We start from the raw sequence: 115343 nt of genomic DNA, 5'->3' as shown, positions 1-115343 counted from the left end.
GGAGCTGACGCACGTCGAAGTCGAGTTGTGCTCCGGATGGTGGACCGACGATGGGGCTTGGCGGCGGGACTGGGATGATCTGCTCGACGCTGCGCAGTCTCTCGGTGCGTCGTTCATCAAAATCGCGACCGCAATGGCACCGCAGGTCGATGACCTCGAACCGTTCGTCAAGCCCCTCCGGCGTCTGGCGATCGAAGCCGAAGCGCACGGAACACGCGTGGCATTGGAGCCCTTCCCGTTCGGAATGATCGCAACGGTCCCGCAGGGTGCTCAGCTCATCGATCAAGTCGCGCACCCGGCCGCTGGTCTCATCATCGATTTCTGGCATGTGTTCCGTGCGGGAACGTCGTTTGCCGAGTTGTCTGAGAGTGTGAACGCTGACGTTGTGTTCGGTGTCGAACTCTGTGACGCAGACGCCGAGGTGGTCGGCACACTCTTCGAAGACACCCGGGACAACCGCAGACTCATCGGGGAGGGGGTGCAGGACGTGGCCGGCTTCGTCGAGACGATGCGTGCCATCGGCTTCGCTGGCCCGTGGGGAGTGGAGATCCTCTCAGCGGAGCATCGACAGCGACCCTTGCGCGAAGGGCTGGAACTGGCACGGACCACGACACTGTCAGCTTTCAGATGACCCGGACACCGGCCGACCTTGCTGAGTGGCCGGGGGTGCTCGCGGCCGATGTCGCGCGCGCAAACCCGTGACGTCAGGGGCGACCGGGACTAAGCTGGTGGCCGTGAGCCCGACCTCACGGGCTGAAGTGGGCTCCGAGCCGACTGTGGAGGAGATCGACGATGATCGACACACGTATGAGGGACTGGCTGCTCGACTCCGATCCGGCGCTGCGCTGGCAGGTCGAGCGCGACCTCCTCGGGGCCGACGAGGACACCTGGCAGGCCACCCGGGCCGCAGTCGCCACCGAGGGGTTCGGGCGCGACCTGCTCGCGCGGCAGGACCCCGACGGCCAGTGGGCCGGGGGTCCGTTCTTCCCCGCCGACTTCAGCTGGGAGGGTGAGCAGCCGTGGACGGCGACGACGTGGGCGCTCAAGGATCTGCGCGAATGGGGCATCGACGCCGAGGTGCTCGCCGGGACCGCGGAGAAGCTCGCGCCCGTGCGGTGGGAGTTCAAGGACCTGCTGTACTGGGGTGGGGAGGTCGACGTGTGCATCAATGCGTGGACCCTGTCGAACGGCCTGTGGCTCGGCGCCGACGTCGACGGGATCGCCCAGTGGTTCCTCGACCATCAGCTCGACGACGGCGGCTGGAACTGCGAATGGGTCGAGGGCTCGACCCGGTCGTCCTTCCACTCGACCCTCAACGCCCTCGGCGCCCTTCTCGACTATCAGCAGCGCACCGGCGATGTCACACGGGTCGCGCAGGCGCGTGCCGCAGGGGAGGAGTATCTGCTGAAACGCGACCTCTACCGGCGCCTGAGCACCGGCGAGCCATTCTCGATGAACGCGTTCAGTCTCGCGCACCCTAGGCGCTGGCACTACAGCATCCTCGCCGCCGCGGACTACTTCCGCGACGCCGCGTTCACCGACGGAACGCGGCCGGATCCGCGTCTGGCCGACGCGATCGAGCGCATCCGGGACCAGCGCCAGGCCGACGGCACATGGCTGCAGGGACACCGGCTGGCCGGCGACGTCTGGTTCCACGTCGACGTCCCCGCGGGCGAACCGTCGAAGTGGGTGACCCTCCAGGCCCTGCGCGTCCTCGACTGGTGGGACGCCGCGAACCCTCCGGGGGCCGCTGACACTGCGGACGCCGCGACTCCCTCCTGAGTCGGGCAACGATCCCCTGCCGAACCCATGCTGCCTCCGCCTCTCATGAGAATATTCGAAAAAATCTTGAGGCTTCGAAAGTTCTCGTGTAGAACTGATGTCACGCGACAACGCAGTCGACTCAGGAGGGCATCATGCCGGAGAGCACCACCAATGAGCACATCGTCGTCATCGGCGGCACCCGCGGCCTCGGACTCGAGATCGCCCGCGCCGCCGTGGCCCGCGGGGACCGAGTCACGGTGACCGGCCGGGACCCGCAGCGCAACGCGGAGCGCGCGGCCGAACTCGGGGAGAACGCGCGCCACGGTGTCTGCGACCTCACCGACTGGGCGTCGCTCCAGGCCTTCTTCGACTCCGTCGACGGGCCGATCGACCACCTCGTCCTCGTCGCCCTCGACCGCGACAACAACGACATCAGGGACTTCCGACCCGACGACAGCGCCCACACCTCGCTGATGAAGAACGTCGGCTATGCGACGAGCGTCCACTACGCCCTGCCGAAGCTCGCCGCCGACGGATCCGTCCTCATGTTCAGCGGCCTGTCGATGTGGCGTCCGTTCCCGGGATCGACGACGATCTCCATGGCCAACGCCGGAGTCGTCGGCCTCGCCACCTCCCTGGCCGTGCAGATCGCACCGGTGCGCGTCAACGTCATCACCCCCGGAGTCGTCGGCGGCACGGACGCCGTCGACAACGCGGACCCCGTGCGCGCCGAAGCCTATGAGGCCGCGCGCCAGCGCACCCCCGGCAAGCGCCTGCCGACCCCGGACAACATCGTCGACGCGTCCTTCGCGCTCATGGACAACCGCGGCATCAACGCCGCCAACCTCGTCGTCGACTCCGCGATGCACACGATCTGAGCGGCAGGAGACGACCACCATGAGAATCGAGACCACCGACGTCCTCGTCGTCGGCGCCGGCCCTGCCGGACTCACCGCCGCCGCGTGCCTGGCCAGGGACGGCATCGACGCCATCACCGTGAGCAAGTTCCCGAGCACCGCGCACACCCCGCGGGCCCACATCACCAATCAGCGGGCGATGGAGATCTTCCGCGACCTCGGCATCGAGGACGAGGTGCTCGCCGCCTCCCTGCCCGGAGACGGCATGGGCACGAACGTCTTCGCCACGAGCGTCGCCGGCCGCGAGCTCGCCCGGATGGACGCCTGGGGGAGCGGACCGGCACGTCGCGCCGACTATGCCAATGCCAGCCCGAGCTCGATGTGCAACATCGGCCAGCACGACCTCGAGCCGATCCTGCGCCGGCGGGCCGAGGACCTCGGCGGCGACCTGCGGTTCTCCACCGAGCTCGTCGCGATCAGCCAGACCGCCGACCACGTCGAGGCCGAGATGCTCGATCGTGCGACCGGTGAGCACTACCTCGTGCGGGCGCAGTACGTCGTCGCCGCCGACGGCGGTCGCAGCCTCATCGCCGAGGAGCTCGGCTTCCCCTTCGAAGGGGAGACCGGTCTCGGCTCGGCGATCAACATCTGGATCGAAGCCGACCTCGAGAAGTATCGCGCACACCGCCCCGGAGCGCTCTTCTTCACGATCCAGCCCGGCCGCGACTTCTGGCTCGGGGCCGGCACCTTCGTCACCGTGCGGCCGTGGACCGAATGGGTGCTCATCGTCGTCTACGACCCCGAGACGGAGACGATCGACACGAGCGAGGACGGACTGCAGGAGCGCATCGGCAAGGTCATCGGCGATCCGAGCGTCGACGTGCGGATCAAAGGGGTGAGCGAATGGCAGATGAACCACCTCGTCGCATCGACCTACCGCCGCGGACGTGTCTTCCTCGCCGGGGACGCCGCCCACCGGCACCCGCCGGCCAACGGCCTCGGCAGCAACACCTCGGTGCAGGACGGGTACAACATCGCCTGGAAGCTCGCGCACGTCGTCACCGGCCTCGCCGGACCCGACCTGCTCGACACGTATGACGCCGAACGCCGGCCCGTCGGCCGCCAGGTCGTCGACCGGGCCCTGGCCAGTGTGCAGGCCTTCGGGCAGGTGCCCTCGGCCCTCGGCTGCCGGATCGGGCAGACCGATGCCGAAGGGCAGGCCGCGCTCGACGAGTTCTTCAGCGACACCCCGGCCGGAGCGGCGAGCCGCAGTCACCTCGACGATGTGCTCGCGCAGAACGAGTACCACTTCAACGCCCACGGTGTGGAGCTCGGTCAGCGCTACGAGTCGACGGCGGCCGTCACCGACGGTGAGCCGATGCCCGCCTACACCCGCGATGCCGAGCTCTACTACCAGCCGACGACGTGGCCGGGCGCCTACCTGCCGCACGTGTGGGTCGTGGCGGACGGACGGAAGGTCTCGACCCTCGACCTCACCGGCGGCGGGGAGTTCACCCTGCTCACCGGGATCGGCGGCAAAGCCTGGGAGGACGCCGCCGAGGCGGTGTCCGCCGACCTCGGCATCCCGCTGCGCACTCGGTCGATCGGTCGCGGTGAGGACATCGACGACGCCTACGGCGCCTGGGCGAAGGCGCGCGAAGTCGGCGACGGCGGCGCCGTGCTCGTCCGGCCCGACCGCTACATCGGGTGGCGGGCTCCGGGCATGGTCGCCGATCCCGAGGCCGCCCTGCGGGAGGCCGCCGCCGCGATCCTCTCCCGCTGACCGCACCACCTGTCCACTCACAGCTCAACCGTTAGGAGACACCATGAACACAGGACTGCTGCTCTTGCGCGGCGTCGTCGGCGGACTCATCCTCGGGCACGCCTCGCAGAAGGCCTTCGGGCTCTTCGGCGGGGGCGGACCCGACGGCACCGCGCCGATGTTCGAGAAGTGGGGCTTCGTCCCCGGCAAGTCGATGGTCAAGCTCGCCGCGACCACGGAGTCCGTCGGCTCCGGGATGCTCCTCCTCGGTGCCGGCACGCCGCTCGGTGCGGCGATGGTCAGCGGCACCCTCGCCGTGGCCGCCTCGGTGAATGCGAAGAACGGCCTGTGGGCGATGAAGGGCGGATACGAGCTGCCGCTGCTCTACGCCGCCGGTGCCGGGGTCCTCGGGTTCACCGGGCCCGGGGAGTACTCCGTCGACGGTGCGCTCGGGCTGACGAAGAAGTACGGCGTCGCCAGCGGACTCGCCTCCCTCGCCCTCGCCGCGGTCCCGGCGACCGCGTTCATCGTGTGGTCGCAGCGCAACCGCGCCGAGGCGGAGGCCGCAGAGGCACGGGCCGCTGACGCCGCCGACGAATCGGTCGTCGTCACCGAGACGGAGACCGTCCCCGCGAACTGACGGGCCGGGCGCGTCGCGATTCCGGCGACGCGCCCGTTTCTGTGCCTGAAAAGCCTGCGCCCGACACTCTGCACCGACCCAGCGGTGCCTCTCACCCCTGGGTGCGGGGAAGGGGCGACGACAGCCCTTCGGAGAGGATCTCCGCCGTCGTCGCATAGTGCGCGCGCAGCGCCTCGGTCGCGGCGTCGACGTCGCCGGCCAGCGCCGCCTCGAGGATCGCGCGGTGCTCGTCGATGCCGTCGCGCTTCGGCTCCCGCTGCACCGCCCAGCGGCGGTAGAGGGCGGTGGCGTCGCGCAGCGACTCGGTCATCGCGAGCAGTCGGGGGCGCCGGCATCCGGCCAGCAGGGCCGCGTGGAAGGCCGTATGCGCCTGCTCCCACTCATCGGACATCGTCCGCGGCGCGTCGGGTGCCGTCATCGGTGTGCGCTCGAGGCGGTGATGGGCGGCGACGAGATCGGATTCCCAGTCGACTCCGCCGTGCTCGATCGCCCCGCGCAGGGCGAGGACTTCGAGGTCGATGCGGGTGTCGGTGAGATCGCAGAGATCCTCGGCGGTCAGCGGCATGACGCGGAAGCCGACCATGGGCTCGGCGACGACGAGCCTCTGCTCCGTCAGCCGCGTCAGACACTCCCTGATCGCGCTCACACTCGCACCGTAGCGCTGCCCGAGATCGGCGAACTTGAGCTTCTGCCCGGGCGCGAAGACGCCGCCGAGGATGTCGGCGCGGATCTGTCCGTGCACCTTGTCGGTGCTCGCCCGTTGACGTGACATGGAGCCACTCTAGCCTATATTCGCAAATGCCGGTGTTGTTCGAACAAACTCCGTGCGCGAACAAACTCCGTGCGCGACCCACTCCCAGCTTAGAAGCTCACGTCGTCCTTGTTGAGTCCCGGGAACAGCACCTCGTACTTCACCATCGCATCCTTGTGGTCGATGAGCTCGACCGTGCCGAAGTACGTCATGTCCTTGACGACGACATCGCAGGGCTCGAAGCCGCTCCACGCCGTGACCTCCATGTCCGTGTCGCACGTGGCCTCCTCGACCTCGAGGTCGAACTTGTTCCTGAAGAGATCGACGAGATCGGCTTCGAGCGAGGCGGCGGGGATCGTGCCGTTGCCGTCGGCGTCGATGTCCATCCCCTCGTCGCTCGCCCACGACTGGGCGCGGGCGGAATCGGCGAAGGGATCCTCCGACGGTGCCCCCTCCGTCGACGCCTCCTCGGATGACCCCGCCTCGGACGAACTCGGCGCGGTCGACTCCGCTGCGCTCGGGTCCGCTGAGGACGGTGTGTCATCGGCGGGCGCATCCTTTTCCCCGCCGGCTCCGCAGCCGGTCAGGCCGAGGCTGAGCGCGAGCACGGACGCGGCGACGACGGCGCGCATCCTGGGGGCGGTGAGCATGGGGGACATCGGGACTCCTCGGGTGGGGTGACGGGGTGGGACTGATGCCATTCTCTCCGCGGAACCCCGCGTCCGCGGGCCTGACGATGTGCGCATTCTGCGACATCGGTGTCCGACCCGACGCAACAACGGCCCGACGACGTGCGCCGACGGCACTGTGCGCCGACGACGCCGTGTGACGTCGGCGTTGACCGCGCGAGTCCCGGCTTGGCACGATAAGCCGATGCCCACCCCTGCGCTCGGTCTCATCTCCCACGGCACCTCGTCCCCCGAGGGGCAGGCCGTCATCACCGCCCTCGCCGAGGCGGTCGCCGCCGACGTGCGGCAGCGCGGGATCACTGACACCGTCGTCCTCGGGCACGTCGACGTGCAGGCCCCGGATGTCGCCGAGGTGCTCCGCCGTCTGCCCGCCGACCGGCCGAGCGTGCTCGTCCCCCTTCTCCTCTCCCCGGGCTATCACGTCCATGTCGACCTCGCCGAGGCGGTCACCGCCGCAGGCGGCCCCGCCCCGGACAGTGCCGGCTCCGCCCACGAGGCGGTGCGCGACATCCGCGTCGCCGGCACCCTCGGGCCCGACCCGCGGCTCGCGGAACTCCTCGCACAGCGCATCGGGGCCCTGACCGCCGACGACGAGGTCGTCCTCGTCGCGGCCGGCTCGAGCGACGAGCGCGCCAACGATGCGAGCCGCGCAGTCGGACGCCTCCTCGCCGACCGCCTCGGCCGGCCCGTGCAGACGGCGTTCCTCGCCGGCGAACGCGACAATCTCCGTGACATTGTTGAGCAGAAGTGCCGCCTCGGTGAGCGCCTCGTCGTCGCCAACCTCCTCCTCGCCCCCGGCTACTTCGACGACCTCGCCGCGCGCCTCGTCGACGGCGTCGGCGGACGCCTCGCCGACCCCCTGCTGCACGGCACGTCACCAGCGTCGCCGCTGCTCGTCGACATCGTGCGCGAGCGCATGATGGCAGTCCTCTGAGGCTGCGTCAAGCCCGCCCTGCGGAAACGTCTTCCGCTGTCGCGGACCGTCATATGTCGAAACATGACAGGCTTTGGCCATCCTAATTTGTTGAGCAATTCTGTTAGCCTGTAGCGTGACTGACCAAGCAATCGCACCAGCATGGGGAGTTGGCTATGTCCACAGATGTGGAGCAGCGCGGCGCGAAGCCCGCAGGCAAGGCCGCAGCGCGACCGAAGAAGTCCAACGGACAGTGGAAGATCGACGGTCACGAACCGCTCAACAAGAACGAAGTCGACAAGGCCGAGGACAACGGCCTCAACGTCCGCGCGCGGATCGAGGAGATCTACGCCAAGGGCGGGTTCGCCTCGATCGACCCCGATGACCTGCACGGTCGCTTCCGCTGGTGGGGTCTCTACACCCAGCGCAAGCCCGGCATCGACGGCGGTCGCACCGCCACCCTCGAACCCCACGAGCTCGAGGACGAGTACTTCATGCTCCGGGTCCGCATCGACGGCGGCAAGCTCACGACCGAGCAGCTGCGGACGATCGCTGACATCTCGAACGACTTCGCCCGCGGGTCGGCCGACCTCACCGACCGGCAGAACATCCAGCTCCACTGGGTGGCCATCGAGGACGTCCCGGAGATCTGGCGCCGCCTCGAAGCGGTCGGTCTGCAGACGACCGAGGCCTGCGGGGACGTCCCGCGCGTCATCCTCGGCTCGCCGGTGGCCGGGATCGCCGCCGACGAGCTCATCGACCCGACCCCGGCGATCGAGGAGATCTCCCGCCGCTACATCGGGGATCCGAGCCTCGCGAACCTGCCGCGCAAGTACAAGACCGCGATCACCGGTCACCCCAGTCAGGACGTCGTCCACGAGATCAACGACTGCTCGTTCGTCGCCGTCGAACACCCCGAGCACGGCATCGGCTACGACCTCTGGGTCGGCGGTGCCCTGTCGACCGTGCCCCGCTTCGCCGAGCGCCTCGGCGCCTGGGTCGCCCCCGACCAGGTCGTCGAGACCTGGCTGGGCGTCACGGAGATCTTCCGCGACTACGGGTACCGCCGGCTGCGGAACAAGGCGCGCCTGAAGTTCCTCATGGCCGAATGGGGTCCGGAGAAGTTCCGCGAAGTCCTCGAGACCGAGTACCTCGGCTACGCACTCGCCGACGGTCCCGCCCCGGACAAGCCGCTGACGGCCGGTGACCACGTCGGCGTGCACCGGCAGGCCGACGGGAAGTACTACATCGGGGTGAGCCTCATCGCCGGTCGGGCGTCGGGCACCCTGCTCGGGCAGATCGTCGACCTCGCGGAGAAGTACGGCTCGACCCGGCTGCGGACGACCCCGCACCAGAAGATCCTCCTCCTCGACATCGCAGAGGACGACATCGACGACGTCGTCGCCGGTCTCGACGCCCTCGGGCTCTCGAGCCGGAAGGACCTCTTCCGCCGCTCGACGATGGCCTGCACCGGCATCGAGTTCTGCAAGCTCGCGATCGTCGAGACGAAGCAGACCGCCGCCGATGCCGTCGCGCAGCTCGAGGCCCGTCTCGCGGGCATCGACCTGCCCCACCCGATCAGCCTCCACCTCAACGGCTGCCCGAACTCGTGCGCCCGGATCCAGACCGCCGACATCGGCCTCAAGGGTCAGCTCGTCACCACCGAGGACGGCACCCAGCAGCCCGGCTTCCAGGTCCACGTCGGCGGGGGACTGGCCTCGCAGGACCGCGACGAGGCCGGCCTCGGCCGCACCGTGCGCGGACTCAAGGTCACCGCGGAGAACCTCAGCGACTACGTCGAGAAGCTCGTGCGCCGCTTCCTCGACGGCCGCGGCGAATCCGAGACGTTCTCCGAATGGGCGCACCGCGTCGACGATGAGGAGCTGGTATGAGCACGCGCACCCTCGATGATCTCCGTGCCCTCGCCGAGGCGGGGAACCGGGAGCTCGCCGGTGACCCGGACAACGGGGTGGCCGAAGCCGCCCCCGCCGACGTCATCCGCTGGGTCTCGCGGAACGTCGACACCCGGGCCGCGGCCGTCGCGTGCTCGATGGCCGATGCCGCGCTGCCGCACTTCGTCGCCCAGTACATGCCCGGCGTCGACGTCCTCTTCCTCGACACCGGCTACCACTTCGCCCAGACCTATGAGACCCGCGACGAGGTGGCCCGGACGATGGATGTGCGCATCGTCGACGTCCTCCCCGAGCAGACCGTGGCCGAGCAGGATGCCGAATTCGGGGCCGAGCTCTTCGCCCGCGACCCGGGCCTGTGCTGCGCCCGCCGCAAGGTCGCGCCCCTGAAGAAGTCCCTGTCCGGCTACGAACTCTGGTTCACCGGGGTGCGCCGTGATGAGGCGCCGACGCGGGCGAACACCCCGCTCATCACGTTCGACGAGAAGAACGGCCTCATCAAGGTCAACCCCGTCGCCGCGTGGTCCTTCGACGACCTCCTCGACTACGCCGGCGCCTTCGGCGTGCCGGTCAATCCACTCATGTCCCAGGGCTACCCGTCGATCGGGTGCGAGCCCTGCACGCGTCCCGTCGCCCCGGGGGAGGACCCCCGGGCCGGACGCTGGGCAGGTTTCTCCAAGACAGAATGCGGGCTGCACGTATGAGCATCGACCACCAGGCACCGACGACCCTCGACGTCCTCGAGTCCGAGGCCATCCACATCATCCGCGAAGTCGCCGCGGAGTTCGAGAAGCCGGTCCTCCTCTTCTCCGGCGGCAAGGACTCCGTGACCGTCCTCCACCTCGCCCAGAAGGCGTTCTGGCCGGCGAAGATCCCCTTCGGCCTCCTCCACGTCGACACCGGGCACAACTTCCCGGAGATCCTCGACTACCGCGACCGCACGGCCGAGCGCTTCGGCCTCGAACTCACCGTCGCGAAGGTCCAGGACTACATCGACGACGGACGGCTGCGCGAACGCCCCGACGGCACCCGCAACACCCTGCAGACCCAGCCGCTCATCGACGCGATCGCCGCCGGCGGCTACGACGCGGTGTTCGGCGGGGCCCGCCGGGACGAGGACAAGGCCCGGGCGAAGGAGCGCATCATCTCCCTGCGCGACGCGTTCGGCCAGTGGGACCCGAGCAACCAGCGGCCCGAGCTGTGGAACCTCTACAACGGCCGTCACGTGCCCGGCGAACACGTCCGCGTGTTCCCGATCTCGAACTTCACCGAACTCGACGTGTGGAACTACATCGCCCGCGAGGGCATCGACCTTCCGCCCCTCTACTACGCCGCCGACCGCGAAGTCTTCCACCGTGACGGCATGTGGTGGGCGACGGGAGAGTTCTCCGCCCCGCGCGCGGACGAACCCGTCGTGACCAAGTCCGTGCGCTACCGCACGGTCGGGGACATGAGCTGCACGGGCGCCGTCGAATCCGACGCCGCCGACATCGCCGCCGTCGTCGCCGAGGTGGCCGTGACCACCGTGACCGAACGCGGCGCCACACGCGCCGACGACAGGATCTCCGCCGCCGCCATGGAGGACCGGAAGAAGGACGGATACTTCTGATGACGACCATCGCCCCCACCACCACGAAGACCCTGCTGCGCTTCGCGACCGCCGGGTCCGTCGACGACGGGAAGTCGACGCTCGTCGGCCGCCTCCTCCACGACGCGAAGGCGATCCTCGCCGACCAGCTCGCGCAGGTCACAGCCACGAGCGCCGAACGCGGCTTCGTCGGCGGCGAATTCGACTTCGCCCTCCTCACCGACGGGTTGCGCGCCGAACGCGAACAGGGCATCACGATCGACGTCGCCTACCGGTACTTCGCGACCGACCGGCGCTCGTTCATCCTCGCCGACTGCCCGGGACACGTCCAGTACACCCGCAACATGGTCACGGGCGCGACGACCGCTGATGCCGTCGTCGTCCTCATCGACGCCCGCAACGGCGCGACCGAGCAGACCCGTCGCCACCTCACCGTCGTCCACCGGCTCGGCATCCGCCACGTCATCGTCGCGATCAACAAGATCGACCTCCTCGGCTACGATGCGGACGCCTTCGCCGAGGTGGCCCGCGAGGTCGAGGAGATCACCGACCAGATCGGCCTCGACACCGCGCACCTCATCCCGGTCTCCGCGCTCGCCGGGGACAACGTCGCGACCACCTCGGCGAACACCCCCTGGTACTCCGGTCCCTCCCTGCTCGAGCTGCTCGAGACCCTGCCGAGCATCGAGGAGGACACCGCCGACCTCGAGCCCTTCCGGCTCGACGTCCAGTCGGTGCTGCGCCCCCAGGGCGGACTGGCCCCGGGACTCGACGCCGAAGCCTACCGCGACTACCGGGCCGTGACCGGGCAGATCACCTCGGGGCGGATCAGCGTCGGCGATGAGATCGACATCCACCCCGCCGGGATGCGCACCCGCGTCGTCGGCATCGACACCGCCGACGGCTCCCGCGAGACCGCCGGGGCGCCCCTGTCGGTGGCGCTGCGGCTCGCCGACGACATCGACACCGCCCGCGGCAGCGTGCTCGCCGCCGCCGGGTCCCTGCCGCCGGCGCGCACGACCCTGCGCGCCGAGGTCTTCCCCTTCACCGCGGCGGGCCTGCGCACCGGTGACCGCGTGCTCGTCAAAGCGGGCACGTCGACGGTCAAGGGGATCGTGACGATCGACTCCCGACGCAACCTCACGACGAACGACTCCGAACCCGCCGAGGTGCTCGCCGGCAACGACATCGGCACAGCCACGGTGCGCCTGAGCACCGCGCTGCCGCTGCCGGACTTCCGCGAGCAGGGCCGGGCCGGGGGCTTCCTCGTCATCGACCCGCAGACCGGGGCGACCGTCGCCGCCGGCATCCACACCCCCGCGGAGCAGACCCCGACGGAGGCAGGAGCATGAGGACGACCGACTTCGCTCCCGGCAGCGTCCTCCTCATCGGCGCCGGACCGGGCACGCTCGACCTCCTCACCGTCCGCGGGCTGCGCGCCCTCGAGGCTGCCGACGTCATCGTCGCCGACCGCCTCGGCGCGCGCACCGTCATCGACGAGCTCACCGCGGAGCGGGGAGCACCCCTGGAGGCCGAGATCATCGACGTCGGCAAGAACCCGGGACACCACCCGGTGCCGCAGGAGCGGATCAACGAGATCCTCGTCGAACAGGCTCGCGCCGGTCGTCGCGTCGTCCGTCTCAAGGGCGGCGACCCGTTCGTCTTCGGCCGCGGCGGCGAAGAGCTCGCCCACCTGCACGCGGCGGGCATCGACGCCCGTGTCGTGCCCGGGGTGACGAGCGCGAACTCCGTGCCCGCCGTCGCCGGCATCCCGCTCACCCACCGCCGCCTCGCGACCGCGTACACGGTCATCACCGGCCACGATCAGCTCACCGGCCTCGGCGGGGGACGCGACCACACCGTCGTCGTCCTCATGGGCATCGGCACCCTCGCGCACTCGGCGATGGTGCTCGCCGGCGGGGAGCGCGGCGGCGACTGCCCGGTCGCCATCATCGAAGACGGCTACGGCGCCGGGCAGCGCGTCACCGTCGGCACCCTGGAGACCATCGCCTTCCAAGCCGCCCGGCGCGGAGTCCGCAACCCCGCGGTCGTCGTCGTCGGCGACGTCGTGCGCCTGAGCCCGTACGCCGCCGGGGCCTTCACTGAGGTCAACCCGGCCGACTTCCTCTCCGCCCTGACCATGACAAGGACCCCATGACGTACATCATCGCGCAGCCCTGCGTCGACGTGAAGGACAAGGCCTGCATCGAGGAGTGCCCCGTCGACTGCATCTACGAGGGCGAACGCAGTCTCTACATCCAACCCGACGAATGCGTCGACTGCGGCGCCTGCGAACCCGTGTGCCCCGTCGAGGCGATCTACTACGAAGACGACGTCCCCGAGGAATGGGAGTCCTACTACACGGCGAACGTCGAATTCTTCGCCGACATCGGCTCACCCGGAGGTGCGGCCGGCTTCGGACCGAGCAGCTTCGACCATCCCCTCATCGCGGCGCTCCCGCCGCAGGACACCGACGACTGAAACGACAACGAAAGACCTGAGGTGAACCATGACTCGTCCGTTCCGTGTGGCCATTGTGGGTGCCGGTCCTGCCGGAATCTATGCGGCTGATCTGCTGACGAAGGCTGAGCGTGATTTCGAGGTCAGCATTGATCTCTTCGAGCGTCTGCCGACGCCGTTCGGTCTGGTCCGGTACGGGGTGGCGCCGGATCATCCGCGGATCAAGGGCATCATCAATGCCCTGATCAAGGTGCTGGATCGGGGTGACATCCGGTTGTTCTCGAACGTCGACTACGGCACCGACATCACTCTCGATGACCTCACGGATCGCTACGATGCGGTGATCTTCTCCACGGGGTGCATCACGGATGCGGCGTTGACGATTCCCGGTGTGGATCTTGAGGGGTCGTTCGGTGCGGCGGATTTCGTCAACTGGTATGACTCGCATCCGGATGTGGCCCAGGACTGGCCGCTCGACGCGGAACGGGTCGCGGTCATCGGCAATGGCAACGTGGCCCTGGATGTGGCCAGGGTGTTGGCGAAGCAGGCCGATGACATGCATGTCACGGAGATCCCGGACCACGTGTATGAGGGTCTGAAGTCCTCGAAGGTCACCGACGTCCATGTCTTCGGGCGCAGGGGCCCGGCGCAGGCGAAGTTCACCCCGCTCGAGCTGCGTGAGCTCGGGCATGTGCCGGATGTCGACATCATCGTCTACCCGGAGGACTTCGAGTTCGATGACGGCTCGCTGGAGGCGATCGAATCGTCCAACCAGGTCAAGCAGGTCGCGAAGACTCTGACGGATTTCACGCTGCGTGAACCCACCGGGGCGAAGCGCCGTCTGCATCTGCACTTCCTTCATGCCCCGGTCGAGATCCTCGGCGAGGGTCGGGTGACTGGTCTGCGGACGGAGCGACAGGAACTCGATGGGACGGGCAATGTTCGCGGCACCGGGGTGGTGACGGACTGGGAGTTCGATGCCGTCTATCGTGCTGTCGGATATGCGGGTACGGCGTTGCCGCAGCTGCCGTTCGACCCGCGCAAGGGCGTCATCCCCAACCATGAGGGGCGCGTCGTCGACACCTTGGATCAGGCGGAGGCGGCGGGCGCTGATCTGGTGCCCGGTGTGTACGCGACGGGGTGGATCAAGCGCGGCCCGGTGGGTCTGATCGGGCACACGAAGGGTGACGCCCTGGAGACGATCGGCCATATCCTCGGGGACCGGAATGCCGGAGTGTTGGCGGAGCCGGTGTTCCCCGAGGAGTCGGCGATCGTCGATCTCCTCGAATCCAAAGGTGTGGATTTCGTCGATTGGCAGGGGTACCACCGGGTCGAGGCTGCCGAGAAGGCGGCTGGGGAGGCTGAGGGTCGTGAGCGGGTGAAGATCGCCACCCGTGAGGGCATGCTCGCCGCAGCCCGCGATGAGGCCCGCGCCCAGTCCGTGAGCTGAGCACACCCCGGATACCCGAGAACGCGCCTGGGCCGGTCGGAGTCATGACACCGACCGGCCCAGGCGCGTTCGCCCGCCGTCAGCTGAAGTAGCCGTTGCGGTAGCCGTATTCGACGGCGTCGCGACGGTTGCGCACCCCGAGCTTCCGGTAGATCGCGGAGAGACGGTTCTTCACCGTGCCCTCGGCCAGGGAGAGGTCGGCGGCGATCCGTGCGAGCGGGGTCGCCTTCTCGAGCCGGAAGAGCAGATCGAGCTCCTGCGAATCGAGCAGACGGTTCTCGACCTGCGCCTCGAAGAAGGTCTGCGGCAGCGCGAGCAGACGGGCACGCAGCTCCTCGCCGGTGACCGGGACGAGTTCGAACGTCGCGGCGATGAGATCCCACTGCCGGGAGGCAGCGGTGGCCCGGACGAACGCCTCCCTGATGTCCGAGGGCAGCAGGGCCAGAGGCAGCACGGAGCCCGCGACGATGCAGTAGTCGAGGGCGTTGTCGACATCGGCCAGCGCCGCCGTCTCACGGCCCCGGCGGTGCATCGACGCCGCCCGCAGCGCGAGCGCCGACCCCTTCTTCTTCGGGTCGGTGCCCGTGATGAGCACATGCGAGGTCGAGGAGTCGACGACGTCGTACTGTCCGAGCGCGAAGCCGACCCGAGCCCGGGAGAGCCCGTGCTTGCGGTCGACGAGGGGTGCCTGCGCCGCGAGCGCCTGCGCCTCCCGCAGCGCCCCGGTGGCGACGGTGAGGATCGTCATGAGGGAGTACGCGGACCCGACGATCTGCAGGTCGGTGTTCGTCACCTGGTTCTCCGGTGCGAGCGAATGCTCCTTGAGATAGAGGCCCGCCGTGCCGGAGTAGACGTTGTGGAGGACCTCCCCGTAGCGGTACACCCGCGACCCCAGCTGGTCCGGGGCCAGGCGCTTGGAGATCGCGATCGCCGCCGCCGAGGCCTCGAGGTCGAGCTGGTCGAGAGCCCGGTGCAAGCGCGGGGTGTTGGCGATGAAGTCCGTCTGCAGCGTGTGGAAGTCGAACCGCGACCGCAGCTCGTCATACCGGCGCAGACAGCCCTCGCTCTTCGGACCGAACCCGGCGGCGACATGGCCGAGCGCCGCGATCGCGAGCCCCGGCACGAGCGGGTACGGGTCGAACGGGAGGATCGTCTCGGAGATCGTCACCGCCCGGTCGACGAGGTCCTGGCCGCGGCGGACATCGCCGGTCCGCGCGAGATCGAGTCCGCGCTCCATGAGCAGACGCGCATCGTAGAGACGCGACAGGGGTGCGGCCTGGGACTGTCGGGCGAAGAGGTACTGGTTGCCCTCCTCGGCCGCCCGCACCCCGCCGTCGAGGTCGCCCTGCTGCCGGCGGTCGCGCATCGAGCGCAGCGTCATCACGGCCACCTCGTTGGCGGTGAAGTCGCCGTTGTCGAGGCGCACCCGCTCCTGCTCGAGGGTCGGCACGTCGAGGCGGTCGAAGGTGACGAGCGCGAGGACCTCGCGCGGATCCGTCGACCCGGTGCGCGTGGAGATGTTCGCGATCTCCCGGGCAGCGCTCTGGGCCTCGGCGAGGACGAGGGAGCCGCGCGCCGCCGAGGCGGGGGCGGAGAGGATCGCGCGGACGGCGGTGAGGAACTCGGGGTAGAAGACGTTGAAGCCGCGCTCGGCCCACACCTCGGCGAGCAGGGACCACGCCTCGAGGTCGGCGATGAGACCGAAGATCGCCTCGAGACGGAACGTGCCGATGTCGAGCAGCGAGCGGAACGACTCCTCGAGCTCGCAGCTGAGCGCCCGCCGAGCCGTCAGCCCGCTCGGGGCCGGCGTCTGGTCGAAGCGGCGGGCCACGGAGCGGACGAGGCCGGGCATCGCGTAGGTGCCCGGACGGTCCGTGTCGATGCGCAGCAGACCGGCGAAGACGAGCTGGGAGGTCATCTCGTCGATGCTCGGCAGACCGGTGGCATCGACGGCTTCGAGCCGGGGGATCGCCTGCCGGGCCAGCGCGACGGTCGGCTGGTCGATGACGCTGACATGGGCGAGCACCTGGAGGAGGCGCACGGCGGGAGGGACCTCGCCGAGGTGGCCGGTGAGCTCCGAATCCTCGCCGAGGGGGACGAGGAGGGTGCTGAATCGATCGGAGTCGAGGGCGTCGAGGTCGACCTGGGCGCGGTCGGCGCCGACGATGACGTCGCGGGCGATGCGGATCCGACCGGCGGTGAGGTCGAAGAGGGAGGTGACCGTCGCCGCGGCGAGGTCGGTGTCGGGGAATTCAGTGGCCACCCGGCACGCGAACCGCTTCTCCTCGATGATGCGGGGGCCGAGGAAGAGGTCGAAAGCGCCGGGCTCGGGGGAGGGGGTGGATGTCGAATGGGGATTCACATGGGTGCCTTCAGTTGTCTCTGCGCCGCGGCCCGGCATCCGATGCGGTGGATGTCGGGCCGCGGTGGCAGCGAACGCGCGCTGCAGCTCCTTTGGGAAGGAACGTGCCCAAAGATTACAGTCCCGGCCAGTGGAAATCAGGCCCGGTTACGGCCCCGTGACTTTCAGTGACCCGTGAATGACTTCGGAGCGCGCGCGGATGGGAGGGGAGAGCGCAGGGTGTCAGTTGACGGCTTTGGCGAGGGCGTCGAAGGCGCGGATCGTGGGGAAGAGCTTCTTCGCGTCCTGCGGCAGGCCCCAGCTCGAGAGCTTGACGCCGACGAACGAGGCCCCCGGGTTGATGTAGACCATCTGCCCGTGGATGCCGAGGGCGAGGAACGCATGCGAGTCGGGGAAGGGGAACCAGAACTGGTTCCGATACATCCCGCCGGGCATGCGGTTGTCGCCGGGGCTGTCGGCGAACGCCTGCCGGGTGTCCTCGCTGCCGGTCAGGGTGTCGCCGATCCATGAGGTCGGCACCACCTGTTCGCCGGTCAGGGACAGCCCCCGATTCGAGTAGAGGTACCCGAAGCGGGCGAGGTCGCGCAGGGTCGCGTTGATCCCGCCGTCGAACATCCCCACCCCGAACTGATCGGTGGCGATGAGGGCGTCGCGTTCGGCGCCGATGCGCGACCACAGGACACGGGACATGAGCGTCTGCATACTCTGCCCGGCGACCTTCTCGCACACCCAGCCGAGGACGTCGGTTTCACACGAGCGGTACTCGAACGGTCCGCCGTGCTCGGACTTCGCCTCGAGCGTGCGCAGGTAGGCGTACATGCCCTTGGCATCGCCGGGGTCGGTCTCCGACCAGCCGATGGACCGCTCGATCTGGCGCACCTCGGAGTCGGGGTCGAGGTAGTCCTCGGAGAACCTGATGCCCGAGCGCATGTCGAGGATGTCGCGCACCGTCGCCCCCGCATAGCCGGAGTCGGCGAGCTCGGGCACGTAGTCCGTGACGAGTCTGCCGGTGTCGATCTCCCCGGCCCCGACGAGGACGCCGGCGACGGTGCCGACGAGCGACTTGCTCACCGACATGAGGAGGTGTTCGGTCTCCGGCTGCATGCCGCCGAAGTACTCCTCGGTCAGCACGGTGCCGTGGTGGACGACCATCCAGCCGTCGGTGTCGGAGTCGTCGATGACGCTGCGGACGGTGCGGGCCTCTGAGAACTCCGTCTCGGGGATCTCGACCTCGCCGAGGTCCTGGAGGTCGGCGGCGAACTCGGCGACCGGGCCGTCCGCGCGGGAGATCGGCGTCGTCGGCAGCACCTCGTCGACGTGCTGGAAGGACCAGTGGACCTTGTCGGCGTCCTGCCAGTTGTCGCGGTCGACCTCGACCGCCTCGGCGGGCAGGGCTGCCTCAGCAGGCACCACCGCCTCGGCGGATGCGGGGTCGACGAACTCCGCGGGGTCGGTCAGGGTCGGATCCGATGATGTCTCGGACACACTTCACCTCTTCGATCTGTGCTGGGGGTCGGACTGAGACTATCAGTCGCCCTTGGCCCCGGGTCCGCCGATCGTCGGCGCAGGATCCTCTGCGGCGACGGGGACACCGGCGTACATCGCACGGATCGAATCGATGAAGTGCTTGGCGCGGATGCTCAGCGACTTCTTGCCGTTGGCATCGACCTGCAGCGGGTTCTTCGTCACGAGCACGCCGAGGTCGGCGCCCTTCCAGCGGTATTCGCCGGCTCCGTAGATGCGGAGGAAGAAGACTTCGCTGCCGTTCTGGAGCGGGTGCCAGTCGAGGGCGGCCCGCTTGTAGGTGAGGGTGCCGTACTGGTCGAGGTAGTACTGTCCGGTCAGCGGCGAGTGGGTGATGTACTCGGTGATCGGCGCGGTCTCCTTGATGACCATCTGGCTCCACTCGTCCGCACCGGAGAGCTCCTCCCACCGCTCGTTGATCTCATCGACGTCGAGGTCGAATTCGACGTCGAGGTACTCGAGGAGGTGGAAGAGGAAGAGCGGCACGTCGGCGTACGCTCCCGCGGTGACGTTCGTGATCGCCGAGGCGCCGGAGATCCGGGGGTTGAGCTCGCCGAGGTAGACGTCGTTGGTGTCGAGATCGACGAGGACGTCGACCTCGAAGAACCCGCGGTAGCCGCGCTTGCGCAGGCCCTCGCCCATCCGGCGGACGAGTTCGCGGGCCCGGCCGCGCTGGTCGGCGGTGAGGACGTCGGGGGTCATCTCGTTGCCGCACCAGCCGCCCTTGTACGGGGTGAGCTCGGGGAAGCCGGCGAGTTCGGTGAGGAACGGGCCGACGACGACGCCGCTGCTCGTGATCACGGCCTCGACGGCGACCGGGGTGTTGTTGATGCGCTTCATCACCTTGAGCTGTTCGCCGATGATGTCGTCCTTGTGCTTGTCCCATTCCTCCTCGGAGGCGATGAAGAACGTCGTCTTGCCCGAATCCCCGTAGGGGGTCTGGACGACGAGGTCGGTGCCGAGTCCCTCGGCGACCGAGGCCTTCGTCAGCTCCTCATAGGTGTCGGCCGTGGTGAGGACGTTGGGCACCGAGTAGGCGCCCGCCTCGTTGCCGAGCTTCGTCGTCTCGATCTTCGAGTCGAGCTGATTGCGCAGCTTCGCCGAGGGGAGGATGAGGTCGTAGCCGAGCTCGCGGCAGATCCGCTCGGTCTCCTCGTCGAAGAAGACCATCGCGACCTTGGGGCGCTCGCCGTGGGGGACGTTGCGCGTCATGTGGGCGCGGACCTCGGCATTGAGCAGCAGCCAGTTGTTGATGGCCTCACCGGATTCGAACTCGACGAACGGCTTGTAGCGGGGCGAGAACACGCGGGGGTGGGCGCCGTCCCAGCCGTCGTAGTACGTGATGTAGGAGAAGTTGCGGACCCAGCGGTCGAGGCCGAGCAGGTTGAACGGGGTGGCGCCGATGAAGTAGATCGGCGTCTGGTTCGTGCGGAAGAAGTGACGGACCTCGGAGATGTTGCGCAACGGGCGACGCAGCTGGACGTTGTCGGCTTCCTTGCCCGCATAGGCAGCGTCGGTGCCGACGTGGACCTCGGCGTCGGCGGGATCACCGGCGGACGGATCGGCGGGCACGGCCGGGGCAGGAGCGGCGGGGGTGCCCGGGGTCGCCGGCGGGGCGACGGGAGCTGCGGCCGGTGCGGCGGTGGTCGAAGCCGGTGCGGCCATTGCGGCTGCCGGGGCGGTTGCGGCAGCTGGGGCCGTCGCTGCTGCGGGGGCCGGAGGGACAGGTGCCGCGGCGGGGGTTGCCGCTGGTGCAACCGGGGCGGCAGCACCGACGGGAGCTGCGCCGACGGGAGCAGCAGCCGCGGCAGCAAGCGCCGGTTCGGGAGGTGCCGGGGGGAGTTCGAGCTCGTCGGGGGTCGGGGGCAGAGCGGGCTCTGCGGCCGCCGGGGCGCTCACCGCGGCAGCCGGAGGAACAGCGGCGTTCGCGGCCGCCGTCGCGGCTGCGACGCTCTGCTCTTCGGCGGAGCGAGGACCGGGCACGGCGACACCGTCCTTGACGGCGCGCTTCTTCTCCGGGGTCGGGGGCGCTGTCGTCGCTGCTGCTGTCTTCTTCCCTGCAGCGGCAGCCGGCTTCGACGCGGTGGAGGGTGCGGCCGTCTTCGCCGAGGCCGAGGACTTCGCAGCGCCCGCAGGCGACTTCGCCGCTGAGGTCTTCGCCGAGGTGGTGGAGGTCTTCGCTGCTGCGGATCCGGCCTTCGGTGCGGCCGACTTCGCGGGAGCCGCCTGCGCTGAGCCCTTCTCCGCGACCGTGCGCGCCGCCGATTTCGCGGCCGTCGTCTTCGCCGCCGCACCCGACGACATCGACGACGTCGCTCCGGTCTTCGCAGCCTGCGCTGCGGGCTTCGTAGTAGTGGCGGTCGTCTTCGCCGGCTCGGTCTTCGCCGATCCCGCGTTCTTCGCCGCCGCAGACGATGTCGACGACTTGGTCGAAGCCGCCGCGGAAGCGGGCTTCTTCGCCGCCGATGTCGAGGTCGACGACTTGGTCGCCGACTTCGAGGTGGACGCGTCGGTCGATGAGGACTTCGCCGCTGTCTTCGAGGCGGACGCGTTGGTCGCCGAGGACTTCGCCGACGAGGACTTGGTCGCAGTCGACTTCGAAGCCGCTGCCTTCGCTGCAGGCTTCTTCGCTGCCGACGCCTTCGAGGTCGACGCCTTCGTCGCCGAGGACTTCGCCGCCGTAGTCGAGGCCGTTGCCTTCGCCGCAGGCTTCTTCGCCGCTGACTTCGAGGCACTCGACTTCGACGCCGACGTCGTGGAGTTCGACGCCTTCGCCGCAGACGACTTCGTCGTCGCCGCAGTGCTCGTCGAGGTGGACGACCCTGCGCTCTTCGTCGCAGCGGTCCTGCGCGTCGAACCGGCCCCGCCTCCGCTCGCCTTGTCGTTCTTCGTGGTGGGGTTGGTGGTGCTCGAGGGGTCGTTCGTCATGGCAGTGCTCCTTACGGGAAACCGTCGGGCGCCAGGGCGACGACCGAGGTCTCGTCGGCTCCGCTGTCGGCCCGGGAGACGTGCCTACAGCAAATGTGATGGGGACAACCTATCTCAGTTTTCAGCGTCTGTGGCCGATGGTTCAGCAAATGTGTGAATGGGAGGCGAAATCGTGACCACCGGGCGGTGCCCGGCAGTGAAAGCATCGGCGGTCGCCGATTCCCGCTGCCCGCATTCCGGGAGCTAGGCTTGAGCCGACCGATGCCTCTTTCGAAAGTGAGCTGATATGCCGGTGAACGCGGAGAAGCAGGGGGCGACGTACTCCCTGCCGCGCCCCTACGATGTCTCCCGGGAGGAGATCGCGGAGTTCGCTCGCGCGACGAACGCGGGGGCCGACTACCATTTCGAAGCCGAGGCGGCGCAGGCCCTCGGATACCGCGACGTCATCGCCCCGACGACGTTCGCCGTGATCATCGCGCAGAAGTCCGAGGCGGCCTACATCACCGACCCGGACTCCGGCATCGACTTCTCGAAGGTCGTCCACGGCTCCGAGCAGTTCAGCTTCAACCGGCCCATCGTCGCCGGTGACAGCCTCAAGGCGACGACCCATGTCGACGGCGTCCGCGCCGCCGGCAGCAACGCGATGATCACCACGCGCACCGAGATCGTCGACGTCGCCGACCAGCCCGTGGTCACGGTGACCTCGACCATCGTCGTGAGAGGAGACGGAGAATGAGCCTCATCGATCTGTCCGAGCTGACCATCGGCGACGTCGTCGTCGAGACGGACATCCCGCTGTCCCGAGCCTCGCTCATCGACTACGCCGCAGCCTCCGGCGACCACAACCCGATCCACTGGTCCGAGCGCTTCGCCACGGAGGTCGGCCTCGACGGCGTCATCGCCCACGGGATGCTCTCGATGGCCGTCGTCATCGCCCCGATCGTCGAGTGGCTCGGCGACCCCGGCGCCGTCGTCGACTACCGCACCCGCTTCTCCGCCCCGGTCCTCGTGCCCGACGCCGAGTCGGGACCGCCCTCGACGCCGACGACCTCGCTGCACCTGACAGCTACCGTCGGCGCCGTCGACGCGGCCGTGGGCACCCTGCGCATCGACGCCGTCGTCACCGCCGGTGACGCCGACGTGCTCAGCCGCACGCAGATCCGAGTCGGACGGTGAACCTCTCCGAGTTCACGACGTTCCACCTCGGCGGGCCCGCACCGGATCTCACCGTCGCCCGGACCCGGGACGACCTCATCGCCTTCGCCGAGGCGAACGGACTCGAACCCGGCGACCGGTCGATGCCGGACATCCTCCTCATCGGAGGCGGGTCGAACCTGCTCATCTCCGATGCGGGATTCGCCGGCCCCGTCGGCGTCGTCGCGACGACCGGAATGACGTTCACGGAGATCTCGGACACGGAGATGCAGGTGACCGCCGAGGCAGGGGAGAGCTGGGACGACTTCGTCGCCGCCACGCTCTCCTCCGGTCTCTCCGGACTCGAGGCGCTCTCCGGGATCCCCGGCTCCGTCGGCGCCACCCCGATCCAGAACGTCGGGGCCTACGGCACCGAGGTGGCCGAACTCATCACCTCAGTCGAGGTCTACGACCGGCTCTCCGGGCAGGTGCGACGACTCACCGCTGCGGAACTCGAGTTCGGCTACCGCACCTCGGCGCTCAAGCGCGCGGCACGGGCGGCGGGCACACCCGCCCACATCGTCCTCTCGGTGACGTTCGCCCTCCAGCGGGGCACGGACTCCCTGCCCGTGCGCTACGCGCAGCTCGCCGGCGCCCTCGATGTCGCGATCGGAACCCGCGTGCTGGCCCTGCGGGTGCGCGACGCCGTGCTCGACCTGCGCCGGTCGAAGGGAATGGTCCTCGACGAGGGCGACCACGACACCTGGTCGGCAGGATCGTTCTTCACCAATCCGATCGTGGATGGCCCCGCAGCCCTCGCCGCACTGCCGGCCGAGGCCCCGCGGTTCCCCGTCACCGATCCGCTCAGCGGGGCGACGATCCCCGGGCTGACGAAGACCTCGGCCGCGTGGCTCATCGAACGCGCCGGCTTCGGGAAGGGCTACGGCTTCAACGACCGGGCGAGCCTGTCGACGAAGCACACCCTGGCCCTGACGAACCGGGGAGAGGCGACGACGTCCGATGTCGTCGACCTCGCGCGCACGATCGTCGCCGGCGTCAACGAGCGCTTCGGGATCGTCCTCGAACCCGAACCGACCTTCATCGGCACCGAGCTCTGACACGACGCCGCGCCGCGCCCACCGCGGCCCGCGCGCTAACGGCTGCGGTCGGATTCGGCGGAGCCCTCGCCTGGCGAGGACGCGTCCTCGGAGGGGCCTCGCTCCGCATCTCCCCGCCCGGTCGCCCACGCATCGATGTCGGCTTCGGCCCGGGCGACCACCTCGGCGGGGGCTGCGGAGATCGCGAACGAGGACTTCGCCAGATCCGCGAGCTCGCCGTCCGTGAGACCGAGCTGAGCGGCGAACCGGTACTGGTCGGCCAGCCGGGTGTGGAAGATCAGGGGATCGTCGGCGCCGAGGGCGATGTCCGCGCCGGCGTCGAGGAGCCGACGCAGCGGGACGTGTTCGATGTCGGGATAGACCCCGAGGGCGACGTTCGATCCCGGACAGACCTCGAGGCCGATGCCGGCCGCGACGATCTCGTCGAGCAGGCGCGGGTCCTCACCGGCGCGGATGCCGTGGCCCAGTCGGTTCGGCGCCAGCTCGGTGACGACGGCGCGGATGTGGTCGGGCCCGAGCAGCTCCCCGCCGTGCGGGACGGAGAGCAGCCCGGCCCGCCGCGCGATGTCGAAGGCCCGGCCGAAGTCCGCCGTGGTGCCGCGGCGCTCATCGTTCGACAGGCCGAAGCCGACAACCTGGCCGGGGCCGGTGCCGGCATGGTGGGCCGCGAGCCGCGCGAGCATCCGCGCGTCGAGGGGATGGCGGGTGCGCGAGGCCGCGACGACGATCGCCATCCCGAAGTCCTCATCGCTGGCCGCGGCCGCCTCGTCGAGGATGATCTCGAGGGCCGGGGTGATGCCGCCGACGAAGGGCGCATACGAGGTGGGGTCGACCTGGAGTTCGAGCCACCGGGACCCCTCGGCGCGGTCGGCGGCCGCCGCTTCGCGGACGAGCCGCCGCATCACCTCCTCCCCGCGGACGACGCCGCGGGCCATGTCGTAGAGACGCTGGAAGCGGAACCAGCCGCGCTCATCGGGGCTCAGCCCGGTCACCCTGTCGCCGAGCAGCTGATCGGACATCGGCATCCCCGCCTCGGCGGCGAGGTCTTCGAGGGTGTCGGCCGACATCGAACCGGTGAAGTGGAGATGGAGGTGTGCCTTCGGCAGGGACACGAGCGGGTCCGTCATCTTCTCAAGGATAGCCGTGTTCGCCTGACGGACACCTGGGTGCCGTCTCCCTAGAATGGGTCCGTGTCACCCCGCCGCAAGACCTCAGCTCTCATCATCCTCCTTGCCGTCATCGCCGCCCTCACACTGCCCTGGGCGGTCTTCTCAGCGCGGGCCGACCTCAGCTTCGGTCCCCATGAGGCGCAGTACCGGGTGACGGCGGATGCGCGGCTGACCCTCGACTTCGGGCCCCTGGGCTCCCTGCTCGTGCCCGCCGACGAGTTCCTCCCGCTCGGTCTCGGCCTGTCCGTCGACGTCGGGGAGATCCCGGTCTCCGGCGAGACTGAGGATGCCGCCTCGGCACTGGGCACCGATGCCGCGGGCGGGGTCGGCGGGGGAGTCGTCGACGCCCTCGGCGGGGACATCGCCTCCTATGCCTCCCTCTTCTCCGCCCCGCAGACGCAGATCGATGAGATCGTCACCGGCCTGACCCGGGACATCCTCATCCGCTGGGCGCTCGCCGTCTGCGTCACCGCAGGCCTCCTCGTCGGGGTCACGGCGCTGCTCGGACCCGCGCGGATCGCCGGTCTCGGTCGGGCCCTGGCCGGACGGGAGCTCATCGCCATCGGCTCCGTCGTCGTCCTCGTCCTCGGCGGTCTCAGCGTCCTCGTCCTCACCCGACCCGCCCCGCCGCAGCCCGATCCGGCGTTCGCGGGCACTCCGCTCGCCGGCGCAGAGGTGACCGGCCGCCTCGGCGGGATCATCGATGAGGCGTTCACCGCGGTCAAGGAGTTCTCCGACGAGAACGACGCGTTCTACGACGCGGTCATCGCCGGTCTCCACGCCGGGTGGGCGAATCGTCCGCTCAGCGGCGACTGGTCGGCTGAGGGCATGGTCCCGCCGGCGTCGGGCAGTGCCGACGTCTCGACGTTCGTGCTCAGCTCCGACGTCCACTGCAACTACGGGATGGCGCGCGTCGTCGGCGACGTCGCACGGCTGACCGGGGCCGACGGGATCATCGACGCCGGCGATGTGACGATGACGGGCACCTCGGCGGAGAACTACTGCTTCGACGTCCTCGACGACGAACTGCCGCAGGACGTGCCGAAGATGTTCGTCAAGGGCAACCACGATTCGCAGGAGACCGCGAAGCATGCCCGCAGCCGGGGCTGGGCGGTGCTCGACGATTCGAGTGCGCAGCTGGCCGGAGTGCGCTTCTTCGGCGGCCCCGACCCGCGGCGCACCGTGTTCGGCTCGGGTCCGGAGCTCGAGACGGAGCTGACCGCCGACGAGTACGCGGCGCAGCTGCGCGACGAGGCGTGCCGGACCGACTTCGACATCATGCTCGTCCACGACCCGCGCATGGCCCAGCCCGCCCTCGAGTCCGGGTGCGCCCCCTACGCCCTGAGCGGACACTGGCACCGGCAGGTGGGTCCCGAGCAGTTCGGCAGGGGTGTGCGATACGTGAGTTCCACCACCGGCGGAGCGCTGGCGAACGCGCTGACGCCGGGTCCGCTGAAGATGGACGCCGAGGTGAGCGTCATCCGCGTCGACAACGCGACGAAGACGCCCATCGACGTCCAGACGATCACCGTCACCCCTGGTGAGGATGTGTCGATCGGCCCGTGGGTGCGCTTCCCCGCACCGCTGCCGCTCGTTGCGAGACCGGTGGCACCCGCACCGTGAGGCGGGTGCCGGGGCGCGTGTCGGCCTCGGTTCGACGGAACCCGGTGGGAGACGGTATGCTCGTTTCTCGTGGTTGGGCATACCCTCGGATGGGGGCGTCGCCGAATCGAAGGGGTGTGGCGCAATTGGTAGCGCAACGGTCTCCAAAACCGTAGGTTGCAGGTTCGAGTCCTGTCACCCCTGCGCAGTTGACATCTGCCGCGGCACTCCATCGCCGGGCAGGGCGCAGTCCTCGATTGGCTGAAGCAATTGTGCGATCCCCGATAGAAACCGACCGAGTGAGGATGTGTGAGCGACACACCGGCAAAGAAGACTGGACAGGCTCCCGAGGCCACGTCCCGTCGCAAGAAGCTCGGATTCTTCGGACGAATCATCCAGTTCCTCCGCGAGGTCGTGGCAGAGCTGAAGAAGGTCGTCACTCCGACGCGCAAGCAGCTGGTCAACTACACACTCGTCGTGCTGGGATTCATCCTCGTCATGATGGTCATCGTCACGGTCCTCGACCTCGTCTTCGGCAAGCTCGTCGGGTTCGTGTTCGGCGGAACTCCGCTCTGGCCGCTGTGGTGACTCGCCGGCAGCGGCGATAACCTGGATACGATAGAACTTCTCACAATCCCCGTGCAGGGGACCACTACACGCGAAGCGAGGAATTGATCGGTGTCGGATACCAGTTCACCTGAAGAGGTCGACGCACCTGAGACCCCGGACGTCGCCGGTGAGGCGTCGACGGAGGATGTCGCCGAGGTGACCGCCGACGACGCGACGACCGCAGAGACCGACGCGGCGGCTGCCGATGAGGGCGCGTCCGCTGACGAAGATGCTTCCGCCGACGACTCGGCTGCCGAGGACTCGGACGCCACGGATGCGGACGAGTCCGCCGAGGCTGCTGAGTCCTCCGAGGCTGCGGCCGGCGACGACGTCGACCCCGCCGAGGAGTTCAAGTCGGAGCTGCGCATGCAGGAGGGTGACTGGTACGTCATCCACTCGTACGCCGGTTACGAGAACCGCGTCAAGCAGAACCTCGAGAACCGTGCGGTGAGCCTCAACCTCGAAGAATTCATCTTCGAGTCGCAGGTGCCGATGGAAGACGTCGTCGAGATCAAGAACGGCCAGCGCAAGCAGGTCCGCCGTGTGCGCGTGCCCGGTTACGTGCTCGTCCGCATGGAGCTCACCGATGAGTCGTGGGGCGCCGTGCGCCACACTCCGGGCGTCACCGGCTTCGTCGGCAACGCCTACGACCCGGTGCCGCTGTCGATCGACGAGGTCTTCACGATGCTCGCCCCCGTCTTCGAAGAGCGCCAGGCCGAAGCCGCCGCCGCGGAGGGCCACGCCGCCGAGCAGGCCGCGAAGTCCGCTCCGATCACCGAGGTCGAGTTCGAGGTCGGCGAGTCCGTCCTCGTCAAGGAGGGCTCGTTCGAGGGCCACCCGGCGACGATCCAGGAGATCCGCCCCGACTCGCAGAAGCTCACCGTGCTGCTCTCGATCTTCGAGCGCGACGTGCCCGTCGAGCTCGGCTTCGATCAGGTCTCGAAGCTCTGACCTGAGTCACGCACTCTGAGTCACGCACGTCAGTCGCTACGGGGGCCCGGTGAGAACCGGGCCCCCGTCGCGTTCTGCGTCCGCCCGCAGTGCTGTGTTCCCGCTCACGACCATTTGCCTGGGGGAGAGCGGACATGGAATACTGGTGTGGTTTGATTGTCGTCTCTGTATCGGCGGAGGCGGCAGCGAATGATGCGCCGCTCGGCGCATGGAAACTCTCAAGATTAAGGACCGCATATGCCTCCCAAGAAAAAGGTAGCCGGCCTCGTCAAGCTCCAGATTCAGGCAGGTGCCGCCAACCCGGCGCCTCCGATCGGTCCGGCGCTTGCCCAGCACGGCGTCAACATCATGGAATTCACCAAGGCGTACAACGCTGCGACTGAATCCCAGCGCGGGAACATCGTTCCCGTCGAGATCACCGTGTACGAAGACCGTTCGTTCACCTTCGTTCTCAAGACCCCGCCTGCCGCTGAGCTCATCAAGAAGGCTGCCGGCGTGAAGTCCGGTTCGGCGACCCCGCACACCGTCAAGGTCGCTCACCTGAGCGCCGACCAGGTGCGTGAGATCTCGACGACCAAGATGCCCGACCTCAACGCCAACGACCTCGACATGGCTGACCGCATCATCGCGGGCACCGCGCGGTCGATGGGCATCACCACCGACATCGAGGTCTGAGACTCCACCCCCACGGGTGAGTCACCAGACATTCCACTGTGGCAGGGCGGATGCGCCGCCCACACCACGACTGCAAGGAGAGAAGCAGATGGCAAAGCGCTCGAAGGCCTACCAGGCCGCGGCTGAGAAGATCGCCGCTGATGTGAAGTACGAACCGGCTCAGGCGATCGACCTGGCCAAGGAGACCTCGGTGTCGAAGTACGACGCCACCGTCGAGGTCGCCCTCCGTCTCGGGGTCGACCCCCGCAAGGCGGACCAGATGGTGCGCGGCACCGTCAACCTTCCGCACGGTACCGGCAAGACCGCCCGGGTCCTGGTGTTCGCCGCCGGCGACCGTGCAGAGGCAGCCCGCGAAGCAGGTGCCGACTACGTCGGTTCCGATGACCTGCTGGAGAAGGTGGCCAACGGCTTCACCGACTTCGACGCCGCGGTTGCCACCCCCGACATGATGGGCAAGGTCGGACGTCTCGGCAAGGTGCTCGGTCCCCGTGGCCTCATGCCGAACCCGAAGACCGGCACCGTGACCATGGACGTCGCGAAGGCCGTCACGGACATCAAGGGCGGAAAGATCGAGTTCCGCGTCGACAAGCACTCGAACCTCCACTTCGTCATCGGGAAGGCCTCCTTCTCCGAGCAGGCGCTGCAGGAGAACTTCGATGCCGCGATCGAGGAGATCCTCCGCCTCAAGCCGTCCTCGTCGAAGGGCCGCTACATCACCAAGGCGACGATCACCACGTCGAACGGTCCCGGCGTTCCGGTCGACGCAGCCGCGCTGCGCGCCTGATGCCGGCCGCGGACTGATCCGCGACCGACGCCTGAGCAGGGCGGGAAGTGAGATTCTCACTTCCCGCCCTGCGTCGTTCCCGCACCTTGCCCCCGGAGCGGTTCGCGATAGGATTGTCCGTATCCTGGTCAACTGACTGATTCCCGCCGATGGAGGTGGCACGGATCGCGATGCATTCGACACCGTTGCTGCGCGACGACTATCAGCTGATCGTGCGTCGGGCCCATGACAACCTCGCAAGTCCGGCACTGGCACCGCAGCCGGGGCTCGGCGTGCGCTCGACCGTCCTCGAATCCTGGACCCGCAGCCTCGACCGACTCCGCGATCCGGCAGGTGTGCACCCGACAGTCGCCTACGATGAGGCGCAGCTGACCGAGGTCCGCCGCCGACACCCGTTCCACTCGATCATGCCGCTGCTGCGGTCCCATCTCATCGAACCCGCCACCGAGGCGGGACTCCTCGTCGCACTCGGCGACGAACAGGGCTGCCTCCTCTGGGTCGAGGGGGAGAAGCCGGTCCGCCATCGTGCGGAGTCCATGGGCTTCGTCCCCGGGTCCGACTGGTCCGAGGACGCCATGGGCACCTCGGCGCCGGGCCTGGCTCTCCGCTCCCGCTCAGCGGTGCAGATCAGCCGGGCCGAGCACTTCGCGAGCGAAGTCCACCCGTGGAGCTGCAGCGCCGTGCCGGTCACCCATCCCGTCACCGGCGAGGTCATCGGGATCATCGACGTCACCGGGGGAGACGATGCGGTCTCCGCGATCGTCCTGCCGCTGCTCAGCTCGACGGCACAGGCCGCCTCGGCGGGTCTGTCGCAGCTCTACGCCTCCGGCGACGGCACGACCGGACCCGCTCCGGAGACGACGACTGACGCGTTCCTCGAGGTGAGCGGTCCGACTCCGAGACTCAGTGGTCCTGGTGGGCAGCGCATCGACCTGTCGAAGCGCCACGCCGAGATCCTCCTCCTGCTCCACCGCCATCCCACCGGTCTGACGAACGCGGAGCTCGCCGATCGGCTCTGGCCCTTCGGCGGCAGCGACGTCACGGTGCGGGCGGAGATCGCACGGCTGCGCAAGACGATCAGCCGCCTCGGCGACATCGAGGTCCTGGGCCGACCCTACCGGATCCGGGGACGACTCGACAGTGACGTCGAGCGCACCCATCGTGCGCTCGCGGCCGGCGACGCCGAGACCGCGCTGTGCGCCTACCGGGGCGCGGTCCTGCCGGAGTCGGAGGCGCCGGGGGTGCGGGAGATCAGCGCCGAACTCGATGTCCTGCTGCGGGAGACGCTGCTCACCGACGGGACGTGGCAGCAGCTGTGGCGCTACGCTGCGCTGCCGCACGCCCAGGCCGACACCGAGGTGCTCATGGCCGTCCTCCGGCTCGCGCCGCCCGATGCCCCCGAGCGCACGGCCGCTGTCGTCAGGCTCGAATCCCTCGGGCACTGACCGGCCGGCCGACGATGCAACTGTGATGCAACGTTGCCGCCGGTAGCGTGAAGTCCAATCGGAGAGACCTCTCCCGAGGACATCGCAGCAAAGGAGTTGCCATGACTGTGTACGCCCGGCCCGGCGAGGACGGATCCCTCGTCACCTTCAAGCCCCGTTACGAGAACTTCATCGGCGGGGAGTGGGTGGCCCCGACGAACGGAAACTACTTCGAGAACCCCACCCCGGTGACGGGCCAGCCCTTCACCGAGGTGCCCGCGAGCACCGCCGAGGACATCGAACTCGCCCTCGACGCCGCCCACGCCGCCGCACCGGCCTGGGGGAAGACCTCGCCGACGGAGCGGTCGAACATCCTGCTGAAGATCGCCGATCGGATGGAGGAGAACCTCGAGATGCTCGCGGTCGCGGAGACCTGGGACAACGGCAAGGCCGTGCGCGAGACGCTCAACGCCGACCTGCCGCTGGCCGTCGATCACTTCCGCTACTTCGCGGCGGCCATCCGGGCGCAGGAGGGCGGGATCTCCGAGATCGACGAGGACACCGTCGCCTACCACTACCATGAGCCGCTCGGCGTCGTCGGCCAGATCATCCCGTGGAACTTCCCCATCCTCATGGGCACGTGGAAGCTCGCCCCCGCGCTTGCCGCCGGCAACGCCGTCGTCCTCAAGCCGGCCGAGCAGACACCGGCCTCGATCCTCGTGCTCATGGAGCTCATCGGCGATCTGCTGCCGCCCGGCGTCGTCAACGTCGTCAACGGCTTCGGACTCGAAGCGGGCAAGCCGCTGGCGTCGAACAAGCGGATCTCGAAGATCGCGTTCACCGGTGAGACGACGACCGGTCGCCTCATCATGCAGTACGCCTCGCAGAACATCATCCCCGTCACCCTCGAACTCGGCGGCAAGAGCCCGAACATCTTCTTCGCCGACGTCATGAGCTCCGACGACGCGTACTGGAACAAGGTGCAGGAGGGCTTCACGATGTTCGCCCTCAACCAGGGTGAGGTCTGCACGTGCCCGTCGCGCGCGCTCGTCCAGGAGTCGATCGCGCCGGAGTTCCTCGAAGCCGTCGTCAAGCGGACCGAGAAGATCATCCAGGGCAACCCGCTCGACACCGACACGATGATGGGGGCGCAGGCCTCGAACGATCAGCTCGAGAAGATCGTCTCCTACCTCGACATCGGCAAGCAGGAGGGCGCCGAGGTGCTCATCGGCGGAGAGCGGGCCGAACTCGACGGCGACCTCTCCGGCGGGTACTACGTGCAGCCGACGATCTTCAAGGGCGACAACGGCATGCGGATCTTCCAGGAGGAGATCTTCGGGCCGGTTGTGTCGGTGACGACGTTCAGCGACTACGACGATGCGATCAGCATCGCCAACGACACGCTCTACGGCCTCGGCGCGGGCGTGTGGAGTCGCTACGGCAACACGACCTATCGGGCCGGACGCGACATCCAGGCCGGTCGCGTGTGGGTGAACAACTACCACGCGTATCCCGCGCACGCGGCCTTCGGCGGCTACAAGGCCTCGGGCATCGGGCGTGAGAACCACAAGATGATGCTCGACCACTACCAGCAGACGAAGAACCTGCTCGTCAGCTACTCGGACGAGGCCCTCGGCTTCTTCTGAGGGCTCGGCCAGAGCACCCGAACCCGTCCCGCGCGCAGCGAGCCGACCCAGCTGCGCGCGGGGCACCCAAACCCCCTCGAGTCCCGGCGCTCACCCCAGCCGGAGGCAGCACCTGACCGGATGATCCCTGGATCGGTCCGCGAGGCCACCCCCTCCTCGGCGCCCTCCCCGGGGTGTACCCCCGCCTCGCCTCCGGCATCCCGGTCCCACCTCGTCACCCGGATCAGGCCACACCCACCCCTCTGCCCCGGACCCGGACGACCGTGGCCGCCCGGACGCTCCCAACCCCACGCCTCTGTCACCCGGTCCTCCCCGACAACGCGGACCACGCGATTCGACCCGTGGTCCCACCGTCACACCCCGCTGCCATACCCCACGGCCACACCCCACGCACGTCTCCCGCGCCACCCCCCGCCTCGGCGATGCCCCTGTGCTCCCGCGGCCCCTCAAGCCAAACCCCGGCACCACCTATCACCGCAAGACCATCACAACGAAGGAGTCGATGATGTCGGAAATGAAAGCAGCAGTCGTCGAAGGATTCGGCGAGGATCTCGTCGTCGGAGACAATACGATCCCCGAACCCGGGCCCGGTCAGGCGCTCGTCAAGCTCATCGCCTCGGGCGTGTGCCACACCGACCTCCACGCCGCGCACGGCGACTGGCCGATCAAACCGCAGCTCCCGCTCATCCCCGGCCACGAAGGGGTCGGGATCGTCGAGAAGGTCGGCGAGGGCGTCACCGAGGTCGAGGTCGGCCAGATCGTCGGCAACGCCTGGCTGTGGAGTGCGTGCGGCGTCTGCGAGTTCTGCCGGCAGGGCTGGGAGACCCTGTGCGAGTCCCAGGTCAACGGCGGCTACGGCATCGACGGGTCGTTCGGTGAGTACATGCTCGTCGACGAGAAGTTCGCCGCGGTCATCCCCGACGGCGCCGACCCCTACGAGATCGCCCCGGTCCTCTGCGCCGGCGTCACGGTCTACAAAGGACTCAAGCGCACCGAGGTCAAGCCCGGTCAGTGGGTCGTCATCTCCGGCATCGGCGGACTCGGGCACATCGCCGTGCAGTACGCCGTCGCGATGGGCATGCGCGTCGTCGCGGTCGACGTCGCCGATGACAAGCTCGCGCTGGCGAAGAAGCACGGCGCGGAGATCACTGTCAACGCGTTCGCCGAGGATCCCGCCGAGGTGATCCAGGAGAAGATCGGCGGCAGCCACGGAGTGCTCGTCACCGCCGTCCATCCGGCGGCGTTCGGCCAGGCGATCGGGATGACCCGCCGAGGCGGCACGATCGTCTTCAACGGCCTGCCGCCCGGTGACTTCCCGGCCCCGATCTTCGACATCGTGCTCAAGGGCCTGACGATCCGCGGCTCGATCGTCGGCACTCGCCAGGACATGGTCGAAGCTCTCGAGTTCTATGCCGCCGGCAAGATCCACCCGACGTACACGAAGCGCCCGCTCGAGGACATCAACGCGATCTTCGACGAGATGATCCATGCGAAGATCGACGGTCGCGTCGTCATCGAGTTCTGAGCCGCCGAGGCGGTTCCGCCGCGGCGACGAGCGTGGCCGGTGGGCGAACGCTTGTGCTCGGTGAGGCGGGCGTTTCGCTCGTCGAGGCGTGAGTCTCGCGTGCCGAAGCGCGAGTCCGCTCGTCGAAGCGTCGGTGCCGCGTGCCGGAGCGTTGATCTCTCACGCCGCGGCGTCCCCAATCAGCCGTGGCCCCGTTGTCAGTGACGGGGCCACGGTTCTTCTGCGCCGATCTTCGCGTTGGAGGCTGCATTTCGCGCGGCAAACGGCGCAGCGGCGGCCAGCACGCGAGTCCTCCCACCGTCGAGGCGGCAGTCCACGGCGCCGGACAGTTCGCGCCAATTGGGTCTGCGGTGCCTGCCTCGGGTTCGGCTCACTTCGGTGTCCAGGGCTCTGGTATTGAACTGAGCCCTCCGGCCCAGGGTGAGCCGGATCCCGGGCGAGGGGCGGTCGACGGCCTCAAGCGTGAACACGGGGCCCACCCACCACCTCGGTGCCGACCGCGGGGCCCTCGCACCACCTCGGCGAGGACCGCGGGGCCCACCCACCACCTCGACGAAGGCACATGTTGACCGAGCGCCACCTCGGCGAGGACCGCGGGGCCCACCCACCACCTCGGCGACCGACGGGGATTGGAACCGGACTGAGCTCCGCGGACCCGGCGCTCAGTGTGGGGGAGGAGCGGGACTGTGAGCAGGCTCTCCGCGCCGGCGAACGATCTCGATTGGACGGGGCGCAGTCGACCTCGGTAAGCTAGAACCACCGAAGACCGTCGGTCTCTGTGGGAAATCAAGAATCCGCCATCGGATGATTGTGCTCGCAGACGAAGACTCCGCAAGGAGTGACCCTCGCAGGTGAGCCAGAGATCCTTCTGAAGTGAGAACCCCGTTCTCAGCCTCGAAGCGTTTCGCGCCTATCTGCGTGGAGCGCTTTTTTCGTTGTCCGGACCAGACCGGCGCCTGTACGAAAGGAATACCATGGCGAGGCCAGACAAGGCAGCCGCAGTCGAGGAGCTCAAGCAGCAGTTTGAGAACTCCGACGCTGTATTGCTGACCGAGTACCGCGGTCTCACCGTCGCGCAGATGAAAGAACTGCGCGTCTCTCTTGGTGAGAACGTCAGCTACGCCGTGGTAAAGAATACGCTGACCAAGATTGCAGCCAAGGAAGCCGGCATCGCCGGTCTCGATGAGCTCCTCAACGGGCCCACCGCGATCGCGTTCGTCAACGGCGAACCGCCTGAGGCTGCCAAGGCTCTGCGTAACTTTGCCAAGGCGAATTCTCAGCTCGTCATCAAGGGTGGCTACTTCGACGGTGCCGCCCTGACCGCTGAGAATGTCAACCAGCTCGCCGACCTCGAATCCCGCGAAGTGCTGCTTGCAAAGGCAGCCGGTGCCATGAAGGCAAGCCTCCACCAGGCGGCTTACCTCTTCACCGCTCCGCTGGTCAAGGCCGCGCGCACCGTCGATGCTCTCCGCGAGAAGCAGGACTCCGCTCCTGCCGAAGACGCCTGAGCACCACCCCACAAACCCGGTCACCGCAGGTGACCACCACAGGAAGGATTGGCCACCATGGCTAAGCTCACCGCAGACGAGCTCATCGAAGCTTTCAAGGAGCTCACCCTCATCGAGCTCTCCGACTTCGTCAAGAAGTTCGAAGAGGAATTCGACGTCGAGGCTGCTGCCCCGGCCGCTGTCGCCGTTGCCGCTCCGGCAGCCGGTGGCGGAGAAGCCGCTGCTGAAGAGAAGACCGAATTCGACGTCATCCTCGAATCGGCCGGCGAGAAGAAGGTCCCCGTCATCAAGGAAGTTCGCGGGATCACCTCCCTCGGACTTAAGGAAGCCAAGGACCTCGTTGACAGCGCTCCCAAGGCTGTCCTCGAAGGCGCTTCGAAGGAAGACGCCGACAAGGCCAAGGAAGTCCTCGAGGCTGCCGGCGCCACCGTCACCATCAAGTGACTTCTCTTGCGGCAGTCTGACTGACCGCGGATCGCAGAACCCCGCAACCGGTAACGGCTGCGGGGTTCTTCGCGTCCGTCCCGCCGTTGCGCACCCTCGCCGCATTGAACCTGCGGACGCAGAGTGTCGATCTCGAGCGCGCTCATCGACACTCTGCGTCCGGAAGTCGTTGGGTCGGGCCTGCGCGCCGGTTTGCGCCAGTCCAGCGCCCGCCCGGCCATGCACCCGCTCGGCCCAGCACCGACCACGCCGCCCAGCACCCGCCCAGCATCGGCCCCGCCACTGACCCCAGCGCCGAGGCGATGGTGCCGATCCGCTACAACCCGACCGTCCCATTGCGGTCGGCCAGACCATAGGGTTGAGACCATGACGACGACCGAGCGCCTCGCGACGCAGCTGCGAGAGCGGATCCGCACTGCCTGGGAAACCGCCCCGTTGTTCATCGACCCCATCGTCGTTCCCGGCCTCACCGCCCGCCAGCGGGCCTCCCTCGAATCGGCCGTTGCCACCGCCGAGGAGTCGGGCATTCCGGTCTTCGTCGCCGTCACTCCTCCGACCTGGCTCGGAGCAGAGGAGGCCTGGTCGCGCTTCACCGCCGATCTCGCGTACTCGATGTTCGAGGGTTCGAACGCGGAGCAGGCCATCGTCGTCTTCGCGGAGACCGACGGCGGCGCGCGGCTGCTGTCCTACCTCGTCGACGACAACGGTCCGGCCGTCCCGCCCGGCATCGACGAACTGCCCCGCTCGGCCACCGACGATTTCCTGCCGCTCGAACTTGCGGTGCCGTATCACCTCGAGATCCTCGTCGCTGCGGCCACCGGCGCACCCCCGCCTCCGCCTATCGACTTCGATCCGGCGGACGCCGGGGAAGGAGGCAGCCGCGACTACATCGAGGCCACGGGACTCGACGATGCCAGTCCCGACACTCTGGTCCTCGCCGCGTCGGGTCTCGCCGCCCTGGGGCTGACCGCGTGGGTCCTCTCCCGGCGGGAGAGGTACGCGTGGAAAGCGCAGCTGACGACCGACCCTGAGCTCGTGCGCCGGCATCGTCTCATCCCCGCCGTCGAGAAGTCACAGGCGGAACTCCCCGTCCCGCAGAGCACCGACGATGAGGTCTGGGCCCTGCGCGATCGCGGACTCCGCATTCAGGAGGCGATCGCCGCGATCGTCGCCGCGCACCCCGACTGGGCCGAACACCCCGACCATTCCCACCGACAGGCGATCTTCGCCCTCACCCGCTCGGACAAGTGGGTGCGTTCGATGCTCGGTCGCCTCACGCTGCCTGCACCGGGAGACGCCGACGAGAGGAAGTCCTGCTACTTCTTCCCGGCCCATGCCAAACCGGTCACGAGCTATGCGATGAAGCAGGCCGGCACCGTGCTCACGGTCAATGCGTGCGCGACCTGCATCGCCGATCTCGAGGCCGGCCACGACCCCGTCTGCCTCATGGTGCCGAAGGACCCGAAGTCACCGCGGTCCCGCGCAGTTCCGTATTTCCAGCGTGACGACGCCTACGCGACCTCCGGATTCGGCAGCTTCGTCGACCTCGAGGTCGCGATCCTCGACTATGGGGTGCCGGGAGCGGCGAAGCGGGCGACGGCGGAGGACAGGTCATGACATCGACGAGCGCACCCCGGAACCTCTCCCGGACGAAGGACCGGACGCCCCTCATCGTGCGGCTCGCCGCGGCGATCGTCGTCTTCGCCGCCGTGACCGTCGGCGCCGCACTCGTCAGCGCCTCCCTCTTCGAGGAGGCCAAACAGGAGCGCATCGCCGTCGAGGACAGTGGGGAGATCATCGTCGACTCCGTCTATTCCGACCGCATCGCCAGCGGTCTCGACGCCGACTACGATCGCACCCCCTACCAGCAGATCGCCGCCGGATTCGCCGAAGATCCCGTCTATGTCGACGACTACGCGGCCTGGTCGGTCACCGATGCCGACCTCGAGGCGATCCGCTCCGAGGTCGAGGGTCTCGACGATCCGATCTTCGTCGCGTTCCTCACGACCTCCGACCTCGACGCCGCCGACGGTGACCTCGACCTCGCTGCCGCCAGGATCAGCCGCGAGCTGCCGACGCAGACAGGGACGGTGCTCACCTTCGACAGCATCCTCGAGGGCAGCGCGGAGAAGGGCATCGACCGGGAGGTCTACCGGCACCAGCCGGACACCGACTTCGACGAGACCGTCTCCGGCGAGGCTCTCGCCTGGGTGCGCGCGCTCAAGACCGTCACCCCCGACGAGCCGTACACCGACACGGAGTACGTCGCCGACCCCGGGAACGAACAGGACCCCCGCGACCTCGCCTACCACCCCGGGTCCGCGATCGCCGGAGCGACCATCGGTCTGGTCCTCGGTGCTGGTGCGGCCGCCGTCGCCGTGCCGCTCATCGTCTGGATCCGTCAGCGCAGGGCAGGGCAGTCGCCGTCGGGGATGACGAAACCCGCCGAGAACCGGGCGCGAACGAAGGAGGGGAACAGGCGATGAGCACAACACCCCAGCAGATCGCCGAGGCACTCAAGGCCGATCCGTTCTGGATCGATCCCGCCCTCGCCGACACCCTCAACCCGACGCTCATCGACAAGGCGAAGACGACCGTCGACGGACTCGACTTCCCTGTCTACGTCATCGCCGTCGATGCCGACCGCGTCGATCGTGAGCAGCTCGAGCAGATCAAGGTGTTCCACGGCGGTGAAGGCGCCTACGTGATGATCAACGGCACCGAGGACCTCGCCGTCGACGAGACGTTCGCCGACACGGCCGAAAAGCTCGAGGTCATGGACCAGAACCTCAACGCCTCCGACGACTGGAACTACTCCACGCCCTCGACGACGAAGCTCAACATCCTCCTCGGGTACTATGCCGACCCGCAGGAGCGCACCGACACCGAGGCGGTCACCGGGCAGAACGTGCCCGGCACCGAGGTCATCTATGACAGCGGATCCGGGTCGTTCGCGCCGCTCTTCCTCGGCGCGGCGATCCTCGTCCTCGCGCTCGTCATCGCCGGTGTGTGGCTGGCGAAGTCAGCGCGGGAGCGCAAGCAGGACCGCGAGCGGGAGCATGCCTTCACACTGCCGTCCCGGCTCCTCAACCGTGTCGACTCTCTCCAGCGCAATGCGCTGCGGGACTCCATCAGCGGCGAGACGGCCGAGCTCGCCGAATCGCTCGGGCGCCTGCAGACCGCCGACCTCGATGCTGCCGGTGCCGACCGGGTCGAGCGGGCCCTCGACGCCTACCAGATGGCCCGCCGCATCGTCGATGACGAGGCTGCGACGCGACTCGACCTCGCCGGCGCGATGGTCCTCATCCGGCAGGCCGGACATGAGATCGCCGAGGCGGGCCGCAGTCCGAGGAAGCGCGGGGTCCGCAGGTCGACCGTGCCGCAGAGCCTGTGTACGATCAATCCGCTCCACGGCGAAGCGCAGACGACGTCGCGCGTCGACGCCGACGGCCCGAGCGTGCGGGTGCCCGTGTGCCGGGCGTGCGGTGACGATCTGCGTGCCGGCCGCGAACTCCGGTGGATCTTCGACGGTGACACCCCCTACGTCGAGGGGAACAGCGTGTGGTCGCGCACGCTCTTCGGTGCGATCGGCGGCGATCTCGTCACCGCCCTCCACCGCGAGCGCCCCGACCGCGACTGAGCCGCACCCGAGCCGCCGGAGTTCCGGACGGCACACTCCACTCCACTCCTGTGCGCCAGAAGTTCCGGACGCGGAGTGTCGATATTGCTCGCGCGAATCGACACTTTGCGTCCTGGAGTCGCTGTGAGGGTCCGCCCCGCCGGCCCGGCCCGCACCGTCGCACCAGCCATCAGCCGCCCCCAGAAGCGCGCGCCGGCTCGCCGCCTCGCCGCGCCTCAGGTCTGGGGGAGCGTGATCTCCCTGGGGATCGTGCGGTCATGGTCACCGGGCATCGCACGGGAGGGCAGGGTCACCTCGGCGTCGGGCCCGTGCTCATGCTCCTGGGCCTCGTCCCAGGCGTCCTCATCGTCGGCGCCGAAGCCTCCGGTCGCCAGATCGGCGCCCTCGTACGGCTCATCGGCTCCCGGGCTCTGATTCGGCACCGACGCGAGCCGGAAGCCGTCGAGGTCGGCGACCTGCCGCTCGACGAACGCCCGGTCGACCGGCACCCCGTGTCCGGGGACGAAGACCGTCGCCTGCGGGAACGCGAGGAGGGCGTGGAGGCTCTCGACCCAGTGGCTCAGCGACGCGTCGCTGCCGGCCTGCGGGGGAGCGCCCTCCTCGATGAGGTCGCCGGTGAAGACGACACCTGACTCGGGGAGGCTGACGACGACGTCGGCCGTGGAGTGTCCGCCGAGCACGGAGAGTTCGACTAGGGCTTCGCCGAGGTCGATCGTCGTGGGCGACTCACCCGCCTCGGCGATGGGGGTGACCTCGACGAGGAGGTCGCCGGGATCCTCGGGCAGCTCCCGGGTGAACGCGGCGGTGTCGGGATTCGACCGCAGCGCGTCGAGGGCGATCCACGTGCTCGCGGCCTGGTCCGCGGCGAACGCGGGGGAGGCGAAGACCCGGTCGATGCCGGCGTCGACGAGGGCCGCCGCACCGAGGTAGTGGTCCCAATGATCATGGGTGATGACGAGGTCGATGGGATTGGCGACGCCGTTGGCCTCGCGGCTGATCTCGGCCGCACGCGCGGCAAGCGCACCTGCCGCCGTGGGGCCGGGGCCGGCGTCGACGATGAGACTGCGATCGGCGCCGGTGATGATCCCGCAGTTGACGGCGGCCGGGTCGAAGGTGAGCACGGTGATGGTCGTCATGGGCACAGTCTAGGACCGGTCGGACGCCGCGAGCGGGAGGCGGTGGAATAGGATCGCTGATGCGGGGCGGCGTCCCCGCTCACCGACCACGGACAAGGAGATCGATGGAGATCACCCGCATCCTCGCAGGAACCCTGCCCGCTGAGCGGATCGACGCGACCGTCGCCGAGGTGGTCGCCTTCGACCGGATCATCAACGCCGACTCCGGGATGGGCGAGGATTTCGATCCGTTGCCCGCGGAGGTGCGGAAGCGACTGACCCAGCCGACCGACTACACGACGAACGAGTTCTGGCTCGGCCGCCTCGGCGGACGGATCGTCGCGAAGGGCATCGCCTATCTCGATCTCAAGGACAACCTCAACGGCGCGGAGATCCATGTCTCCGTCCACCCCGAGCACCGGCGGCGGGGACTCGGCGGCGAGCTCCTCGGCGTTGTCGAGGCGGATCTGCGCGCGGACGGGCGGACCCGGCTGACGAGCTTCAACGAGGTTCCCGCGACCGTGGTTGCCGCGGATCTTCGGGGTGCGCGGATCGCGGCGGCCTCCGGGGCCGGGTCGCTTCCGGCGGACCTGGCTGATGTCGCGTTCGCCCGCGCTCACGGGTACTCGCTGCGGCAGATCGAGAGGTGCGCGATCGCCCGACTCCGGCCACCGGAGCACGATGGTGCTGCCGAACCTGACGACGGCTATGAGATCCTCACCTGGTCGGGGCCGGTGCCCGAGGAGCACCTCGACGCGCTCGCCGTCGTCCATCGGGCGATGTCGACGGACATACCGGGGGCCGCCGACCTCGAAGAGGAGGAGTTCTGGGATGCCGAGCGCGTGCGTGCGCTCGATCGGCAGCGCGCGGACGCGGGGGAGCGGATGCACACCGCCCTTGCCGTGCGGCGCCCCGGCCGGCGCGACGCCGATCCCACCGATCACGGGACGCCCCCGGAGTATGAAATCGCCGGATACACCGAGGTGGCCCATTTCGACGACCGCCCTGCCGTCGCCTCGCAGGGTGGGACCCTCGTGCTGCGCGATCACCGCGGGCACGGGCTCGGGGCGAGGCTCAAGCAGGCCAACCATGCGCAGCTGCTGCGGTCGAGTCCGGTTGAGCGCGTTTACACGTGGAATGCCGTGGAGAACGCCTGGATGCTCGCGATCAATGACCGGGCTGGCTTCGCGACGTTCGCATGGACCGGAGTGTGGAAGAAGGAGCTGCCGGCGACCGCCTCGGCGGGGGAGTGAACCACGCGGAAAGAATGCTTGCGTGACTTGACCGAATGCTATAAGCTTGATATTTGCGTTGCTGTGCCTGTGGCGTGCCTTCATATAGCGGGGGGCAGGTCAGTTCCACTCCAGTGAACCACGTTGTCGCCCGGTGTCGAAATCGACACACCCGGGGATCGGCAGCCGGTGAGCGAGTGGGGTAGCGACGTATCAATTGGTGAAGCACTCGGAAGGATCCCATTGGCCGCCGCCAACGATAACACCAGGACCGCTAATCCCCCCAAGAGAATCTCATTCGCGAAGATCCGCGAACCGCTTGAGGTTCCCGACCTGCTCGGACTCCAGACCGACAGCTTCGACTGGCTCATCGGATCGGAAGCGTGGCAGGACCGCGTCGCCGAAGCCATCGAAATCGGAGACGACTCCGTCGCGACCACGTCCGGTCTCGAGGACATCTTCGAAGAGATCTCACCGATCGAGGACTTCGGTGGATCGATGTCGCTGTCGTTCCGTGAGCACAGGTTCGAAGCTCCCAAGTACTCGATCGACGAGTGCAAGGAACGCGACATGACCTACTCGGCGCCGCTCTACGTGACCGCTGAGTTCATGAACAACAACACCGGCGAGATCAAGAGCCAGACCGTCTTCATGGGCGACTTCCCGCTCATGACCGACAAGGGCACGTTCATCGTCAACGGCACCGAGCGCGTCGTCGTCTCGCAGCTCGTCCGCTCGCCCGGCGCCTACTTCGAGTCGAGCGTCGACAAGACCACGGACAAGGACATCTTCTCCGCGAAGATCATCCCCTCCCGCGGTGCCTGGCTCGAGTTCGAGGTCGACAAGCGCGACCAGGTCGGCGTCCGCCTCGACCGCAAGCGCAAGCAGTCGGTCACCGTCCTGCTCAAGGCCCTCGGCTGGACCGAGTCGAAGATCCTCGAGGAGTTCGGCGAGTTCGAGTCGATCCGCGAGACCCTCGCGAAGGACACCGTCTCGACGCAGGAAGAGGCCCTGCTCGACATCTACAAGAAGCTGCGTCCGGCAGAGCCGGCGACCGCCGAGGCCGCCCGCAACCTGCTCAACAACCTCTACTTCAACCCGAAGCGCTACGACCTGGCCAAGGTCGGCCGCTACAAGGTCAACCGCAAGCTCGGCGTCGACGCTCCGCTGTCGGATTCCGTGCTCTCCGTCGACGACGTCGTCGCCACCATCCGCTACCTCGTCTCGCTCCACGCCGGTGTCGAGACGACGAAGGGTGTGCGCGACGGCGAGGAGATCGAGCTGCGCGTCAAGCTCGACGACATCGACCACTTCGGCAACCGCCGCATCCGCGCGGTCGGCGAGCTCATCGAGAACCAGGTCCGCACGGGTCTGTCCCGCATGGAGCGCGTCGTGCGCGAGCGCATGACGACCCAGGACGTCGAGGCGATCACGCCGCAGACGCTCATCAACATCCGTCCCGTCGTGGCCGCGATCAAGGAGTTCTTCGGAACCTCGCAGCTGTCGCAGTTCATGGATCAGAACAACCCGCTCGCGGGTCTGACCCACAAGCGTCGCCTGTCTGCACTGGGCCCCGGTGGTCTCTCCCGCGACCGCGCCGCCATGGAAGTCCGTGACGTCCACCCGTCGCACTACGGCCGCATGTGCCCGATCGAGACCCCCGAGGGTCCGAACATCGGCCTCATCGGCTCGCTCGCCTCGTACGCGCGGATCAACCCGTTCGGCTTCATCGAGACCCCGTACCGCAAGGTCGTCGACGGTGTCGTCACCGACGAGACCGAGTACCTCACCGCCGATGACGAGCTCGACTACAACATCGCGCAGGCCAACGCTCCGCTGACCGACGATCAGCGCTTCGCGGAAGAGGAAGTCCTCGCCCGTCCGAAGGGCGGCGGCGGCGAAGCCGAGCTCGTGCTCCGCGACCAGATCGACTTCATGGACGTCTCCGCACGTCAGATGGTGTCGGTCGCCTCGGCGCTCATCCCGTTCCTCGAGCACGACGACGCCAACCGCGCCCTCATGGGTGCGAACATGCAGCGTCAGGCCGTGCCGCTGGTCATGTCCGAGGCTCCCGTCGTGGGCACCGGCATGGAGTACCGCGCCGCGGTCGACGCCGGTGACGTCATCGTCGCCGAGAAGTCGGGCGTCGTCACCGAGGTGTCGGCTGACTTCGTCACCGTCCTCGCCGACGACGGCACGCAGCAGACCTACCGGGCCTCGAAGTTCAAGCGCTCGAACCACGGCACGTCGTACAACCAGCGCATCATCGTCGACGAGGGAGACCGCGTCGAGGTCGGTGCGGTGCTCGCCGACGGACCCTCGACCGAGGGCGGAGAGATGGCTCTCGGCAAGAACCTCCTCGTCGCGTTCATGTCGTGGGAGGGCTACAACTTCGAGGATGCGATCATCCTCTCGCAGCGCCTGGTCCAGGACGACGTCCTCTCCTCGATCCACATCGAGGAGCACGAGGTCGACGCCCGCGACACCAAGCTCGGTGCCGAGGAGATCACCCGGGACATCCCGAACATCTCGCCCGACGCTCTGGCCGACCTCGACGATCGCGGCATCATCCGCATCGGCGCCGAGGTCACCGACGGCGACATCCTCGTCGGCAAGGTCACCCCGAAGGGCGAGACCGAGCTGACCCCGGAGGAGCGTCTGCTCCGGGCGATCTTCGGTGAGAAGTCCCGTGAGGTCCGCGACACCTCGCTGCGCGTGCCCCACGGCGAGATCGGCACCGTCATCGGTGTGCGCGTCTTCGACCGTGAGGACGACGACGAGCTCTCGCCCGGCGTCAACCAGATGGTCCGCGTCTACGTCGCCCAGCGACGCAAGATCACGATCGGTGACAAGATGGCCGGCCGCCACGGCAACAAGGGCGTCATCTCGACGATCCTGCCGGTCGAGGACATGCCGTTCCTCGCCGACGGCACCCCCGTCGACGTCATCCTCAACCCGCACGGTGTTCCGCGTCGTATGAACATCGGACAGGTCTTCGAGATCCACCTCGGATGGATCTCCAAGCAGGGGTGGAAGATCGAGGGCAGCCCCGAGTGGGCCGAGGAGCTTCCGCAGCTCGCCCGCGAAGCCGAGCCGGGCACCAACCTGGCCACCCCGGTCTTCGACGGTGCGCACGAGCAGGAGCTGCGCGGACTGCTCGACGCGACGACCCCGAACCGCGACGGAGATCGACTCATCGACTCCTCGGGCAAGGCCCAGCTGTTCGACGGTCGCTCCGGTGAGCCGTTCCCGTACCCGATCTCCGTCGGATACATGTACATGCTCAAGCTCCACCACCTCGTCGACGACAAGATCCACGCGCGCTCGACCGGTCCGTACTCGATGATCACCCAGCAGCCGCTGGGCGGTAAGGCGCAGTTCGGCGGTCAGCGCTTCGGTGAGATGGAAGTGTGGGCCCTCGAGGCCTACGGTGCGGCGTACACGCTGCAGGAGCTGCTGACCATCAAGTCCGATGACATCCCGGGCCGTGTCAAGGTCTACGAAGCCATCGTCAAGGGTGAGAACCTGCCCGATCCGGGAATCCCCGAGTCGTTCAAGGTCCTCATCAAGGAGATGCAGTCGCTGTGCCTCAACGTCGAAGTCCTGTCGTCCGACGGCGGCCAGGTCGAGATGCGCGACTCGGAGGACGAGGTCTACCGGGCAGCTGAAGAGCTCGGCATCGACCTGTCCTACCGCGAAGCCCAGACCGTAGAAGAAGTCTGAGCACTTCCACTTCAACCGACACAGATTTTCGATGAGCCTCGAGCTCATCACCAGGAAAGAGGATTTACGTGCCTGACGTCAATTACTTCGATGAGCTGCGGATCGGTCTCGCCACCGCCGATGACATCCGCGGTTGGTCGCACGGTGAGGTCAAGAAGCCGGAGACCATCAACTACCGCACCCTGAAGCCGGAGAAGGACGGACTCTTCTGCGAGAAGATCTTCGGCCCCACCCGTGACTGGGAGTGCGCCTGCGGCAAGTACAAGCGCGTGCGCTTCAAGGGGATCATCTGCGAGCGCTGCGGCGTCGAGGTGACCCGTGCCAAGGTGCGCCGTGAGCGCATGGGCCACATCGAGCTCGCCGCTCCCGTCACCCACATCTGGTACTTCAAGGGCGTTCCCTCGCGCTTGGGCTACCTGCTCGATCTCGCGCCGAAGGACCTCGAGAAGGTCATCTACTTCGCCGCGTACATGATCACCTCTGTCGACGAGGAGTCCCGTCACCGGGATCTGCCGAGCCTGCAGAACAAGATCGACGTCGAGAAGCAGCAGATCGGCGACCGCCGTGACGCCGACATCGACCGTCGTGCCAAGAAGCTCGAAGAGGACCTCGCGGCCCTCGAAGCCGACGGCGGAACCGCGCAGGCCAAGAAGAAGCTGCGCGACGTCGCCGACAAGGAGATGGACAAGCTGCGCAAGAACGCCGATCGCGAGATCGACCGCCTTGAGCAGGTGTGGGACCGGTTCAAGAACCTCAAGGTCAACGACCTCGAAGGTGACGAGAGCCTCTACCGCGAGATGTTCGCCCGCTTCGGCCTCTACTTCACGGGTGCCATGGGCGCCGAGGCGATCCAGAAGCGCCTGCTCGACTTCGACCTCGAAGCCGAGTCCGAGAAGCTGCGCGAGCTCATCAACACCGGCAAGGGACAGCGCAAGACCCGTGCGCTCAAGCGCCTCAAGGTCGTCAACGCGTTCCTCACCACGGACAACAACCCCGAGGGCATGGTCCTCGACGTCGTCCCGGTGATCCCGCCGGAGCTGCGTCCGATGGTCCAGCTCGACGGTGGCCGCTTCGCGACCTCGGATCTCAACGATCTCTACCGTCGCGTCATCAACCGCAACAACCGCCTCAAGCGCCTGCTCGACCTCGGTGCTCCCGAGATCATCGTCAACAACGAGAAGCGGATGCTCCAGGAAGCCGTCGACTCGCTGTTCGACAACGGTCGTCGCGGTCGTCCCGTGACCGGACCGGGCAACCGCCCGCTCAAGTCGCTGTCGGACATGCTCAAGGGCAAGCAGGGCCGGTTCCGTCAGAACCTGCTCGGCAAGCGCGTCGACTACTCGGGCCGTTCGGTCATCGTCGTCGGTCCGCAGCTCAGCCTCCACCAGGCGGGTCTGCCGAAGACGATGGCGCTCGAGCTGTTCAAGCCGTTCGTCATGAAGCGCCTGGTCGATCTCAACCACGCGCAGAACATCAAGTCGGCCAAGCGCATGGTCGAGCGTCAGCACCCGCAGGTGTGGGACGTGCTCGAAGAGGTCATCACCGAACACCCGGTGCTCCTCAACCGCGCACCGACCCTGCACCGTCTGGGCATCCAGGCGTTCGAACCGCAGCTCATCGAGGGCAAGGCCATCCAGCTGCATCCGCTCGTGTGCTCGGCGTTCAACGCCGACTTCGACGGTGACCAGATGGCCGTCCACCTGCCGCTGAGCCCCGAGGCGCAGGCCGAGGCCCGCATCCTCATGCTCTCGGCCAACAACATCCTCAAGCCCTCCGACGGCAAGCCCGTGACCATGCCCTCCCAGGACATGATCATCGGTCTGTACCACCTCACCTCGGAGCGCAGGGGACTCGCCGGTGAGGGCCGGTCGTTCTCCAGCCTCGGCGAAGCCATCATGGCCTTCGACCACGGCGAGCTCGACCTCGGTTCGGCTGTGACGATCCGTCTCGAGAACGTCGTTCCCGGGACCGATCTCGACGTTCCCGAGGGCTGGGAGCCGGGCACGCCGCTCGACGTGGAGACCACGCTGGGCCGCGCGCTGTTCAACGACTACCTGCCCGCGGACTACACCTACGTGAACTCGACGATCGACAAGAAGGCGCTGAGCCGGATCGTCAACCACCTCGCGGAGGAGTACCCGAAGGTCGAGGTCGCGCACACGCTCGACAACTTCAAGTCCGGCGGCTTCCACTGGGCGACGCGCTCGGGCATCACCGTGGCGATGTCCGATGTCGTCTCACCCGAGGCGAAGACGGAGATCCTCGAGAACGCCGAGGCGCTCGACACGAAGGTCCAGCAGCAGTACGAACTCGGTGCGCTCACCGATGACGAGCGCCGCAATGAGCTCGTCAAGCTGTGGACCGAGACCACCGAGAAGGTCGACCAGGTCATGCGGACGAACTTCCCGGAGGAGAACTCGGTGCTCCGCCTCGTCGAGTCCGGTGCGTCCGGTAACTGGATGCAGGTCCGTCAGCTCGCCGGTATGCGCGGTCTGGTGACGAACCCGAAGGGTGAGATCATCCCGCGTCCGATCACCTCGAACTACCGCGAGGGCCTGTCGGTGCTCGAGTACTTCATCGCCTCCCACGGTGCCCGCAAGGGCCTCGCGGACACGGCGCTGCGTACCGCTGACTCCGGCTACCTGACCCGTCGCCTCGTCGACGTGTCGCAGGACGTCATCATCCGCACCCAGGACACGGATTCGACCAAGGGCATCACCCTGCCCGTGGCCGAGCGTGACCACGAGGGCAACCTCGTGCCCCACGAGTACGTCGAGACGAGCCTCTACGGTCGTCTCACCGTCTCCGATGTCACGGATGCCGACGGCAACGTCATCGTTCCGGCGAAGACCGATGTCACGGCGGATGTCATCGACACCCTCGTGGCCGCCGGCGTCGAAGAGCTCAAGGTCTACTCGGTGCTCACCGCGGATTCGGACACGCAGATCTCGGCGATGCACTACGGCCGTTCGATGGCCACCGGCAAGCTCGTCGACATCGGCGAGGCGATCGGCACCGTCGCGGCTCAGTCGATCGGCGAGCCCGGCACCCAGCTGACGATGCGCACCTTCCACACCGGTGGTGTGGCGGCGTCCTCGGGTGACATCACCCAGGGTCTGCCCCGTGTCACCGAGCTCTTCGAGGCTCGCACCCCGAAGGGCTTCGCCCCGATCGCCGAGGCGACCGGTCGTGCGAAGATCGACGACAGTCGCAAGACCCGCTTCGTCGTCATCACCCCCGATGACGGCAGCGACGAGATCGAGCACGCAGTCTCCAAGCGTGCCCGCCTCCTCGTCGAGGACGGTCAGCACGTCAAGGCGGGCGAACAGCTCGTCGTCGGCGCGGTCGACCCGAAGCAGGTGCTGCGCATCCGCGGTCGTCGTGAGGCCGAGCGCTTCCTCGTCGAGCAGGTGCAGAAGGTGTACCGCTCGCAGGGCGTGGGCATCCACGACAAGCACATCGAGGTCATCGTGCGCCAGATGCTGCGTCGCGTCACCGTCATCGAGTCGGGCGACACGAACCTGCTGCCCGGCGAGCTCGTCGACCGCGGGCGCTACCAGGCGGAGAACCGTCGCGTGGTCGCCGAAGGCGGTCAGCCCGCCTCGGCGCGTGATGAGCTCATGGGCATCACGAAGGCCTCGCTGGCGACCGAGTCGTGGCTCTCGGCTGCGTCCTTCCAGGAGACGACGCGCGTCCTCACCGAGGCCGCGATGGAAGGCAAGTCGGACACGCTCATGGGCCTGAAGGAGAACGTCATCCTCGGTAAGCTCATCCCGGCCGGCACCGGTCTCCAGACGCACCGCAACATCGTTGTGGAGCCGACGGAGGAGGCGAAGGCGGAGATGTTCACCAACAGCTACGGTGACTTCTACGCGGGCATCGGATCCGACTCCGGTTCCGCCATCCCGCTCGAGGACTACGACTACGGCGCTTTCAGCTGAGTCGGCACTGAGCTGCCGGTCTCCGGTCGGCTGAGTCGCTGAGGCGGCGCAGTCGGTCCGAGCGCAGTGAGAAGGGGCACCCACCGATCCGGTGGGTGCCCCTTCTGCATGCCTGCGACACGCCCTGTGCCGATTGGGTCTGTACGCCGGATGTGTCTGTGGGCCGAAAGTCGTTGTGCGGGCAACCAGTCGATGGGCAGAATGACTTTTCGCAGGCAGTACGTGCGTGTCGCGAACTTCTCGCCGGCAGAAACACTTTCAGCAGGCCGACACACTTCTGCCCGCCGGACTCGCTTCTTGCTGGCCGCCACACTTCTGGCCACCGGACGCGCTTCTTGCCGGCACTCGCTCCCGACACGCCCTGCGCCGGATGTGTCTGTGGGCCGAAAGTCGTTGTGCAGGCAACCAGTCGATGGGCAGAACGACTTTTCGCAGGCAAGGCGTGCGTGGCGCGAACTTCTCGCCGGCAGAAACACTATCAGCAGGCTGACACACTTCTGGCCGCCGCCGGCACGCGCAGGCACCACGCCCCGATGCTGCGAACACCCGCCCGGAGAGACTCCGCAGGCGGCGCCCCGCAGTCTGCGCCAGGTTGAGGGTGGAAATCGCGCCGGAATCACCACCAATTTGGCGCGAAATCACCATCGACCCGGCGCAGAATCACCACCGCCCCGGCGCAGCAGCACCGCAGACCCTCAGCCGAAGAGGACCTGCGCCTCTTCCCACCGGTCCAGCGGCACGGTCTTGAGGCTGTCGACGGCCGAGGCCATCTCGACGGCGACGATGTCGGTGCCCTTGAGGCTCGCCATCTTGCCCCACTGCTCGTCGTGGGCGAGGTCGGCCGCAGCCATTCCCAGTCGCGTCGAGAGCACCCGGTCGTACGCGGTGGGGGAGCCGCCGCGCTGCAGGTGGCCGAGGATCGTCGCGCGGGTCTCGATGCCCGTCTGCTCCTCGATGAGCGGCGCGAGGTAGTTGGCGATGCCGCCGAGTCGGGCCCGGCCGCGCGAGTCGACTCCGCGGTCGGCGATCTGCTCGTCGAGGCCCTCGGGCACGAAGCCCTCGGCGACGACGACGATCGGGGCGCGTCCGCGATCCCGCGCCGAGGTCACCCACTGCCCGATCTGGCCCATCGACACCGGGAACTCCGGCATGAGGATCGCGTGCGCCCCGCCGGCCATGCCCGAGTGGAGGGCGATCCAGCCGACGTTGCGGCCCATCACCTCGATGACCATGCACCGGTGGTGGGACTCCGCAGTGGTGCGCAGACGGTCGATCGCCTCGGTGGCAATCGACTGGGCGGTGTCGAAGCCGAACGTGTAGTCGGTGTTGTCGAGGTCGTTGTCGATCGTCTTCGGCACGCCGACGATGTTGATCCCCTCCTCCTCGACGAGGCGGGAGGCCCCCGAGAGCGTCCCCTCACCGCCGATCGCGACGATCGCGTCGATGTCGTGCGCGGCGAGCACCTCCCGCATCCGTGCGGGACCCCCGTCCTCGTAGGGGTGGGTGCGCGAGGTGCCGAGGATCGTGCCGCCGCGTCCGGAGAGGCCGCGGACGTCGAGCATCGACATCTCGAACATGTCGTCCTCGAGCAGTCCCCGCCAGCCGTCGCGGATGCCGACGAAGGACGAGCCGTGCGAACGGATGCCCTTGCGGACGATGCCGCGGATGACGGCGTTGAGGCCGGGGCTGTCGCCGCCGGAGGTGAGGATTCCGATTCTCATGTCAGCTGTCCCTGGTCCTTTCCTCGGTAGCCTTTGGCCAAGTGCACGTCGTGGCCGGCCATGAGCGAGAACCCCTTGAGCACGACGGTGCCGTTCGAGCCGTCGCCCCTGGCCGACTGCCGGATCTCGTTGCCGGCCATGATGTTGATCGTCTCGTCTCTGATCTGCACGCCCGGCGGCACATAGATGTCGTTGCCCGCCCACATCGAATACGCGACGAGTTCGACGGTGACGCCGGGACCCATGACCTCGGTGAGGTCGATGTTGTCCCCGCCCATGAGCGCAAACGTCGTCACCTCGGCAGTGCCCGCGGGGACGTCGATCTCCCGCCCGGACATGATCGCCACCGAGTTCACGGGGCTCGCGGAACCCGGCGGGGCCGTCGGCGAGAGCGGCGCGGGTGCGTTGCGCGGCACGATCTGGGCGCCTGGGGTCGTCCCGCCCGTCTGTCGCTCGAGGCGGAGGTGGAGTTCGCGTCCTTCGGGCAGGTCGACGATGAGCGGAGCGAGCTCGTGGAGGTACTTCGCCCGGATCGCCTCGTCCTGCCGCTCGGCGGTCTCATCGGGGTCGAGGCGACCGCTGCTCACCGCCTCGGTGATGACGGCGAGGACGGCGTCGCGGTCGGCATCGGAGGCCCGAATCCTCGGGCGGGACGGTGGTTCGAGCTGTTCGTCGGGCATGGTCCCCAGTGTAGCGGCGGACACACTGCCTGGCCGGGACACGACGAAGGCGGTGCCCCGATAACGGGACACCGCCTTCTCACCTCTCCTCACAGAGCAGGTCATCCTCGCCGAGGCGGCTCACCACGGCGAGGAGAGACTGGTCTCAGCGCTTGAGGTCGTAGCGGTCGGCCTCGACCACCTTCGACCAGGCATTGACGAAGTCGTTGACGAACTTCTCCTTCGCATCGTCGGAGGCGTAGACCTCGGCGATCGCCCGCAGCTCGGAGTTCGACCCGAAGAGGAGGTCGACGCGGCTGCCCGACCACAGCTTCTCACCGGTCGGGGAGAAGGACTCGTAGAGGTTGGTCGTCGCCGAATCGCCGACGGCCTTCCACGTGTTGCCGAGTTCGAGGAGGTTGACGAAGAAGTCGTTCGTCAGCTCGCCCTTGCGGTCGGTGAACACGCCGAGTTCGGAGTCCTCGTGGTTCGCCCCGAGGACGCGGAGTCCGCCGATGAGGACCGTGAGCTCAGAGGTGGTGAGACCGAGCAGGCTCGCCTGGTCGAGGAGAAGGTACTCGGCGGCCAGCGGCAGACCCGGGGTGAGGTAGTTGCGGAAGCCGTCATGGGTCGGCTCGAGGTAGGAGAAGGACTCGACGTCCGTCTGCTCCTGCGAGGCGTCCCCGCGTCCGGTCGACACGGGCACGGTGACGTCGAAGCCCGCGGCCGCAGCGGCGGTCTCGACGCCGACGGCGCCGGCGATCGCGACGACATCGGCGAAGGAGGCGCCGGTCTCAGCGGCGATGCGCTCGAGCACACCGATCACCTCGGCGAGCTTGGCCGGCTCATTGGCCGTCCAGTTCCGCTGGGGTTCGAGGCGCAGGCGACCGCCGTTGACGCCGCCGCGCATGTCGGAGACGCGGTGCGAGGACGCTGCAGCCCACGTCGTCGACACGAGCTGGGAGACGCTGAGGCCGGAGTTGCGCACGGCGGCCTTGACGAGTTCGACCTCGCCGTTGTTGAGCGGGGTGCCCGCCGGGATCGGATCCTGCCAGATGAGGTCCTCGTTCGGCACCTCGGGTCCGAGGTAGCGGGTCGCGGGTCCCATGTCGCGGTGCGTGAGCTTGAACCACGCGCGGGCGAACGCATCCTCGAACGCCTTCTGATCGTCCTTGAAGCGACGCGAGATCTTCTCGTAGGCCGGGTCGAAGCGTAGCGAGAGGTCGGTCGTGAGCATGCGGGGCTCACGGCGTCCCTCACCCTGGGCCATCGGCACCATGTCATCGCCGCCGCCGTCGACCGGACGCCACTGGATGTGGCCGCCCTCGTTCTCGAACTTCTCCCACTCGTACGCGAAGAGGATGTGGAAGAACTCGTTGTCCCAGCGGGTCGGGTGGTAGGTCCACGTGACCTCGATGCCGCTGCCGATCGCGTCGTTGCCCGAACCGGTGCCGAAGTCGGACTTCCAGCCCAGGCCCTGCTCCTCGAGGGCACCGGCTTCCGGGTCGGGGCCCTTGTGGCTCTCGGGTCCGGCGCCGTGGGTCTTGCCGAAGGTGTGGCCGCCGGCGATGAGGGCGACGGTCTCCTCGTCGTTCATCGCCATCCGCCCGAAGGTCTCACGGATGTCAGCGGCGGCCTTGACCGGGTCGGGTTCGCCCTCGGGGCCTTCGGGGTTGACGTAGATGAGGCCCATCGTCGTCGCCGCGAGCGGCTTCTGCAGTTCACGATTGCCCGCGTAGCGCTTGTCGGTGCCGAGCCATTCGGTCTCCGAACCCCAGTAGACGTCGTTGTCGGGCTCCCACACGTCGGCGCGACCGCCGGCGAAGCCGAAGGTCGTGAATCCCATCTGCTCGAGGGCGACATTGCCCGCGAGGATGAAGAGGTCGGCCCACGAGATCTTCTTCCCGTACTTCTTCTTCACCGGCCACAGGAGGCGGCGGGCCTTGTCGAGTCCGACATTGTCCGGCCACGAGTTGAGCGGCGCGAAGCGCTGCTGGCCCTCACCGCCGCCGCCGCGGCCGTCCTGGACGCGGTAGGTGCCGGCGGAGTGCCAGGCCATGCGGATCATGAACGGACCGTAGTTGCCGAAGTCAGCCGGCCACCAGTCCTCGCTCGTCGTCAGCAGCGCGGCGAGGTCGGCCTTGAGCCCGTCGTAGTCGAGGCTGGAGAACTCCGCCGCGTAGTCGAAGTCGGCGTCCATCGGGTCGCGGGCGGGCTGGTTCTTCGCGAGGATCTTGAGGTTGAGCCGGTTGGGCCACCACTGGGCGTTGGCGTCGCCCTGCAGGGGAGTGGTCAGCGATCCGGGTTCGGTCGTCGGGTTGGCACCCGCGGTCGTGTGGACGACTGGGCAGCCGCCTGCAGTGGAGGTGTCGGTCATGGTGTTCCTTTCGGTGTCGAGCCCCGGTCGGGCTCAGCTGATGGCGACGGAAGGGCGCGGCGAGAGCGCCTCCCGGCTCAGACGACAGAGGGCAGCCGGTGTTCGGGCTCCGGCTCGGCACTGCGGCGGGCGCAGTCCGGACACAGACCCCAGAACGTCACCTCGGCCTCGTCGATGACGAAACCGTGATCGTGTGACGGGGTCAGGCACGGTGCCTGACCGACCGTGCAGTCGATGTCGACGATCCGGCTGCACTCCCGGCACACGAGGTGATGATGGTTGTCGCCGATGCGCCGCTCGTACCGGGCGACGGACCCGGACGGTTGGATGCAGCGGAGGAGACCCGCCTCGGTGAGGGTGTGGAGTGAGTCGTAGACGGCCTGATGGGAGACCTCGGGGAGGTCCTCCCTGACCGCGCGGATGACGGTCTCGGTGTCGGCGTGGGGATGGGCGTCCACCGCTGCCAGCACCGCGACTCTCTGCTTCGTCACGCGCAGGGAGCTGGTCCGCAGGATCGCGGAATAGTTCCCTGTCGGCGCCTGTTGTTCCTCTGTCACCCTTTCACCCTTGCATGGTTTTCTTGAATGAGTCAAGGAAGCGAGCCTGCTTCTTCGTGACCTGCGTCTCTCCTCCCGGGGACGGTCGGGCGGAGCAGGATACGCCGCTTCCGGCGATTTTGACCGGAGGCTCGCGCACGCGATATTCTGGGAGGCGACTGATTGTGTTATCTGCGTCGTCGAACGATCATGCCAGGTGTGTTGTGAGACCTGGATCCCGTGTGAATGCGACCGGCGCAGGCCGCCCGACCGAGCAGAACTCTGCGCGCGCGTGTCCTTGCGACACTCCCGACCGCAGGGTGTGTGAGGCCGCGTGGTTACTGGCATCGGGAGTCAAGCTTCACCCGGTGTTCAGTCGGATATGTCCCACGGTTCACAAACGCGACCTGCGTCGCGGCCGATGTGGGAATTAGGTTCATCGAGAAGCAATGGAGAACGCTTAGTGCCGACAATCCAGCAGCTCGTCCGCAAAGGACGGCATAACAAATCCGCAGGGTCCGACGCCCCTGCCCTGAAGGGCAGCCCCCAGCGTCGCGGCGTGTGCACCCGTGTGTACACCACCACCCCCAAGAAGCCGAACTCGGCTCTTCGCAAGGTCGCTCGTGTCAAGCTCTCGAGCCAGATCGAAGTGACCGCGTACATCCCCGGTGAGGGACACAACCTGCAGGAGCACTCGATCGTGCTCGTGCGCGGTGGCCGTGTCAAGGACCTTCCGGGTGTGCGCTACCGGATCGTGCGCGGTTCGCTCGACACCCAGGGTGTCAAGGGCCGTCAGCAGGCCCGCAGCAAGTACGGAGCGAAGAGGGAGAAGAAGTAATGCCGCGCAAAGGTCCTGCACCGAAGCGACCGATCGTCGTCGACCCCGTCTTCAACTCGCCGCTCGTCACGCAGCTGATCAACAAGATCCTGCTCGACGGCAAGCGCTCGACTGCCGAGCGCATCGTCTACGGTGCCCTCGAGGGCACCCGCGAGAAGAACGGCAACGACCCGGTTGCCAACCTCAAGAAGGCTCTCGACAACATTCGCCCGTCCCTCGAGGTCCGCTCCCGCCGCGTCGGCGGTGCGACCTACCAGGTGCCGGTCGACGTCCGTCCTGCTCGTTCGACGACCCTGGCACTGCGCTGGCTCGTGGGCTACGCCCGCCAGCGCCGTGAGAAGACGATGACCGAGCGTCTCATGAATGAGATCCTCGACGCGGGCAACGGCCTCGGTGCCGCTGTCAAGCGCCGTGAGGACACCCACAAGATGGCCGAGTCCAACAAGGCCTTCGCCCACTACCGCTGGTGATCGTCGCCCTTGCCGCCCGATCGGTCTGCTGCGCAGATCGGTCGGGAGGGAAGGGACTGCGGTCAAGTCATCGATTGAGAGAGAGACACCGTGGCACTTGACGTGCTCACCGACCTGAACAAGGTCCGCAATATCGGCATCATGGCCCACATCGATGCCGGTAAGACCACTACGACCGAACGCATCCTGTTCTACACCGGTGTGAACTACAAGATCGGCGAGACCCACGACGGTGCCTCGACGATGGACTGGATGGAGCAGGAGCAGGAGCGCGGCATCACGATCACGTCGGCCGCGACGACCTGCTACTGGCACGATTACCAGATCAACATCATCGACACCCCGGGACACGTCGACTTCACCGTCGAGGTGGAGCGCTCGCTCCGCGTCCTCGATGGCGCCGTCGCCGTGTTCGACGGCAAGGAAGGCGTTGAGCCGCAGTCCGAGACCGTGTGGCGTCAGGCTGACAAGTACAACGTTCCGCGTGTGTGCTTCGTCAACAAGATGGACAAGCTCGGTGCGGACTTCTACTTCACCGTGCAGACCATCAAGGACCGCCTCGGTGCGAAGCCGCTCGTCATCCAGCTGCCGATCGGTGCCGAGTCCGACTTCGAGGGCATCGTCGACCTTCTTGAGATGAAGGCCTACATCTGGCCTGACGAGTCCAAGAAGGGTCAGGACATGACCGAGATCGAGATCCCCGCGGATCTCAAGGACAAGGCCGAAGAGTACCGTGCCCAGCTCGTCGAGGACGTCGCCGAGAGCTCGGAAGAGCTCATGGAGAAGTACCTCGAGGGTGAGGAGATCTCGATCGCCGAGCTCAAGGCCGGCATCCGCGCTCTCGTCATCAACTCCGAGGCCTTCCCGGTCATGTGCGGTTCCGCGTACAAGAACAAGGGCGTCCAGCCCATGCTCAACGCGGTCCTCGACTACCTCCCCTCGCCGCTCGACGTGCCTCCGATGATCGGACACAACCCGAGCAACGAGGAAGAGGAGATCGTCCGCAAGCCCTCCGTCGACGAGCCGTTCTCGGCACTCGCGTTCAAGGTGGCCACGCACCCGTTCTTCGGTGCGCTCACCTACGTCCGCGTGTACTCGGGACAGGTGAAGTCGGGCGAGCAGGTTCTCAACGCCACGAGCGGAAAGAAGGAGCGCGTCGGAAAGCTCTTCCAGATGCACTCCAACAAGGAGAACCCGGTCGAAGAGGCGATCGCCGGTCACATCTACGCGTTCATCGGTCTCAAGGACACGACGACGGGCGACACGCTGTGCGATCCCGCACACCCGATCGCGCTCGAGTCGATGACCTTCCCCGAGCCCGTCATCTCCGTGGCCATCGAGCCCAAGACGAAGGGCGACCAGGAGAAGCTCTCGGCTGCCATCCAGAAGTTCGTCAAAGAGGATCCGACCTACCAGGTCGAACTCGACCCGGAGACCGGCCAGACCGTCATCCGCGGCATGGGCGAGCTTCACCTCGACATCCTCGTCGACCGCATGCGTCGCGAGTTCAAGGTCGAGGCGAACGTCGGCAAGCCGCAGGTCGCGTACCGCGAGACGATCCGTCGCGCCGTCGAGAAGTACGACTACACCCACAAGAAGCAGACGGGTGGATCGGGACAGTTCGCCAAGGTCCAGGTGACCTTCGAGCCTCTCGAGGTCGACGGCGACACGATCTACGAGTTCGAGAACGCCATCACCGGCGGTCGCGTGCCTCGTGAGTACATCCCGAGCGTCGACGCCGGCATCCAGGATGCGATGCAGCTCGGCGTCCTCGCCGGCTACCCGCTGGTCGGCATCAAGGCCACTCTGGTCGACGGTGCCTACCACGACGTCGACTCCTCGGAGATGGCGTTCAAGATCGCCGGTTCGATGGTCCTCAAGGAGGCCGTGAAGAAGGCGAACCCGGTTCTGCTCGAGCCGGTCATGGAAGTCGAGGTGCGCACCCCTGAGGAGTACATGGGCGACGTCATCGGCGACCTGAACTCTCGGCGTGGCCAGATCCAGTCCATGGACGACGCTTCCGGCGTGAAGGTCGTCAAGGCTGTGGTCCCGCTGTCGGAGATGTTCGGCTACATCGGAGACCTGCGGTCGAAGACCCAGGGCCGTGCGGTGTACTCGATGCAGTTCTCCAGCTATGCGGAGGTCCCGAAGGCTGTGGCCGACGAGATCATCCAGAAGATGCGTGGCGGAGAGTAATCTCCACAGCTCATCGCCAAGGTGATGTAGAACAACATCACTGGAATGAAAGATAACCAACAAAGGTCTAAGATATGAACCGCATATCTTTTGCCAACCACGAGGAGGAACCCAGTGGCAAAGGCTAGTTTCGATAGGACTAAGCCGCACGTCAACATCGGCACCATCGGCCACGTTGACCACGGAAAGACCACCTTGACCGCTGCGATCACCAAGGTCCTGGCGGACAAGTACCCCGATCTCAACGAGGCTCGCGCCTTCGACCAGGTGGACAACGCACCTGAGGAGAAGGAGCGCGGCATCACCATCAACGTCTCGCACGTTGAGTACCAGACCGAGAAGCGTCACTACGCTCACGTCGATGCCCCTGGTCACGCCGACTACATCAAGAACATGATCACCGGTGCTGCTCAGATGGACGGCGCGATCCTCGTGGTCGCCGCCACCGACGGTCCGATGCCGCAGACCCGTGAGCACGTCCTGCTCGCGCGCCAGGTGGGTGTGCCCTACATCGTCGTGGCTCTCAACAAGTCCGACATGGTCGAAGACGAAGAGCTCCTCGAGCTCGTCGAGTTCGAGGTCCGCGACCTGCTCTCGAGCCAGGAGTTCGACGGCGACAACGCTCCCGTCGTCCAGGTCTCCGCTCTCAAGGCCCTCGAAGGCGACGAGAAGTGGGTCAAGACCGTCGAAGACCTCATGGATCAGGTCGACGAGTACGTTCCGGAGCCGGAGCGCGACATCGACAAGCCCTTCCTCATGCCCGTCGAGGACGTCTTCACGATCACCGGTCGTGGAACCGTCGTCACCGGTCGTGTCGAGCGCGGCGTCCTCCTCCCCAACGAGGAGATCGAGATCGTCGGCATCAAGCCGAACTCGTCGAAGACGACCGTCACCGCCATCGAGATGTTCCGCAAGACCCTGCCGGACGCCCGTGCAGGTGAGAACGTCGGTCTGCTTCTCCGCGGCACCAAGCGCGAAGACGTCGAGCGCGGCCAGGTCATCGTCAAGCCGGGTTCGATCACCCCGCACACCAAGTTCGAAGGTCAGGTCTACATCCTGAGCAAGGACGAGGGCGGCCGTCACAACCCGTTCTACTCGAACTACCGTCCGCAGTTCTACTTCCGGACCACCGACGTCACCGGCGTCATCACGCTGCCCGAGGGCACCGAGATGGTCATGCCCGGCGACAACACCGACATGTCGGTCGAGCTCATCCAGCCGATCGCCATGGAGGAAGGCCTCCGCTTCGCCATCCGCGAGGGCGGCCGCACCGTCGGTGCAGGTCGAGTCACCAAGATCATCGAGTGATCTGACTCTTCTCCACTGAGCCTCACCGCTCAGCGCTGAAGTCCACAGGGGCCGCAATCATCATGATTGCGGCCCCTGTGGCGTCTATGCTGGACTTTCGCACAGCCCGCATCGCACAGTGAGGAGACAGGGCATGGCAGAGGGGCAGAGCTGGGCGGCCGACGCCGTCATCTACCAGGTCTATCCGCGCTCGTTCGCCGACGGCGACGGCGATGGGATCGGCGACCTGCCGGGGATCCTCGAGCGCTTCGACCACTTCACCGACCTCGGAGTCGACGCGATCTGGCTCTCCCCGTTCTACCCCTCGCCCGGCAACGACGCCGGCTATGACATCAGCGACTACCGGGACGTCGATCCCGTCTTCGGCACGCTCGCCGACTTCGATGCGCTCATCGCCCGTGCCCACGCCGCGGGCGTGCGCGTCATCGTCGATCTCGTCCCCAATCACACGTCCGCCGCCCATCCGTGGTTCCAGGAGGCCCTGCGCGCCGAGGCGGGGGACCCCGCCCGTGACATGTACGTCTTCCGCACCGGTCGGGACGGCGGTGAGGCACCGCCGAACAACTGGACGTCGGTCTTCGGCGGTCCCGCGTGGACCCGGGTCGAGGGCAGCGACGACTGGTACCTCCACCTCTTCGATCCCACTCAGCCCGACCTCAACTGGGAGAATCCGGCCGTGCGGGAGGCGTTCGAGGGAATCCTGCGCTTCTGGCTCGACCGCGGCGTCGACGGCTTCCGCGTCGATGTCGCCCACGGTCTCATCAAAGCCGAGGGTCTGCCCGATCACCTGCCCGCCGGTGAGGGCGATGGGGCACTGGCGGCCTCCCCGACCGCGGCCTCGCCGTTCTTCGACCAGGACGGCGTCCATGACGTCTACCGCGCGTGGCGGACGGTCCTCGACGGCTATCCGGGGGAGCGGATCCTCGTCGCCGAAGCCTGGGTCGAACCGCTCTCGCGCCTCTTCCGCTACGTCCGCGCCGACGAGATGGATCAGGCCTTCAACTTCACCTTCCTCATGGCGGGCATCGACCCGGTCAGCCTCCACCGCGCCGTCGACGAAACCTTCGCGGCCGCCGCCGAGGTCGGGGCGAGCCCCACCTGGGTGATGTCGAACCACGACACCGTCCGCCATGCCAGCCGCTTCGGACTTCCCACCCCGCCGCCGCATCAGCGCGGCATCGGACCCGCGGACCCGCAGCCGGATCAGGCACGGGGCCGGCGACTGGCGGCCGCGATGGCCCTCGTCGAACTCGGCCTGCCCGGCTCCGCCTACGTCTACCAGGGTGACGAACTCGGCCTGCCCGAGCACACGCAGCTGTCAGCCGACGAGCGACGGGATCCGGTGTTCGCCCGCAGCGGGGGTGCCGAACTCGGACGGGACGGGGCGCGCACCCCGTATCCCTGGTCGGGCACGGATGACCACCTCGGCTTCGGCACCCGCGCCGATGCCCAGACGTGGCTGCCTCAACCCGAGTCGCACCGCGGCCTCGCCCGCGACGTGCAGCGCACTGACGCGGACTCGCAGCTCGGCCTCTACACCGAGCTCATCGCCCTCCGACGCGCCCGGGGGATCGGACGCGGAGCGTTCGCGTGGCACGCCCTCGACGATCCCGGCGCCGGTCTCCTCGCCTTCACGAGCGCGACTGCCACCGGCGCCGTCCTCGTGCTCGCGAACCTCACAGCCGTGCCGCGCGCGCTGACCGAGCTGCCGGCGGGGGAGATCCTCGCCGCAAGTCACCCTGATGCCATCTCGGAGGGAGTGCTGAGCGCGGACAGTGCCGTGTGGATCGCGCTCGAGTGATTCCATTCCGCCTGACTTGGGGTAATGTGGCTCACAGACGACCATGACATGTGCAACGCTGCAGAGTGGCAGGTGGGCGATGACGGAGAAGGCAAGGAAGCACGGACCGTGGCGACTGGCGCTGGCAGGCGGCGCGCTGCTCGGTCTCGTCGCAGTCACCGGGTGCAGCGCGAACACCTCGACACCGACCCTGACGTGGTACATCAACCCCGACAATGGGGGACAGGCGACGATCGCCGAACAGTGCACGGCCGAGGCCGACGGGGCGTACCGGATCTCGACGAGCCTGCTCCCCAACGATGCTCCCAGCCAGCGCGAGCAGCTCATCCGCCGGCTCGCCTCTGCCGACTCGTCGATCGACATCATGAGCCTCGATCCGGTCTACGTCGCCGAGATGGCCAACGCCGACTACCTCGCCCCCGTGCCCGAGGAATACGTCGGGGAGTTCACCGACGGGGTCATTCCCTCCTCGGTCGAATCCTCGACCCGGCAGGACGTCCTCGTCGCCGCTCCCTTCTGGGCCAACACCCAGCTGCTGTGGTACCGCAAATCCGTCGCCGAGGCGGCCGGGCTCGATATGTCCCAACCGGTGACCTGGGACGAGATCATCGAGGCCGCCGACAGCCAGGACAAGCGCGTGGGCGTGCAGGGCATCAGAGCCGAGTCGCTGACGGTGTGGATCAATGCGATGGTCGAATCCGCCGGCGGGCAGATCGTCGAGAACCCCGACGCCGATTCGCCCGACCAGGTCAGACTCGGCCTCGACTCCGAGGCCGGCCGGAGCGCTGCGGGCATCATGGAGCGGATCGCTGAGACCGGCGTCGGCGGCCCCGCGCTGTCGAACCTCGACGAGAACGGCGCGATGCTCGAATTCCAGAGCGACGACGGCGGCTTCATGGTCAACTGGCCCTTCATCTACTCGGCCTCGCAGGCAGCCGTCGAGGACGGCAGCCTCGATCAGGCGGTTCTCGACGACATCGGGTGGACCCTCTACCCCCGCGTCGACGAGGGGCAGGAATCACGGCCGCCGCTGGGTGGGATCAACCTCGGCGTCGGTGCCTTCTCGGAGAACCCGGACCTCGCCTTCCAAGCCGTCCAGTGCATCCGCTCACCGGAGAAGCAGTCCGCGTACTTCCTCACCGACGGCAACGCTCCGTCGAACCTCGCCGCCTTCGACGATCCGGAAGTGCGGGAGGCGTTCCCCGCCGCACCGGTCATCGCCGAATCGCTCCAGGTCTCGGCCGCCCGTCCGCTCACGCCCTACTACAACGAGGTGACCGGCGGGATCCAGAAGTCGTGGCACCCGCCGGAGGCGGTCCGTCCGGATTCCACGCCGGCGCGGTCCCAGGAATTCATCCTCGAGATCCTCAAGGGGGAGAGGCTGCTGTGAAAGCAAAGGTGTCGAACCGGCAGCGCGGTGAGACGAGACTCGGGTGGATGCTCTCGGCTCCCGCGGTCATCATCCTCCTCGCCGTCACCGGCTATCCCATCCTCCAGGCGGTGTACTTCTCGTTCTTCAACTACCGGATGACCGACCCGGACAACCGCTTCGTCAACTGGGGGCAGAACTACATCGTCATCCTCACCGATCCGCTGTGGTGGCAGACGGTCGGGGTGACCCTGCTCCTCACGGTCGTCACGGTCGCCGTCGAACTCGTCCTCGGGTTCGCGCTCGCGCTCGTCATGCTCAATGCGCTCAAAGCGGTGCGGCCGTGGGTGCGCACGGCCATCCTCATCCCCTACGGCATCATCACCGTCGTCGCGGCGTTCTCCTGGAAGTACGCCTTCGACCTCGGCACCGGCTTCGTCGGCACCTGGCTGTCGATGCCGGCCTTCGACTGGTTCGGCGACTTCTGGTCCTCGTTCATCGTCATCTGCGCCGCGGAGATCTGGAAGACGACGCCGTTCATCTCCCTGCTCCTCCTCTCCGGTCTCGCGCAGATCCCCAGCGACATGCTCGAGGCGGCGACCGTCGACGGCGCGACCTGGTGGCAGCGGATGTGGAAGGTGATCATCCCGAACATGAAGGCGGCCATCATGGTGGCGCTGCTCTTCCGCACCCTCGACGCGTTCCGCGTCTTCGACTCCGTGTTCGTCATGACCGCCGGCGCGCAGAACACCGCGACCGTCTCGTTCCTGACATACAACCAGTCGATCGGCCAGCTCCAGCTGGGCATGGGCTCGGCGCTGTCGGTGCTGCTCTTCCTCAGCGTCGCCCTCATCTGCTTCATCTTCATCAAGTTCTTCAAGGTCGACCTGGCCCAGGCGAGAGGTGAGTGAGACGATGTCCGGCCGCAAACACACCGTCTGGTGGATCGTCATCAGCCTCGTCGTCGCCGTCTACGCGCTCTTCCCCGTCGTGTGGATCGTCTCCCTGTCGCTGAAATCGCCCGGCGACATCGCCAACAAGCAGTTCTGGCCCACCGCGATCGACTGGTCGAACTACGAGCTGATCTTCACCGGAGCCGCGAAGGACCTCTTCCTCCCCGCGCTCGTCAACTCGATCGGGATCTGCCTCATCGCCACCGTCATCGCCGTCGTCCTCGCCACGCTCACGGCCTACGCGGTGGCCCGTCTCGACTTCCCGGGCAAGAAGCTCATCCTCACGATGGCCCTGGCCGTGTCGATCTTCCCCGTCATCTCGCTCGTCACCCCGCTGTTCCGGATCTGGTCGGCGATCGGGCTCTACGACACGTGGGCGGGCCTCATCATCCCGTACCTCTCGCTCACCCTGCCGATCTCGATCTGGACGCTCGCCGCGTTCTTCCGGCAGATCCCGTGGGAGCTCGAGCAGGCCGCTCAGGTCGACGGGGCGACGAGCTTCCAGGCCTTCCGCAAGGTCATCGTTCCCCTGGCCGCCCCCGGCGTCTTCACCACGGCGATCATCGCGTTCTTCATCGCGTGGAACGACTTCGTCTACGGGATCTCGCTGACCTCGACCTCGGCGGCCCGACCGGTGCCCGCGGCCCTGTCCTTCTTCACCGGCGCCAGCCAGTTCGAAGAGCCCGCCGGCGCGATCTCCGCGGCGGCGATCGTCGTCACTATCCCGATCATCATCATCGTCCTGCTCTTCCAGCGCCAGATCGTCTCCGGTCTGACCTCGGGAGCCGTCAAGGGATGAGCCCCACGCCCACCACCCCACACCAGCGGAGTTGAGAACCATGTCCGAGATCGAACTGCGGAACATCATCAAGCGCTACGGCGACGGATACCCCGCGATCAGCGATGTCAGCCTGCGGATCGCCGAGGGCGAGTTCGTCATCCTCGTCGGCCCCTCGGGATCGGGCAAGTCGACCCTGCTGCGGATGATCGTCGGCCTCGAGGACATCACCGAGGGCGACCTGCGCATCGACGACGAACGCGTCAACGACTCCGCGCCCCGCGAACGCGACCTCGCCATGGTGTTCCAGAACTACGCCCTCTACCCGCACCTGACCGTCGCCGAGAACATCGCGTTCCCGCTCATGCTCGCCAAGGGACAGTACTCGAAGGAGGAGATCGACGAGCGGGTCAACCGGGCGGCGACGCTGCTCGAACTCCGCGACCACCTCGACCGCAAGCCTGCGAACCTCTCCGGCGGGCAGCGACAGCGGGTGGCGATGGGCCGGGCGATCGTCCGCGACGCGAAGGCGTTCCTCTTCGATGAGCCGCTGTCGAACCTCGACGCGAAGCTGCGCATCCAGATGCGCACCGAGATCTCGCGGATGCAGCGCAACCTCGGCGTCACCACCGTCTACGTCACCCACGACCAGACCGAGGCGATGACCTTGGGCGACAAGGTCGCGGTGCTGAAGAAGGGCGTGCTCCAGCAGTACGCGAGCCCGCAGGAGCTCTACGACGAGCCCGTCAACCTCTTCGTCGCCGGCTTCATCGGGTCACCGCCGATGAACTTCCTGCCGGTGGAGAACGTCGACGGTCGGCTCCGCTCCCCGTTCGGGGAATTCAGCCTCCCGGCCGCCGAGGCGGAGAAGCTGCGCGGTGCCCCGCAGTACCTCGTCGCCGGCATCCGGCCCGAGGACTTCCACGATGCGGCGACCCTCGACGTGGCGAAGCGCGGCGGGGGAGCGCGGCTGAGCGCCGAGGTCGACGTCACCGAATGGCTCGGCAACGAGGTCTACGCCTACATCCCCTTCGAAGCGGAGCCGGCGGTGAGGAAGGCCCTCGAGGAACTCGACCGCGACCTCGACGGCGAGGGCGCGCGCACGCAGGTCGTCGCCGTCCTCGACCCGTCCACCTCGGTGCGCGAGGGCGATACGATGGAACTGTGGTTCGACCCGGCCAAGGTCATGGTCTTCGATCCCGAGACGGGAGAGAACCTCACCCGCGATCCGGAGAACGCGCAGCGCCTCGCCGCAGAGTCCGAAGCCGCTCGCCAGCGGGCCCTCGAGCGGGCGAAGTCACAGCAGGCCGCCACCGTCTGAGACTTCACTCACAAGCACAACCCCCGGAATTGCGCGGATGCGTACGCCTGTGAAAAGATAGTCAGGTTGCGTTCTGGGTGTTGACCCCTGCACTGCGGCCTGTTCGGCCGCGAACAGCCCGGAACACTATCGGATCGATGAATCTGCGACACCGCGGGTTCGGACCGAGCAGCCAATGAGTAGAAGCGCCGTCGGCCCTGACAGATGAGAAGCGAGAGCTTCGTCCGCCAGGATCAGCCGACACGCCCGACCTCGGGGGTCGGTCATGGTCAGCCGGCACAGACCCCTGTCGCATCCGCGGCGGGAGGTTGATGGCCGGAAGGAACAAAAGAAAGAGACGACGCCATGGCGGGACAGAAGATCCGCATCCGGCTCAAGTCGTACGACCACGCTGTGATCGACAGTGCTGCGCGAAAGATCGTGGACACCGTCACTCGCGCTGGTGCGACTGTTGTGGGCCCGGTGCCGTTGCCGACGGAGAAGAACGTGTACTGCGTCATCCGTTCGCCGCACAAGTACAAGGACAGCCGTGAGCATTTCGAGATGCGCACGCACAAGCGTCTGATCGACATCGTCGATCCGACGCCGAAGGCCGTCGATTCGCTCATGCGTCTCGACCTCGCCGACGACGTCAACATCGAGATCAAGCTCTAAGGGAGGGAAAAATGGCGAACACTCGTTCCTCAGCTCTCCCGACCACCCGCAAGGTCAAGGGCCTGCTGGGTACCAAGCTGGGCATGACCCAGGTGTGGGATGAGCAGAACAAGCTCGTGCCGGTGACCGTTGTGGCCACCGGAAACAACGTTGTCACCCAGATCCGCGACGAAGAGACCGACGGCTACCCGGCCGTGCAGATCGCCTTCGGCGAGATCGACCCGCGCAAGGTCAACAAGCCGACCGCTGGTCACTTCGAGAAGGCCGGCGTGACCCCGCGCCGTCACCTCGTCGAACTGCGCACCGCTGACGCCGGCGAGTACTCGCTGGGTCAGGAGCTCGGTGTCGACACGTTCGAAGCCGGAGTCAAGGTCGACGTCACCGCGAAGACCAAGGGCAAGGGCACCGCTGGTGTCATGAAGCGCCACGGCTTCTCCGGTGTCGGCGCCTCGCACGGTGCTCACCGCAATCACCGCAAGCCGGGTTCGATCGGTGGAGCAGCTACGCCTGGTCGCGTGTTCAAGGGCATGCGCATGGCCGGCCGCATGGGTGCCGTCAAGCACACCACCCAGAACCTCACGATCCACGCCGTGGACACCGAGAACAACTTCCTGCTCATCAAGGGTGCCGTTCCCGGCCCCAAGGGCGCCGTCGTTCTCGTTCGCTCGGCTTCGAAGGAGGCCTGAACGACATGACTGATGTCAAGACAGTCGACGTCGTCGATGCCACCGGTGCGAAGACCGGTTCCGTTGACCTGCCCGCCGAGGTCTTCGGCGTGGCGACCAACGTGCCGCTCATCCACCAGGTCGTCGTCGCACAGCTCGCAGCTGCCCGCCAGGGCACGCACAAGACCAAGACCCGCTCCGAAGTTCGCGGCGGCGGTCGCAAGCCCTACCGTCAGAAGGGAACCGGCAACGCCCGTCAGGGTTCGATCCGCGCTCCCCAGTACAACGGCGGTGGAATCGTGCACGGTCCGGTGCCGCGCGACTACTCGCAGCGGACCCCGAAGAAGATGAAGGCCGCCGCTCTGCGCGGAGCCCTCTCCGACCGCGCACGCCTCGATCAGGTCTTCGTCGTGAAGAACCTCATCACCGGCGACGCCCCGTCGACCAAGCAGGCGAAGCTCGCTCTGGGCGGCCTCTCCGATCGCAAGAACACCCTCGTGGTGCTCGACCGTGACGACGAGCTCACCTACCTCAGCGTTCGCAACCTGCCGCACGTGCACGTGCTCACCTCCGATCAGCTCAACACGTACGACGTGCTGGTCGCCGATGACATCGTGTTCACCGAGGCAGCTCTTGCCGCGTTCCTGGGCGGAAACCGCGATTCGGAGGACGCATCATGAGTCTCAACTTCAAGGATCCGCGCGACATCATCATCGCGCCGGTCGTCTCGGAAAAGACCTACAGCCTGATGGACGAGGGGAAGTACACCTTCATCGTCGATCAGCGCTCGAACAAGACCGAGATCAAGAACGCCATTGAATCGATCTTCGATGTGCAGGTCGCCAAGGTGAACACCCTGAACCGTCAGGGCAAGCGCCGCCGCACCCGCACCGGTTGGGGGAAGCGCAAGGACACCAAGCGTGCCATTGTCGCCCTCAAGGACGGATCGATCGACATCTTCGGTGGATCGCTCTAAGCGATCCTTCGCATAAGAAGGACAAGACTCATGGGAATTCGCAAGCACAAGCCGACGACCCCGGGCCGCCGTGGCTCGTCGGTCGCCGACTTCGTCGAAGTGACCCGGTCGACGCCGGAGAAGTCGCTTCTGCGCCCGCTGCCCAAGCGCGGCGGCCGCAACAACCAGGGACGCGTGACCACTCGCCATCAGGGCGGCGGTCACAAGCGCCAGTACCGTGTCATCGACTTCCGCCGCCACGACAAAGATGGTGTCCCGGCGAAGGTCGCGCACATCGAGTACGACCCGAACCGCACCGCGCGCATCGCCCTCCTGCACTACGCAGACGGTGAGAAGCGCTACATCATCGCCCCGCAGAACCTCAAGCAGGGCGCTCAGGTGGAAGCCGGACCGGGTGCAGACATCAAGCCGGGCAACAACCTCGCCCTGCGCAACATCCCAGTCGGCACCGTCGTGCACGCCGTCGAGCTGCGCCCCGGTGGCGGAGCCAAGATCGCCCGTTCTGCCGGTTCGTCCGTGCAGCTCGTCGCGAAGTACGGCCGATTCGCTCAGCTGCGGATGCCTTCGGGCGAGATCCGCAACGTCGACGCCCGCTGCCGTGCCACGGTCGGCGAGGTCGGCAACGCCGAGCAGTCGAACATCAACTGGGGCAAGGCAGGTCGCATGCGCTGGAAGGGCAAGCGCCCGTCCGTGCGTGGTGTCGTCATGAACCCGATCGACCACCCGCACGGCGGTGGCGAGGGCCGGACCTCGGGTGGTCGTCACCCGGTCAGCCCGTGGGGTCAGCCAGAAGGCCGCACTCGCCGGCCGAAGAAAGAGAGCGACAAGTACATCGTGCGCCGTCGCCGGACCGGCAAGAAGCGCTGATTGGAGTACTGACTTATGCCTCGTAGCCTCAAAAAGGGTCCTTTCGTCGATGAGCACCTGTACCAGAAGGTCGCTCGTCAGAACGAGAAGAACACCAAGAACGTAATCAAGACCTGGTCGCGTCGCTCGATGATCATCCCGGACTTCCTGGGACACACCATCGCCGTTCACGACGGACGCAAGCACGTCCCGGTCTTCATCACTGAAGCGATGGTCGGGCACAAACTCGGCGAGTTCGCACCCACACGGACGTTCCGTGGCCACGAAAAGGACGATCGCAAGGGCCGCCGCCGCTGAGGCGGGGGACCAGCGATCTCAGACAGGAGAGAAGGAAGCGATGGAAGCCAAGGCTAAGGCGCGTTACCTGCGCGTCACGCCTCGCAAGGCTCGGCGCGTCATTGACCTCATTCGTGGTCAGCAGGCAACCGAAGCACTTGCAGTGTTGAAGTTCGCCGAGCAGTCGGCGTCCGACCCGATTTACAAGCTCGTCGCCTCGGGCATCGCGAATGCGCGTGTCAAGGCCGACGAGGAAGGTCTCGCGTTCGACGAGAACGACCTGGTCATCTCGGAGGCGTTCGTCGACGAGGGGCCGACCATGAAGCGGTTCCGCCCGCGTGCTCAGGGACGTGCGTTCCGCATTGAGAAGCGCACCAGCCACGTCACCGTGGTCCTGGCCAGCGGAGACGACCTGCCGCAGCAGAAGAGCCGGAAGGGGAACCGCTGATGGGCCAGAAGATCAATCCGAACGGATTCCGACTCGGAATCACCACGGACCACAAGTCGAAGTGGTTCGCTGACTCGACCAAGCCGGGGCAGCGCTACAGCGACTACGTGCTCGAAGATGTCAAGATCCGCCAGATGATGACCAAGGGCCTCGAGCGGGCCGGCATCTCGAAGGTCAACATCGAGCGCACCCGTGACCGTGTCCGCGTGGACATCCACACCGCCCGTCCGGGCATCGTCATCGGACGCCGCGGTGCCGAGGCCGACCGCATCCGCGGTCAGCTCGAGAAGCTCACCGGCAAGCAGATTCAGCTCAACATCCTTGAGGTGAAGAACCCGGAGATCGACGCTCAGCTCGTCGCTCAGGGCGTTGCCGAGCAGCTCGCCAGCCGCGTGGCCTTCCGCCGCGCGATGCGCAAGGCGATCCAGAGCGCCCAGCGCGCCGGTGCCAAGGGCATCCGCGTGCAGTGCTCGGGCCGCCTCGGCGGTGCTGAGATGAGCCGGTCGGAGTTCTACCGCGAAGGCCGTGTGCCCCTGCACACCCTGCGCGCGAACATCGACTACGGATTCCACGAGGCGCACACCACCTTCGGACGCATCGGCGTCAAGGTGTGGATCTACAAGGGCGACATGACCGACAAGGAGCTTGCCGCCGAGCAGGCGAAGGCTCCGGCAGCGCGCGGCCCCCGTGGTCGCGGTCGCGGCCGCGGCGGTCGTGGACGGGGTCAGGAAGGCGGAGCCCGCCGGAACGACTCGGCCCGCACGACTGAGAACAACGCTGAGGCCCCCGCGGCTGAGGCCGGAACGGAGGGCTGAGACATGTTGATCCCTCGTCGAGTGAAGTACCGCAAGCAGCACCACCCCAAGCGGGGCGGCGCTGCCAAGGGTGGCACGACGGTGGCCTTCGGTGACTACGGCATCCAGGCTCTCGAGCCGGCCTACGTCACCAACAGGCAGATCGAAGCCGCACGTATTGCCATGACGCGCTACATCAAGCGCGGTGGCAAGGTGTGGATCAACATCTACCCCGACCGACCGCTGACGAAGAAGCCCGCCGAGACCCGCATGGGTTCCGGCAAGGGCTCTCCCGAGTGGTGGGTCGCCAATGTCAAGCCGGGACGGGTCATGTTCGAACTCGCCGGTGTGTCCGAGGAAGTTGCTCGTGAGGCGCTGCGCCTGGCGATCCACAAGCTTCCGCTCAAGGCCCGCATCGTGGCCCGCGAAGGTGGTGAGTGAGCATGGCGATCGGTTCGAAGAACCTGTCCATGGACGCGCTTGACGGTTACGACAACGAGCGTCTGGCGGAAGAGCTCAAGAAGGCCAAGGCCGAGCTGTTCAACCTCCGCTTCCAGTCGGCCACCGGCCAGCTGGAGAACCACGGCCGCCTCAAGGCCGTGCGTCGCGACATCGCTCGTATCTACACCGTGCTCAATGAGCGGGAGCTGGACATCCGTCCGAACCCCGCTGACGCCAAGGAAGAGGACAAGTGATGGCAGACACGACCAACACCGAGGCGACGTCTGTCGACCGCAACTCCCGCAAGACTGCGCGTGGCTACGTCGTCTCCGACAAGATGGACAAGACCATCGTCGTCGAGATCGAAGAGCGCAAGAAGCACCGCCTCTACGGCAAGGTCATGCGCAAGTCGGTCAAGCTCAAGGCCCACGACGAGGAGAACACCGCCGGCATCGGCGACCTCGTCCGTGTGGCTGAGACGCGTCCGGTTTCGGCCGCGAAGCGCTGGCGGCTCGTCGAGATCATCGAACGCGCCAAGTAAGTCAGCGTTCGCCCCTCCCTCCCGGTCCCGCCCATGGCCTGAGACTCTCAGGCCATGGGCGGCTACCGGGAACGGGGCGAGTATGTCAATGAATCCGTTCCGCAAGGCTCGCAGCGATGTGAGAACCAGCGCGACGACAGGAGAAAACAGTGATTCAGCAAGAGTCGCGACTCAAAGTCGCCGACAACACCGGAGCCAAGGAGATCCTGGCCATCAGGATCCTCGGCGGTTCCGGTCGGCGCTACGCCTCGATCGGTGACACCATCGTGGCCACCGTCAAGGACGCAATCCCCGGCGGCAACGTGAAGAAGGGTGACGTCGTCAAGGCCGTCATCGTTCGCACGGCCAAGGAACGTCGCCGCCCGGACGGCTCCTACATCAAGTTCGACGAGAATGCAGCTGTCATTCTCAAGGCTGATGGGGAACCCCGCGGCACCCGCATCTTCGGACCCGTGGGACGCGAATTGCGTGACAAGAAGTTCATGAAGATCGTCTCCCTGGCACCGGAGGTGTTGTGAGCATGGCGAACAAGCTCAAGATCAAGAAGGGCGACCTCGTCCAGGTGATCGCAGGTGCCCGTCAGTCGCGCGGCGGCGATCGTGGGAAGCAGGGCAAGGTCCTTGCCGTCTACCCCGAGCGCAACCGCGTCCTCGTCGAGGGCGTCAACCGCGTGATCAAGCACAAGAAGGCAACGCAGACTCAGGCCGGCGGCACCGCCGGCGGCCGTGAGACTCACGAAGCCCCCATCCATGTGTCCAACGTGGCGCTCGTTGATCCCAAGGACAACAAGCCGACCCGCGTCGGATACCGCGAAGAGCAGGTGGAGCGCAACGGTCGCACCAAGACCGTGCGGGTCCGCTACTCGCGTCGCACCGGGGAGGAGATCTGATGACGGAGACAAGCACGAACCGTCCGGCGCCGCGCCTCAAGCAGGTCTACCGCGATGAGATCGTCGGTAAGCTGCAGGAGGAGTTCGACTACGCCAACCCGATGCAGGTTCCCGGTCTCACCAAGGTCGTCGTCAACATGGGTGTGGGTGACGCAGCGCGTGACTCGAAGCTCATCGAAGGCGCGATCAACGACCTCACCCTCATCACCGGCCAGAAGCCGATCGTGACGCGGGCGAAGAAGTCCATCGCTCAGTTCAAGCTGCGCGAAGGACAGCCCATCGGCGCCCACGTCACCATGCGCGGAGCCCGGATGTGGGAATTCGTCGACCGCGTCATCTCGCTGGCACTCCCGCGCATCCGCGACTTCCGCGGACTCTCGGACCGCCAGTTCGACGGCAACGGCAACTACACGTTCGGTCTCACGGAGCAGTCGATGTTCCACGAGATCGATCAGGATCGCATCGATCGTGTCCGCGGTATGGACATCACCGTTGTGACGACGGCGAAGACCGACGATGAGGGACGGGCCCTGCTCCGCCACCTCGGCTTCCCGTTCAAGACAAAATAATCTCTACGTTGCAGGTCCAAGCGCGCATGCCGCGGGCGGAAACCGTAACGAGGAAGGGCACGAGCCCACATGACAATGACTGATCCAGTCGCAGACATGCTCACGCGTCTGCGCAACGCCAACTCGGCTTACCACGAGGACGTCAGCATGCCGTTCTCGAAGCTGAAGTCGAACATCGCCGAGATCCTCAAGGCCGAAGGCTACATCACCGGGTGGAGCGTCGAAGACGCGACCGTCGGGAAGACCCTGCGCCTCGATCTCAAGTTCGGTCCCAACCGTGAGCGTTCGATCGCCGGCCTCCGCCGTGTGTCGAAGCCGGGACTGCGCGTCTACGCGAAGTCGACGAATCTGCCGAAGGTCCTCGGTGGACTCGGCATCGCCATCCTGTCGACCTCGTCGGGTCTCCTGACGGATCGCCAGGCCGCCAAGAAGGGTGTGGGTGGGGAAGTCCTCGCCTACGTCTGGTAAGGAAAGGGGAGAAGAGCATGTCACGCATCGGCAAGAACCCGATCTCCGTTCCGTCTGGCGTCGAGGTCAAGATCGACGGCCAGGATGTGGCCGTCAAGGGCCCCAAGGGCGAACTGTCCGTGACCATCGCCGAGCCGATCACCGTGTCGCTCGATGAGGGCACGGTCACCGTGGCCCGTCCGAACGACGAGCGCGAATCGCGGTCGCTGCACGGACTGTCCCGCACCCTGATCAACAACATGATCATCGGTGTCACCGAGGGCTACACGAAGGGTCTCGAGATCGTCGGCACCGGTTACCGTGTGCAGGCGAAGGGATCGAACCTCGAGTTCGCTCTCGGCTACAGCCACTCGATCACCGTCGAACCGCCCGAGGGCATCTCGTTCTCCGTCGAAGGACAGAACAAGGTGGCCGTCCACGGCATCGACAAGCAGCTGGTCGGAGAGACCGCTGCGAACATCCGGAAGCTGCGCAAGCCCGAACCCTACAAGGGCAAGGGTGTCCGCTACGCCGGAGAGAATGTCCGTCGCAAGGTCGGAAAGGCTGGTAAGTAGAGATGGCCTTTGGCAAGAAGGAAAGCTACGGCAAGGGCAGGGCAGCTGCTCGCAAGCGCCGTCACACTCGTCTGCGCAAGCATGTCAGTGGTACGGCCGAGCGTCCCCGTCTCTCAGTGACCCGTTCCACGCGCCACGTCTTCGTCCAGGTCATCGACGACACCGTCGGCAAGACCCTGGCCTCGGCCTCCACCATGGAAGCCGATCTGCGCGCACTCGAAGCAGACAAGACCGGCAAGGCCCGCAAGGTCGGCGAGCTGGTTGCCCAGCGCGCCAAGGAAGCCGGCGTCGAGGCCGTCGTGTTCGACCGTGGAGGCAACGCCTACCACGGCCGTGTGCAGGCCATCGCCGAAGGTGCCCGTGAAGGAGGATTGGCGCTATGAGCGAAGAGAACAACGTCTCGCAGGAGACTGCTGAGAACCGCGGTTCCGACAACCGCGGCGGTGACAACCGCGGTTCCGACAACCGCGGCGGACGCGGCCAGGGTCGCGGACGCGGCGACGGTCGCGGACGCGGCGGTCGCGGAGACCGCGAAGAGAAGAGCCAGTTCATCGAGCACGTCGTCACGATCAACCGCGTGTCGAAGGTCGTCAAGGGTGGACGTCGGTTCTCCTTCACCGCCCTCGTCGTCGTCGGTGACGGTGACGGCATGGTCGGCATGGGCTACGGCAAGGCGAAGGAAGTTCCCGCCGCCATCGCGAAGGGTGTCGAGGAGGCGAAGAAGAACTTCTTCCGCGTCCCCCGCATCCAGAAGACGATTCCCCACCCCGTTCAGGGTGAGGAAGCGGCCGGCGTCGTCCTGCTCCGTCCCGCCGCTCCGGGTACCGGCGTCATCGCCGGCGGTCCGGTCCGTGCAGTGCTCGACGCTGCCGGCGTCCAGGACATCCTGTCCAAGTCGCTGGGTTCGTCGAACGCGATCAACATCGTCCACGCTGCGATCAAGGCTCTCCAGAGCCTCGAGCGTCCCGAGGAAGTCGCGGCTCGCCGCGGCCTGCCCGTCGACGAGGTCGCACCGCACGCGCTTCTGCGTGCGGCTGCTGAAAGCGGGGCGAAGGCCTGATGGCGAAGCTCAAGGTAACTCAGAAGAAGTCCGAGATCGGCGGCAAGCAGAACCAGCGTGATTCGCTGCGTTCGCTCGGCCTCAAGCGGATCAACGACGTCGTGGTGCACGAGGATCGCCCGGAGATCCGGGGCATGATCAATGTCGTGCGTCACCTGGTGACAGTGGAAGAGGTGGACTGAAATGGCGAACAACGACGCACTGAAGATCCACGATCTCCGTCCGGCCCCCGGCGCCAAGACCGCGAAGACCCGTGTGGGTCGCGGTGAGGGCTCGAAGGGCAAGACCGCCGGCCGCGGAACCAAGGGCACGAAGGCCCGCTACCAGGTTCCGCACGGCTTCGAGGGTGGACAGACGCCGATGCACATGCGTCTGCCCAAGCTGCGTGGGTTCAAGAACCCCGCGAAGGTGACCTTCCAGGTCGTCAACCTCGACAAGCTGTCGGCTCTGTTCCCGGAAGGCGGCGACGTCACCGTCGCCGATCTGGTCGCCAAGGGCGCTGTGCGCCCGAAGCAGCCGGTCAAGGTTCTGGGCACGGGTGAGATCACCGTGGCGATCAACATCACTGCAGACAAGTTCTCGGGCTCGGCGCTCGAGAAGATCGCAGCTGCAGGCGGAAGCGCCACCGAGGCCTGAGTGCGGGCCCGCACCAGCGGGCACGGCATCAGGACCCCGAGACGAAAGGGGCGGTCACAGTGTGACCGCCCCTTTCGGCATACCCGCACCCCGGCAGATGGCAGTGGGCACACGTGAGGAGAACCCGGGCACCGCCTCGGCGAGACCCTCCTCACGATGGGAGCTGGGACCGGCGGGAGACCGGGGGAGAGGGACCCGTTCGGTTTCTGCCTGAGACCCGCACCCTGGTAGTCTTTTGCAGGTATTTGTCTCATTCGCCAGGTCGTGACAGCGACCCTGACTTCCATCCCCCTGAGGAGGACGCTTGATCGGCGCAATTCGGAGGGCCTTTTCCACGCCCGACTTGAGGAACAAACTCCTCTTCACCCTGGGCATCATCGTCCTCTTCCGCCTGGGCTCCTTCATCCCCTCGCCCGGCATCGACTACACGCAGGTCCAGCAGTGCGTAGCGTCCCCGCAGCTCAACGAGGGCGGGTTCGCGATGATCAACCTCTTCAGCGGCGGCGCCCTGCTCCAGCTGTCGATCTTCGCCCTCGGCATCATGCCCTACATCACGGCGAGCATCATCGTCCAGCTGCTCCGCGTCGTCATCCCGCGCTTCGAGGCCCTCCACAAAGAAGGCGCCTCCGGTCAGGCCAAGCTCACGCAGTACACGCGCTACCTCACGATCGGCCTCGCGATCCTCAACGCCACCACCCTCGTCGCCACCGTGCGCACGGGTGCGCTGTTCGGTCAGATCGAAGGCTGCACGAACCTCATCACCAACGACACGTGGTGGGGCATCACCGTCCTCGTCATCACGCTCACCGCCGGCACCGGCCTCATCATGTGGCTCGGCGAGCAGATCACCGAGCACGGCGTCGGCAACGGCATGTCGATCCTCATCTTCACCTCGGTGGCGGCGGCCTTCCCGTCCTCGCTCGGCGCGATCCTCCGCGAACAGGGCATCGACGTGTTCCTCATCGTCATCGCCGTCGGCCTCGTCCTCGTCGCGCTCGTCGTCTTCGTCGAGCAGTCCCAGCGCCGCATCCCCGTCCAGTACGCCAAGCGCATGGTCGGGCGCCGGATGTTCGGCGGCACCTCGACGTACATTCCGATCAAGGTCAACATGGCCGGCGTCATCCCCGTCATCTTCGCCTCCTCGGTGCTCTACCTGCCGAGCCTCATCGCTCAGTTCTTCAACCCCGAGACGAACTGGGTCGAATGGATCAACACGTACTTCACCACCGGCGACCACCCGATCTACATCGCCGCCTACGCGGTGCTCGTCATCTTCTTCTCGTACTTCTACGTCGCGATCACCTTCAACCCGGAGGAAGTCGCGGACAACATGAAGAAGTACGGCGGCTTCATCCCCGGCATCCGGGCCGGACGTCCCACCGCGGAGTACCTGAGCTACGTGCTCAGCCGCATCAACTTCCCCGGATCGCTCTACCTCGCGTTCGTCGCGCTCATCCCGCTCATCGCCCTGGTTCTCATCAACGCGAACCAGAACTTCCCCTTCGGCGGCACCTCGCTGCTCATCGTCGTGGGTGTCGGCCTTGAGACGGTCAAGCAGATCGACGCGCAGATGCAGCAGCGCCACTACGAGGGCCTGCTCCGCTGACCTCACGGTCAGCGCAGTTCTCCGGAAGGACAGATATGAGTTCACGCATCATCCTCATCGGCGCGCCCGGCGCCGGCAAGGGCACCCAGGCGGCACGACTCGCCGAGGCGCTCGACATCCCCGCGATCTCGACCGGGGACATCTTCCGCGCCAACGTCAAGGGCGAGACCGAGCTGGGCACGCTCGCGAAGCGCTACATGGACGCCGGTGAGTACGTTCCCGACGAGGTGACGAACAAGATGGTCGCCGATCGGCTCGCGCAGGACGACGCCGCAGCCGGCTTCCTCCTCGACGGCTACCCGCGCACCGCCGCGCAGGTCGCCGAACTCGACCGGATGCTCGAGGCAGGCGGCCACGAGCTCTCCGCCGTCGTCGAGCTCACCGCCGACGTCGACGAGGTCGTCGCCCGGCTGCTCGCCCGCGCGGAGAAGGAAGGCCGCAGCGACGACAGCGAAGACGTCATCCGTCACCGCCTCGACGTCTACGCCGAGCAGACGCAGCCGCTGACCGACATCTACCGCGAGCGCGGACTGCTGCGGGAGGTCGACGGCCTCGGTGAGGTCTCCGCGATCACCGATCGCATCCTCGACTCCCTGCGATGATCTTCGGTCCCCGGATCGAGCTGAAGTCGCCCGCGCAGCTGCGCAGCATGCGGGCGGCCGGCGCGGTCACGCGGGCCGCGCTCGACGCCGCCCGGGCCGCCGCGGTCCCGGGGGCGACGACCGCTGAGGTCGATGCCGCCGCTGAAGCGGTCATCGCCGAGGCGGGGGCGACGTCGAACTTCAAGGGCTACCAGGGCTTCCCGGCCGTCCTCTGCATCTCCGTCAACGAGGAGATCGTCCACGGCATCCCCGGGCAGCGTGTGCTTGAGCCGGGCGACCTCGTCTCGATCGACGGCGGCGCGATCGTCGACGGGTTCCACGGGGACTCCGCCTTCACGATGATCGTCGGCGGAGAGGCCGCGGGCACGGCGGCCGACCGCGCGCTGTCTGCCGCGACCGAGCGGGCCATGTGGGCCGGGATCGCGGCGTTCGCGACGGGAACGAAGGTCAGCGACATCGGCGATGCCATCGACGACTACGTCACCGAGGCGGCCCCCGACCTCGGTCTCGTCGAGGAGTTCACCGGTCATGGGATCGGCACGTCGATGCACATGCCGCCGGAGGTCCTCAACTACCGCGCGAAGTCGAACGGTCCGAAGATCCGCCCGGGCATGTGCCTGGCGATCGAGCCGATGCTCACGGCCGGCAGTCCGGAGACCGTGACGCTTGCCGACGACTGGACGGTCGTCACCGCCGACGGCTCCCGGGCCAGCCATTGGGAGCACAGTGTCGCCCGCCACGACGGCGGCGTGTGGGTGCTCACCGCATCCGACGGCGGGGCCGCCGAACTCGCCGAGTTCGGGATCACCCCGGTGCAGCCGGGGCAGTGACCGCAGTGCCGTCGCCGCGCGGCGGCATCCGGGTGAGGGGAGTGGGGCCTCAGCTGCCGACAGCGGTCCCGCGCGTCGACGCGGCGACTCCGAGGTAGGTGGCGACGAAGACCCCGGAGAACGTCATCAGCCCGAGGGCGAACATCCACACGGCCGTCTCGAGGATCTCGGCACCGAAGATCTGGAAGAGGCAGAAGGCGAGGAAGGCGGCCGCTGAGCCCGCGAGCAGACCCGCGACCTTCGCCGTCGAATAGACCCGCTGTCTGCGCTCGAACCTGTCATTGTCCATGGTCATTCGTCCCTTCTCATCAGCCCTGGTGGGATGGCTCTCACGGTAGGATTGCGGCATGAGCGACGTCCAACTTGCCACGAAACGTAGGCGAGATGTGGGCGATCGCTATCGGCTGACGCGGATCGCCTTCGATGTCGTCTCCGTCTTCGGGTGTCTGCGGGCGAGCGGGGTGCCCGGCCCGATCATCGTGCGCATCCTCGCCGACCACGGCTATTCGGCCTCGAGTGTGCGCAACCAGCTCACCCGCATGGCCCAGCGCGATCTCATCTCACTCGAGCGCTGCGGTCGCGTCACCCGGTACCGGCTCAGCCCGCGGATCCTCGCGCAGTTCCGCGACATCAGCGGCGACCGCGACCTTCCGGAGTTCGCCGGCCGCTTCCACGCCGCCCTCTACACGATCCCCGAGTCCTCCCGCCCGCAGCGGGACCGCTTCCAGTACGTCGCGCGCATGCTCGGGTACCGGCAGCTGCGGGCCGGGGTCCTCATCGGCTTCGCCGATCGCAGCCACGCGCTGCGCGCCCAGCTGCCGGCCGACATCGACGGCGGCTGGTACGAGTGCACGCAGATCGTTCCCGGTGACCTCGCCGCGGCGAAGCGGATGACCGCGATCGCCTTCGAACTCGCCGGTGCCCGCCGGCAGATCGAGGAGTTCGAGGTCGAGATCAGCCGCCTCGGCGGGCCGCACGACAAACCGGGGGCGGGGCTGCCGGAGCTGCCGATCGGCCGATTCTTCGACCTCTACTACCGGGTCGGGCGCGCGGTCATGGAGAACCCGTTGCTGCCGGCGGAGATCGTCGGGTCCGGACAGCCCTCGCAGCGCTTCCGGACGTTCATGGACCGCTGCAACCTCGAGTACTACCTCCGCTACGACCAGCAGGTGCGGGAGGCGGCGGCGGAGAACGCCGCCTTCGAGCTCATCGAATGGCTGCCGGAGGGCTGAGGCTGTCCCGCCGCCTGTCCGGAGGTTCCGTTCTCAATCGTGCGGTCCGCGGCGGACCGCGGTGACGAGCCGGCCCACCGCCTCCTCGAGGAGGGGACGGGGGAGGGCGAAGTTGATCCGGACGTGCCCGGCGCCGACCTTCCCGCAGAGGCGCCCCTCGGTCACTGCGACCTTCGCTGCATCGTTGAAGTGCGCCGAGAGCCCCGACTCGAACCCGTAGCCGCGCAGGTCGAGCCACGCGAGGTAGGTGCCGTCGGGCGGGATGTAGGCTGCGTTCGGCAGCTCGGAGGTGAGCAGATCGGTGAGGACGTCGCGGTTGCCCTTGAGGTAGGCGGTGATCTCGGCGAGCCAGTCGCCGCCCTGGGAGTAGGCGGCGGTCGTGGCGAGGATTCCGGGATTCGCGGCCGCACCGGAGACGAAGTGCCCCTTCCGGGCCCAGGTCTCACGGTCGTGGGGATTCGTGAGGATGAGCTGGGCGCATTTGAGGCCGGGGATGTTGAAGGCCTTCGACGCGGCGGTCGCGGTGGCCGTGTGCCCGGCGGTCACCGCGCTCAGGCTCGCATAGGGCACATGATGGGCGGGATCGTAGACGAGGGGAGCGTGGATCTCATCGGAGAACACGCGCGCGCCCGCGGCCTCGACCACCTCGGCGATCGCCTGCAGCTCGGAGGGCGAATAGACCTTCCCGATCGGGTTGTGCGGGTTGCACAGGACAAGGGTGGCTCCCGGGGTGAGCGCTTCGGCCACGGCGTCGAGGTCGACCTGCCAGTCGGTCTCCGTCCGCAGCATCGGCACCTCGATGAGCTCACGGCCGGTGACCGCGGCGACGTCGAAGAACGGCATGTACGCCGGGGTCGGCAGCACGATCGGGGTGCCGGCCGGGGTGAGATGCTCGAGCACGCCGATGAAGGCCGCGAGGACGTCGCTGGCGAGGTGGACGTGCTCGGTGGGGAACTGCCAGCCGTAGCGGTCGGCGCAGAACGCCGAGGTGGCGCTGCGGAGGTCGGCGACGAGACTTCCCGGGGCGTAGCCGTAGAGGTCGCGGGCGTCGATCTCAGTCATCGCCTGTCGGATGACGGGCGCGACCCCGAAGTCCATCTCGGCGATGAAGGCGCCGAGGCTGCCGGGGAACGACGACCATTTGCGGCCGCCCTTCGCGACGAGCGATTCCTCGGTGATGGCGTCGAGATCGTCCATGGTGCTCTCTTCCCTGTGCGCGGCGGTGTCTGTGCTCACGCTAGCAGTCGCCGCGGTCGGTCTCTCGGGCTCGACGACATGGGAGGTCACGGGGCGGAACGACAGTCGCAGCGGTAGGGCGACGACGGCCCGGGGGCTGATCTTTGTCACGAAATGATAACGAAGAGTATGAAAAAATGCTGACCGTTATCTGTGCGTTACGATGGCGAGCATGACCCACATCACATTGAGAGGGTCTTCGCGTGTCCTGGGAGCGTCGTTCATCGGCGCTTCACTGCTGTTCGCGGGCAGTCTGCCCGCCGTCGCCGCAGGCACCGCGGAGTCACCCGCGTCCACCCAGCAGACCTCGCCGACGGCAGACTCGGCGACCGACACCGACCTCGAGATCACCCTCGGCATCGACGCCGAGGTGACCGCGTCGCCGGACCTCACGATCCCCGTCACCGTCGCCGGGGATCCGTCCGGCCCGACCACGCTCACCGTCGTCCACGCGGCCAGCAACGACCCCGTCGACGGGGCCGAGGCCACCGTCGAGGCCGGCACCGGCACGGTCGACACCGAGATCGACGGTGCGCCGCTGACTCCCGGCACCTACATCGTCAAATCCGCGGACAGTCTGAAGACGAGTGACGACTTCACCGTCGTCGCCGACCCCTCGGCCGCGCCCACCGAGACTCCCAGCCAGACCCCCACCGCACCGGAACCGAGCGAGTCCGCACCGAGCGAGCCGGGAGCAACGGAGGAACCGACCCAGGAGCCGAGCCCGAACGCGGAGGAGCTCGACAAGTACTACCCGCAGCTGGCGAAGGAGCTCTTCGGGCAGGATGACGGCACGTACCGCATCCCGGATCCGCAGGGCGGCGGCACGGGTGCGGGCAGCGTTCCCGCCGGGCTCGAGAAGTACTACAACCAGAAGGTCGACCTCAGCGCGGAGAACTGCGGCAAGCTCGGCTACCCCGACTACTCCGAGCGGATCGGGCGGGCACCGCTGTGCGGTTACCTCATCGCCCCGATCGACGCGAAGGATCCGGCTGCGGGCAATGTCGCGATCGCGATGATGAAGGTGCCCTCGGGCAAGATGGTCGGCGGGAAGTTCGAGAAGACGACGTCCCAGGGCACCGTCGCGTGGAACCCCGGCGGACCCGGCGGCTCGGGCATGACGCTCGGCGTGGCCGGCGCGCTCTACGAACCCGACCTCGCCGCGAACTTCGACCTCGTCGGCTTCGACCCGCGCGGCACCGGCGGCTCGATGCCGTTCTCCCAGTGCTCGACCGATGAGCAGATCGACGCCGACCGCGCCGAAGACGCCTGGTCGGGGGACCGTGACAACGCCGAGGACATCCTCAACGATCAGGCCGAGCGCTTCGCCAACGACTGCATCGAGAACACCGGCAAGCTCTTCGACCTCGGCGAAGGCGGCCAGGAGAACCTCATGAAGCACCTGGGCACATGGGATGCCGTGGGCGATCTCGACCTCATCCGCGCGACGAGCGGAGACGACAAGCTCGACTTCATCGGCTTCTCCTACGGCACCCGACTGGGCTACGTCTACGCCCAGAAGTTCGGTGACAGCGTCGGCCGCCTCGTCCTCGACGGCGCCGTCGACCCCGGCAACGTCTCCGCCTACAAGGCGCTCAAGGACATCAACGCCGACCCGCAGGCGTACCTCGATGCCAGCGGCAAGCTCGTGGCCAAGGAGGACGCCGAGGAGGACGCCGACGACTCCGTCAACCAGATCGCCGGCTTCCAGGGCACTTTCGAGCAGTTCGCCCTCGACTGCTCGGCCAAGGGCGCGGACGGCAGGACCTGGGGTGAGACCTACCCCGACCTGAAGTTCCCGGGCCGCCTGGCCGAGCTCAAGGACCAGCCGTTCACGTGCGCACTCGGCGACGGCATCACCGACCGGGAGGAACTGACGACGGCCGTGCAGGGAGTGCTCCGCTCACTCGAGGGCAATCCGCTGCCGACGGGCATCGACGGCGACGACCGCGAGGTGACGTTCGGCGATGCGCGCACCGGTGTCATCCAGGCCCTCTACTCGGAGACGCTGTGGTCGCGGCTCGCCCTCGGTCTCACCGAACTCAAGGCGGGGGAGTCGGCCGGAGAGCTCATGAGGCTCGCCGACGACTACAACTCCAGGGATGAGACCGGCCACTACGATCCGATGCTCCAGGCGTTCACGAACATCCGCTGCACGGATGAGAACAGCTACGGCGACAAGCCTGACCTCGCGGCGCTGCGCGATCTGGCAGAGCGCTACGACGAAGCCGGTCCGTTCCAGGCCGCCTCGGTGTCCCCGGGCGTCTACGACTACTGCGACTTCTGGAAGTTCAAGGGCACCCTGCCCAAGCCGGAGAAGCTCACCGCCGTGCCGAACATCCTCGTCGTCTCCACGTCCCACGACTCGGCGACCCCGTACGCCTCGGGAGTCAAGCTCGCCCGCACGATCGACGGCAGCCTGCTCTCGGTCTCCGGGGCCTCGCACACCTCGTACATGTCACGCGATGAGAACAAGGCGTGCACGGACGAGACGGTCAACACGTTCCTCTCCCAGGGCACGGTGCCCGAGGTCGGCGACTTCGGACCCAAGCTGCCGACGCCCGACACGGCCGTCGACGACCGCGGTGAGACGATCACTCTGCCCAACCGGTGCCGGATGGACACGTTCCGCGCCGAGGACTTCTCCCTGTCGCAGGACACCGCAGCGGCCGGGGAGAGCCTCGATGCGACGGTGAAGCATCAGGCCTCAGAGGCGAGGTACACCGTCGCCTTCGAGACCGGAGGCAGCCTCGGGACGCTGACGACCGACAACGGCGGCAACGCTGTCGGCCGGATCACCGTTCCGCGGGACGCGAAGCCGGGCACCTATGTCGTCCAGCTGCTCGATGAGAGCGGCAAGACGGCGGCGAACACGACGCTGACCGTGACCGGTGACGACGGCAAGGGCGATGACGGCGGCAAGGACAGCGACGGTGCCGGCTCCGGCGGCGGCGGCAGTGCCGCCGGGGACGACCCGAAGGGCGGCGGTGACGCCCCCGGCGGCGGCTCAGCCGGCGGCGGTGACGGTGGCGGCGGCAGTCTGCCGCGCACCGGTGCCGACATCTGGGCGCTGCTCGCCGGAGCGCTCGCCCTGCTCACCGCCGGCGGGCTCGTCTACCGAGCCGCGAAGGTCCGGAAGCCACGGCACTGACCATGAACGCGGCCGGGAGTGCGCTCCCGGCCGCGTCGGCGTCGGCTAGCATCGAGGCAGAGCACGGGCGCGCCCGGCACAGCGATGTGGCGAGGCCGAGGAAGCGTTGCGACGACGCGGTGCGATCGGCGGCGCACAGGCAGGTCAGGGAGTGAGAACGACGGGACGGACATTCCGACACAACCAGTGGGCGCTCAGCCTCGCGCAGCTGTTCGCCGGCATCGGCGTGGCCACGGGCTTCGCCGTCGGCGGGATCCTCGCCGAGAGGCTGACCGGCCGCACCGAGCTCGCCGGCTTCGCGCAGACGGCGTCGATCCTCGGCGCCGGACTCCTCGCCCTGCCCCTGGCCCGACTCGCCGCCGCACGGAATCGGCGGTGGGCGCTCGGCGTCGGCTACGGACTCGCCCTCATCGGGGCGCTGCTCATCGTCGCGGCGATCCTCGCCGGCATCTCCCTCCTCTTCTTCATCGGCATGGGCTGCTTCGGCTCCGCGACCGCAGCGGGGTTGCAGAGTCGGTACGCGGCGACCGATGCCGCCCCCGCGAACCTCAAGGGGCGGGCGATGTCGCTCGTCGTGTGGGCGACGACCGTGGGGTCCGTCGTCGGCCCCAACCTCGCCGAACCCGGGGCCAAGCTGGGGGAGGCGCTCGGCATCGACCCCTTCGCCGGACCCTTCCTCATCGCCGTCGCGGGCTACCTCCTCTCCTTCGTCTGCGTGATGTTCCTCCGCACCCCCGCGCAGGACGCACCCGCGGAAGTCACCGCATCAGTGGCCTCCCCGCACTCTGACGCGACGGTGGGCGGATCCGCGGCGGAGACCGATACGGCGCAGGGGTCCGTCGGCGATGTCCGCACCGCCGCCTCGGTGATGGAATCATCCCGCCGAGGCGGGGCCTGGCGTGCCGTGCGCCGGTCCCCGGGTGCCCTCTTCGGCCTGCTCTCCGTCGTCACCGGGCACATGATCATGGTCTCGACGATGGTGATGACGCCGGTGCACATGGACCATCAGGGGTTCGGCCTCGGCGTCATCGGGGTGACGATCGCCGGGCACATCTTCGGGATGTACGGTCTCTCCCCGGTCTTCGGCTACCTCACCGACCGCTTCTCGCCGGGACGGGTCATCGCGCTCGGTCAGGGGCTCTTCGCGCTCGCCCTCGTCCTCGGGTTCATCGATGCCGCGGGCGAGTCGTCGTTCGCCCGGATCTCGATCGCCCTCTTCGTTCTCGGCCTCGGCTGGTCGGCGTGTCTCATCGCCGGGTCGACGCTGCTGACGCAGGACACCGACGAGGCGCACAGGATCGAGGTCCAGGGTCTCTCGGACGCCGGGATGAACCTCGGCGCCGCTGCCGTCGCGGCCTGCGCCGGTCCGCTGCTCGCGCTCGGGGGATTCGCGTGGATCACCGTGCTCGGCGGCCTCGTCCTCGCGGTCGCCGTCGTCGTCGGTCTGCGCACCGGATACGGGGCTCGCGCGCACATGTGAGCCGGGCGGTCACCGCGGTAATGCCGGGGAGCCAGCGGCCGCCTCGGTGCCGGGGTCGGGATTGTAGGGGAACTCACGCCCGGAATCCAGGACCGCCTGGAAGATCTTCGCATCGTCGTGTAGAGTAGATGATTGGTCTGTTCTCACTCAACTCACCCATTCCCGGTTGTGGGCGGCGTCACGCCATCCACAACTTTTCATGTGGGAAAGTCGGGTCCGAATCGGCCGATGGGATCGCCGGTGTTCATCGGCGATCGACGATTACGTCGAACGCGAAGGATTCGCGGGAATACGAGGTTAGCGAACGATATGGCCAAAAAAGAAGGGGTCATTGAGATCGAGGGCACCGTCGTCGAGGCTCTCCCGAACGCATCGTTCCGGGTCGAGCTGAGCAACGGGCACAAGGTGCTCGCACACATCTCAGGGAAGATGCGTCAGCACTACATCCGCATCCTGCCCGAGGACCGAGTCATCGTGGAGCTCTCTCCTTACGATCTCTCGCGCGGACGAATCGTCTACCGCTACAAGTAAGGATCTTCGATCATTCGCGCCGGACTCCCTCACCCGGGGAGACCGGCCGAGAGAAGGAAAAACGATGAAGGTTAAGCCCAGCGTCAAGAAGATCTGCGAGAAGTGCCAGGTGACCCGCCGCCACGGTCGAGTCATGGTGATCTGCTCCAACCCGCGCCACAAGCAGCGTCAGGGCTGAGCAGCTCTTCGAGCAGACGAAGTCCCGCACCGGGACTTCACGCAGCACCACACCCACGCAGACCTCGCCCCCTGCGCGGCGCCTGAGCGCCGAGCAGGACGATACCTTCGGTCGGGGGCCGAGGACCTTGAGGTGACAACCCGAGGACAGGTCTGCATCAGCACCTCCGAAACATCATTACAGGAGTAAGAACCTATGGCACGTCTTGCCGGAGTCGACATTCCGCGTGAAAAGCGCGTGGAAGTCGCCCTGACATACATCTATGGTGTGGGCCGCACCCGTGCGCGCCAGACCCTCACGGAAACCGGCATCAGCCCGGACACCCGTGTGAAGGACCTGACTGACGCGGAGCTCGTGCAGCTGCGTGACTACATCGAGGGCACGTTCCAGGTTGAGGGCGACCTCCGTCGTGAGGTTGCCGCCGACATCCGCCGCAAGGTCGAGATCGGCAGCTACGAAGGCCTGCGCCACCGCCGCGGTCTCCCGGTTCGCGGACAGCGGACCAAGACGAATGCGCGCACCCGCAAGGGACCGAAGCGCACCGTGGCCGGTAAGAAGAAGTAACATGCTCACCCGGTTGACCGGCGTCAACCACCTCGATCAGGAGTAAAACATATGCCTCCCAAGTCACGCGCCGCTTCAGCGCGCAAGCCTCGCCGCAAGATCAAGAAGAATATCGTTGCCGGCCAGGCTCACATCAAGTCCACCTTCAACAACACCATCGTGTCGATCACCGATCCGACCGGTGCTGTCATCTCCTGGGCCTCCTCCGGTGAGGTCGGCTTCAAGGGCTCGCGCAAGTCGACTCCCTACGCCGCTCAGATGGCTGCGGAGTCCGCTGCCCGCCGCGCACAGGAACACGGCCTGAAGAAGGTCGACGTGTTCGTCAAGGGACCGGGCTCGGGCCGCGAAACCGCGATCCGCTCCCTCCAGGCCGCCGGTCTGGAACTGGGCACCATCCAGGATGTCACCCCGGTTCCGTTCAACGGCTGCCGTCCGCCCAAGCGCCGCCGCGGCTGACCCTTTCCGTGACACTCACCGCAGGTGACGGGCCGACCGGCCCGCCACCCGCGGCGATGCGGATTCTTTGCATAAAACCGAACCGTTCTTCATGACCCTCAAGCGGTCATGACGTGCAGTGCGAACGTCATATAGCGGATGTTCGCTGAAAGGAAGCCCACGTGCTCATTGCACAGCGCCCAACACTCACGGAAGAAGTCGTCTCCGATAACCGCTCGCGGTTCGCCATCGAACCCCTCGAGCCGGGCTTCGGATACACTCTCGGCAACTCGCTTCGTCGCACTCTGCTGTCGTCGATTCCGGGAGCCGCCGTCACCTCCATTCGGATCGACGGAGTGCTCCACGAGTTCAGCACCGTTCCAGGCGTGAAGGAGGATGTCACCGAATTCATCCTCAACCTCAAGTCCCTGGTCGTGTCGTCTGAGTTCGACGAGCCTGTCGTTGCGTACCTGCGCAAGCAGGGCCCTGGCACCGTGACCGCCGCCGATGTCTCCGCTCCCGCCGGAGTCGAGATCCACAACCCCGACCTCCACATCGCCACGCTCAATGGCGAAGGCCGTCTGGACATGGAGCTCACCATCGAACGCGGACGCGGCTACGTGTCGAGCGCGCAGAACAAGAACGCGGATGCCGAGATCGGCCGGATCCCGGTCGACTCGATCTACTCGCCTGTTCTCAAGGTCACCTACAAGGTGGAAGCCACTCGTGTCGAGCAGCGCACCGACTTCGATCGCCTCGTGCTCGATGTCGAGACCAAGCCGTCGATGACCCCGCGCGACGCCATCGCGTCTGCGGGCAAGACCCTGGTCGAGCTGTTCGGACTCGCCCGTGAGCTCAACGTCGAAGCCGAAGGCATCGAGATCGGCCCGTCGCCGGTCGACGCCGCGCTCGCCGCTGACCTCGCCCTGGCGATCGAGGACCTCGACCTGACCGTGCGCTCCTACAACTGCCTCAAGCGTGAGGGCATCCACACCGTCGGTGAGCTCGTTGCTCGCAGCGAAGCCGACCTCATGGATATCCGCAACTTTGGTTCGAAGTCGATCGACGAGGTCAAGGCCAAGCTCAACGAGCTGGGTCTCAGCCTCAAGGACAGTCCTGCCGGGTTCGAATCCGGTCTCGCGGAAGAGGACCAGTCCTACGTCGAAGACGAACAGTACTGATCTAGACCTAGGAGTTTCTCACTATGCCTACCCCCACGAAGGGCCCCCGCCTCGGCGGATCGCCCACGCACGAGCGCCTCATGCTCAACAACCTGGCAGCCCAGCTCTTCGAGCACAAGCGCATCACGACGACCGTGACGAAGGCCAAGCGCCTCCGCCCGGTTGCCGAGCGCCTCATCACCGCTGCGAAGAAGGGCGATCTCGCCGCTCGTCGCCGCGTGCTCGCGCAGATCGGCGACAAGTCGATCGTCCACGAGCTCTTCACCTCGATCGCCGAGACGATGGCCGAGCGTCCGGGTGGATACACCCGCATCACGAAGATCGGTCCCCGCAACGGCGACAACGCTCCGATGGCCGTCATCGAGCTCGTCCTCGAGCCCTACTCGCCGAAGCAGGCGACGGTCAAGGAGGCCGAGCAGGCCACCGCCGCCGCTGCTGCTCCCGCTGACGAAGAGGTCGTCTCCGACGACGTCACCGTCACCGAGGATGCCGACGGCGATGTCGTCGTCGACGAGGTCAAGGTCACCGAGGATGCCGAGGGCAACGTCGAGACCGACGAGACCGTCGAGGTCATCGACCCGGAGGCCGGCAAGGACAAGTGACCCGAGCCTCCGCGTGAGGCCGGCCGCACGTTCTTCGCGCCGTTCACTTCAGGCGGGCACCCCACGCGGGTGCCCGCCTGAGGTGCATTCACGGGGCCTTCGCGTGGTGTGGCGCGTGTGGTGCGTGCCGGTGCTGCGTCGTTCAACACGTGGCGTGAGAATCGCGTCTTGGGGGACGGCTTTTTCGCGGGAAGTGTTGACCGAGCGCGGTGTTTGTGGGCGGTGCGCGTCGTTCGACAGGTGACGCGAATATCGCGCCTTGGGAGGCGACTTCTTCGGCGGAAGTGTTGATTGAGCGCGGTGGTCGTGGGCGGTGCTGCGTCGTTCAACACGTGGCGTAAAAATCGCGCCTTGGGGGACGACTTTTTCGGCGGAAGTGTTGAACGAGCCCGGTAGTTGTGTGCGGCTCCGTCTCGTTCAACAGGTGGCGTGAAAATCGCGCCTTGGGAGACGACTTTTTCGCGGCAAGTGTTGATTGAGCGCGGCACCGAGGCTGCGCGACGCTGGATCTGTGCGAGGCAGACCCTGCGCGGGGGCGAACGCGAACGGCCCGCCGGTCCTGAGAGACCGGCGGGCCGCTGTGCTCACGCAGTGCGGGCGAGGGCGCTCACTTCACCTTCGAGAGCTCCACGCCTTCGTCGAACTCGCGCTCGATCTCCGGATTCGGCTTGTACGTGGCGAGGCTGACGACGACGGCGACGATGAGGTTGATCGCGAAGCCCGGGATGATCTCGTAGATCGCATCCGTCAGCGGGGTGTTGAGCTGCCCCCACACGAACGCGACGACAGCACCGGCGATGAGTCCGCAGAGCGCGCCCCAGTTCGTCAGCTTCTTCCAGAACAGGGTGAGCAGGACGATCGGACCGAACGAGGCGCCGAATCCCGCCCACGCGAAGGCGACGAGGTCGAGGATGCTGTTCGACGGTGAGATCGCAAGCAGCACGGCGATGACGGCGACGACGAGGATGCCGAGGCGGCCGAGGAGGACATACGTCTTGTCCTGCAGGGTGCGGCGTGATCCGACCCGCGCGGCGACGATCTTGAAGAGGTCCTCGACGAGCGCCGAGGAGGTGACGACGAGCTGCGAGGAGATCGTCGACATGATGGCCGCGAGGACGGCGGCGAGCACGAGACCGGCGATGAACGGGTGGAAGAGGATCTGCGCGAGGTCGAGGAACACCGTTTCGGGGTCCGTCGGCGCCTGGTCCGCATGCTGCGAGAAGTAGGAGATGCCGACGATCGCGGTGGCGATGGCCCCGGCGGCGGAGATCGCCATCCAGCCCACGCCGATCCGGCGGGCGACCGTGGCGTCGGCGGGAGTGCGCAGGGCCATGAAGCGGACGATGATGTGGGGCTGGCCGAAGTACCCGAGGCCCCAGGCCAGCGAGGAGATCACGGCGAGGTAGGTGCCGCCTGCCCAGAACGGTCCGGAGCCGAAGAGGCTGAGCAGGCTCGGATCGATCGCGCGGACATTGGCGATCACCTCGGCGGGGCCGCCGGCGTTGATGACGGCGACGATCGGCACGGCGATGAGGGCCGCGAACATCAGCAGCCCCTGGGCGACGTCGGTGAGCGTCGCACCGAGGAAGCCGCCGAAGAGGGTGTAGACCATTGTGATCGCGGCGACGATGAGCATGCCGGCGAGGTAGTTGAGTCCGAAGCTCGATTCGAAGAACTTGCCCGCCGCGACCATGCCGGAGGAGACGTAGAACGTGAAGAACACGAGGATGATGAGGCCGCAGACGATCCGCAGGAGGTGGGTCCGATCCTGCAGCCGCTGTTCGAAGAAGCTCGGAATGGTGATCGAATCACCGGCGGTCTCCGTGAAGGCGCGCAGGCGCGGGGCGACGAACTTCCAGTTCACCCAGGCGCCGACGGTGAGGCCGATCGCGATCCACGCCTCGACGAGGCCGGCGAGGTAGATGGCACCGGGCAGGCCCATGAGCAGCCACCCGGACATGTCGGAGGCACCGGCGCTCAGGGCCGCGACCGACGGGCGCAGACCGCGGCCGGCGAGCATGTAGTCGTCGAGGTTGTCCTTGGTCTTGCGGTACGCGAACCAGCCGATCGCGAGCATGCCCGCGAAGTAGAGGACGATGGCGATGGTCCGGAATGTCGGCTCCGACATGATGGTGTGCCTCCTTGTCTCAGCATCGGAGACTCTACATCACCTCGGACGTGTGGTGTGAATAACGTGTGAGTAACATCAGAGTCCTGGATTTTCGCGACTCCTGCCTCTATACGCCTGCTCGCGTCGTCCTTCCCGGTCAGCGGCGAGCCGACCGCGGCACCGGGGTCGTCGAGCGGCCGACCGAGAACGCGGCGAGCGGTCGCGTCGCCGGTCCGTCGCCGAGGCGGTCGCGCAGTCTCGCGTGCGTCGCCGGGCAGTCCTTGATCTCCGAGTGGACATCGACGCGCAGTCCCGCCCGATCGAAGAGCAGCCACGTCCGCAGCAGGGCACGACCGAGCGCGATCTCGCGGGCCGCATCGTCCCCGTCCTCGGTGACCGCGAGGACGACGTGGTGCGGGGCTCCCGTCCGCGCCGAGGTGGTCGCCGAGCCAGGGCGTCTGCTGGCCGGATCGGGTCGCCCGGGCGCCGAGTCCTCGGCGGGCGCCGCATCGTCGTCCGGCGCCGAGCCTGTCCTCTCGTGTCCGACGGGTGGACGACCCGCTTCCCGGCGCTGGTCGCGGCGACTGCCGCGGAGGCCCTCGACCCATTCGGCCGGAGCAAGGGCGGTGGCGAGGGCGCGGGCGAGGAACGGCCGGAGGCGGGGGCGGTTGAGGGCACCGGCGAGCCGGGCGGCCGCGACTGGGATCCTCAGGCAGTCAGCGCTCAGTCCGTCCTGCCGGTAGGCGGGGTCGGCGGGATCGAGGCGCAGCCAGGCGAGGGTTTCGGCGAAGACGGCCGGATCGGCGAAGGAGTGCCGGGCGGCGCGCGTGAGCAGGTCGGACCACTCGTCGTCGGGGATCTCGACGAGGCGCGCCCCCGCTGGCGCCAGGGCCGCGTCGGCGTGGCCGACCGCCTCGGCGAATGCGCTGTCATCGCGGGACAGGGGCCCGCGGTCGACCTGACGGTGACGGAGATCGGCGGCGGTGAAGGCCGGCCGGTCTCGGTGGTCGCCGTCCCGCGCCTCACGGTCGACACCGGTTGCCGCGCTCCGCTGCCCGCGGGGGTCGTCGCTGACGGTGACACGCAGTCGCACGTCGAGACTCGGTCCCCACCCGTCGACGCCGGTGATCGCGGCAGCGAGTCCCGCCTCGGCGGCGGCGATCGACAGTGCCTCGACCCAGCACCCGATCGAGAGGTGGAGATCCTCGGACCGCGGATCGCCGGCCGGGAGGGTGCGGGCGGGATCGACGGTGAGGACGAGTTCCGCCGATGATCCGTCGTCGGCGATCTTCGCGGCTCTCGGCAGCCACGGCTGCGTGTTGTGGGCCGAGGGTGAGCGTCCCGCCGTCGCGATGAGGTCGGTGAGGAGCGCGGCGTCGATGCGCGCCGCCGAGGTGGCCAGGACGGCAGGCGCGGGAGTCGCTGCCGCGGTCGCCGCCGCTGCAGTGGCTGGCGCGGTCACGGGCTCTGCAGTCGCTGACGCAGGGTCGGCCTGCCCGTTGGCGGGTTCCGCGGCGCCGCTCGGTGCACGCCGGTCGAGGAAGCACAGGGAGTGCAGCGGCGTGCCTCCGGCCTTGGCGAAGACCGCCGCGGAGGCGGGGTTGTCCTCGGCGATGAACGTCACTCGCAGACGCCGGTAGCCGCCGGCGGCGAGAGCCGAGTAGACGTCGCCGATCACGAGGGAGAGCAGGCCGGTGCCCTGGAAGCGCGGATCGGTGCCCTGGATGATGAGCACGGCGTCGCGGAGGCGGGTTCGGTGCCGCAGCAGGTCGGCGATCGCCGCCGGACCGAGGCGTCCGCCATGCCGGCGCAGCACGGGCGCGGGGTCGGGGAGGACGAGGGCGAAGCAGCGGGAGGGAGCGTCGTCGTCCTCCGTCTCGCCGACGACGTCGACGATGAGGGACGGGTCCATGAGTGCGGCCATGCCCGCCATCTGCGACCGCAGCTGGGCAGGGGAGATCGGGGTGTAGTACGGCAGAGCCGCGAACGCCGCATTGAGCGTCGGCAGCATCCGCCCGGCGAAGCTGCGCAGATCCCACCGGGACACCGGCCGACGCCTCAGCCCGTGCGCGGCCCACTGCGTCGAGGTCGCCCGCGCGTGCGGGATCTCGCCGACAGCAACCTCCCACGTCTGGGCGGGCCCCCACTCCCGGAAGCCCGCGGCCCGGAATGCGGGAGCGAAGAACGCCGGGTTCCACGCGGTGTCGAAGAACCCCGGATGGTCGTGGCCGGCGGTGACGAGACCGCCGGTGACATTGGGCAGGGGAGAGACCGGTCCGAAGACGCGGTCGGCGCCGAGGCGGTGCGCCCGCTCGTCGATGAGCGCGATGACCGCGGTGAGGGCCGCCTCGTCGGCGGCCTCGAGGGCACCGAAGAAGAGCGTCTCCGGAGCCTCTGCGGCAGGTCCCTCGCTGATCCGCTCGGCGAGGGGCCGCGAACGGTGGCACATCAGCCGCCCGACCGGCGTGCCCGCGGCGTCGCAGACGAGCCAGAGTTCGACCGCCTCGGCGAACCATCCCGTCCCTGCCTGCCACTCCGCGATGTCGGCGGCGAAGAGGGGCACGAAGCGGTCGGTCTCGCCGCGGAGAGCGGCGATCCGGGGACTGAGGTCGATGAAGGTCCTCAGGTCCGCTCGCGAGGTCACGCGGTGGGCGGTCATCCCCTGCTCGAGGAGGACCGGGGCGAAAGCGGCGGCCGGGCTCCGCGCTGGTCTCACCCTCATTCCTCGCTCGTCGGCGTGAAGGTCTCGATCATCCCCAGGCGGCCGTCCTCGGCGCGGAACTCGCCGTTCGTGTACCCCCACTCCTCAGCGTCGAGGAGGCGGATGAAGCCGCCGCGGGCCGGGGAGGCCTCCCCGGCGCCGACGAGCCAGTGCATGATCTCGACGTGTTCGGGGGTGCGGGCGAAGCGCATGAGGTCGTCGCGGGTCGCGAAAGCGACGAGGAGGCCGATCCGGTCGGGGAACTCGTAATAGCTGCGGTGCCACAGGTAGCCGGGGGCGCGCCGCAGGGCCTTCGCGAGCTTCGGCCAGCGGCGCACCTGACCGAGCATGCTCAGCGGATTGCGGTAGCGGTTGGCCCCGAGGAAGAACGACTCGGCGCGCGCCTGCGGAGGGGCGAGGGAGAAGTCATTCGATCGCATTGCTCTCCTTGGGTTGGAGGTAGACGTTCTTGATCTTCGTCGAGGCGGTGGCGAAGGGACCGGTGCCGAAGTCGTGGATCTCGATCTCGAGCTCCGCCGTCGTCGGATCCTCCTTCATGCTCTGCGCGAAGTCCCTGGACACCGAGGCGAGATGGCCGAGCACGCCGGCCCGGATGGTCTCCGCGAGCTCCTCGCGCTCGCCGTCGTCCAGCGCCTCCTCGCCCTCGGCGGCGGTCTCCCGGAGTTGGATGTGGAGGGCGGGGCGGTGCTCGTGGTCGGCGAGCTCGCGCAGTTCGATGCGGAAGGACTCGATGAGGTGGGCGCGCGGGTTGTCCCGGTAGAGGCCGTTCTCGATGTCGAGCGGATAGATGTTGGCGCCCATATAGGAGATCGTCGAGTCCGACCGGCCGAAGAGGAGGACGAATGGCAGCCTCATCCCGTTGTCGGCGAAGGCCTCTGAGCACTGCCGGGCGAGCTCGGGGTGGGCGCGGGTGAGCTCGACCATCGTCGGGAAGTCGATGAGCGTCGCCTCGTCGCCGATGTTGTAGCGCAGCCGGGGACTCATCACCGATGCCGAATTGATCGTCGCGACGAGTTCCCCCTCGGCCGTCGTCTCGAGGTAGGTCTCGAGCGGGTTGTACTGGAAGACCATGGGCACGCGGGACTCCTCGGGTCCGAGCACCTCGGCGCGGAAGGCGAGGTCATGGGCCAGTGCCCGGCGGATGACGACGGAGAGGTCGGACTCCCCGGCCATGCCGATCGTGAGATCCGAGGCGCCGTAACCGGAGTAGACCCGGTGGAACCGCTGCTCGAGGTAGTCGCGCAGGCCCTCGGTCATCGCCTCCCCGCCGACGAAGCCGTTGATCCGGTACGCGTCCCAGACGCCCGGTTCGGCGTCCATGCGGTCGACGAGGTGCTTGAGGAACGGAGGATAGGCACTGATGAGATAGGTGTGGCCGGGACCGAAATGGCGCATCGTGTCGAGGATCTTCTCGAGGTCGGGTCCGGTGTTCTTCACCATCGCGACCTTCGCCATCGCCAGGCCCGTGTTCGTCCCCGTCGCCCACGCGCCCATCGAGAACGCGTTGATGCAGAAGAGGTCCTCATCCCCGAAGAGCATCGTCACGTACCCGGCGACGTTCTTGTGGACGGTGTCGAGCTCGCGCTTCGACCGCATCCAGTTGAACGGTGTGCCCGAGGAGCCCGATGACTCGTCGACGACCGTCCCGATCCGCTCGATCCGCCCGCCCCAGCAGCGGTGCTCCTCACTGTAGACGCGGACGAAGTCGTCCTTCGACGTCGGAGTGTAGGCCTCGAGGTCCCACCACGTGAACGTGAACCCGGTGCGCGCGAGATAGTCCTGGTAGGCGGGCACGTCGAGGGAGGCCTGCTGGCAGATCATCCACGCGTTGAGCCGGGCGAAGGGCTCGAGCTTCGGCGAGTAGTGCCGGGCGGTGAAGCGCCAGATCGCCGGGTGGAGCCGGTACGTGCCGTAGGCGGCGGTCAGGCCGAGGTTCGCGGTGCGCAGCAGGGCTTGGCGGGCGAGGTTGATCGGCCCGCGGGGGATCGGCAGGCGCCGCAGCGCAGTCTCACTCATAGTCGAACGGTAGCCTACGTTGACCGCCGGGGACCCGTGTGCGGCGCAATTGTGTCAGAACCGCACCACGGCGGCTCTCTGCTGCGGTGTGCCGTGGGCCCAGGGCCGGGGTCAGTCGAAGACGACGGTGCGATGACCGTCCATGAGGACGCGGCCCTCCGCATGCCAGCGGACTGCGCGGGCGAGCACGGCCGCCTCGACGTCCTGGCCGCGGGCGACGAAGTCGGCGATGTTGCGGTTGTGGTCGACGCGGGCGACGTCCTGTTCGATGATCGGGCCCTCGTCGAGATCGGGGGTGACGTAGTGGGCGGTCGCGCCGATGATCTTCACCCCGCGGGCGTGCGCCTGGTGGTAGGGCTTGGCGCCCTTGAAGCTCGGCAGGAAGGAATGGTGGATGTTGATGACCCGCCCCTCGAGTGCCGCGCAGAGCTCGGGGGAGAGGATCTGCATGTAGCGGGCGAGGACGATGAGTTCGACGTCGAGGTCGGTGACGAGGCGGCGCAGCTGCGCCTCGGCGGTCTCCTTCGTCTCCGGGGTGATGGGGATGTGGTGGAAGTCGTGGCCGTGGAACTCGGCGAGGGGCCGCAGCGCATCGTGGTTGCCGGCGACGGCGACGATGTCGATGGGCAGCTGGCCTGCGCTCTGCTGGAAGAGCAGAGTGTTGAGGCAGTGCGCGGCCTTCGAGACGAGGACGAGGGTGCGGGTGCGCTTCTGTGCGGGCTGGAGACCGAGCGTCATCGAGAACCGCGCGGCCGCCTCGGCGAGGGCCGATTCCAGGTCCTCCTCACTCACGGGAGCCGGGGTCGCGAAGTGGACGCGGAGGAAGAACTGGTGGGAGTCGGGGGAGGAGAACTGCTGCGATTCGGTGATGTTCGCACCGATCCCGGCCAGCGCCCCGGTCACGGCGTGGACGACTCCGGTCGCATCGGGGCAGGTTACTCGCAGGATCCATTCTTCGCTCATAGCCGCGAGTCTAATCGGGTGCGGCATCGTCCCCGGTCAGCCGTCCGGCATCCGGCAGCACGGGGAGTTGTGACAACGCGGTTGCCCGCCTGCGGACGAGGCAGTTGTCGGCCAGTCGTCCAGACGACTGCACAGGTGGTCTCGCGGGCGACCCTGCCCGCCCCTCGGACCCGCAGCCGCCCAGGCCTCCGGCTGGCGGGCGGCCGGGCGGGGGCCGGGGCTTCGCTGTTAGCATTGCCTCGGAACGCGCGCGGGGGAAGACCGCGCCGCCGAATCTCGACGCCACAGGAGTGCAACCATGTCCGAATCCTCGCTGCAGGCTTCGCTTGCCGACATCGACCCGCAGATCGCCGAAGTCCTCGACCTCGAGCTGGGGCGACAGCGGTCGACGCTTGAGATGATCGCCTCGGAGAACTTCGTGCCGCGCGCCGTTCTCGAGGCGCAGGGCTCGGTGCTGACGAACAAGTATGCGGAAGGGTACCCGGGCAAGCGCTACTACGGCGGCTGCGAGTTCGTCGACATCGCCGAGGATCTCGCGATCGACCGCGCCAAGAGCCTCTTCGGCGCCGAGTACGCCAACGTCCAGCCGCACTCCGGCGCCTCGGCCAACGCCGCGGTCATGCACGCGCTCGCCCGCCAGGGCGACAAGATGCTCGGCCTCTCGCTCGCCCACGGCGGCCACCTCACGCACGGCATGAAGATCAACTTCTCCGGTCGCCTCTACGATGTGGCGTCGTACGAGGTCGACCCCGACACGTACCGCATCGACATGGACCAGGTGCGGCAAAAGGCCCTCGACCACCGTCCCGAGGTCATCGTCGCCGGATGGTCGGCGTACCCCCGCCAGCTCGACTTCCAGGCCTTCCGCGACATCGCCGACGAGGTCGGAGCGAAGCTGTGGGTGGACATGGCCCACTTCGCCGGTCTCGTCGCCGCCGGACTCCACCCCAACCCGGTGCCCTTCGCCGACGTCGTCTCCTCGACGGTGCACAAGACGATCGGCGGACCCCGGTCGGGCTTCATCCTCGGCAAGGAGGAGTACGCGAAGAAGCTCAACTCGGCCGTCTTCCCCGGCCAGCAGGGCGGCCCCCTCATGCATGTCATCGCCGCGAAGGCCGTGGCCTTCAAGCTCGCCGCCTCCGAGGAGTTCCGCGACCGGCAGGAGCGCACCGTGCGCGGCGCGCAGATCCTCGCCGAGCGCCTCCTCGCCGCTGACGTCGCCGAGGCGGGCGCCACCGTGCTCACCGGCGGCACCGACGTCCACCTCGTCCTCGTCGACCTCCGCAACTCCGCCCTCGACGGCCAGCAGGCCGAGGACCTCCTCCACGAGGTCGGCATCACCGTCAACCGCAACGCCGTCCCCTTCGACCCGCGTCCGCCGATGGTCACCTCGGGACTGCGGATCGGCACCCCGGCACTCGCGACCCGCGGTTTCGGCGACAAGGAATTCACCGAGGTCGCCGACGTCATCGCCGAGGCGCTCAAGCCCGGCGCCGACGTCGAGGCGCTCGCGGCTCGGGTGAAGAAGCTCAGCGATGACTTCCCCCTCTATGAAGGACTGGAGCAGTACTGATGGCAGCGCAGATCCTCGACGGCAAGGCCGCCGCCGCGCAGATGAAGGACGAGATGCGCGCCGAGGTCGCCCGTCTCGCCGCACAGGGCATCGTCCCCGGACTCGGCACCGTCCTCGTCGGTGACGATCCCGGATCGAAGTGGTACGTCGCCGGCAAGCACCGCGACTGCGCCGAGGTCGGCATCGAGTCGATCCGCCGCGATCTGCCCGAGACGATCACCCAGGACGAGCTCTTCGCCGTCATCGACGAGCTCAACGCCAACGACGCGTGCACCGGCTACATCGTCCAGTTGCCGCTGCCGGACCACATCGACACCGATGCGGTGCTCGAGCGCATCGACCCGGCCAAGGACGCCGACGGTCTCCACCCGACGAACCTCGGCCGACTCATGCTCAACGTCAGCCGGGAGATCACGACGCCGCTGCCGTGCACCCCGCGCGGTGTCATCGAACTCATGGTGCGCAACGGGATCGACCTGCCCGGCAAGCACGTCGTCGTCATCGGCCGCGGCGTCACCGTCGGCCGTTCGATCGGCTCCCTGCTCACCCGCCGGGAGTACAACGCGACGGTGACCCTGACCCACACGGGCACGACGAACCTGCCCGAGCTGCTCGCCCAGGCCGACATCATCGTCGCCGCTGCCGGGTCCCCGCGCCTCGTCAAGCCCGAGGACGTCAAGCCCGGCGCGATCGTCCTCGACGTCGGCGTCTCCCGGGAGGAGGACCCCGAGACCGGCAAGTCGACGATCGTCGGCGACGTCGATCCCGGAGTCGCCGAGGTGGCCGGCTGGATCTCGCCCAACCCCGGTGGCGTCGGTCCGATGACCCGGGCCCTGCTGCTGCAGAACGTCGTCGACATGGCGGCGCGCTCCGCCGAGTGACCGAGCATCGACCGTCGAGCGGCGACTGACGACCGTCGACCGTCGAGCGTCGAGCGTCGACTGACGACCGTCGAGCGTCGACTGACGACCGGAAACGGCCCGGATGCCCCGGGCCGTTTCCGTATTCACACCAGGCCGGGTGACCGGTCATGGAAGCCCGGTCACATCTGCGCCTGTCAGGCAGACCCGGTCACACGGTGCCGGTGTCCGCCAGTCGCCGTCCCTGCGCGGTGAGCGCCTCGAGTCCGGCGGCGATCGTCGGATGGGAGGCGCTGCCGGCGCGGATGTAGGCGCGCAGGCGCCGGTGCGGAACGGTGTGGGAGTCCGGCCAGCCCAGCTCGAGACGATGGACCCCGGACTCCGGGGCGATCCTGATCGTGCGGGGGAGCAGGGCGATGCCGTGCCCGTATTCGACGAGAGCGATGATCGCGCCCCAGTCGAGAGCGTCGTGTCGCAGGTGAGGAGTGAATCCGGCCTGGGCGCAGAGGCGGAGGAAGAGCGCCTTCTGGTCTCTGAGGTCACCGGCGCCGATCCACGTCTCCGCAGCGAGAGCCGAGAGTCCGACCCGCTCGTTGCCTGCGAGCGGGTGCCCGGGTTCGACGATGACGTCGAGGGGCTCAGTGAGCAGCTCGCGCACCTCCCACGGCCCGCCGTCGTCGGTCGTCGCCGTCGTGCCGGCCGAATCGGCAGCGCTGTCCGGGAGCGTGGCCTCCAGAGTCACGACGATGTCCGTCTCGGACTCGGCGAGCATGCGGAACCGGTCGCGCACCGCGTCCTCACCGATCTCCACCGCGATCTCCGGCAGCCGGGCCACCGCGGGACAGACGAGGGCGACGATCGCCGAGGCGACGGCGGAGATCCGCAGCCGGGCGCGACCGGCTGAGCGCAGGGCTGCGAGGTCGGCGAGGGTGGCCTCCCACTCGGCGTTGAGCGCCGTCGCATGCGCGAGGACGACCTCGGCGGCGGGAGTGAGCCTGACGTTGCGACCGACGGGTTCGACGAGATCGGCACCGACGACGCGGGCGAGTCCGCGCAGGTGCTGGGAGATCGTCGACGGCGTGACGTGGAGGAGCGCGGCGGCCGCGGTGACCGTGCCGGTGTCACGGACGGCGGCGAGCGATTTCAGGCGCGGGTCGATCATAGTGATTCACTGTACAGTTCGTCGCGAAACATTCGATGGACGCACACGATGCGCACCGGGCACGGTGGAGGCATGTGGGAAACCTTCGGATACGGACTCTGGGCAGGCTTCGGACTGGCGATCCCGGTCGGTGCGGTGGCCGTGCTCCTCATCCAGCGCACGGCGACGTCCTCGCTGCGCCACGGTCTCGCCGCCGCGACGGGAGCGGTCGCTGCCGATGCCCTCTACGCCCTCGCGGCGGTGGTCGGCGGGACCGCGGCCGCCAGGCTCATCACACCGTGGCAGGTGCCGGTGACGGTCGCCGGGGCGGGACTCCTCCTCTTCCTCGCTGGGCGGATCGCCATCGACGGCTTCCGGCGCGAGAACGACCATGCGGACGCGAGCGACGACTGCGCGGCCGCGAGGGGCGAACCGCGCTCACCGCTGCGTGAGGGGCTGCTCTTCTTCACCCTCACCGGACTCAACCCCTGGCCGCTGCTCTACTTCGTCTCCGTGGTGCTCTCGGGCGGTCTGCTCGCCTCCGCCGGTGCCGCGGACTCCGCAGCCCTGCTGGCCGGCATCGTCATCGCCTCGGCGTCCTGGCACTGCATCCTCGTCCTCATCGGTCGCGGTGCCGGCCGTCTGCTGCTCTCACCGACCGGTCGCCGAGTCGGGGGAATCGTCTCCGCGAGCGTCATCGCGGCACTGGCGATCCGGATGCTCAGCGGACTGTGACCCGCGTCTCCGGACTGTCCCGGTGCCGTGACTTGTTCCGGTGCCGCCGCTGTCCCGTGCTCCGGGGAGCGCAACGACGACGGCCCGGTCACCTCGCTGCAGGTGACCGGGCCGTCGATGTGGTGAGGAGACTCAGTCCTGGTCGAGCTTGAGTTCGAAGAACACGCGGGGATTGCCGGGGCCGGCGTAGTCCTCGACGAGTTCGCCGCTGAAGCCCATCGAGGAGTGGAAGGAGATCGCTCCCGACGAATCGGGCATCGTCGTCGCCTGCACCGAGTCGACGCGCAGTTTGCGGGAATGGTCGATGAACCGCTGGTAGAGCTCACGACCGATGCCGTGATGCCGGAAGTCCTTGTGTGCGGCGACGAGGTGGATGTAGCCGGGACCCTCCTGCGGGATGACTCCGAGGAGGTAGCCGACGATCTGACTGCGGTAGCGCGCGACGAGCCCGGAGGCGACGAACTGACGGAACCAGTACGCGTCGTGATCGGCGCGCAGGTCGCGATCTCCCCAGAAGTTCTCTTGGGCGCTGAGCAGGAATTCCCGCATCTCTCTGGCGTCGACTTCGTCGAGCGGGCTGATGCTCAGCTCCTCGGCGTCGAAAGTCTCCTCTTCGGCCATTGCGCCTCCTCAGGTCGGCAGTTTCTCAATTCCCACCCTATAACGCGGAGCGCGCAAGAGCAGTTCGCTCTGTCATCATAGAGCACATGATTCGCATTGCCTCAGTCAACGTCAACGGAGTCCGAGCAGCCTGGCGGAAGGGGATGCCCGCCTGGGTCGACGCCTCCGCTCCGGACTTCATCACCCTCCAGGAGGTCCGCGCGGCCAACGACATCGCGCTCGGAGTCCTCGAGGAGAGCGGGTACACGACGATCAGCCACGACGCCGAGGCGAAGGGCCGGGCCGGGGTCGCCGTCATGGCGAAGGCCGCCCCGGTGGAGACGCGTGAGGGGATCGGGTCCGACGGCTACTTCGATCGGGCCGGACGGTGGCTGGAGACGGACTACCGCCTCGGCGACGGCACTCTGCTCACCCTCGTCTCCGCCTACGTCCACTCCGGTGAGGCAGGCACCCCGAAGCAGGACGACAAGTACCGGTTCCTCGACCGGATGACCGAGCGGATGCCGCAGCTCGCCGCGACCGCCGACCACGTGCTCGTCACCGGTGACCTCAACGTCTGCCACACCGAACGGGATCTCAAGAACTGGAAGGCGAACCGGAAGAAGGCCGGCTTCCTGCCGGAGGAGCGCGCGTACTTCGACGGGTTCTTCGGCGATGTCGGCTTCGTCGACGTCCACCGGCAGCTTGCCGGTGACATCGACGGGCCCTACACGTGGTGGTCGATGCGCGGGCAGGCCTTCGACAACGACGCAGGGTGGCGCATCGACTATCACATGGCCACTCCGGGACTGGCCGGAACGGCGACGGTCGCGACCGTCGACCGGGCGAACAGCTGGGCTGAGCGCTGGTCGGATCATGCCCCGCTCGTCATCGACTACGACCTGCCCGCCCCGCAGTGAGGTGAGCCGCCGCGGCGCCGAGGCAGTGCCGCGGCGGCGGCTTCGCGGATCGACAGTCAGGGGCTGCGGATCGAAGCCGCCGTGGCCGACGCCGCTGACATCAGTGCGCGGAGCCGACCTCGATGAGGAGGACACCGACGATGATGAGGCCGATGCCGGCGACCATGAGCCTCGTCAGGCGCTCCTGGAAGAGCACGCGTCCGGCGATCGCGGTCAGCGCGACACCGGTGGCCGCCCAGATCCCGTAGGCGACGCCGAGGGGGAAGCCGGTGCGCAGGGTGAGGCTGAGAAGGCTGAAGGAGACGATGTAGCCGCCGGCCACACCCGCGTACCACCATTTCGAGCCGCCCACCGAGGCCACGCGCAGGCAGATGGTCGCCGCGACCTCGAGGAGGATCGCGCCGATGAGGAGCGCCCAGCCGAGGATCATGACTCCTCCTGACGAGCCTGCGAATCGACTGACCGGCAAGCCTGCGATGTCGGCCCCGACCGGAGCGACTCCGCTTCCCCGCGATCCTCCGGCTTCGCCTCCCGCTGAGGCGACTCGGCGGGGTGCTCTGCCTCGGCGGGGTGCACCGCCTCGGAGGCGACTGCCGGGTGCACCGCCTCGGTGGCGGCGGCCGGCGGGTACTCCGCTTCGGTGGCGGCGACGGTCGGCCGGGCCTGCCCGCGGTGGCCGACTTCGACGAGGATGACCCCGGCCATGATGGCGACGATGCCGAGTGCCATGACGACGGTGATCGGCTCGGCGAAGAGCAGCGCCGAGGCGGCGGCCGTGAGCGCGACTCCCGAGGCACCCCAGATCCCGTAGGCGATGCCGAGCGGCATTCCCGACCGCAGCGTGAGGCTGAGGAAGACGAACGCGGCGGCATACCCGAGGGCCATGAGGATGTAGAGGGCCGGATGGTCGATCGCCGCCTTCATCGACAGCGTCCCCGTCACCTCGGCGAGGATCGCTCCTGCCAGAAACACCCACATTCGCACCCGTCCATCCTCCCCGATGACCACATCAGCGGGGAAGACCGTCTATCGACGTGAGACCGCCGATGCCCAGGGTGTGGACCGTCTGGACGGTTCACACCCTGGGCATCGGCAGTCTCAGCAGCAGCGCGCCTTCGGGTTGCGGTCCTGTTCATCGGTGTGGTCGCGCCAGAACTCCCGCTCTCCCATCGCGCCCTCACGGGTGCCGTGGCGGCGCTCATAGGACTCGAGGTAGTGGAGGTAGGCGTTCTCACCCATGATCTCTTTGAGGTACCAGAGCAGCCAGGCCCCGCCGCGGCGCAGGGACCCCCACGGATTCCTTGCGACTCGGGTCAGCAGCGGTGTCTCGGTCATGGTCGACTCCTGCCCGACCGTTCGTCCCACTGGGCCTGGACCTCGCGTTCGGACCGGCGGGCGATGAGGCCGGCGGGGGCGAAGAGCTTCGTCTCGGTGAACGGCTCCTCCGTCGTCGGCAGGGAGCCCTTGCGGATGGCTTCGATCGACTTCCACAGCGCCATGACGACGACCATGGCGACGAGGAGGGCGAAGATGATCGACAGCGTGCCCTGAACGAAGGTGTTGCGCACGACCGCGCTCATCGCCTCGACCCCCTGGGTGGCCCCGAGCGAGGTCTCTCCCGCGGCCAGCGCATCGCGGTACGCGAAATGCTGGGCCCAGTAGCCGAGCTTGGGGTCGGCGGAGAAGATCTTCTGCCACGACGCCGTCATCGTCACGATGAGGTCCCATGCCAGCGGGATGCCGGGGATCCACGCGTAGCGCGCGAGCCCCATCTTGCACACGATCGCGAAGATCACGGCGAGGGCGATCGCGGCGAGCAGCTGATTCGAGATGCCGAAGAGCGGGAAGAGGGTGTTGATGCCGCCGAGCGGATCGGTCACCCCCATGAGCAGGATCGATCCCCACGCGCCGACCATGATCGCCGTCGTCAGCCACGCGCCCGGAGTCCACGAGGGATCGCGGAACCGCTTGGAGAAGTTGCCGAGGGCGTCGCTGAGCATGAAGCGGGCGACACGGGTGCCGGCATCGATCGTCGTGAGGATGAAGAGCGCCTCGAACATCACGGCGAAGTGGTACCAGAACGACATCCAGGCCGGTCCGCCGAAGACGCTGTGGAGGATCTGCGCCATGCCCATGGCGAGGGTCGGTGCGCCGCCGGTGCGGGAGACGATGCTCTCCTCACCGACGTCGCGAGCGGCCTGTTCGAGGAACTGCGGCGTCGTCTCGACCCCCGACATGCCGAGGGAGTTGTTGATGAAGTCCGCGGCGCCCTGGGCGGTGCCGCCGGTCAGCGGTTCGGCGGCGTTCATCGCGAAGTAGAGGCCCTTGTCGAGGCAGATCGCGGCGACGAGCGCCATGATCGCGACGAAGGACTCCATGAGCATGCCGCCGTAGCCGATGAGTCGGGCCTGGGATTCCTTCTCGATGAGCTTCGGGGTCGTGCCCGAGGCGATGAGCGCGTGGAAGCCCGAGAGCGCACCGCACGCGATCGTGATGAAGAGGAACGGGAAGAGCGCGCCGGCGAAGGCGGGACCGGCGGAGTTGAACGCGAACTCGGTGAACGCGGGCATCTGCACGGTCGGGTTGACGATGAGGATGCCGACGGCGAGCAGCACGATCGTGCCGATCTTCATGAACGTCGAGAGGTAGTCGCGCGGGGCGAGGAGCACCCACACGGGCAGGACGGCGGCGAGGAAGCCGTAGATCATCAGGCACCATGCGAGCGTCACCTTGTCGAGGGTGAAGACCTCCGACCAGACGGGGGAGCTGTTGACCCAGCCGCCGGCGATGATCGCCGCGAGCAGGAGGACGACGCCGATGACCGAGGTCTCGATGACCTTGCCCGGACGCAGGTAGCGCATGTAGACGCCCATGAACACGGCGATGGGAATGGTCATCGCGATCGAGAAGACGCCCCAGGGGCTCTCGGCGAGGGCGTTGATGATGACGACGCCGAGGACCGCGATGAGGATGACCATGATGAGGATGATGCCGATCGAGGCGATGACACCGCCGGTCCTGCCGAGTTCGTCACGGGTCATCTGCCCGAGCGAGCGGCCGTTGCGGCGCACCGAGAAGTACAGGACCATGTAGTCCTGGACGCCGCCGGCGAGGATGACGCCGACGATGATCCACAGGGTGCCCGGCAGGTAGCCCATCTGCGCGGCGAGGATCGGGCCGACGAGCGGTCCGGCACCGGAGATCGCGGCGAAGTGGTGGCCGAAGAGGACGCGACGGTCCGTCGGCGCGAAGTCACGGCCGTTGTCGTTGATCTCCGCCGGAGTCGCCCGCCGCGGGTCGGGACGGCAGATCTTCCACTCGATGAACTTCGCGTAGAAGCGGAAACCGATGAGGTAGCTGCCGACGGCGGCGGCGACGAACCAGCTCGCCGAGAGGTTCTCCCCGCGGACGAAGGCGACCATCGTCCATCCCGCACCGGCGATGAGGGCGATGGCCACCCAGAGCACGATCTTGCCCGGCGTCCACCGGGGCTTCTCCACCACACCGACCGGGGGCAGCCCCTCTTCGGTCTTGACGTATTCAACCGACACGCGGTCCTCCTCATTGAGCTGGGTCGTCCACGATCCGCCCGGCACTCCCTGCGACAGCGCCGGCCGGTCGGGGTCCTTGTCGTGCGGCACCCCGTCCCACCAGCCTCAACATGTGAAGAGCCTTGGCGAATCATGTGTTCTGGGTGACATCATACTCGCCGCGGTGTGCTGCGAGTCACGCGGTGGACACCGGCATCGGCCGGTGTCGGACAGCGGCGTGGGAGGCGGGGCGCCGAGGTGGCAAAATGGAGCCATGACGACGACTTCACTGCCCCGTACCGTGTCCGGAATCCAAGCGACCTCCGATTCCCTCCATCTCGGCAACTACATCGGGGCCCTGCAGCAGTTCGTCACCCATCAGCAGTCCCATGACGCGTTCTACTTCATCGCCAACATGCACGCGATCACCGTCGAACAGGACCCCGTCGAGCTCAGGGAGCGGACCCTGCGCACAGCCGCGCAGTTCATCGCCGCCGGCATCGATCCGGAGGCCTCGACGATCTTCGTCCAGTCGCAGGTTCCCGCCCACCCGCGTCTGAGCTGGGTGCTCGAGTGCACGACCTCGATGGGCGAGGCGACGCGGATGACCCAGTTCAAGGACAAATCGGCGAAGCAGGGCCACGTGTCCCTCGGGCTGCTGACGTATCCGGCCCTCATGGCCGCCGACATCCTCCTCTACAACCCGCAGATGGTGCCCGTCGGGGAGGACCAGCGCCAGCACCTCGAACTCACCCGCAACCTCGCCGAGCGGTTCAACCACCGGTTCGGTGAGACCTTCGTCGTGCCCGAGGCGCAGATCCTCAAGGCCACCGCGAAGATCTACGACCTCCAGAACCCGGACGCGAAGATGTCGAAGTCCCTGCCGAGCCCGCTCGGCCGCATCGACCTCCTCGACGAGCCGAAGGCCCTGACGAAGAAGATCAAGTCCGCCGTCACCGACGACGAGACGGAGATCCGGTTCGATCCGACGGCCAAGCCCGGGGTCTCGAATCTCCTGACGATCTACTCGTCGCTGACGAACCGGCCCGTCGACGACATCGTCGCCGACTACGCGGGGAAGATGTACGGTCACCTCAAGGTCGATCTCGCCGAGGTGGCCGTCGAGGCCCTGACGCCGGTGCGGGAGCGCACGCTCGAGCTCCTTGAGGACCGTGCCCAGCTGCAGCGGATCCTCGACGCCGGGGCGGAGAAGGCGAACGCCATCGCCGAGGTGACACTGCGCGAGGTTTATGACAAGGTCGGTTTCATCTGAACCAGCCGTCGGGACACCCCGACGACCATCCCAACGTACCCGCCGAGCGCGTGGAGGAGCCGCCGTGGCCAAGAAGAAGACCGCAGAGGGACCGCTCAACCTGACTCCGGACATGCTGCACACCGCAGCCCGGCTCGAGGACCGCTTCAACGGATGGATCCAATCGCGGGCGACCAACCACAGCTACCAGCGGACGGTGCTCGCCTACGACACGTACGGCGGCACCGACTGGGTGCGGGTCCTCGGCCGCCTCGTGCTCACCCCCGACGGCCACCCCTCGGCCGATGCGCAGGCCAGCGTCCGCGGCTGGCGCTCGTTCGTCAGCGTCCCGCTGCCCAACGACACGGCGTGGGTGCGGATCAACGACGAGGAGCACATGGTCACCTCGGACCGGGGCGGGATCATCGACACCGTCATCCCCGGCGACTTCACCCCGGGGGAGACGGAGATCGAACTGTGGACCGACGGGTCGCTCGTCGACTCGGCCGCGGTGCGCATCATCGGCGAGGATTCGACGTTCGGCATCATCTCCGACATCGACGACACGGTCATGGTGACCTCGCTGCCGCGCCCCTTCCTCGCCGCGTGGAACACCTTCGTCCTCAGCGAGCACGCGCGCTCGCCGGTGGCGGGCATGTCCGTGCTCTACGACCGGATCACGTACATGCGGCCGAACACCCCGATCATCTACCTCTCGACGGGAGCGTGGAACTCGGCGATCACGCTCAAGCGGTTCCTCTCCCGCAACCTCTACCCGATCGGGCCGCTGCTGCTCACCGACTGGGGGCCGACGACGACCCGCGTCTTCCGCTCGGGCAAGGAGCACAAGCGCAACACCCTCGAGCGGCTGGCCCGGGACTTCCCGTGGATGAAGTGGCTGCTCATCGGCGATGACGGGCAGAACGACGAGGAGCTCTACGGCGAGTTCGTCGAGAACCACCCGAACAACGTCGCCGCCGTCGCGATCCGGCAGCTCACCGTCGGTGAGGCCGTGTGGGCCGGTGGTCGCTCGAAGCGCCACGGCCGCGGTCAGGGCGTGCCGTGGATCTACGCGCCCGACGGCGCGGGCCTGGCCTCCCGGCTCACCGAGCGCGGCATCATCTCAACGATCTGACTCCGGTGCCCCGGGACTCCACCGGGGTCACGGGCAGGGCTCGAGACGGACACGTCGCGCCGAGACCGCCACTTGTGAGCGGCGGTCTCGGCGCGACGTGTCCGTCTCGGCGACGGCGCGGACTCAGACGGTGCCGGGGGCCGCAGCGGGAGCGGTGCGGGCCAGTCGCGTCCGCAGCTCGTCCTCGGCGTCACGGAACTCGGCGACGAGGCGGTCGACGAGCTCGGCGGTGGTGCGCTGCAGCCCGAGCGCGCCGATGCCCTGGCCCGACCCCCAGATGTCCTTCCACGCCTTCGCGTCGGAGTTCGGGTCGGTGCCGAAGTCCATCTTCGAGGGGTCGGCCTCGGGCAGGTCGTCGGGGTCGAAGCCGGCGGCGACGATCGAGCCGCGCAGGTAGTTGCCCTTGACCCCGGTGAAGTAGTTCGAGTAGACGACGTCGTCGGCGGCGGACTCGACGATCATCTGCCGGTACGCGTCGACGACGTTGGCCTCGGGGGTCGAGAGGAACGCCGAGCCGATGTAGGCGTAGTCCGCGCCGGCGGCCAGCGCCGCGAGGATTGACCGGCCGTGGGCGATCGCCCCGGAGAGCAGCAGCGGCCCGTCGAACCAGCTGCGGATCTCCTGGACGAGAGCGAACGGAGAGAGCGCGCCCGCGTGCCCGCCGGCCCCGGCGGCCACGGCGATGACGCCGTCGGCACCCTTCTCGACGGCCTTGTGGGCGAAGCGGTTGTTGATGATGTCGTGGAGGACGACGCCGCCGTACGAGTGGACGGCCTCATTGACCTCTTCCCTGGCACCGAGCGAGGTGATGACGATGGGCACCTTGTGCCTGACCACCTCGGCGAGGTCGGCCTCGAGGCGATTGTTCGACCGGTGGACGATGAGGTTGGCCGCGAACGGGGCGGCGGGGGACTCCGGGTGGGCTGCGGTGTAGTTCGCGTTCGACTCGGTGATCTCGTCGAACCAGTCGGCCAGCAGCGATGCCGGCCGCGCGTTGAGGGTGGGGAACGCCCCGACGATGCCGGCCTGGCACTGGGCGGTGACGAGTTCGGGGCCCGATGCGATGAACATCGGGGAGCCGAAGACCGGGAGGCGCAGCCTCAGGTCGAGAGAGTCAATGGGGTTCACGATGCCTCCTTGGATGAGCGAACAGCACCACTCTAACTGAACGAGTGTTAAAAACCGGTGCGCAGGGAGCAGAAAGCGGGGGCGCGGCCGATGATTCGGCTGCGCCCCCGCCTCGCGATCGGCGTCCGTCAGGAGTCGGTGAAGTGCGGATCCCGCTTCTCGACGAAGGCGGCCATGCCCTCGGTCTGGTCGTTCGTCGCGAGCACCGAGTGGAAGAGGCGGCGTTCGTAGCGCAGGCCCTGCTCGAGCGTCGTGTCGAATGCGACGTTGATCGCCTCCTTGACCATCGCCGAGGCGATGAGGGACTTCCCGGCGATCGTGCGGGCGATCTCGTTCGCCGTCGACAGGAGCTCCTCGGGGGCGACGACGCGGGCGACGAGGCCCGAGCGCTCAGCCTCCTCGGCGTCCATCATCCGCCCGGTCAGGCACATGTCCATCGCCTTCGCCTTGCCGACGGCCCGGGTCAGACGCTGGGACCCGCCCATGCCGGGGAGCACACCGAGGTTGATCTCGGGCTGACCGAACTTCGCCGTCGTCGCGGCGATGAGGATGTCGCCCATCATCGCGACCTCGCAGCCTCCGCCGAGGGCGTAGCCGCTGACGGCGGTGATGATCGGCTTGCGGACGTTCGTCAGGCGCTCCCAGCCGGAGAACCAGTCGGCCCGGTAGGCGGTGGCGAAGTCGAGTTCCGACATCTCCTTGATGTCCGCGCCGGCCGCGAACGCCTTCTCGCTGCCGGTGATGATGATCGCGCGCACCGCGTCATCGGCGTCGAACGCGGTCGCCGCATCGGTGATGTCGGTGAGGACCTGGAGGTTGAGCGCGTTGAGCGCCTTGGGCCGGTTGATCGTGATCGTGGCGACTCCGTCGTCGACGGAGGTGAGGATGGTTGCGTAGTCGCTCATGAGAACACCTTGTCTGTCTGCTCGGTGGTGAGGATGGCGGTCACGGTGGCGTCGTCGACCTCGCTGAGGGAGGCCGGCGACCACTGGGGGCTGCGGTCCTTGTCGATGACCTGCGCGCGGATGCCCTCGCGCAGATCGGGTCGGCGCGTCATCTCGACGGCGATGCGGTAGTCCTGTTCGAGCACCTCGGCGAGTGTCATGTCCGCGGCCCGCCGCAGGGCGGCCAGGGTCACCTTCACCGAGGTGGGGGCCTTCGTCCGGATGAGGGCGGCAGCCGCGTTCGCCTCGGGGTTCGGATGGGCCTCGAGGCGGGCGAGGATCTCCTCGATGTCATCGCCGGTGTAGCACTCGTCGATCCAGGCGGCCGCCTCGGCGAGGTCATCGGCCGGGGCCTGCGCGGCATAGCGGGAGACGACGGTCTCGACGTCCTCCCCGGCTTCGAGGTCGGCGATGAGGGTGGGGAGGTCGGCTTCGGGGACGTAGTGATCGGCGAGGTCGAGGGCCAGCGCCGCGCCCGGGCCCACCGCGGTGCCGGTCAGCGCCAGGTGCGTGCCGAGCTCACCGGGAGCGCGCGCGAGCAGATAGGTGCCGCCGACGTCGGGGAAGAGGCCGATGCCGGTCTCGGGCATCCCGACCTTCGTGGAATCCGTGACGATGCGCTCGGAGCCGTGCCCGGAAATCCCGACGCCGCCGCCCATCGTGATGCCGTTCATGATGACGACGTAGGGCTTCGGGTACTCGGCGATCGCGGCGTTCATCCGGTACTCGCGGTTCCAGAACTTCGCGTTCTCGCCCGTGCCCTCGACGATGTCGGTGTAGACGGCTTTGATGTCCCCGCCGGCGCACAGACCGCGCTCGCCGCGGCCGGTGACGAGCACGGTGGTCACGGAGTCGTCGTCGTACCAGCTGCGGAGGGCGTCATCGATGCCGGCGACCATGTCGAGGCTGAGCGCGTTGATCAGCTTCGGTCGGTTGAGTTCGATCCGTCCGAGGCCGCCGGACGCTGTGGCGATGATGCTCGGATTCTCTGTCGTCATATCAGCCCACTCCTGTGCTCTTGCGCGAGATGATCACGCGCATGATTTCGTTGGTGCCTTCCAGAATCTGGTGGACGCGCAGGTCACGAACCAGCTTCTCAATCCCATACTCTGTCAGATACCCGTAGCCGCCGTGGAGCTGGAGGGCCCGGTTGGCGACGTCGAAGCCGGTGTCGGTGGCGGTGAGCTTCGCCATCGCCGAGAGCAGGGACGTGTTCGGGTCGCCCGCGTCGTAGGCGTTCGCGGCCCGCCACAGGAGGGCGCGCGCGGCCTCGAGCTTCGTCTGCATCTCCGCGACCTCGAAGCGCAGCGCCTGGAAGCCGGTGAGCTCGGTGCCGAAAGCCTGGCGCTCGCCCATGTAGTCGATGGCCTTCTCGAGGGCGGACTGCCCACCGCCGAGCGAGCATGCCCCGATGTTGAGGCGGCCGCCGTCGAGTCCGGACATCGCGATCTTGAAGCCCTGGCCGAGGTCGCCGAGCATGTTCTCCTTCGGCACCCGGACGTTCTCCATGATGACCTGGCGGGTCGGCTGGGCGCGCCAGCCCATCTTCTGCTCGTTGGCGCCGAAGCTCAGGCCCTCCATCCCCTTCTCGAGGATGAACGCGGAGATCCCGCGGGCGCCGTCCTGGCCGGTGCGGGCCATGACGAGGTAGGTGTCGGTCGACCCGGCTCCGGAGATGAACTGCTTGACGCCGTTGAGGACGAAGTGGTCTCCGTCCTCGCGCGCCGAGGTGCGCAGGGCGCCGGCATCGGATCCGGCGTTGGGTTCGGTGAGGCAGTAGCTGCCTAGGTGCTCCATCGAGACGAGCGGCAGGAGGTACTTCTCCTTCTGCTCCTCGTTGCCGTACTTGTCGATCATCCACGCGACCATGTTGTGGATCGAGATGTAGGCGGCCACCGACGGGCAGCCGGTCGACATCGCCTCGAAGATCAGGGCCGCATCCATCCGGCCCATCCCGGTGCCCCCGGACTCCTCACGGACGTAGATGCCGCCCATGCCGAGTTCTGCCGACTTCCTGATGACGTCGACGGGGAAATGATGGTCGGCGTCCCAGTCGAGGGCGTAGGGCGCGATCTCCGTGTCGGCGAAGTCGCGGACCATGGCAGAGATCGTCTGCTGCTCCTCGGTGAGGCCGAACGGCAGGGCAGTCACAGTGCTGCGGGACATGGTTCCTCCAGGATGACGGGTGGGCGCTGGTGCGCTCGAGCGAGGTGGGCGGCGTGACCGCGATCACGGGCACGGCATTGTCATCAGGATACGGAGAATTTACTAGGACGTCCAACTAAATGCACCGAGGCTGCTCTCCCGTGATGGTGAGCCGGCGGAGTCCCGGAATTGCGGCAGGGGGTCCCGGGAGAGCGGTGGGGGAGTCCCGGAGGGTCATGGAGCCCGGTGGACTCAGGGGCCCGGCGGTCGCGTCAGGAGGGGTCCTCGAGGCGCACCCGCAGCGCCTCGAGGTGGGGGAGGAGCGCGCTTCCGCCGGTGCCGGAGACGGCCGGGGACGTGAAGACCTCGTCATTGAGCGCCGAGGTGGCGCGGGCGGCGAGCTCGCGACCGGCCTCGGTGAGGTCGACGAGTGTGGTCCGGCGGTCGTCGGGATGGCTGCGACGACGGACGAGGCCGGCTTTCTCGAGGCGATCGACGGAGTTCGTCGTCGACGTCGCGTGGACCTGGAGGCGGGCGGAGATCTTCGACATCGGCAGGGTGCCGGACTTCGTGAACGAGAGCAGAGTGAGCACCTCGTAGCGCGAGAACGTCAGGGAGAAGGGCTTGAGCGCGGCGTCGACCATCGCGAGGAAGAGCTGGTGGACGCGCATCACGGAGATGACGGTGTTCATGCCGTCGGCGGCCTCATCCCAGCCGTGTGCGAGCCACTGCTTCCGTGACTCCTCGATGGGATCGAACCGTACCGCTGTGCTCTTCTCCGGCGCCATTGTCGACAGTGTAGTGAAGTGAGAGGATTGGCGCATGTGCGGTCGACTCAACCTGTCATCTGACCCGGCGGACCTCGCCGACGAGCTCCGCCTCGACGTCGTCTCCTACGACTACACCCCGCGGTACAACGTTCCCCCGGGTGCCGACATCCCCATCGTCGTCGAGCGCCTCGACGACGAAGGACAGCTCACTCGCCGTCTCGAAGCGGCATCGTGGGGACTCGTGCCCAGTTGGGCGAAGGACCGGGCGATCGGGTTCAAGGCCTTCAATGCGCGTTCGGAGACGGTGCTCGAGAAGCCGATGTTCCGGCAGGCGATCAAACGCCGGCGGTGCGCCCTTCCCATCCCGGGCTACTACGAGTGGGAGGTCACCGAGGACGGCAAGCAGCCGTGGATGATGTCGGCGGCCGGTCCGGGCCCGCTCTTCATGGCGGGGCTCTTCGAGTTCTGGAAGCAGCCCGACGACACCTGGCTCGTGTCGACGTCGATCCTCACGATGGCGTCGGCCGGTCATCTCAGTGACGTCCACGACAGGATGCCGGTGTTCCTCGGCCGTGAGCACATCGACGATTGGATGAATCCGGCGCTGCCGAGCGGCGAGGTCCCCGACCTGCTGGCGGCCACGCTCGCCCAGGTTGATCCCGCCAGCGTGACCAGGCATCGGGTCGGCAAGGCCGTCGGCAACGTCCGCAACGACTCTCCGGCACTCATCGAACCTGTTGCCTGAGGGCGTTGGGCTGCTGGTGTTCGCGCGCTGGGCGACGCGGTGAGCGAGATCACCCTCCGAAGGGCGTTCTGCCCCTTGTGGGTGCCGATCCGGGTGGTGTAGAGTAAATCGAGCTGCCGGCCCGATGGGCCACAGCGAACGCTTCAGATGGATTTCGATCCAGGTGACGCGGAGGTGAACTCCGGGTTGCGGACATCGAAGAGACACTGTAGAGTAGAGATCCGCTGGTACGGCGGGCCGCAAGGCGAAGAGTACAAATCCTGTGGATGCCCCCGGTTGATCACGCGGATGATGGTTCGTGTGATGGTTGGGTGTGTGTTTGTGGTTTGAGAATCCAATAGCGTGTTTGTTTGAACAATGTGATGCCAGAAAATTTTTTCTGGTAAGACAACCACACCATGACCCATTGCCTGGGTTGTGGTG

General features: G+C 67.6%; 111 protein-coding genes and 1 tRNA gene (1 of these 112 running past the window's edge). 82 read left to right on the top strand and 30 right to left on the bottom strand.

The annotated features are described in order from the left end of the window. The 5 genes from FJ887_RS12960 to FJ887_RS12940 all read left to right on the top strand — a co-directional run. Positions 1–631, top strand: the 3' portion of a protein-coding gene (locus tag FJ887_RS12960) for a sugar phosphate isomerase/epimerase family protein (RefSeq protein ID WP_140955527.1). It extends 212 nt beyond the left edge of the window; only the last 631 of its 843 coding nucleotides appear in the window; the start codon falls outside the window, past its left edge; its stop codon occupies positions 629–631. A 161-nt stretch (positions 632–792) separates the two neighbouring features. After that, a complete protein-coding gene (locus tag FJ887_RS12955) occupies positions 793–1782 on the top strand; it encodes a squalene cyclase (protein WP_140955528.1) in 990 nt (329 codons plus the stop codon). A 134-nt stretch (positions 1783–1916) separates the two neighbouring features. Beyond that, positions 1917–2642 (top strand): SDR family NAD(P)-dependent oxidoreductase, encoded by a 726-nt coding sequence (locus tag FJ887_RS12950; RefSeq protein ID WP_140955529.1) that lies wholly within the window; start codon positions 1917–1919, stop codon positions 2640–2642. A gap of 19 nt (positions 2643–2661) precedes the next feature. Continuing rightward, a complete protein-coding gene (locus FJ887_RS12945) occupies positions 2662–4404 on the top strand; it encodes an FAD-dependent monooxygenase (RefSeq protein WP_140955530.1) in 1743 nt (580 codons plus the stop codon). Positions 4405–4447: 43 nt separating this feature from the next. Then, positions 4448–5023, top strand: coding sequence for a DoxX family protein (locus tag FJ887_RS12940; protein WP_140955531.1), 576 nt, complete (start codon positions 4448–4450; stop codon positions 5021–5023). A gap of 91 nt (positions 5024–5114) precedes the next feature. Here the strand turns inward: FJ887_RS12940 and FJ887_RS12935 are convergent, their stop codons facing one another. Together FJ887_RS12935 and FJ887_RS12930 are read right to left on the bottom strand one after the other, a co-directional pair. Continuing rightward, complete coding sequence (locus tag FJ887_RS12935; protein WP_140955532.1) at positions 5115–5795, bottom strand: GntR family transcriptional regulator; 681 nt, start codon at positions 5793–5795, stop codon at positions 5115–5117. A gap of 89 nt (positions 5796–5884) precedes the next feature. Beyond that, positions 5885–6433, bottom strand: coding sequence for a hypothetical protein (locus tag FJ887_RS12930; protein ID WP_181365658.1), 549 nt, complete (start codon positions 6431–6433; stop codon positions 5885–5887). 214 nt (positions 6434–6647) lie between these two features. Between FJ887_RS12930 and FJ887_RS12925 the strand changes: the two genes are divergently transcribed. The 8 genes from FJ887_RS12925 (at position 6648) to FJ887_RS12890 (ending at position 14784) form a co-directional block, all read left to right on the top strand. Continuing rightward, positions 6648–7397: a sirohydrochlorin chelatase gene (locus FJ887_RS12925; protein ID WP_140955533.1), complete on the top strand. Its 750-nt coding sequence runs from the start codon at positions 6648–6650 to the stop codon at positions 7395–7397. 155 nt (positions 7398–7552) lie between these two features. Further along, a complete protein-coding gene (locus tag FJ887_RS12920; RefSeq protein ID WP_140955534.1) occupies positions 7553–9268 on the top strand; it encodes a nitrite/sulfite reductase in 1716 nt (571 codons plus the stop codon). Beyond that, positions 9265–9990 (top strand): phosphoadenylyl-sulfate reductase, encoded by a 726-nt coding sequence (locus FJ887_RS12915; protein ID WP_137825464.1) that lies wholly within the window; start codon positions 9265–9267, stop codon positions 9988–9990. The genes FJ887_RS12920 and FJ887_RS12915 overlap by 4 nt, the downstream gene beginning before the upstream one ends. Continuing rightward, on the top strand, positions 9987–10895 hold the full coding sequence (gene cysD, locus FJ887_RS12910) for a sulfate adenylyltransferase subunit CysD (RefSeq protein ID WP_181365659.1): 909 nt from the start codon (positions 9987–9989) through the stop codon (positions 10893–10895). Before FJ887_RS12915 ends, cysD begins: the two co-directional genes overlap by 4 nt. Then, positions 10895–12226 (top strand): sulfate adenylyltransferase subunit 1, encoded by a 1332-nt coding sequence (locus tag FJ887_RS12905; protein WP_137825466.1) that lies wholly within the window; start codon positions 10895–10897, stop codon positions 12224–12226. Before cysD ends, FJ887_RS12905 begins: the two co-directional genes overlap by 1 nt. Next, positions 12223–13032 (top strand): uroporphyrinogen-III C-methyltransferase, encoded by an 810-nt coding sequence (gene cobA / locus FJ887_RS12900; protein ID WP_137825467.1) that lies wholly within the window; start codon positions 12223–12225, stop codon positions 13030–13032. Before FJ887_RS12905 ends, cobA begins: the two co-directional genes overlap by 4 nt. Continuing rightward, complete coding sequence (gene fdxA, locus FJ887_RS12895) at positions 13029–13355, top strand: ferredoxin (RefSeq protein ID WP_137825468.1); 327 nt, start codon at positions 13029–13031, stop codon at positions 13353–13355. Before cobA ends, fdxA begins: the two co-directional genes overlap by 4 nt. Before the next feature lie 28 nt (positions 13356–13383). Beyond that, complete coding sequence (locus FJ887_RS12890; RefSeq protein WP_137825469.1) at positions 13384–14784, top strand: FAD-dependent oxidoreductase; 1401 nt, start codon at positions 13384–13386, stop codon at positions 14782–14784. Positions 14785–14863: 79 nt separating this feature from the next. Here the strand turns inward: FJ887_RS12890 and FJ887_RS18565 are convergent, their stop codons facing one another. The 3 genes from FJ887_RS18565 to FJ887_RS12875 all read right to left on the bottom strand — a co-directional run bounded on the left by FJ887_RS18565 (position 14864) and on the right by FJ887_RS12875 (position 20974). Further along, positions 14864–17146, bottom strand: coding sequence for a helix-turn-helix transcriptional regulator (locus FJ887_RS18565; RefSeq protein ID WP_232623870.1), 2283 nt, complete (start codon positions 17144–17146; stop codon positions 14864–14866). 222 nt (positions 17147–17368) lie between these two features. Beyond that, the gene (locus FJ887_RS12880) at positions 17369–18631 is read right to left on the bottom strand and encodes a serine hydrolase domain-containing protein (RefSeq protein ID WP_137825470.1); all 1263 of its coding nucleotides are present in this window, start codon (positions 18629–18631) and stop codon (positions 17369–17371) included. A gap of 42 nt (positions 18632–18673) precedes the next feature. Next, a complete protein-coding gene (locus FJ887_RS12875) occupies positions 18674–20974 on the bottom strand; it encodes a biotin carboxylase (protein WP_250786241.1) in 2301 nt (766 codons plus the stop codon). A 49-nt stretch (positions 20975–21023) separates the two neighbouring features. On the opposite strand from FJ887_RS12875, the gene FJ887_RS12870 reads away from it, so the two are divergent. From FJ887_RS12870 to FJ887_RS12855, 4 genes are all read left to right on the top strand, one after another. Then, the gene (locus FJ887_RS12870; protein WP_250786240.1) at positions 21024–21755 is read left to right on the top strand and encodes a hypothetical protein; all 732 of its coding nucleotides are present in this window, start codon (positions 21024–21026) and stop codon (positions 21753–21755) included. A gap of 129 nt (positions 21756–21884) precedes the next feature. Then, on the top strand, positions 21885–22334 hold the full coding sequence (locus tag FJ887_RS12865; RefSeq protein WP_140955537.1) for an FAS1-like dehydratase domain-containing protein: 450 nt from the start codon (positions 21885–21887) through the stop codon (positions 22332–22334). Beyond that, entirely contained in the window at positions 22331–22774 is a 444-nt protein-coding gene (locus FJ887_RS12860) for a MaoC/PaaZ C-terminal domain-containing protein (RefSeq protein ID WP_140955538.1), read from the top strand. Before FJ887_RS12865 ends, FJ887_RS12860 begins: the two co-directional genes overlap by 4 nt. Further along, a complete protein-coding gene (locus FJ887_RS12855) occupies positions 22771–23850 on the top strand; it encodes a UDP-N-acetylmuramate dehydrogenase (protein WP_140955539.1) in 1080 nt (359 codons plus the stop codon). The genes FJ887_RS12860 and FJ887_RS12855 overlap by 4 nt, the downstream gene beginning before the upstream one ends. A gap of 35 nt (positions 23851–23885) precedes the next feature. Here the strand turns inward: FJ887_RS12855 and FJ887_RS12850 are convergent, their stop codons facing one another. Continuing rightward, positions 23886–24977, bottom strand: coding sequence for an adenosine deaminase (locus FJ887_RS12850; RefSeq protein WP_140955540.1), 1092 nt, complete (start codon positions 24975–24977; stop codon positions 23886–23888). 63 nt (positions 24978–25040) lie between these two features. Here FJ887_RS12850 and FJ887_RS12845 point away from each other — a divergent pair, with 63 nt between their 5' ends. The 14 genes from FJ887_RS12845 (at position 25041) to FJ887_RS12780 (ending at position 39827) form a co-directional block, all read left to right on the top strand. Continuing rightward, complete coding sequence (locus tag FJ887_RS12845) at positions 25041–26642, top strand: metallophosphoesterase family protein (protein WP_140955541.1); 1602 nt, start codon at positions 25041–25043, stop codon at positions 26640–26642. 110 nt (positions 26643–26752) lie between these two features. Continuing rightward, a tRNA-Trp gene (locus FJ887_RS12840) sits at positions 26753–26825 on the top strand. A gap of 105 nt (positions 26826–26930) precedes the next feature. Then, entirely contained in the window at positions 26931–27209 is a 279-nt protein-coding gene (secE, locus tag FJ887_RS12835) for a preprotein translocase subunit SecE (protein ID WP_140955542.1), read from the top strand. A 90-nt stretch (positions 27210–27299) separates the two neighbouring features. Next, positions 27300–28181 carry a transcription termination/antitermination protein NusG gene (gene nusG, locus FJ887_RS12830; RefSeq protein ID WP_140955543.1) on the top strand — a complete coding sequence of 294 codons (882 nt, stop codon included), beginning with the start codon at positions 27300–27302 and terminating at the stop codon, positions 28179–28181. 237 nt (positions 28182–28418) lie between these two features. After that, entirely contained in the window at positions 28419–28856 is a 438-nt protein-coding gene (rplK, locus tag FJ887_RS12825) for a 50S ribosomal protein L11 (RefSeq protein ID WP_009379129.1), read from the top strand. Positions 28857–28944: 88 nt separating this feature from the next. Continuing rightward, a complete protein-coding gene (gene rplA, locus FJ887_RS12820; RefSeq protein ID WP_137826928.1) occupies positions 28945–29640 on the top strand; it encodes a 50S ribosomal protein L1 in 696 nt (231 codons plus the stop codon). 170 nt (positions 29641–29810) lie between these two features. Continuing rightward, positions 29811–31085 (top strand): helix-turn-helix domain-containing protein, encoded by a 1275-nt coding sequence (locus tag FJ887_RS12815; RefSeq protein ID WP_137826936.1) that lies wholly within the window; start codon positions 29811–29813, stop codon positions 31083–31085. A 101-nt stretch (positions 31086–31186) separates the two neighbouring features. Beyond that, positions 31187–32710 carry an aldehyde dehydrogenase gene (gene adh / locus FJ887_RS12810; RefSeq protein WP_137826927.1) on the top strand — a complete coding sequence of 508 codons (1524 nt, stop codon included), beginning with the start codon at positions 31187–31189 and terminating at the stop codon, positions 32708–32710. Positions 32711–33215: 505 nt separating this feature from the next. Then, positions 33216–34235 (top strand): alcohol dehydrogenase AdhP, encoded by a 1020-nt coding sequence (gene adhP / locus FJ887_RS12805; protein WP_137826093.1) that lies wholly within the window; start codon positions 33216–33218, stop codon positions 34233–34235. A 974-nt stretch (positions 34236–35209) separates the two neighbouring features. Then, positions 35210–35743, top strand: coding sequence for a 50S ribosomal protein L10 (gene rplJ / locus FJ887_RS12800; protein WP_137826094.1), 534 nt, complete (start codon positions 35210–35212; stop codon positions 35741–35743). A gap of 57 nt (positions 35744–35800) precedes the next feature. Then, a complete protein-coding gene (gene rplL, locus FJ887_RS12795; protein ID WP_137826095.1) occupies positions 35801–36187 on the top strand; it encodes a 50S ribosomal protein L7/L12 in 387 nt (128 codons plus the stop codon). 366 nt (positions 36188–36553) lie between these two features. Then, a complete protein-coding gene (locus FJ887_RS12790; RefSeq protein WP_137826096.1) occupies positions 36554–37804 on the top strand; it encodes a hypothetical protein in 1251 nt (416 codons plus the stop codon). Beyond that, positions 37801–38673: a hypothetical protein gene (locus FJ887_RS12785; protein WP_137826097.1), complete on the top strand. Its 873-nt coding sequence runs from the start codon at positions 37801–37803 to the stop codon at positions 38671–38673. The genes FJ887_RS12790 and FJ887_RS12785 overlap by 4 nt, the downstream gene beginning before the upstream one ends. Beyond that, on the top strand, positions 38670–39827 hold the full coding sequence (locus FJ887_RS12780) for an NAD-glutamate dehydrogenase (RefSeq protein ID WP_137826098.1): 1158 nt from the start codon (positions 38670–38672) through the stop codon (positions 39825–39827). The genes FJ887_RS12785 and FJ887_RS12780 overlap by 4 nt, the downstream gene beginning before the upstream one ends. A gap of 215 nt (positions 39828–40042) precedes the next feature. Here the strand turns inward: FJ887_RS12780 and FJ887_RS12775 are convergent, their stop codons facing one another. Beyond that, positions 40043–40963, bottom strand: a complete 921-nt coding sequence (locus FJ887_RS12775; RefSeq protein WP_137826099.1) for an MBL fold metallo-hydrolase — start codon at positions 40961–40963, stop codon at positions 40043–40045. A 104-nt stretch (positions 40964–41067) separates the two neighbouring features. Here FJ887_RS12775 and FJ887_RS12770 point away from each other — a divergent pair, with 104 nt between their 5' ends. From FJ887_RS12770 to FJ887_RS12760, 3 genes are all read left to right on the top strand, one after another. Beyond that, positions 41068–42195 (top strand): GNAT family N-acetyltransferase, encoded by a 1128-nt coding sequence (locus tag FJ887_RS12770; protein WP_137826100.1) that lies wholly within the window; start codon positions 41068–41070, stop codon positions 42193–42195. A gap of 195 nt (positions 42196–42390) precedes the next feature. Then, positions 42391–45897: a DNA-directed RNA polymerase subunit beta gene (gene rpoB, locus FJ887_RS12765; protein WP_376912076.1), complete on the top strand. Its 3507-nt coding sequence runs from the start codon at positions 42391–42393 to the stop codon at positions 45895–45897. A gap of 68 nt (positions 45898–45965) precedes the next feature. Then, positions 45966–49838, top strand: coding sequence for a DNA-directed RNA polymerase subunit beta' (locus FJ887_RS12760; protein WP_140955544.1), 3873 nt, complete (start codon positions 45966–45968; stop codon positions 49836–49838). Positions 49839–50533: 695 nt separating this feature from the next. Here FJ887_RS12760 and FJ887_RS12755 read toward each other — a convergent pair. From FJ887_RS12755 to FJ887_RS12740, 4 genes are all read right to left on the bottom strand, one after another. Continuing rightward, a complete protein-coding gene (locus FJ887_RS12755; protein ID WP_137826103.1) occupies positions 50534–51559 on the bottom strand; it encodes a 6-phosphofructokinase in 1026 nt (341 codons plus the stop codon). Continuing rightward, the gene (locus FJ887_RS12750; RefSeq protein WP_137826104.1) at positions 51556–52239 is read right to left on the bottom strand and encodes a DUF1707 SHOCT-like domain-containing protein; all 684 of its coding nucleotides are present in this window, start codon (positions 52237–52239) and stop codon (positions 51556–51558) included. The genes FJ887_RS12755 and FJ887_RS12750 overlap by 4 nt, the downstream gene beginning before the upstream one ends. Before the next feature lie 145 nt (positions 52240–52384). Then, complete coding sequence (gene katG / locus FJ887_RS12745; RefSeq protein ID WP_137826105.1) at positions 52385–54595, bottom strand: catalase/peroxidase HPI; 2211 nt, start codon at positions 54593–54595, stop codon at positions 52385–52387. Positions 54596–54672: 77 nt separating this feature from the next. Next, positions 54673–55152 carry a Fur family transcriptional regulator gene (locus tag FJ887_RS12740; RefSeq protein ID WP_212743335.1) on the bottom strand — a complete coding sequence of 160 codons (480 nt, stop codon included), beginning with the start codon at positions 55150–55152 and terminating at the stop codon, positions 54673–54675. 442 nt (positions 55153–55594) lie between these two features. Here FJ887_RS12740 and rpsL point away from each other — a divergent pair, with 442 nt between their 5' ends. The 32 genes from rpsL to map all read left to right on the top strand — a co-directional run bounded on the left by rpsL (position 55595) and on the right by map (position 79041). Continuing rightward, complete coding sequence (gene rpsL / locus FJ887_RS12735) at positions 55595–55969, top strand: 30S ribosomal protein S12 (RefSeq protein ID WP_009379175.1); 375 nt, start codon at positions 55595–55597, stop codon at positions 55967–55969. Continuing rightward, on the top strand, positions 55969–56439 hold the full coding sequence (gene rpsG, locus FJ887_RS12730; protein WP_137826106.1) for a 30S ribosomal protein S7: 471 nt from the start codon (positions 55969–55971) through the stop codon (positions 56437–56439). Before rpsL ends, rpsG begins: the two co-directional genes overlap by 1 nt. Positions 56440–56529: 90 nt before the next feature. Next, positions 56530–58635 carry an elongation factor G gene (gene fusA, locus FJ887_RS12725; protein WP_137826107.1) on the top strand — a complete coding sequence of 702 codons (2106 nt, stop codon included), beginning with the start codon at positions 56530–56532 and terminating at the stop codon, positions 58633–58635. Positions 58636–58749: 114 nt separating this feature from the next. Beyond that, positions 58750–59943: an elongation factor Tu gene (gene tuf, locus FJ887_RS12720; RefSeq protein ID WP_137826108.1), complete on the top strand. Its 1194-nt coding sequence runs from the start codon at positions 58750–58752 to the stop codon at positions 59941–59943. A gap of 133 nt (positions 59944–60076) precedes the next feature. Beyond that, complete coding sequence (locus FJ887_RS12715) at positions 60077–61744, top strand: glycoside hydrolase family 13 protein (RefSeq protein ID WP_140955545.1); 1668 nt, start codon at positions 60077–60079, stop codon at positions 61742–61744. A 79-nt stretch (positions 61745–61823) separates the two neighbouring features. Further along, positions 61824–63134, top strand: coding sequence for an extracellular solute-binding protein (locus FJ887_RS12710; RefSeq protein ID WP_140955546.1), 1311 nt, complete (start codon positions 61824–61826; stop codon positions 63132–63134). Between the two features lie 47 nt (positions 63135–63181). Continuing rightward, entirely contained in the window at positions 63182–64024 is an 843-nt protein-coding gene (locus FJ887_RS12705) for a carbohydrate ABC transporter permease (RefSeq protein ID WP_181365660.1), read from the top strand. 4 nt (positions 64025–64028) lie between these two features. Further along, on the top strand, positions 64029–64865 hold the full coding sequence (locus tag FJ887_RS12700) for a carbohydrate ABC transporter permease (RefSeq protein WP_137826111.1): 837 nt from the start codon (positions 64029–64031) through the stop codon (positions 64863–64865). A 40-nt stretch (positions 64866–64905) separates the two neighbouring features. Continuing rightward, positions 64906–66165: an ABC transporter ATP-binding protein gene (locus FJ887_RS12695; protein ID WP_140955547.1), complete on the top strand. Its 1260-nt coding sequence runs from the start codon at positions 64906–64908 to the stop codon at positions 66163–66165. A gap of 345 nt (positions 66166–66510) precedes the next feature. Next, entirely contained in the window at positions 66511–66819 is a 309-nt protein-coding gene (gene rpsJ, locus FJ887_RS12690) for a 30S ribosomal protein S10 (RefSeq protein ID WP_009379191.1), read from the top strand. Between the two features lie 11 nt (positions 66820–66830). Then, a complete protein-coding gene (rplC, locus tag FJ887_RS12685) occupies positions 66831–67505 on the top strand; it encodes a 50S ribosomal protein L3 (protein ID WP_137826113.1) in 675 nt (224 codons plus the stop codon). Positions 67506–67510: 5 nt separating this feature from the next. Beyond that, a complete protein-coding gene (gene rplD / locus FJ887_RS12680; RefSeq protein WP_137826114.1) occupies positions 67511–68164 on the top strand; it encodes a 50S ribosomal protein L4 in 654 nt (217 codons plus the stop codon). Continuing rightward, on the top strand, positions 68161–68460 hold the full coding sequence (rplW, locus tag FJ887_RS12675; protein ID WP_009379194.1) for a 50S ribosomal protein L23: 300 nt from the start codon (positions 68161–68163) through the stop codon (positions 68458–68460). Before rplD ends, rplW begins: the two co-directional genes overlap by 4 nt. 30 nt (positions 68461–68490) lie before the next feature. Beyond that, a complete protein-coding gene (gene rplB / locus FJ887_RS12670) occupies positions 68491–69327 on the top strand; it encodes a 50S ribosomal protein L2 (RefSeq protein WP_137826115.1) in 837 nt (278 codons plus the stop codon). 15 nt (positions 69328–69342) lie between these two features. Continuing rightward, entirely contained in the window at positions 69343–69624 is a 282-nt protein-coding gene (rpsS, locus tag FJ887_RS12665) for a 30S ribosomal protein S19 (RefSeq protein ID WP_113905439.1), read from the top strand. Between the two features lie 40 nt (positions 69625–69664). After that, positions 69665–70051 carry a 50S ribosomal protein L22 gene (rplV, locus tag FJ887_RS12660; RefSeq protein ID WP_137826116.1) on the top strand — a complete coding sequence of 129 codons (387 nt, stop codon included), beginning with the start codon at positions 69665–69667 and terminating at the stop codon, positions 70049–70051. Then, complete coding sequence (rpsC, locus tag FJ887_RS12655; protein WP_137826117.1) at positions 70051–70866, top strand: 30S ribosomal protein S3; 816 nt, start codon at positions 70051–70053, stop codon at positions 70864–70866. Before rplV ends, rpsC begins: the two co-directional genes overlap by 1 nt. Positions 70867–70869: 3 nt before the next feature. Beyond that, complete coding sequence (rplP, locus tag FJ887_RS12650; RefSeq protein ID WP_009379199.1) at positions 70870–71286, top strand: 50S ribosomal protein L16; 417 nt, start codon at positions 70870–70872, stop codon at positions 71284–71286. A 2-nt stretch (positions 71287–71288) separates the two neighbouring features. Further along, the gene (rpmC, locus tag FJ887_RS12645) at positions 71289–71540 is read left to right on the top strand and encodes a 50S ribosomal protein L29 (RefSeq protein WP_137826121.1); all 252 of its coding nucleotides are present in this window, start codon (positions 71289–71291) and stop codon (positions 71538–71540) included. Next, positions 71540–71827: a 30S ribosomal protein S17 gene (rpsQ, locus tag FJ887_RS12640; RefSeq protein ID WP_140955548.1), complete on the top strand. Its 288-nt coding sequence runs from the start codon at positions 71540–71542 to the stop codon at positions 71825–71827. The genes rpmC and rpsQ overlap by 1 nt, the downstream gene beginning before the upstream one ends. 149 nt (positions 71828–71976) lie before the next feature. Further along, positions 71977–72345, top strand: coding sequence for a 50S ribosomal protein L14 (gene rplN, locus FJ887_RS12635; RefSeq protein WP_137826777.1), 369 nt, complete (start codon positions 71977–71979; stop codon positions 72343–72345). A 2-nt stretch (positions 72346–72347) separates the two neighbouring features. Continuing rightward, positions 72348–72716 (top strand): 50S ribosomal protein L24, encoded by a 369-nt coding sequence (gene rplX / locus FJ887_RS12630; protein WP_137826776.1) that lies wholly within the window; start codon positions 72348–72350, stop codon positions 72714–72716. Continuing rightward, positions 72716–73285: a 50S ribosomal protein L5 gene (rplE, locus tag FJ887_RS12625; RefSeq protein ID WP_137826775.1), complete on the top strand. Its 570-nt coding sequence runs from the start codon at positions 72716–72718 to the stop codon at positions 73283–73285. The genes rplX and rplE overlap by 1 nt, the downstream gene beginning before the upstream one ends. 69 nt (positions 73286–73354) lie before the next feature. After that, positions 73355–73753 carry a 30S ribosomal protein S8 gene (rpsH, locus tag FJ887_RS12620; RefSeq protein WP_137826774.1) on the top strand — a complete coding sequence of 133 codons (399 nt, stop codon included), beginning with the start codon at positions 73355–73357 and terminating at the stop codon, positions 73751–73753. Between the two features lie 17 nt (positions 73754–73770). Next, positions 73771–74307 (top strand): 50S ribosomal protein L6, encoded by a 537-nt coding sequence (rplF, locus tag FJ887_RS12615; protein ID WP_137826773.1) that lies wholly within the window; start codon positions 73771–73773, stop codon positions 74305–74307. Positions 74308–74309: 2 nt separating this feature from the next. Further along, a complete protein-coding gene (gene rplR, locus FJ887_RS12610) occupies positions 74310–74690 on the top strand; it encodes a 50S ribosomal protein L18 (protein WP_137826772.1) in 381 nt (126 codons plus the stop codon). Further along, positions 74687–75367 carry a 30S ribosomal protein S5 gene (gene rpsE, locus FJ887_RS12605; RefSeq protein WP_249356900.1) on the top strand — a complete coding sequence of 227 codons (681 nt, stop codon included), beginning with the start codon at positions 74687–74689 and terminating at the stop codon, positions 75365–75367. The genes rplR and rpsE overlap by 4 nt, the downstream gene beginning before the upstream one ends. Continuing rightward, the gene (gene rpmD / locus FJ887_RS12600; protein WP_009379218.1) at positions 75367–75549 is read left to right on the top strand and encodes a 50S ribosomal protein L30; all 183 of its coding nucleotides are present in this window, start codon (positions 75367–75369) and stop codon (positions 75547–75549) included. Before rpsE ends, rpmD begins: the two co-directional genes overlap by 1 nt. A 1-nt stretch (position 75550) precedes the next feature. Beyond that, positions 75551–76003 carry a 50S ribosomal protein L15 gene (rplO, locus tag FJ887_RS12595; protein WP_137826771.1) on the top strand — a complete coding sequence of 151 codons (453 nt, stop codon included), beginning with the start codon at positions 75551–75553 and terminating at the stop codon, positions 76001–76003. 304 nt (positions 76004–76307) lie between these two features. Continuing rightward, the gene (gene secY, locus FJ887_RS12590; protein WP_137826770.1) at positions 76308–77609 is read left to right on the top strand and encodes a preprotein translocase subunit SecY; all 1302 of its coding nucleotides are present in this window, start codon (positions 76308–76310) and stop codon (positions 77607–77609) included. Between the two features lie 35 nt (positions 77610–77644). Beyond that, the gene (locus tag FJ887_RS12585) at positions 77645–78211 is read left to right on the top strand and encodes an adenylate kinase (RefSeq protein ID WP_137826769.1); all 567 of its coding nucleotides are present in this window, start codon (positions 77645–77647) and stop codon (positions 78209–78211) included. Then, the gene (map, locus tag FJ887_RS12580; RefSeq protein WP_137826768.1) at positions 78208–79041 is read left to right on the top strand and encodes a type I methionyl aminopeptidase; all 834 of its coding nucleotides are present in this window, start codon (positions 78208–78210) and stop codon (positions 79039–79041) included. The genes FJ887_RS12585 and map overlap by 4 nt, the downstream gene beginning before the upstream one ends. 49 nt (positions 79042–79090) lie before the next feature. Here the strand turns inward: map and FJ887_RS12575 are convergent, their stop codons facing one another. Further along, positions 79091–79336 (bottom strand): hypothetical protein, encoded by a 246-nt coding sequence (locus FJ887_RS12575; RefSeq protein WP_137826767.1) that lies wholly within the window; start codon positions 79334–79336, stop codon positions 79091–79093. 52 nt (positions 79337–79388) lie between these two features. On the opposite strand from FJ887_RS12575, the gene FJ887_RS12570 reads away from it, so the two are divergent. After that, positions 79389–80273: a PaaX family transcriptional regulator gene (locus FJ887_RS12570; RefSeq protein WP_249356899.1), complete on the top strand. Its 885-nt coding sequence runs from the start codon at positions 79389–79391 to the stop codon at positions 80271–80273. 33 nt (positions 80274–80306) lie between these two features. On the opposite strand, the gene FJ887_RS12565 is transcribed toward FJ887_RS12570, so the two are convergent. Beyond that, positions 80307–81509 (bottom strand): MalY/PatB family protein, encoded by a 1203-nt coding sequence (locus FJ887_RS12565; protein WP_249356898.1) that lies wholly within the window; start codon positions 81507–81509, stop codon positions 80307–80309. Positions 81510–81681: 172 nt separating this feature from the next. On the opposite strand from FJ887_RS12565, the gene FJ887_RS12560 reads away from it, so the two are divergent. The 8 genes from FJ887_RS12560 (at position 81682) to rplQ (ending at position 89631) form a co-directional block, all read left to right on the top strand. Then, positions 81682–84660, top strand: coding sequence for an alpha/beta fold hydrolase (locus FJ887_RS12560; protein ID WP_140955549.1), 2979 nt, complete (start codon positions 81682–81684; stop codon positions 84658–84660). A 151-nt stretch (positions 84661–84811) separates the two neighbouring features. Beyond that, complete coding sequence (locus FJ887_RS12555) at positions 84812–86140, top strand: MFS transporter (RefSeq protein ID WP_137826765.1); 1329 nt, start codon at positions 84812–84814, stop codon at positions 86138–86140. 309 nt (positions 86141–86449) lie between these two features. Beyond that, complete coding sequence (gene infA / locus FJ887_RS12550; RefSeq protein WP_009379245.1) at positions 86450–86671, top strand: translation initiation factor IF-1; 222 nt, start codon at positions 86450–86452, stop codon at positions 86669–86671. Positions 86672–86735: 64 nt separating this feature from the next. Then, entirely contained in the window at positions 86736–86849 is a 114-nt protein-coding gene (gene rpmJ, locus FJ887_RS12545) for a 50S ribosomal protein L36 (RefSeq protein ID WP_009379247.1), read from the top strand. A 195-nt stretch (positions 86850–87044) separates the two neighbouring features. Next, on the top strand, positions 87045–87413 hold the full coding sequence (gene rpsM, locus FJ887_RS12540; protein ID WP_137826764.1) for a 30S ribosomal protein S13: 369 nt from the start codon (positions 87045–87047) through the stop codon (positions 87411–87413). A gap of 51 nt (positions 87414–87464) precedes the next feature. Further along, complete coding sequence (gene rpsK / locus FJ887_RS12535; RefSeq protein WP_009379251.1) at positions 87465–87869, top strand: 30S ribosomal protein S11; 405 nt, start codon at positions 87465–87467, stop codon at positions 87867–87869. Positions 87870–88030: 161 nt separating this feature from the next. After that, positions 88031–89029, top strand: a complete 999-nt coding sequence (locus tag FJ887_RS12530; RefSeq protein ID WP_009379253.1) for a DNA-directed RNA polymerase subunit alpha — start codon at positions 88031–88033, stop codon at positions 89027–89029. A gap of 23 nt (positions 89030–89052) precedes the next feature. Beyond that, positions 89053–89631 carry a 50S ribosomal protein L17 gene (gene rplQ / locus FJ887_RS12525; protein ID WP_137826763.1) on the top strand — a complete coding sequence of 193 codons (579 nt, stop codon included), beginning with the start codon at positions 89053–89055 and terminating at the stop codon, positions 89629–89631. Between the two features lie 607 nt (positions 89632–90238). Here the strand turns inward: rplQ and putP are convergent. From putP to purU, 5 genes are all read right to left on the bottom strand, one after another. Next, on the bottom strand, positions 90239–91759 hold the full coding sequence (gene putP, locus FJ887_RS12520; protein WP_137826635.1) for a sodium/proline symporter PutP: 1521 nt from the start codon (positions 91757–91759) through the stop codon (positions 90239–90241). A 139-nt stretch (positions 91760–91898) separates the two neighbouring features. Next, positions 91899–94457 (bottom strand): hypothetical protein, encoded by a 2559-nt coding sequence (locus FJ887_RS12515; protein ID WP_140955550.1) that lies wholly within the window; start codon positions 94455–94457, stop codon positions 91899–91901. 2 nt (positions 94458–94459) lie between these two features. Continuing rightward, a complete protein-coding gene (locus tag FJ887_RS12510) occupies positions 94460–94882 on the bottom strand; it encodes a hypothetical protein (protein WP_137826633.1) in 423 nt (140 codons plus the stop codon). Beyond that, positions 94869–96479 (bottom strand): phenylacetate--CoA ligase family protein, encoded by a 1611-nt coding sequence (locus FJ887_RS12505; RefSeq protein ID WP_137826632.1) that lies wholly within the window; start codon positions 96477–96479, stop codon positions 94869–94871. The genes FJ887_RS12510 and FJ887_RS12505 overlap by 14 nt, the downstream gene beginning before the upstream one ends. Before the next feature lie 111 nt (positions 96480–96590). After that, positions 96591–97442: a formyltetrahydrofolate deformylase gene (purU, locus tag FJ887_RS12500; protein ID WP_137826631.1), complete on the bottom strand. Its 852-nt coding sequence runs from the start codon at positions 97440–97442 to the stop codon at positions 96591–96593. A gap of 298 nt (positions 97443–97740) precedes the next feature. On the opposite strand from purU, the gene glyA reads away from it, so the two are divergent. Together glyA and FJ887_RS12490 are read left to right on the top strand one after the other, a co-directional pair. Further along, positions 97741–99015: a serine hydroxymethyltransferase gene (glyA, locus tag FJ887_RS12495; RefSeq protein ID WP_137826630.1), complete on the top strand. Its 1275-nt coding sequence runs from the start codon at positions 97741–97743 to the stop codon at positions 99013–99015. Beyond that, positions 99015–99896, top strand: coding sequence for a bifunctional methylenetetrahydrofolate dehydrogenase/methenyltetrahydrofolate cyclohydrolase (locus tag FJ887_RS12490; protein WP_137826629.1), 882 nt, complete (start codon positions 99015–99017; stop codon positions 99894–99896). Before glyA ends, FJ887_RS12490 begins: the two co-directional genes overlap by 1 nt. Before the next feature lie 190 nt (positions 99897–100086). Here FJ887_RS12490 and FJ887_RS12485 read toward each other — a convergent pair whose 3' ends face one another. Beyond that, entirely contained in the window at positions 100087–101037 is a 951-nt protein-coding gene (locus FJ887_RS12485) for a LysR substrate-binding domain-containing protein (protein WP_137826628.1), read from the bottom strand. Between the two features lie 72 nt (positions 101038–101109). Here FJ887_RS12485 and FJ887_RS12480 point away from each other — a divergent pair, with 72 nt between their 5' ends. After that, the gene (locus tag FJ887_RS12480) at positions 101110–101751 is read left to right on the top strand and encodes a LysE family transporter (RefSeq protein WP_181365661.1); all 642 of its coding nucleotides are present in this window, start codon (positions 101110–101112) and stop codon (positions 101749–101751) included. A gap of 132 nt (positions 101752–101883) precedes the next feature. On the opposite strand, the gene FJ887_RS12475 is transcribed toward FJ887_RS12480, so the two are convergent. After that, positions 101884–102372, bottom strand: a complete 489-nt coding sequence (locus FJ887_RS12475) for a GNAT family N-acetyltransferase (protein WP_137826626.1) — start codon at positions 102370–102372, stop codon at positions 101884–101886. An 86-nt stretch (positions 102373–102458) separates the two neighbouring features. On the opposite strand from FJ887_RS12475, the gene FJ887_RS12470 reads away from it, so the two are divergent. Continuing rightward, positions 102459–103271, top strand: coding sequence for an exodeoxyribonuclease III (locus tag FJ887_RS12470; RefSeq protein ID WP_171007101.1), 813 nt, complete (start codon positions 102459–102461; stop codon positions 103269–103271). A gap of 100 nt (positions 103272–103371) precedes the next feature. On the opposite strand, the gene FJ887_RS12465 is transcribed toward FJ887_RS12470, so the two are convergent. From FJ887_RS12465 to FJ887_RS12450, 4 genes are all read right to left on the bottom strand, one after another. Beyond that, a complete protein-coding gene (locus tag FJ887_RS12465) occupies positions 103372–103701 on the bottom strand; it encodes a DMT family transporter (protein ID WP_137826625.1) in 330 nt (109 codons plus the stop codon). After that, positions 103698–104249, bottom strand: coding sequence for a DMT family transporter (locus FJ887_RS18560; RefSeq protein WP_349290529.1), 552 nt, complete (start codon positions 104247–104249; stop codon positions 103698–103700). The genes FJ887_RS12465 and FJ887_RS18560 overlap by 4 nt, the downstream gene beginning before the upstream one ends. 120 nt (positions 104250–104369) lie before the next feature. Beyond that, positions 104370–104606 carry a CstA-like transporter-associated (seleno)protein gene (locus FJ887_RS12455; protein ID WP_137826624.1) on the bottom strand — a complete coding sequence of 79 codons (237 nt, stop codon included), beginning with the start codon at positions 104604–104606 and terminating at the stop codon, positions 104370–104372. Continuing rightward, entirely contained in the window at positions 104603–106822 is a 2220-nt protein-coding gene (locus FJ887_RS12450) for a carbon starvation CstA family protein (RefSeq protein ID WP_137826637.1), read from the bottom strand. The genes FJ887_RS12455 and FJ887_RS12450 overlap by 4 nt, the downstream gene beginning before the upstream one ends. 253 nt (positions 106823–107075) lie before the next feature. Between FJ887_RS12450 and trpS the strand changes: the two genes are divergently transcribed. Beyond that, positions 107076–108074 carry a tryptophan--tRNA ligase gene (trpS, locus tag FJ887_RS12445; protein WP_137826623.1) on the top strand — a complete coding sequence of 333 codons (999 nt, stop codon included), beginning with the start codon at positions 107076–107078 and terminating at the stop codon, positions 108072–108074. A gap of 64 nt (positions 108075–108138) precedes the next feature. After that, a complete protein-coding gene (locus FJ887_RS12440; protein WP_137826622.1) occupies positions 108139–109188 on the top strand; it encodes an App1 family protein phosphatidate phosphatase in 1050 nt (349 codons plus the stop codon). A gap of 123 nt (positions 109189–109311) precedes the next feature. On the opposite strand, the gene FJ887_RS12435 is transcribed toward FJ887_RS12440, so the two are convergent. The 5 genes from FJ887_RS12435 to FJ887_RS12415 all read right to left on the bottom strand — a co-directional run bounded on the left by FJ887_RS12435 (position 109312) and on the right by FJ887_RS12415 (position 114193). Continuing rightward, entirely contained in the window at positions 109312–110316 is a 1005-nt protein-coding gene (locus FJ887_RS12435; RefSeq protein WP_249356886.1) for an NAD(P)H-dependent flavin oxidoreductase, read from the bottom strand. 128 nt (positions 110317–110444) lie between these two features. Next, entirely contained in the window at positions 110445–111221 is a 777-nt protein-coding gene (locus FJ887_RS12430; protein ID WP_137826621.1) for an enoyl-CoA hydratase, read from the bottom strand. Continuing rightward, complete coding sequence (locus tag FJ887_RS12425; protein WP_137826620.1) at positions 111218–112258, bottom strand: enoyl-CoA hydratase/isomerase family protein; 1041 nt, start codon at positions 112256–112258, stop codon at positions 111218–111220. Before FJ887_RS12425 ends, FJ887_RS12430 begins: the two co-directional genes overlap by 4 nt. Before the next feature lies 1 nt (position 112259). After that, a complete protein-coding gene (locus FJ887_RS12420) occupies positions 112260–113426 on the bottom strand; it encodes an acyl-CoA dehydrogenase family protein (RefSeq protein WP_137826619.1) in 1167 nt (388 codons plus the stop codon). A gap of 251 nt (positions 113427–113677) precedes the next feature. After that, a complete protein-coding gene (locus FJ887_RS12415; RefSeq protein ID WP_137826618.1) occupies positions 113678–114193 on the bottom strand; it encodes a MarR family winged helix-turn-helix transcriptional regulator in 516 nt (171 codons plus the stop codon). Positions 114194–114227: 34 nt separating this feature from the next. Between FJ887_RS12415 and FJ887_RS12410 the strand changes: the two genes are divergently transcribed. Further along, entirely contained in the window at positions 114228–114920 is a 693-nt protein-coding gene (locus tag FJ887_RS12410) for an SOS response-associated peptidase (RefSeq protein ID WP_137826617.1), read from the top strand. Between the two features lie 143 nt (positions 114921–115063). Here FJ887_RS12410 and FJ887_RS12405 read toward each other — a convergent pair. Continuing rightward, on the bottom strand, positions 115064–115343 hold a 280-nt coding region (locus tag FJ887_RS12405), incomplete at its 5' end, for a hypothetical protein (RefSeq protein WP_250786239.1).

Source organism: Brevibacterium sp. XM4083 (genome assembly GCF_006489205.2).
Lineage (GTDB): Bacteria > Actinomycetota > Actinomycetes > Actinomycetales > Brevibacteriaceae > Brevibacterium.
Note: the sequence above shows the minus strand (reverse complement) of the source record. Positions and strands in the feature narration are given on the sequence as shown.

Coding starts and splice junctions, on each gene's coding strand:
- FJ887_RS12955 (WP_140955528.1), top strand. CDS start 793: ATGATCGACACACGTATGAGGGACTGGCTGCTCGACTCCGATCCGGCG.
- FJ887_RS12950 (WP_140955529.1), top strand. CDS start 1,917: ATGCCGGAGAGCACCACCAATGAGCACATCGTCGTCATCGGCGGCACC.
- FJ887_RS12945 (WP_140955530.1), top strand. CDS start 2,662: ATGAGAATCGAGACCACCGACGTCCTCGTCGTCGGCGCCGGCCCTGCC.
- FJ887_RS12940 (WP_140955531.1), top strand. CDS start 4,448: ATGAACACAGGACTGCTGCTCTTGCGCGGCGTCGTCGGCGGACTCATC.
- FJ887_RS12935 (WP_140955532.1), bottom strand. CDS start 5,795: ATGTCACGTCAACGGGCGAGCACCGACAAGGTGCACGGACAGATCCGC.
- FJ887_RS12930 (WP_181365658.1), bottom strand. CDS start 6,433: ATGTCCCCCATGCTCACCGCCCCCAGGATGCGCGCCGTCGTCGCCGCG.
- FJ887_RS12925 (WP_140955533.1), top strand. CDS start 6,648: ATGCCCACCCCTGCGCTCGGTCTCATCTCCCACGGCACCTCGTCCCCC.
- FJ887_RS12920 (WP_140955534.1), top strand. CDS start 7,553: ATGTCCACAGATGTGGAGCAGCGCGGCGCGAAGCCCGCAGGCAAGGCC.
- FJ887_RS12915 (WP_137825464.1), top strand. CDS start 9,265: ATGAGCACGCGCACCCTCGATGATCTCCGTGCCCTCGCCGAGGCGGGG.
- cysD (WP_181365659.1), top strand. CDS start 9,987: ATGAGCATCGACCACCAGGCACCGACGACCCTCGACGTCCTCGAGTCC.
- FJ887_RS12905 (WP_137825466.1), top strand. CDS start 10,895: ATGACGACCATCGCCCCCACCACCACGAAGACCCTGCTGCGCTTCGCG.
- cobA (WP_137825467.1), top strand. CDS start 12,223: ATGAGGACGACCGACTTCGCTCCCGGCAGCGTCCTCCTCATCGGCGCC.
- fdxA (WP_137825468.1), top strand. CDS start 13,029: ATGACGTACATCATCGCGCAGCCCTGCGTCGACGTGAAGGACAAGGCC.
- FJ887_RS12890 (WP_137825469.1), top strand. CDS start 13,384: ATGACTCGTCCGTTCCGTGTGGCCATTGTGGGTGCCGGTCCTGCCGGA.
- FJ887_RS12875 (WP_250786241.1), bottom strand. CDS start 20,974: ATGTCGTCGGGTGCGGCGGCGAAGACGACGGCCGCGAAATCGGCGGCG.
- FJ887_RS12865 (WP_140955537.1), top strand. CDS start 21,885: ATGCCGGTGAACGCGGAGAAGCAGGGGGCGACGTACTCCCTGCCGCGC.
- FJ887_RS12860 (WP_140955538.1), top strand. CDS start 22,331: ATGAGCCTCATCGATCTGTCCGAGCTGACCATCGGCGACGTCGTCGTC.
- FJ887_RS12850 (WP_140955540.1), bottom strand. CDS start 24,977: ATGACGGACCCGCTCGTGTCCCTGCCGAAGGCACACCTCCATCTCCAC.
- rplK (WP_009379129.1), top strand. CDS start 28,419: ATGCCTCCCAAGAAAAAGGTAGCCGGCCTCGTCAAGCTCCAGATTCAG.
- rplA (WP_137826928.1), top strand. CDS start 28,945: ATGGCAAAGCGCTCGAAGGCCTACCAGGCCGCGGCTGAGAAGATCGCC.
- FJ887_RS12815 (WP_137826936.1), top strand. CDS start 29,811: ATGCATTCGACACCGTTGCTGCGCGACGACTATCAGCTGATCGTGCGT.
- adh (WP_137826927.1), top strand. CDS start 31,187: ATGACTGTGTACGCCCGGCCCGGCGAGGACGGATCCCTCGTCACCTTC.
- adhP (WP_137826093.1), top strand. CDS start 33,216: ATGTCGGAAATGAAAGCAGCAGTCGTCGAAGGATTCGGCGAGGATCTC.
- rplJ (WP_137826094.1), top strand. CDS start 35,210: ATGGCGAGGCCAGACAAGGCAGCCGCAGTCGAGGAGCTCAAGCAGCAG.
- rplL (WP_137826095.1), top strand. CDS start 35,801: ATGGCTAAGCTCACCGCAGACGAGCTCATCGAAGCTTTCAAGGAGCTC.
- FJ887_RS12790 (WP_137826096.1), top strand. CDS start 36,554: ATGACGACGACCGAGCGCCTCGCGACGCAGCTGCGAGAGCGGATCCGC.
- FJ887_RS12785 (WP_137826097.1), top strand. CDS start 37,801: ATGACATCGACGAGCGCACCCCGGAACCTCTCCCGGACGAAGGACCGG.
- FJ887_RS12780 (WP_137826098.1), top strand. CDS start 38,670: ATGAGCACAACACCCCAGCAGATCGCCGAGGCACTCAAGGCCGATCCG.
- FJ887_RS12775 (WP_137826099.1), bottom strand. CDS start 40,963: ATGACGACCATCACCGTGCTCACCTTCGACCCGGCCGCCGTCAACTGC.
- FJ887_RS12770 (WP_137826100.1), top strand. CDS start 41,068: ATGGAGATCACCCGCATCCTCGCAGGAACCCTGCCCGCTGAGCGGATC.
- FJ887_RS12755 (WP_137826103.1), bottom strand. CDS start 51,559: ATGAGAATCGGAATCCTCACCTCCGGCGGCGACAGCCCCGGCCTCAAC.
- FJ887_RS12750 (WP_137826104.1), bottom strand. CDS start 52,239: ATGCCCGACGAACAGCTCGAACCACCGTCCCGCCCGAGGATTCGGGCC.
- katG (WP_137826105.1), bottom strand. CDS start 54,595: ATGACCGACACCTCCACTGCAGGCGGCTGCCCAGTCGTCCACACGACC.
- rpsG (WP_137826106.1), top strand. CDS start 55,969: ATGCCGCGCAAAGGTCCTGCACCGAAGCGACCGATCGTCGTCGACCCC.
- FJ887_RS12715 (WP_140955545.1), top strand. CDS start 60,077: ATGGCAGAGGGGCAGAGCTGGGCGGCCGACGCCGTCATCTACCAGGTC.
- FJ887_RS12710 (WP_140955546.1), top strand. CDS start 61,824: ATGACGGAGAAGGCAAGGAAGCACGGACCGTGGCGACTGGCGCTGGCA.
- FJ887_RS12705 (WP_181365660.1), top strand. CDS start 63,182: ATGCTCTCGGCTCCCGCGGTCATCATCCTCCTCGCCGTCACCGGCTAT.
- FJ887_RS12700 (WP_137826111.1), top strand. CDS start 64,029: ATGTCCGGCCGCAAACACACCGTCTGGTGGATCGTCATCAGCCTCGTC.
- FJ887_RS12695 (WP_140955547.1), top strand. CDS start 64,906: ATGTCCGAGATCGAACTGCGGAACATCATCAAGCGCTACGGCGACGGA.
- rpsJ (WP_009379191.1), top strand. CDS start 66,511: ATGGCGGGACAGAAGATCCGCATCCGGCTCAAGTCGTACGACCACGCT.
- rplC (WP_137826113.1), top strand. CDS start 66,831: ATGGCGAACACTCGTTCCTCAGCTCTCCCGACCACCCGCAAGGTCAAG.
- rplD (WP_137826114.1), top strand. CDS start 67,511: ATGACTGATGTCAAGACAGTCGACGTCGTCGATGCCACCGGTGCGAAG.
- rplW (WP_009379194.1), top strand. CDS start 68,161: ATGAGTCTCAACTTCAAGGATCCGCGCGACATCATCATCGCGCCGGTC.
- rplB (WP_137826115.1), top strand. CDS start 68,491: ATGGGAATTCGCAAGCACAAGCCGACGACCCCGGGCCGCCGTGGCTCG.
- rpsS (WP_113905439.1), top strand. CDS start 69,343: ATGCCTCGTAGCCTCAAAAAGGGTCCTTTCGTCGATGAGCACCTGTAC.
- rplV (WP_137826116.1), top strand. CDS start 69,665: ATGGAAGCCAAGGCTAAGGCGCGTTACCTGCGCGTCACGCCTCGCAAG.
- rpsC (WP_137826117.1), top strand. CDS start 70,051: ATGGGCCAGAAGATCAATCCGAACGGATTCCGACTCGGAATCACCACG.
- rplP (WP_009379199.1), top strand. CDS start 70,870: ATGTTGATCCCTCGTCGAGTGAAGTACCGCAAGCAGCACCACCCCAAG.
- rpmC (WP_137826121.1), top strand. CDS start 71,289: ATGGCGATCGGTTCGAAGAACCTGTCCATGGACGCGCTTGACGGTTAC.
- rpsQ (WP_140955548.1), top strand. CDS start 71,540: ATGGCAGACACGACCAACACCGAGGCGACGTCTGTCGACCGCAACTCC.
- rplX (WP_137826776.1), top strand. CDS start 72,348: ATGGCGAACAAGCTCAAGATCAAGAAGGGCGACCTCGTCCAGGTGATC.
- rplE (WP_137826775.1), top strand. CDS start 72,716: ATGACGGAGACAAGCACGAACCGTCCGGCGCCGCGCCTCAAGCAGGTC.
- rpsH (WP_137826774.1), top strand. CDS start 73,355: ATGACAATGACTGATCCAGTCGCAGACATGCTCACGCGTCTGCGCAAC.
- rplF (WP_137826773.1), top strand. CDS start 73,771: ATGTCACGCATCGGCAAGAACCCGATCTCCGTTCCGTCTGGCGTCGAG.
- rplR (WP_137826772.1), top strand. CDS start 74,310: ATGGCCTTTGGCAAGAAGGAAAGCTACGGCAAGGGCAGGGCAGCTGCT.
- rpsE (WP_249356900.1), top strand. CDS start 74,687: ATGAGCGAAGAGAACAACGTCTCGCAGGAGACTGCTGAGAACCGCGGT.
- rpmD (WP_009379218.1), top strand. CDS start 75,367: ATGGCGAAGCTCAAGGTAACTCAGAAGAAGTCCGAGATCGGCGGCAAG.
- rplO (WP_137826771.1), top strand. CDS start 75,551: ATGGCGAACAACGACGCACTGAAGATCCACGATCTCCGTCCGGCCCCC.
- FJ887_RS12585 (WP_137826769.1), top strand. CDS start 77,645: ATGAGTTCACGCATCATCCTCATCGGCGCGCCCGGCGCCGGCAAGGGC.
- map (WP_137826768.1), top strand. CDS start 78,208: ATGATCTTCGGTCCCCGGATCGAGCTGAAGTCGCCCGCGCAGCTGCGC.
- FJ887_RS12575 (WP_137826767.1), bottom strand. CDS start 79,336: ATGACCATGGACAATGACAGGTTCGAGCGCAGACAGCGGGTCTATTCG.
- FJ887_RS12570 (WP_249356899.1), top strand. CDS start 79,389: ATGAGCGACGTCCAACTTGCCACGAAACGTAGGCGAGATGTGGGCGAT.
- FJ887_RS12560 (WP_140955549.1), top strand. CDS start 81,682: ATGACCCACATCACATTGAGAGGGTCTTCGCGTGTCCTGGGAGCGTCG.
- infA (WP_009379245.1), top strand. CDS start 86,450: ATGGCCAAAAAAGAAGGGGTCATTGAGATCGAGGGCACCGTCGTCGAG.
- rpmJ (WP_009379247.1), top strand. CDS start 86,736: ATGAAGGTTAAGCCCAGCGTCAAGAAGATCTGCGAGAAGTGCCAGGTG.
- rpsM (WP_137826764.1), top strand. CDS start 87,045: ATGGCACGTCTTGCCGGAGTCGACATTCCGCGTGAAAAGCGCGTGGAA.
- rpsK (WP_009379251.1), top strand. CDS start 87,465: ATGCCTCCCAAGTCACGCGCCGCTTCAGCGCGCAAGCCTCGCCGCAAG.
- rplQ (WP_137826763.1), top strand. CDS start 89,053: ATGCCTACCCCCACGAAGGGCCCCCGCCTCGGCGGATCGCCCACGCAC.
- putP (WP_137826635.1), bottom strand. CDS start 91,759: ATGTCGGAGCCGACATTCCGGACCATCGCCATCGTCCTCTACTTCGCG.
- FJ887_RS12510 (WP_137826633.1), bottom strand. CDS start 94,882: ATGCGATCGAATGACTTCTCCCTCGCCCCTCCGCAGGCGCGCGCCGAG.
- FJ887_RS12505 (WP_137826632.1), bottom strand. CDS start 96,479: ATGAGTGAGACTGCGCTGCGGCGCCTGCCGATCCCCCGCGGGCCGATC.
- purU (WP_137826631.1), bottom strand. CDS start 97,442: ATGAGCGAAGAATGGATCCTGCGAGTAACCTGCCCCGATGCGACCGGA.
- glyA (WP_137826630.1), top strand. CDS start 97,741: ATGTCCGAATCCTCGCTGCAGGCTTCGCTTGCCGACATCGACCCGCAG.
- FJ887_RS12490 (WP_137826629.1), top strand. CDS start 99,015: ATGGCAGCGCAGATCCTCGACGGCAAGGCCGCCGCCGCGCAGATGAAG.
- FJ887_RS12485 (WP_137826628.1), bottom strand. CDS start 101,037: ATGATCGACCCGCGCCTGAAATCGCTCGCCGCCGTCCGTGACACCGGC.
- FJ887_RS12480 (WP_181365661.1), top strand. CDS start 101,110: ATGTGGGAAACCTTCGGATACGGACTCTGGGCAGGCTTCGGACTGGCG.
- FJ887_RS12475 (WP_137826626.1), bottom strand. CDS start 102,372: ATGGCCGAAGAGGAGACTTTCGACGCCGAGGAGCTGAGCATCAGCCCG.
- FJ887_RS12470 (WP_171007101.1), top strand. CDS start 102,459: ATGATTCGCATTGCCTCAGTCAACGTCAACGGAGTCCGAGCAGCCTGG.
- FJ887_RS12465 (WP_137826625.1), bottom strand. CDS start 103,701: ATGATCCTCGGCTGGGCGCTCCTCATCGGCGCGATCCTCCTCGAGGTC.
- FJ887_RS18560 (WP_349290529.1), bottom strand. CDS start 104,249: ATGTGGGTGTTTCTGGCAGGAGCGATCCTCGCCGAGGTGACGGGGACG.
- FJ887_RS12455 (WP_137826624.1), bottom strand. CDS start 104,606: ATGACCGAGACACCGCTGCTGACCCGAGTCGCAAGGAATCCGTGGGGG.
- trpS (WP_137826623.1), top strand. CDS start 107,076: ATGACGACGACTTCACTGCCCCGTACCGTGTCCGGAATCCAAGCGACC.
- FJ887_RS12430 (WP_137826621.1), bottom strand. CDS start 111,221: ATGAGCGACTACGCAACCATCCTCACCTCCGTCGACGACGGAGTCGCC.
- FJ887_RS12425 (WP_137826620.1), bottom strand. CDS start 112,258: ATGACGACAGAGAATCCGAGCATCATCGCCACAGCGTCCGGCGGCCTC.
- FJ887_RS12420 (WP_137826619.1), bottom strand. CDS start 113,426: ATGTCCCGCAGCACTGTGACTGCCCTGCCGTTCGGCCTCACCGAGGAG.
- FJ887_RS12415 (WP_137826618.1), bottom strand. CDS start 114,193: ATGGCGCCGGAGAAGAGCACAGCGGTACGGTTCGATCCCATCGAGGAG.
- FJ887_RS12410 (WP_137826617.1), top strand. CDS start 114,228: ATGTGCGGTCGACTCAACCTGTCATCTGACCCGGCGGACCTCGCCGAC.